We start from the raw sequence: 114,514 nt of genomic DNA on the forward strand, positions 1-114,514 counted from the left end.
CAGTTTGGCCGGGATTTTCACACGGGCGTGTTGGCGCTGGGCTTCGGATTCATGCACTACGTTGGCGTTGACGGCGGTATTCATAGGGGCGATTTCCTTGTTAATTCAATAGGGGCGGGTCAGACCATCATCAGCAGCACGGCGACGAAAATGCTGCCGGCGGAGAAGGTCATGGTCCGAGACGACCAGGTGTTGAACCAACGTTGAAAGCTGGCGAGATCACGGGTCAGGGATGTGGGTTGGCGCGTCCAGGATTGTTGGTCGAGGCGGAAGAACACGTAGATCTTCACCAGCGCGCCGACGATCTGGTTGTAATAAAGAATCGCCGGGTAAGCCGGGCCGATGCGGTGACCGGAACACGACAACAGCAGGGTCAGAATCAGGCGGGTGATGCCGATCCACAGCAGGTAAACGAGGATGAACGCGGTGCCGTATTTGAAGCTGGCGATGATCGCCACGGTCAGGCCGAGCAAGGACGTCCACATCGACACGCGTTGGTCGAACAGCACCACCGAGGTGAAGGCGCCGAGGCGTTTCACACCCAGGCCCAGTGCTCGCGAGTTCTGCCGCAGGTTGTTGCCGTACCAGCGGAACATCAGTTTGCGGCTGGCCTTGATGAAGCTTTTTTCCGGCGGGTGTTCAACGGTGTTGATCGCCGCGTCAGGCACGTAGAAGGTGTCATAACCGAGGCGCATCAGGCTGAACCAGCTCGACTTGTCGTCGCCGGTCAAGAACTTGAAGCGGCCCAGACGCCAGTGTTGCAGCGAGTCGCTTTCCACATCGGCGATGAATTCCGGGTTGGTCACCACGGTGGCGCGGAACACCGACATCCGACCGGTCATGGTCAGCACGCGTTTGGACAGGGCCATCGAGCACATGTTGATGTGGCGCTGGGCGAAACGCAGCTTGTGCCATTCGCTCATGATGTAGCCGCCGCGCACTTCGCAGAACTCGTTGGTGGTCAGGCCGCCGACGTTGCCGAACAGCTGGAACCACGGCACGGTCTTGCGCACGGTGCCTTCGCCGAGCACGGTGTCGCCGTCGATCACGGCTACCACGGCGCGGTCGTCCGGCAGGTGACGGGAGATCGCGCGGAAACCGTAGGCCAGGCCATCACGTTTGCCGGTGCCGGGAATGCGCACGAAGTCGAGCTTCACGCGTTCTGGCGGATTCATCCGCGCCCACAGTGCCTTGACCAGCAGCTCATCGGACATTTCCACGATCGAGCAGACCACGGTGGTCGGCAGTTCGCAGTCGATGGCTTCTCGGATCACCGAGCTGTAGACCTGCGCGGTGGTGAGCGCGTCGATACGGAAACTGGTGACCATCAGGAACACATGCGACGGGTCCGCCGCTTTACCCAGCTTGCGCACTTTGCGGCGCAGGTGCGGGTAGACGATGTAGAGAAAAATCATGCCGCGCACAAAGTGCGTTGCACCCATCGAGTAGCGCCAGATACCCACGGCGCCAATCAGGAAAATGAAGTCCTTCGACTCGGAGTCGAATGTGGACGTGGGCAGCATCAAGGCCAGGCCCATCAGCAGACTGAGATAAAAAAGCCAGCCGGCTGATTGCAGAAAAAAATGTTTGAGCTTGCTCATCAGCGTCATCCGAAGGTAAGGGAGGCTTCAAGCTGCAAGCTTCGAGCTGCAAGTAATGCAGCTCGGAGCTTGTCGCTTAGGTCTGCATTACCAGCAGATACCCTCGGTACGGGTGCCAGCGTCGGTGGCTTTGGCCATGAAGCCGACCAGGTCGATGACCTGCTTGCCGTGCGGCGCTTGCTGGGCCAACGGGCGGAATTTCTCGTCGCGGTTGCCGAGGATGATCACGTCGGAGTTGTCGATCACCGAATCGAAGTCCGCGTTGAGCAGGGACGAAACGTGGGGGATCTTCGACTCGATGTAGTCCTTGTTCGCGCCGTGAACACGGGCGTACTCGACGTTGCTGTCGTAGATGCTCAGGTCGTAACCCTTGCCGATCAGCATCTCGGCCAGCTCTACCAGCGGGCTTTCGCGCAGGTCGTCGGTACCGGCCTTGAAGCTCAGACCGAGCAGGGCGACTTTGCGTTTGTCGTGGCTTTCAACGATGTCGAAGGCGTTCTGCACTTGCGATTCGTTGCTGCGCATCAGCGAGTTGAGCAGCGGTGCTTCGACGTCCAGCGAACCGGCGCGGTAGGTCAGGGCGCGCACGTCTTTCGGCAGGCACGAACCGCCGAAGGCGAAACCTGGGCGCATGTAGTACTGGGACAGGTTGAGGGTCTTGTCCTGGCAGACCACTTCCATCACTTCACGGCCATCGACGCCGACCGCTTTGGCGATGTTGCCGATCTCGTTGGCGAAGGTCACTTTGGTCGCGTGCCAGACGTTGCAGGTGTACTTGATCATCTCGGCAACGGCGATGTCCTTGCGGATGATCGGCGCGTCGAGTTCTTCGTACAGCGATTGCAGAACGTCGCCCGAGGCCTTGTCGAACTCGCCGATAACGGTCATCGGTGGCAGGTCGTAGTCGGCAATGGCGGTGGATTCACGCAGGAACTCAGGGTTGACCGCAACGCCGAAGTCGACGCCGGCTTTCTTGCCCGAGCAGTCTTCGAGAATCGGGATCACCACGTTGGCAACAGTGCCCGGCAGTACGGTACTGCGTACAACGATGGTGTGGCGGGTGGTTTTTTCACGCAGGACAAAACCGATCTCGCGGCACACCGCTTCGATGTAGTTCAGTTCGAGATCGCCGTTCTTCTTGCTCGGCGTACCGACGCAGATCATCGACAGGTCAGTGTCACGAATCGCCTCGGCGAAGTTGGTCGTGCCACGCAGACGACCGGTCTGGATACCCTGTTGCAGAAGTTCACCCAGGCCCGGTTCAACAATCGGCGACTTGCCGGCGTTGATCATGTCGATCTTGTCTTTGGCAACATCGACGCCAACCACGTCATGGCCCCGTGCAGACAGGCAACCGGCACATACTGCGCCAACGTAACCCAAACCAAATATGCTGATGCGCATCGCAATTACCTCTGTATATATCAGGCCTTAGAAGGCCGGAGTTAATGGTGTTCAGCGTTCATTAGTGCACTCGAAAGTGCGGCTTACAGGCGCCACAATGCCGTGTGCAGGCATACTAAGTTTCGAGTGTCTAAATAAGTGCACTCAAGATGTGCGCAACCAGGCCTTGTTTTTATGACTTGCCCTGTTATGCAGCCGATCTTCCTTGTGGAAGACTCTTGTGCAATCGTCTTGCGCGCTCGATGTCAGGATGAAAGTCCCGTGAATCAAGCGGTTGGGTGCTCAGGCGAGCACGTTTATAAGGGCGCGGCCATGGCCTTTGTAGGGGATATAAATGGTGCGTATCTCCTGTCCATCGTCTGTTTTGAGACTAGTTAGTCATCTAGGCAAGTTGCTGTGACAACTTGGTTACATGGCCATCTGCTCTGCGTAAGTTATCTCGTACAAACTCGGCGAGAATCGTTACCGGTGGTATGAGCTATGCATTCGGACGAAGTTCCTGTCCGCTCATCGCGAAATCTGAAATTTCTTGAAATATTGTCAGAGATGGCACTAATCTCAATTTGATAGCACTTCCGTTTCCGACCTTTATTAACAGGCGAATAATCACGTTAGATAGTTTTGTGCCACTACCGTGAAAAAATTTAGGTGCCACTACTGAAAAAAATGATCAGTGTCGAGTGAAACTAATCTTAGAAAAGACAGGGAGGATTTTCTGGCGCCATAAAAATGGCGAAAAGCAGCGGGGGTTTTTTGACATCGTGCGAGCTGCACGACTCTATATAGAAAGAGTCGTGCATTGGGCATGCTTTATTCGGGGGCGTGGTCGCGTAAAAACACCAGTTTGTCCGGTTTCGACTGTTCGACGCTGTAGCGATATCCCTGCACATCGAACTGCTTGAGCAGGGTCGGATCGTTGATTTTTTCCTGGATCACGAAACGGCTCATCAGGCCACGGGCCTTCTTCGCGTAGAAGCTGATGATCTTGTATTGGCCGTTCTTCTGATCCTTGAACTCGGTGTTGATGATCCGTGCCTTCAATGCCGTGCGTTTGACCGCCGAGAAGTATTCGTTGGAGGCCAGGTTGAGCAGAGCGTCGTCGCCTTGATCGGCCAACGCTTCGTTCAGCCATTCGCTGATGCGCGTGCCCCAGAAGGCATACAAGTCCTTGCCCCGGGCGTTGGCCAGTTTGGTGCCCATTTCCAGACGATACGGTTGCATCAGGTCGAGTGGGCGCAGCAAGCCATACAGGCCTGACAACATGCGCAGGTGTTTTTGCGCGTAGTCGAAATCGGCTTCGCTGAAGGATTGCGCGTCGAGACCGGTATAAACGTCACCCTTGAACGCGAGCAGCGCCTGCTTGGCGTTTTCCGGGGTGAACGCGGGTGTCCAGCTGCCGAAACGCGCGGCGTTGAGCCCGCCGATTTTGTCTGACACGTGCATCAGTTCGCTGATCTGCGCCGGGGTCAGCTCGCGCAGTTGCTGGATCAGTTCCTGGGAGTGGTCGAGGTATTGCGGCTGAGTGAAGCGCTGGGTCGCCGGCGGTGTTTCGTAATCGAGGGTCTTGGCGGGGGAAATCACCATCAGCATGAAGTCGTCTCCTTTAATCGTGGGGGCGATTCTAGGGGGTTGGCGCGGTTGACTCCAGCTATGGGGGTTATAGGTCGGGGTTAGCAGGGCCATTTGCGACGGTTGGTGGATTTTTCCCTCACGCTAACCCTCTCCCAGAGGGAGAGGGGACCGACCGTGTTGTTCTCGAGTAATACATCGACCTGAGATATCCAGTCGAACTCAGGTTTGAAAACATGAAGATCGGCTCCCTCTCCCTCCGGGAGAGGGCTGGGGTGAGGGCGGCGTCCTTCAGCCTTGCACATCAGCTATAGTGCCGCGCGGGTTTTGTTATGGAGACATCCCTTTTGCGCATTGTTCTTTTATTCACCGCGTGGCTGTTGAGCGTCGGTGCCGTCGCGGCGCCGGGCGATGTGGCGACGCTGGATCGCGGCACCTGGCCAGAGCAGCTGAGCAATCCGACGCTGTTTGACGTGGCGTCACGGGCGGAAATCCTCATGTTCGCCCGAGGTCTGCTCGGCACCGAATCAATGGACGAGGCCGCGTTGGCTCAGCGTCTGGGCCTGCGCACGATCAACATCGACGCGGTCAACAGCCTGCGGCAACGTCTTTGGCAGCGCCTGTTGGCGAACTACAACTACGCCCAGCAAAGCTGCGATCAGGACGCCTCGTTCTGTTTCCTCGTCGAAGACCTGCCGACCCTGCGTGAGCAATCCGCCAAGTTCGTGGTCAGTGACGACAGCTATTACACCAAGTGGGCCGAACCGAGCCGGATCTTCCATTTGCAGTATCTGGATGAGTTGATGCGCAAGGCTGCGTTGTCACCGCAGACCAGCAACGAATTCGATCGTTTCGGCGACTACGAGCGTAATGGCGACGAGATGCACGACCGGTTGTTTCTGCTGACCTTCGACAGCGCCGCCAACGTGCAACCGGATAACACCGGTTGGCTCGCCGAATACCTGCGCAAAGCAAACCTGAGCGGCACGTTCTTTGTGTTGGGCAAGGATATTCAGGCGCGGCTGGCTGATCGCTCGGTGAGCAGCCTGCAGGCGGGCTTCTCGAAACAGTGCGTCGGCGTTCAAGGTTGGGAGTTCCGCTCCCACAGCCACTGGCAGGACTGGCAGGATTCAGTGCGGCGCAGTGCTGATCTGGTGAAGAACAAATTGCCGGAAAACTATGTTCCGCTGTTCCGCCCGCCGGAAGGTCAGCGCCGCGGCGATGCGCAAGGTTTCTTCAATACCCAGGGCCTGCAAGTGGCACTGTGGGACATCGATGCCCAGGACGGCGCCGGCAAACTCAAGGGCGCGCCGAGCGCGCAGCGGGTACTGACCCTGATGCTGTTGTGGCGTCACGGAGTGATCAATTTCAACATGAAACAGGACGCGGTGAAGACCTCGTTGCCGTGGCTGATCACGCAAACCGCGCAGAGCGGCATCGGTTGGGAAGACTGTCAGGACGCGTTTCGCTGAGAAACGGGGAAAGCCCGGAAACATTGGGCTTGGGGCGATTTTTTTGCAGGATTCGGTGCAGGCGGACTTCCGACTTTAGCGGGGTCTGGGCAGTCCGCCAAGGGCTTTTCGTCACTCTGCAAAATAAACTTAAAAAAACCGTCAAAGTACTTTTTTATGTCATCGGTTTTGGAGTATTACGAAGACAGACCGCCGAAACCTGCAACACAGGTGGCGTCTTCCAAGACCCGTTTGTTTGCAGTCACTTGAATCTCCGCAGGTGAGATTTCGGCAGTCACTTCGAGGCGCAGCACCGCTCAGGTATTGCGTCTACTGGCTCTGACAAAGGTGACCGAGTATGGATGATCACGGACGTAGCCCTTCCTCCAACCAGCCAATCCTTTATGTACTCGATACCAACGTATTGATTCACGATCCAAACGCCCTGCTGAATTTCGAAGAACACCACGTCGCGATCCCGATGACCGTGCTTGAAGAGCTGGACAAGCTCAAGAGCGGGCATCACAGCGTGGCCGCTGAATGCCGTCAGGCCATCCGGCTGATCGACAAGACCCTGGGCGATGCGTCCCCGGAAGATGTCGAGCTGGGTGTGCCGATCCAGCGCGGCAAGGGCGGGCCGAAGGGCTTGCTGTCAATTCTGATGAGCAAGCAGGCCGAATCGAACCTGATTCTGCCCGAGCATCTGAACGACAACAAAATCATCAACCAACTGATCGACCTGCACACCCGCGAGCCGAAAAAACCGGTGGTGCTGGTCACCAAAGACATCAACATGCGCCTCAAGGCGCGCGCCTGTGGCATCGATGCCGAGGACTACAGCACCGACCAACTGGTCGATGACGTGTCCCTGCTGCCCAACGGCTACCACAACATGACCGGCTCTTTCTGGGACCGCGTGAGCAAGGTCGACACCCGTCAGGATCACGGCCGCACCTGGCATCAAGTGCAACTGATCGATAACCTGCCGGCCGTGCACATCAACGAGTTCATCATTGATGAACAGGGCTTTGTCGGCTGGATCAAGGAGATTGACGAGGCCAAACTGCTGATCCTCGACCTGCATCAGGAACCGCTGCTGCACCAAGAGGCCTGGGGCCTCAAGCCGCGCGACATCTATCAAAGCCTGGCGTTGTACGCGCTGCTCGATCCGGACATTCATCTGGTCAACCTGTCGGGTGCCGCCGGTTCCGGTAAAACCATTCTGGCACTGGCCGCGGCGATCGAGCAGACCATGGTCAGCAAGCGTTATCGGCGCATCATCGCGACCCGCAGCGTGCAGGGCCTGGACCAGGAAATCGGCTTCCTGCCCGGCACCGAAGCGGAAAAAATGGAGCCGTGGCTGGGCGCCATCACCGACAACCTCGAAGCCTTGCACATGGATGACGAAAACACCCATGGCAGCGTCGATTACATCCTCAGCAAAGTGCCGTTGCAGTTCAAATCGCTCAACTACATTCGCGGGCGCAGCTTCCAGCAGAGCCTGATTCTGATCGACGAATGCCAGAACCTCACACCGCACCAGATGAAAACCATCATCACCCGTGCCGGCGCCGGTTCGAAAGTGGTGTGCCTGGGCAACCTCGCACAGATCGACACCCCTTACCTGTCCGCGACCAGCTCCGGGCTGACCTACCTGACCGAACGCTTCAAGGACTTCCCCAACGGGGTACACATCACCCTGCAAGGGGTGCCTCGCTCGATTCTGGCTGAATACGCCGAAACCCATCTGTAACTGCATCACAACCAAAACCGGGCGGCCACAGAGCCGCCCGGTTTTTTATGCCCTACGCAAATCAAAATGTAGGAGTGAGCCTGCTCGCGATAGCGTTCGATCAGTCGACATCGATGTTGAATATCAGACCGCTATCGCGAGCAGGCTCACTCCTACAGGGGATAGTGGTGATTTCATAATCAGTGATGCGGAAATTTGACCCGCAGGTTTACAATCCACGCTCCTGATCAGGAGTAATCCCGTGCTGACTCATCTCGATTCCCAAGGTCGCGCCAACATGGTCGACGTCACCGAAAAATCCGTGACGTTCCGTGAAGCGACGGCCCAAGCGCTGGTGCGCATGCTCCCCGCAACGCTGCAGATGATCGTCAGCGGCGGCCATCCCAAGGGCGACGTGTTCGCCGTGGCGCGCATTGCCGGCATTCAAGCGGCGAAGAAAACCAGCGATCTGATTCCCCTGTGCCATCCGCTGATGCTCACCGGCGTCAAAGTCGAACTCAGCGCGGATGGCGAAGACACCGTGCGCATCGTCGCCCGTTGCAAACTGTCCGGGCAGACCGGTGTGGAAATGGAAGCACTGACTGCCGCCAGCGTCGCCGCGCTGACCATTTACGACATGTGCAAAGCCGTCGATCGCGGCATGACCATCGAAAGCGTGCGCCTGCTGGAGAAGGTCGGCGGCAAGAGCGGGCACTTTCAGGCGGAGCAGCTATGAACCTGACCGTGAAGTTTTTTGCCCGCTACCGTGAAGCGCTGGGCGTGGATTCGGTAAAGGTTGAAGGTGATTTCGCTACTGTTGACGACGTGCGAGCGTTGCTGGTGCAGCGTGATGGCGCTGATGTGCTGAGCGAGCAGAATCTGATGTGCGCACGCAACGAAGACCTCTGCCAGCTCGACGAGCCAGTGGTCGATGGCGACGAAGTGGCGTTTTTCCCCACCGTGACCGGAGGCTGATCCATGGCGATTCGCGTGCAGGTCACGCCGTTCGATCCGGGTGCTGAAGTCAATGCGATGCACGCGGCCAATGTCGGCGTCGGCGCGGTGGTGAGTTTTGTCGGCTACGTGCGCGACTTCAATGATGGCCTGGATGTGGCGGGGATGTTCCTCGAACACTATCCGGGCATGACCGAAAAAGCCCTCGGCAAGATCGCCATCGAAGCCGAACAGCGCTGGCCGCTGCTGAAGCTGGAAGTGCTGCATCGCATCGGCGCGCTGGAACCGGGCGAACCGATCGTCTTCGTCGGCGCCGCCAGCGCCCATCGTCAGGCCGCATTCGATGCCTGCGCCTTCGTCATGGACTACCTGAAAACCCGCGCGCCGTTCTGGAAGAAAGAAAATACCAGCGATGGCCCGCGTTGGGTTGAAGGGCGCGACAGTGATCATGCTGCCGCCGATCGCTGGAAGAAATAAACCCTGAGTCGCCCTCTAGTCAGCCATCGCGAGCAGGCTCACTCCTACAATTGGAATGCGTTCCCCCTGTAGGAGTGAGCCTGCTCGCGATGACGTCATCTGCAACACCAAAAACCTCTGTCTTTGCCTGATTGACTGCCTATACATATAAGTCCAATATGGATTTATAAGTACAAAAAAGTGTCTCCCTCCGTTTCAGCTCTTTCTTGCCAAACCAACAACAACCCGCGAGAGAACGAACATGAAGAAACTCCCCCTCATCACCGGCCTGGCCCTCAGCCTGTTGGCCTCAGCCAGCGTGTTCGCCGCCGAGCAAACATTGCGCATCGGTATCGAAGCCGCTTACCCGCCGTTCGCCTCGAAAACCGACAAAGGCGAAATCGTCGGTTTCGACTACGACATCGGCAATGCCCTGTGTGCGCAGATGAAGGTCAAGTGCGTGTGGGTCGAAGGTGAGTTCGACGGTCTGATTCCTTCGTTGAAAGTGAAGAAGATCGACATGGCCCTGTCGTCGATGACCATCAACGAAGACCGCAAGAAGTCGGTGGATTTCAGCCACAAGTACTACTTCACTTCATCGCGCCTCGTAATGAAGGAGGGCGCCACGGTCGACGATCAATACGCCAGCCTCAAAGGCAAGAACGTCGGCGTGCAGCGCGCAACGACTACTGATCGTTATGCCACTGAGGTGTTCGAGCCGAAGGGCATCAACGTCAAGCGCTACAGCAACAACGAAGAGATCTACATGGACCTGGCGGCGGGGCGGCTGGATGCGATTTTTGCCGACACCATTCCGCTGAATGACTTTCTGTCGATGCCGCGTGGCAAGGGTTATGCGTTTGTCGGGCCTGAGTTGAAGGATCCGAAGTACGTCGGCGAGGGCGCGGGGATTGCGGTGCGCAAGGGCAATGCCGAACTGGTCAGCCAGTTGAATGGCGCCATTGATGGCATTCGCGCGAGTGGCGAGTATCAGAAGATTTCCGAGAAGTATTTCAAGTCCGACATCTACGGCGACTGATAGTCCGCTATCGCGAGCAGGCTCACTCCTACAGGGGGAACGCATTCCAAATGTAGGAGTGAGCCTGCTCGCGATGGCGTCAGAGAAATCACCGCAAATCTCTAGCCCTTCAATTCCTTCAAATGCTTGTACACCGTCGCCCGCCCCATATTCAGCACATTGGCCACATAGTTCGAGGCGCTCTTGCCCTTGAACGCGCCTTCCGCGTGCAGCGCCAGCACCAGTTCACGTTTGTGATCGCGGGTCAGCACATTCAGGCTTAGTTGCCGCTCACGCAGCCAGGCGTGCAGGAAGGTGTTGATGCGCTCCTGCCAGTCATCGCGAAACAGTGAGTCCGGTTGCGGGATCAGTTTGCTCGGCGACAGAAACAGGTCCAGCGCAGCCTTGGCGTTCTCGAACAGCGAAATATTCAGATTGATGCACAGCACCGCCAGCGGCATGCCTTCACTGTCGCGCAGGACGCTGCTCAGGCTGCGAATCTTCTGACCGTCCCAATTGAGCTTTTCGTACGGACCGATATTGCGGTCGCTGACATCCTCGCTGAGCATGTCTTCCAGTGACGAGTCGTCGCCGATCTCACGTTTGGACAGGTTATTGGCGATGTAGTCGACCTTCTGCGTGCGCAGGTCGTGCAGCACCACTTCGGCGTGCGGAAAGAACAGCGTGGCGATGGCATCGGCGATGGCACGGAAGTTATCCAGCGCCGGGTCGAATTCAGGGGCGGTCATGACAGTGGAACTCCAGGCAGCGTCAACGCCCCCTTGATCAGGAGGCGTTGCGAGTGTGCCGCAATCCGTTGGGCGCGTCATCCGGGTGGACGATCAGGCGAGGCGGGCAGGCGAGAGCATGGCGCTGCTCAGGCCGAAGTTGTGCAAGTGCTCCGGCAGTGGCTCGCCGCGCACCAACGCCGCGCTGGCCTGGCCCATCGCTGGCGAAGTCTGAATGCCGTAGCCACCTTGCGCGGCGACCCAGAACAATCCCGGCACTTGCGAATCGAAACCGCTGAGCAGATCACCGTCGGCGACGAAACTGCGCAGCCCGGCCCAGGTGCGAGTCGGGCGGCGGATGGTCAGCGTGGTGGCTTCTTCGATCTGGTAAATGCCCATGGCGATATCCAGTTCTTCCGGCTGCACGTCGTGGGGTTCGACCGGGTCGGCGTTGGCCGGCGAGCCGAGAAACATGCCGGCGTCTGGCTTCATATAGAAGGATTCGTCGAGGCTGACCAGCATCGGCCAATGATGAATATCGACACCTTCGGGGCCGGCGAAGATGAACGCGGCGCGGCGTTTTGGTTGCAGGCCCAGCGGCTTGGCACCCGCCAGTGAACCGATCTTGTCGGCCCAGGCGCCGGCGGCGTTGATGATCACCGGCGCGCTGAAGGTCTCACCGTTGGTCTGCACATGCCAAAGGCCAGCGGTGTCACGGCTGAGGCCAAGCACTTCGCAATCAGTGCGCACTTCGCCATTGTTGCGACGAATGCCGCGCAGGTAGCCCTGATGCAAGGCGTCGGTGTCGATGTCGCTGGCGCTTGGATCGTAGATCGCGCCATGGACTTTTTCCCGACGCAGGATCGGCAGGCGTGCGCAGGCTTCGTCGGCGCTGAGCAATTGCATCTCAGGCACGGTGGCTTTGGCGCTGAGGTATTGGTTGTTCAGTTCGGCGGGGTCGCCGGTGAAATCGACGGTCATTTCGCCGCGCGGGGTCAGCAGCGGGTGTTCGCAGAAGCCGGCCGGCGGATGATCGAAAAACTCGCGGCTGGCCTGGGTCAGTGCACGTACCTGCGGTGTGCCATAGGCTGCAGTGAACAGCGCGGCGGAGCGCCCGGTGGAGTGATAGGCCGGGTGGGATTCGCGTTCGAGCACGATCACTTTGCCGTGCGGCGACAGCCAGAAACCGCTGGAAGCGCCGGCAATCCCGCCGCCGATGATGATGAAATCTGCCTGGCTCATGAGGTTCTCCAGTGGGTACGCAATATCCAATAGTTCGCTATCCCCTGTAGGAGTGAGCCTGCTCGCGATAGCGGTGTATCAGGCAACAATAATGCTCAATGTAAGACCGCTATCGCGAGCAGGCTCACTCCTACAGGGATATGTGGTGTTAGTGGGTTAGGTGGTAAATCGCATTGGCGAGGGCTATGTCTTCCAGGCCAAGGCCGATTGAGCGGAAAAACACGTGACGGTCGTAATCCGGGCGCTGGACTTTCTCGCTGAGCAAGTCGGCGAGGTCACCAACAATCGAATCCTGGCTCCAGCCATGCTGTTCACTGGCAATCAACATCTCACCCGCCGACCCCGGCGTGGTCAGACGATAGTCGCAGAACACCTGCATGTCGCTGAGGCTCTGCGGCGGCACTTCGTGGGCGCGTGGGGCGTTGGTGCTGATCGAGGTGATCAGGGCCGGTTTGCTCAAGGTGTCGGGATCGATCACCGGCCCTGCTGACGAAGTGCAGAGCATGATTACGTCGGCCCCGGCGAGGGCGGCTTCACGGCTGTCAGCGATCGTCAGCGCAGGCGTGATGGCTTTCAACAGTGCCTGGGTTTGCGCGTCGGCGGACAGACTTGGCGAATACAGGCTGATGCTCTGCCAATCACGCAGCGATTTCACGTAGTGCAAATGCGCCTGGGCAACCTTGCCGCTGCCGATGATCGCCAGTTGCGTGGCATTCAGCGGCGCGAGGGCGTCGACCGCCACGGCGGTGGTCGCAGCGGTGCGCGCGGTGGTCAGTTCACCGGCATCGCAGAGCAGCAGCGGCTGACCGGTTTTCATCGACATCAACAAAGTCCATGCCGTGACCAACGGGCCTTGCTCGCGAACGATGTACGGCGAGGTCTTCACACCGTACACGCCGTCCTCTGCCAGCACGCCCAGATAATTGATGAAGTCGCCGGCACCCTGCGGGAATTCCACCAGTTGCTGCGCCGGCTGCACGGCGTGTCCGGCAGCCAGGTCTCGGAACAGCTTGCGCAGGATCTGCGGCACATCGATGCGCGCCAGCAACTCGCGGGCCTGATGCTGGTCGATCACGTAGGGCGTACTGGACATATCAGGCTCCGAAAACGAAATACAAACTTATTTGTCCATTATGGACTTTTAGTTTTCTCTCGCAAGCACCTGATCAAACACCAGTCGAAAAAAAAGCGCAGTCCGTTGCCGGCTGCGCTTTTCTTTTAAACGTCGTTTACTGCGGACGCTTGCGCTCAACCGCACGCAACAGATGCGTCGGCGGCGTTTCACAGCTGATCTTGCGACCGAGCTTCTCTTCGATGGACGGCAACTGGTAAGAGTCGTCCTCACCGGCGAAGCTGATCGACACGCCATCGGCGCCAGCACGACCGGTACGGCCGATGCGGTGCACGTAGTCGTCCGGGACTTCCGGCAGAGTGAAGTTGATCACGTGGCTGATGCCGTCGATGTGAATGCCGCGACCGGCGACATCGGTGGCGACGAGCACGCGAATCTTGCCTTCGCGGAAACCTTCGAGGGTCTTGATGCGTTTGTGCTGTGGCACGTCGCCGGACAACTGCGCAGCATTCACACCGTCGCGCACCAGACGCTCTTCGATACGGCGCACTTCGTCCTTGCGGTTGGCGAAGACCATCACCCGCTCCCAGCCATTATCGTTGACCAGGTTGTAGAGCAGTTTGTACTTGTCGGCACCGGCCACCGCATAGATGTGTTGCTCGACGTTTTCGCTGGCGACGTTGGTGACTTCGATTTCGACGATGGACGGATCGGTCGTCCATTGCTTGGCCAGGTTCATTACGTCTTCGGTGAAGGTCGCGGAGAACAGCAGGGTCTGGCGCTCGGACTTCGGCGGGGTCTGGCGAATGATCTGGCGCACTTGCGGGATGAAACCCATGTCGAGCATGCGGTCAGCTTCGTCCAGCACCATCACTTCGACCATGTCCAGGTGCACGTCGCCACGCTGGTTGAAGTCGAGCAGACGGCCCGGAGTTGCCACAAGAATGTCGCAGTGGCGCGCTTCGAGGTGCTTGAGCTGCTTGTCGAAGTCCATGCCACCCACAAACGTCATGACGTTGAGGCCGGTGTATTTGGTCAGGTCGGCGGCGTCCTTGGCGATCTGCACCACCAGCTCACGGGTCGGCGCGATGATCAGCGCACGGGGTTCGCCCATGTAGCGTTCTTTCGGCGGCGGCGTTTGCAGCAGTTGGGTGATGATCGAGATCAGGAACGCGGCAGTCTTGCCAGTACCGGTCTGCGCGCGGCCAATGGCGTCTTTGCCGGCGAGGGTGAAGCCCAGCACCTGCGCCTGGATCGGCGTGCAATACGGAAAGCCCAGATCCTGAATGGCGTGCATCAGTTCTGGCGACAGCTTGAAATCGTGGAAGCGGGTTTTGCCTTCCTGTGGCTCGACGACGAAATCTTCGAGTTTCCATGGAATCACCGGTGCCTTGGGCTTCGGTTCGCGACGCGGTCTGGCCGGTTTCGGCTCTTCATTGCGCGCAGGCTCGGCGGCGATTGGCGCGGCCGGAGCGGGTTGCGGGTCTTGCTTCGGTGCTGCTACGGCAGCGGGGCGGTCGGCCTGGGGCGCATCGTTGCGATGACCGGGGGCGTGCGACGGCGCACTGGGAACTGGCGCGAGCTGCTCAGCCTCGCTTTTACCGAACATCTTCTTGAGTGCTTTGAGCACGGTCATCTCATCAATTGGTTAAGGAATGTACGCCGGCCAGTGTAATGCAAGAAACGGGCGCGGCGTAGTGTGATGATCAAAGGGCAGGCATTGCTGGCGTGATCAGCGCAGACGTTCGCTCAACCAAACGCCGATGTCGCGAATTTCCTCGGGTAACACTTCGTGCTCCATTGGGTATTCCTGCCATGTCACGGTGACACCATGCTTCACCAAATGCTCATAGGCACTGCGCCCCATCGAGTTCTGCACCACGCCATCGAACTGGCCGTGCAGGCATATCGCGGGAATCCGCTGCTGACTGGCTGAAAGCTCCATCTCATCGCTGAAGGTCGGCGCATACGTCGACAACGCCAGCACACCGCCCAACGGCCCCTGCCATTTCACAAAAGCGGTGTGCAACACCACAGCGCCACCCTGGGAAAAACCGGCGAGGAAAATCCGCGAGGCGTCTATTCCGCTGGCGCGCTCGTTTTCGATCAATTGAATGATGCGATCCGCCGACGCTTCCAACTGCTCACGGTCAATCGCCCGCGCCGGGCTCATGGCTTTGATGTCGTACCAGCTCGGCATGGCATATCCGCCATTTATCGTCACTGCAAGTGTGGGCGCCTGCGGCAGGACGAAGCGCGTGCTCAGCAGGCTTTCCTGCAACGCCTCGGCGACCGGCAGGAAGTCGTAGCGGTCGGCGCCGAGGCCGTGCAGCCAGATCACGCAGGCGTCTGCGGGCTTAACAGGCTGAAGAATCAAGGGCTCGGTCATGTCTGCTCCAAATATGTGCGGGCGCTCTCATTAAGTGCGTGATTCGAGTGCGCGTCCGGTTGATCCGTTAAGAAGATGTCGCAAGGTTACAAGTTTTGCTATTGACCTGTCGCCGAATCGATTCCGCGACAGGTGTGGTACGGGCTTTGCTATGGAAGGTTTTGTACGAAACATCCTACGCGTGGCGGTAACACTATCAGTGTACGACCCGCGACGGGATGGCAAAGAATCCGGTGATGGATGTTCGCCAATGGCCGCTACGGGCGCAGCGAACGTGAAAGGGCTACAGCCCGTTCGGCCGATTGGTGAGAAGTGAGTTGTCCATGATGTGGATTTTCTCCTACTAGACTCATAGCGAAGGTCTTACGTCGGTTGACCCCAAAAAAAGCCAACACGGGTCAACAACGCCTCAAAAGGGTGCGACTGGACTCAAGCTCCGACACAACAAGAGCAAAACTGGAGGTTTGAATGAAGATGTTGAAATCCACCCTGGCCATCGTGACTGCAGCAACAGTACTCGGTGTCAGCGGGTTCGCTCAGGCGGGTGCAACCCTGGATGCAGTGCAGAAGAAAGGTTTTGTGCAGTGTGGCGTGAGCGACGGTCTGCCGGGCTTCTCGGTACCGGACGCGACCGGCAAGATCCTCGGGATCGACGCTGACGTCTGCCGCGCTGTGGCCGCTGCCGTCTTCGGCGACGCGACCAAGGTCAAGTTCAGTCAGTTGAACGCCAAGGAGCGCTTCACCGCGCTGCAATCGGGCGAGATCGACATTCTGTCGCGCAACACCACCATGACCAGTTCGCGTGACGCGGGCATGGGCCTGAAATTCCCGGGCTTCATTACCTACTACGACGGCATCGGCTTCCTGGTGAACAACAAGCTGGGCGTGAAGAGTGCCAAAGAGCTGGACGGTGCAACCATCTGCATCCAGGCCGGTACCACCACCGAGCTGAACGTTTCCGACTACTTCCGCGGCAACGGTCTGAAATACACCCCGATCACTTTCGACACCTCCGATGAAAGCGCCAAGTCGCTGGAATCCGGTCGTTGCGATGTGCTGACCTCCGACAAGTCCCAGCTGTTCGCCCAGCGCTCCAAGCTGGCCTCGCCGAAGGACTACGTGGTTCTGCCGGAAACCATTTCCAAAGAACCGCTGGGCCCGGTCGTACGTAACGGCGACGACGAGTGGCTGGCCATCGTCCGTTGGGTTGGCTACGCGCTGCTCAACACCGAAGAAGCCGGCATCACGTCGAAGAACGTCGAAGCTGAAGCCAAGTCGACGAAGAACCCGGACGTTGCCCGTATGCTCGGCGCTGACGGCGAGTACGGCAAAGACCTGAAACTGCCGAAAGACTGGGTTGTGCAGATCGTCAAACAAGTCGGCAACTACGGCGAAATCTTCGAGAAAAACCTCGGCAAGGGTACTCCGCTGGAAATCGACCGCGGCTTGAACGCCCTGTGGAACAACGGCGGCATTCAGTACGCACCACCAGTGCGCTAATGGTTCTATCGCCCGGCGGGCCAACCGCCGGGTGATGTTCTTGTTCCATTTTTTCCGGGGCACTTCATGCAAAATTCAATCGGCGCACCAAAGCAGAGGCTCAGCCTCAGCGATCCACGAGTGCGTGCGTGGCTATTCCAGATCATCACCGTTGTGGCGGTGGTCTCGCTGGGCTGGTACCTGTTCGACAACACGCAAACCAACCTTCAGCACCGGGGCATTACCTCCGGTTTCGGCTTTCTGGAGCGCAGTGCCGGATTCGGCATCGCTCAACACCTGATCGACTACACCGAAGCGGACAGCTATGGCCGCGTCTTCGTCATCGGTCTGCTCAACACCCTGCTGGTGACTGTGATCGGCGTGGTTCTGGCGACGATCCTCGGCTTCATCATCGGTGTAGCGCGGCTGTCGCAGAACTGGATCATCAGCAAACTGGCGACGGTGTATGTGGAAGTGTTCCGCAATATTCCGCCGCTGCTGCAAATCCTGTTCTGGTACTTCGCGGTATTCCTGACCATGCCGGGGCCGCGCAACAGCCATAATTTCGGCGACACCTTCTTCGTCAGCAGCCGTGGCCTGAACATGCCAGCCGCGCTGGCGGCTGATGGTTTCTGGGCGTTCGTGCTCAGCATCGTGGTGGCCATTGTCGGCATCGTGCTGATGACGCGCTGGGCCGACAAGCGCTTTGAAGAAACCGGCGTACCGTTTCACAAGTTCTGGGTGGGGCTGGCGATTCTGCTGGTGATCCCGGCGTTGTGCGCATTGATCTTCGGCGCACCGCTGCATTGGGAAATGCCCGAGCTCAAAGGCTTCAACTTTGTTGGCGGCTGGGTGCTGATCCCGGAACTGCTTGCCTTGACCCTGGCCCTGACCGTGTACACCGCGGCGTTCATCGCCGAGATCGTGCGTTCGGGGATCAAGTCGGTCAGCCATGGCCAGACTGAGGCGGCGCGTTCCCTCGGCCTGCGCAACGGTCCGACCCTGCGCAAGGTGATCATTCCGCAAGCCCTGCGCGTGATCATTCCGCCGCTGACCAGCCAATACCTCAACCTGGCGAAAAACTCTTCGCTGGCGGCCGGTATCGGTTATCCGGAAATGGTGTCGCTGTTCGCCGGCACGGTGCTTAACCAGACCGGTCAGGCGATCGAGGTGATTGCCATCACCATGAGCGTGTACCTGGCGATCAGTATCAGCATTTCCCTGCTGATGAACTGGTACAACAAGCGCATTGCGCTGATCGAGCGGTAAGGAAAAGCGCATGAGTACTCATACTTTCAAACCCGACATGCCCCCACCGAACAGCAGCATCGGCGTGGTGGCGTGGATGCGCGCGAACATGTTCTCCAGCTGGCTCAACACCCTGCTGACGCTGTTTGCGTTCTACCTGATCTACCTCGTGGTGCCGCCGATCCTCAGCTGGGCGATTGTCGATGCCAACTGGGTCGGCACCACCCGCGCCGACTGCACCAAGGAAGGCGCCTGCTGGGTGTTCATTCAGCAGCGTTTCGGCCAGTTCATGTACGGCTACTACCCGACGGAACTGCGCTGGCGTGTCGACCTGACCGTGTGGCTGGCGGTGATCGGCGCGGCGCCATTGTTCATCTCGCGTGTGCCGCGTAAAGCGATCTACGGGCTGAGCTTCCTGGTGCTGTACCCGATCATTGCCTTCACCCTGTTGCACGGCGGTTTCGGTCTGACCCCGGTGGCAACCAGCCAGTGGGGCGGCCTGATGCTGACCCTGGTGATCGCCACTGTCGGTATCGCGGGAGCTTTGCCACTGGGGATCGTGCTGGCGCTGGGTCGTCGTTCGAACATGCCGGCGATTCGTGTGGTCTGCGTGACCTTCATCGAGTTCTGGCGCGGCGTGCCGTTGATCACGGTGCTGTTCATGTCCTCGGTGATGCTGCCGCTGTTCCTGCCGGAAGGCATGAACTTCGACAAACTGCTGCGGGCACTGATCGGCGTGATCCTGTTCCAGTCGGCCTATGTCGCCGAAGTGGTGCGCGGTGGTCTGCAAGCGATCCCCAAAGGTCAGTACGAAGCAGCTGCAGCGATGGGCCTCGGTTACTGGCGCTCGATGGGCCTGGTGATTTTGCCGCAAGCCCTGAAGCTGGTGATCCCCGGCATCGTCAACACCTTTATTGCGCTGTTCAAGGACACCAGCCTTGTGATCATCATTGGCCTGTTTGACCTGCTCAACAGCGTAAAACAAGCCGCTGCCGACCCGAAATGGCTGGGCATGGCCACCGAAGGCTACGTGTTCGCCGCCTTGGTGTTCTGGATTTTCTGTTTTGGTATGTCGCGCTATTCCATGCATCTGGAACGCAAGCTCGACACTGGCCACAAGCGTTAGGAGTTGTGTAAATGAGTGAAGCAATCAAAAAGCCTGTAGGTTCTGAAGGCATTATTCAGATGCAGGGCGTCAACAAGTGGTACGGCCAGTTCCACGTGCTCAAAGACATCAATCTCAACGTCAAACAGGGCGAGCGTATCGTCCTGTGCGGCCCGTCGGGGTCGGGTAAGTCGACGACGATTCGCTGCCTCAATCGTCTGGAAGAACACCAGCAGGGCCGCATCGTCGTCGACGGCGTGGAACTGACCAACGACCTCAAGCAGATCGAAGCGATCCGCCGTGAAGTCGGCATGGTGTTCCAGCACTTCAACCTGTTCCCGCACCTGACCATTTTGCAGAACTGCACCCTGGCACCAATGTGGGTACGCAAGATGCCCAAGCGCAAGGCCGAGGAAATCGCCATGCATTATCTGGAACGCGTACGCATTCCGGAGCAGGCGCACAAATTCCCGGGACAACTGTCCGGTGGTCAGCAGCAGCGTGTGGCGATTGCTCGCGCCCTGTGCATGAAACCGAAAATCATGCTGTTCGATGAACCGACTTCAGCGCTCGATCCGGAGATGGTGAAGGAAGTACTCGACACCATGATCGGTCTGGCTGAAGACGGCATGACCATGCTCTGCGTGACCCACGAGATGGGCTTTGCCCGTACCGTGGCCAACCGTGTGATCTTCATGGACAAGGGTGAGATCGTTGAACAGGCGGCGCCGAATGACTTCTTCGATAATCCGCAGAATGAGCGGACGAAGTTGTTCTTGAGTCAGATTTTGCATTGATGGTTTGTGAGTAAAACAAACCCGGCCTTGTGCCGGGTTTGTTTTTTATGGGTCAGGAAACGGTGAGGGTTTCGTGTTCCTTGTGCACCGTGTACTTGAACGCACCTCTCAAGTCAGCCCCTTCGGCCAAGACTTTCGCATCGGCAAGCAAGTGCGGGTAACGATCCAGCAGCCGCATCAAAAGCATCAACGCCTTTGGCGGCAGCAATTCCCCTCGTTCGTACCTAGAAAATGCGTTGTGGCCTCCACCTGACAGCAGTTGCACCGTCTCTTTTTGCGTCAGGTGCAATTTGCGCCGGATGCGCTTCATCTCGGAACCGATCATTTGTCGGGCAGCGATAACCAACTCATCGCCTGCTTGCGTGTAACGATCAGCGCTATCGGTGCCGTCATCCCACTCGACTTCCCCGCACTGCCGGCATTCCCAGCCAGCAAGATCATCTACGCGGCGCTCCATGCCTTTGACACTCAGGGTTTCACCGCGACCCTCGAAATGCCTCATTCCCTCACGGGCACCACAGCTGAAACATTGCCGGGTTTTCATGGGTTTTTCTCCTTGAAGGAGATTATCGGTGCGCCGCCGGCAGGGCGGTATGTCACCTTGATGTAAATCTCCAGGCCTTTTGAGTTGATGTGATACACGTCCTGCCAGACTCGATGATCGTCGTAGGTTGTCATCGATTTGTACAACATCCTGTTCTGCAACTCGAAAACGATCTCCTGCATTTCTGCGAAGCTAAAACCGAGATCGAGACCGGTTTTTTCCGCGGTCTTGGTGAAAGCTTGTCTGCCAAGTCGTCTGACTTCCGCCTTAATCACCGCCAAGTCGTAATGGGGTGTGTTCTTCTCCATAAGAAACCAAAACCCTGTCCCTGAAATTACCCTTAAAGGGTAATTTTGACCAATCGAAAATGCCGCTCCATGTGTCTCCGATTGACCCTAGGTGGTTGCCGTCCTACACGGGTCTGACTAACATGTCAGAAAATTCATCCTATGATTGGATGAAAGGGCGAATCCTATGTCAGACATTTCTCCACTCGTTAAGCGATCCCTGGTCGATCAGGCCTTGGATCAACTCCGTCAGCGCATCAACAGCGGTGCCTGGCAGGTTGGCGAGCGTTTGCCGACCGAACCCGAGCTGTGCGCCGAGCTGGGCATCAGCCGCAACACCGTGCGCGAAGCCATGCGCGTGCTGGCGTTTTCAGGGCTGATCGAGATTCGTCAGGGCGATGGCAGTTATCTGCGCGCAGTGGTCGATCCGATGGATACCCTGAAAGCGCTGTCGCAATGCTCGCTGGAACAGGCACGGGAAACCCGCCACATCCTCGAAGTCGAGGCCATCGGCCTGGCGGCGTTACGTCGTACCGAAGAAGACCTCGTCGCATTGCGTGAGGCGCTCGGCACCAGCGGCAGCCACTACCACGGCGATCTCGACACCTACATCGCCTGCGATCTGGTGTTCCACCGCCGTCTGGTCGATGCCGCGCACAACCCGACCCTCAGCGAGCTTTATCGCTATTTCTCCAGCATCGTCGGCGCGCAATTGCGCCAGACCCTGAACATCGTCCCGCGCCGTCAGGAAGTGTTCGACCTGCACATCGCGTTGCTCGATGCGGTCGAACAACGCGACCCGGAACGGGCCAAAGCCTTGTCGAGGCAGTTGATCAATGAACCTTGAAACCGAGAAATCCATGTCCCGCAGTGAGATATCCACAACCCCCAAACGTACGGCAGAACTTGAAGAACTGCTGATCGACGCCGAGGCTGACGACGAGCAAGTGCAACAAAGCCATCCGCTGGTGCGCCGGCCGTGGCTGTTGCTGCTCGGCTTGATTCTGGTCGCGCTGAATTTGCGTCCGGCGCTGTCGAGCATGGCGCCGCTGCTCAGTGATGTGTCGAAAAGCCTCGGATTATCGGCAGCTCAGGCCGGTTTGCTGACCACGTTGCCGGTGCTTTGCCTCGGTTTGTTTGCACCCTTGGCGCCGATTCTGGCGCGACGTTTTGGCGCTGAGCGGGTGGTGCTGGGGATTTTGTTGGCGTTGGCCGGCGGTATCATTTTGCGCAGCAACTTCGGTGAGATCGGCCTGTTCGCCGGCAGCGTATTGGGTGGCGCCAGCATCGGCATCATCGGTGTTCTGTTGCCGGGGATCGTCAAGCGCGACTTCGCCAAACACGCCGGCACCATGACCGGCGTCTACACCATGGCGTTGTGTCTGGGCGCGGCGATGGCGGCCGGTTCCAGCGTGCCGTTGAGTGAGCATTTTGGTGGCAGCTGGGCGATGGGCCTGGGTTTCTGGGTGATTCCAGCTTTGGTGGCGGCGGTGTTCTGGCTGCCGCAAGTCGGGCAAAAGCATGGCGCGCACAACGTCGCCTATCGCGTGCGCGGTCTGCTGCGTGATCCGCTGGCCTGGCAGGTGACCTTGTACATGGGTCTGCAATCATCGCTGGCCTACATCGTCTTCGGCTGGTTGCCGTCGATCCTGATCGGTCGTGGACTGACACCAACCCAGGCCGGTCTGGTGTTGTCCGGTTCGGTGATCATTCAACTTGCCAGCTCGTTGGCCGCGCCGTGGCTGGCGACGCGTGGCAAGGATCAGCGTCTGGCGATTGTGGTGGTGATGGCGCTGACCCTTGGCGGTCTGTTCGGCTGCCTGTACGCGCCGATCGAAGGCCTGTGGGGCTGGGCGATTCTACTGGGGCTGGGGCAGGGTGGTACGTTCAGTCTGGCGCTGACGTTGATCGTGCTGCGTTCGCGCGATTCCCATGTTGCGGCGAACCTGTCGAGCATGTCCCAGGGTTTCGGTTACACGCTGGCGTCGATGGGGCCGTTTGCGGTCGGCGTGGTGCATGACTGGACCGGCGGCTGGAATGCGGTGGGCTGGATCTTCGGCATCATTGGTACAGGCGCGATCATCGCCGGGCTTGGCGCCGGGCGGGCGCTGTACGTGCAAGTGCAAAGCGAAAGAATCTGACGCGGTTCAAACTGTAGGCCTTCGCCTGCTCGCGATAGCTTTATACCAGTCAACGTTGCGCTGACTGACACACCGCTATCGCGAGCAGGCGAAGGCCTACATGGGTTTTGTGTACAGCGGGTATTCGGTGTGCGAATGCCGATAGTGTTTCTGCGCATTGCAGATTATCGTGCTGGCAATCTGTACCTATTTTGGAGATTGCCCATGAGCGAAGCCCACGCCGCGTTGATCACCCGCTTTTACCAGGCCTTCCAGCGCCTCGATGCCGAAGCCATGGCCGCGTGCTACACCGACGATGTAGTGTTCAGCGATCCGGCTTTCGGTGAACTGCGCGGGCGCGATGCTGGCGACATGTGGCGCATGCTCACCACTCGGGCCAAGGATTTCTCGCTGACCTTCGACAACGTCCGCGCCGATGAGCGCAGCGGCGGCGCACATTGGGTCGCGACCTACCTGTTCAGCCAGACCGGCAACATCGTCATCAACGATATCCAGGCCCGTTTCGTCTTCCGAGACGGCAAGATCTGCGAACACCACGATCACTTCGATCTGTGGCGCTGGTCGCGTCAGGCCCTGGGTTTCAAAGGCCTGCTACTGGGCTGGACACCGCTGGTGCGCAACGCCGTACGCGCTCAGGCGCTGAAGGGACTGAAGGCATTCCAGGCCGGGCGCTGATAAGATCGCCGCCTGTTTCCTACTCGTCTTGATCCCGAAGTGACCAGCCTTAGCGAAAAATCTGTCGAAGTTGCCGAACCAGTGAGCAAGTCCTGGTTCGTCTACCTCGTGCGCGCCGCCAATGGCTCGTTGTATTGCGGGGTCAGCGATGATCCAGTGCGCCGCTTCGCCAAGCATCAAAGCGGCAAAGGCGCGCGGTTCTTTCTCTCCAGCCCGGCGATGGCGCTGGTCTACACCGAGCTGTGCCGCGACAAGAGCGATGCGCTGCGTCAGGAACGCTTGATCAAAAAACTCAGGAAGAGCGCCAAGGAATGTCTGGTTGCGTCTTATCAATCTGACTGATCAGTTCCCATCAGGCAGATCTGTAGGCTGCTAAGCAAATGCACGCTAAGCTGCCGGCTCACTATCTGAGCGGCGGAGCCGAGCATGTCCGAGTTGATTCTCCACCATTACCTGACCTCTCCATTTGCCGAGAAGGCCCGCCTGTTGCTGGGCTTCAAAGGCTTGTCGTGGCGCTCGGTGCATATCTCGCCGGTGATGCCGAAACCGGATCTGACCGCGCTGACTGGCGGCTACCGCAAGACCCCGGTGCTGCAGATTGGCGCTGATATCTATTGCGACACATCGCTGATCGCCCGTCGCCTGGAGCAGGAAAAGGCCTTGCCGGCGTTCTTTCCCGAGGGCCAGGAATTCACCGCCGCCAGTTTTGCCACATGGGCTGATTCGGTGGTGTTCCAGCATGCGGTGAGCCTGGTGTTTCAGCCGGAATCGGTGGCGGTGCGCTTCGCCAAGTTGCCGCCGGAAGCGATCAAGGCTTTTATCGCCGACCGCGCCGGTCTGTTCAGTGGTGGCAGCGCCACGCGTTTGTCCGCTGAGCAGGCCAAACATCAGTGGCCGACGATCATGGCGCGTCTGGAGCAGCAGTTACAGCGCGAGCAGGGCGACTTCCTGTTCGGCGAGCCGTCGATTGCCGACTTCGCGCTGGCGCATCCGCTGTGGTTCCTCAAGGCTACGCATGTCACGGCTCCGCTGGTGGATGAATATCCGGCTGTTGCGGCCTGGTTGAGTCGAGTACTGGGCTTTGGCCATGGCGCAGCCAGTGCGATGACGTCGGAAGAGGCGCTGGAGGTTGCACGCAGCGCGACACCGGCGGTGTTGCCGGATGAGCAGTTCGTAGATCCGAATGGGTTCAAGGCTGGGCAGCAGGTGGCGATCTCGGCGACCGATTACGGGGTTGATCCGGTGGTGGGTGAGTTGCTGTTTGCCGGTAGCGAAGAGTTGATCATTCGTCGTGAAGATGAGCGTGGCGGTGTGGTGCATGTGCACTTCCCGCGATTCGGCTTCCGTATCGAAGCACGCTGATCTCTCAAGTCTGATGCAAAACTTTGTAGGAGTGAGCCTGCTCGCGATAGCGGTGTGTCAATCGGCGGATTTATCGACTGACACACCGCTATCGCGAGCAGGCTCACTCCTACAGGTTATTTCAGGGCGGCGAGGATTTCGTCCGGGTCAAACCCGCGAATCAATGTGCCGTTAACGTCGATCAGCGGTATCCCGCGCCCACCCAATGCCTCATACGCCTTGCGCGCTTCGGCATCCTTCTCGATATCGAACTCCTTGAACGGTATCCCCTTGCTGTCGAGAAAACGTTTGGTCTGCTTGCAGTAGCCGCACCAGTCGGTGGCGTAGAGCACGACGTTGGCCTGCGCGCGCGTCTGCTCGGCAACCATCTGCGACGGGTTGAACACCCGCTCGATCTTGCCCCAGTTCTGATAGACCACGACCACCAGCAGAACCAGCGCAACTTTCTTCAGCACATTGCCGAGCATCAGTTACGCCGCTTCAGCTGATCGGTGAGCGACGTCGGCAAGCCTTTGATCACCAGCGTGCCAGCCTCTTCGTCGTATTCGATCTTCGAGCCCAGCAGGTGCGCTTCAAAGCTGATCGACAGGCCTTCGGCGCGCCCGGTGAAGCGGCGGAATTGATTCAGGGTACGTTTGTCTGCCGGAATCTCTGGCGATAGGCCGTAATCCTTGTTGCGGATGTGATCGTAGAAGGCTTTCGGACGCTCTTCGTCGATCAGCTCGGAGAGCTCTTCCAGGCCCATCGGTTCGCCGAGTTTGGCCTGGCTGCTGGCGTAATCGACCAGGGTCTTGGTCTTCTCGCGGGCGGATTCTTCCGGCAAGTCTTCGCTCTCGACGAAGTCGCTGAAAGCCTTGAGCAACGTACGGGTTTCGCCCGGGCCGTCGACGCCTTCCTGGCAGCCGATGAAGTCGCGGAAGTATTCCGAGACCTTTTTGCCGTTCTTGCCTTTGATGAACGAGATGTACTGCTTGGACTGTTTGTTGTTCTGCCACTCGGATACGTTGATCCGCGCCGCCAGATGCAATTGGCCGAGGTCGAGGTGGCGCGACGGGGTCACGTCCAGCTCATCGGTCACCGCCACGCCTTCGCTGTGGTGCAGCAGGGCGATCGCCAGGTAATCGGTCATGCCTTGTTGATAGTGGGCGAACAGTACGTGGCCGCCGACCGACAGGTTCGACTCTTCCATCAATTTTTGCAGGTGCTCGACCGCGACTTTGCTGAACGCGGTGAAGTCCTTGCCGCCTTCCATGTATTCCTTCAGCCAGCCGCTGAACGGGAACGCACCGGATTCCGGATGAAACAGGCCCCAGGCTTTGCCCTGTTTGGCGTTATAGCTTTCGTTGAGGTCGGCGAGCATGTTTTCGATGGCTGCAGACTCGGCCAGTTCCGTGTCACGGGCGTGCAGAACTGCGGGCGTGCCGTCGGGTTTTTTGTCGATCAGGTGGACGATGCAATGACGGATCGGCATGGGCTTCTCGGCTGTTGGAAGGGAGGAGGGCAGGCTCCCCCGAAAAAGCGCCCAGTGTACCGCAACCATTGGTTTTGGCGCGGGTTGTAGGGCAAAACCGGGGCGCGCACTGACGCATATGCAGTTTTTTACCGATTTAGAGCAATAAAGCTGACCAAATGGGTAGCTAGAGGCGGATATTTCCCCGTCTCTGTGCTAGTTTTGCCCGGTCTTACGCGAAGTCACTGCGTTAAGCGTGCAATCAGCATTTGTCAGGTCGAACCAAACCCTGATTTCGGTATCTATAACCCGACTCGTCGTGGTTATCGCCGAGGGTGCCAGATCCAGAAGATCGGGCTCGATGGCTGACACTGCACTCTGCAATCCATATGAATTTGATAGGGAAGGAACACTACATGGCTCTTACTAAAGACCAACTGATCGCCGACATCGCTGAAGCTATCGACGCGCCGAAAACCACCGCGCGTAACGCTCTGGACCAACTGGGCCAAATCGTTGCCGATCAGCTGGAAAACGGCGGCGAAATCACCTTGCCAGGTATCGGCAAGCTGAAAGTGACCGAGCGTCCTGCCCGCACTGGCCGTAACCCTTCGACTGGCGCTGCCATCGAAATCCCTGCTAAGAAAGTGATCAAGCTGGTTGTGGCCAAAGGCCTGACCGACGCTGTGAACAAGTAAGACGCAGTAATAAAAAACCGTGCACCGGAGCGATCCGGGCACGGTTTTTTTGTGCCTGCGATTTGGCGAGGCACTTGAACCAATGTGGGAGCGAGCCTGCTCGCGAAAGTGGTGGGTCAGTCGATATTGAAGCTAACTGACACACCGCCTTCGCGAGCAGGCTCGCTCCCACAGGGGCATCTGCGCAGCTATCAGCGTACCCAGCGCTCGCGGCGCCAGATCTGCTGCTCGGACTTGGTCTGGAAAGTCCAGGCCACAAAGCGGCTCTGCTTCTGGCCCTGAGACATCTCGACGACCTGGCTTTCCAGCACGCCGGCCTTTTTCAGCGCGGTTTCGATGGCCGGCAGGTTCGAGGCTTTCGACACCAGCGTGCTGAACCACAGCACCTTGTGCTGGAAGTTCGCGCTCTCGGCGATCAGTTGCGTCACGAAACGCGCTTCACCGCCTTCACACCACAGCTCTGCCGACTGGCCACCGAAGTTCAGCACCGGCAGTTTGCGTTTCGGGTCGGCCTTGCCCAGTGCGCGCCATTTGCGCTCGCTGCCCTTGGTCGCTTCATCCATCGAAGCGTGGAACGGCGGGTTGCACATGGTCAGGTCAAAGCGCTCACCCGGTTCCAGCAGACCGATCAGGATGTGCTTGCGGTTTTCCTGCTGACGCAGCTGGATCACCTTGTTCAGGTCGTTGGACTGAACGATGGCGCGGGCGGCAGCCACGGCGGTCGGGTCGATCTCCGAACCGAGGAAGTGCCAGCGGTATTCACTGTTACCGATCAGCGGATACACACAGTTGGCACCCATGCCGATGTCCAGCACGTTGACGATCGCGCCGCGCGGCACCTTGCCGTCGTTCATGCTCGCCAACAAATCGGCGAGGAAGTGCACGTAATCGGCACGGCCCGGTACCGGTGGGCAGAGGTAGTCTGCCGGGATATCCCAATGCTGGATGCCATAAAACGACTTGAGCAACGCCCGGTTGAACACGCGCACCGCATCGGGGCTGGCGAAGTCGATGCTTTCCTTGCCGTACGGGTTGGTGATCACGAACTTCGCCAGTTCCGGCGTGGTCTTGATCAGCGCCGGGAAGTCGTAACGACCCTGATGGCGATTGCGCGGGTGCAGGCTGGCCTTTTCACGCGGCTCAACGGCTTTGGCCGGGGTCGCGGAGTCAGGCTTCTTGCGCGCAGGTTTGGGTGTGCGGGGGGCGTTCATGGGCGTGATCGATTCGGGTATGGCTGAAAGTGGCGGGTATTGTCCCACATCTCAAGGCAACACCGGTCAAACTGTGGGAGCGAGCCTGCTCGCGAAGGCGGTTTCACATCCGGCAGATTTGTCGACTGACCCACCGCTTTCGCGAGCAGGCTCGCTCCCACAGGGGATTCGTGGTGATCAGGAATAAAAAAGGGAGACCACCTGGGCCTCCCTTTTTCAATGCGATTTGCCGTTACAGGCTGGCAATCCGCGCATGCTGCTCGGCCAGTTTGCCCAGGGCTTGTTCAGCCTCGGCCAGTTTGGCGCGTTCCTTCTCGATGACTTCGGCCGGGGCCTTGTCGACGAAACCGGCGTTGGACAGTTTGCCGCCAACGCGCTGGACTTCGCCCTGCAGACGCAGGATTTCCTTGTCCAGACGCGCCAGTTCAGCGCCCTTGTCGATCAGGCCGGCCATCGGCACCAGCACTTCCATCTCGCCAACCAGAGCGGTGGCGGACAGCGGTGCTTCTTCACCAGCCTGTAGAACGGTGATCGATTCCAGACGCGCCAGCTTCTTCAGCAGCGCTTCGTTCTCGGTCAGGCGGCGCTGGTCTTCAGCGCTGACGTTCTTCAGGTAGATCGGCAGCGGCTTGCCCGGGCCGATGTTCATTTCGCCACGGATGTTACGCGTGCCGAGCATCAGTTCCTTGAGCCATTCGATGTCGTCTTCGGCGGCCGGATCAATGCGCTCTTCGTTGGCCACTGGCCACGCTTGCAGCATGATCGTCTTGCCCTGAATACCGGCCAGCGGCGCAATGCGCTGCCAGATTTCTTCAGTGATGAACGGCATGAACGGATGCGCCAGACGCAATGCCACTTCCAGTACGCGAACCAGCGTACGGCGAGTACCGCGCTGACGTTCAACCGGCGCATTCTCGTCCCACAGCACTGGCTTGGACAGTTCCAGGTACCAGTCGCAGTACTGGTTCCAGATGAACTCGTAGAGCGCTTGCGCGGCGAGGTCGAAACGGAACTGATCGAGTTGACGGGTCACTTCGGCTTCGGTGCGTTGCAGTTGCGAGATGATCCAGCGATCCGCCAGCGACAGCTCGTAGGCTTCGCCGTTCTGGCCGCAGTCTTCGCCCTTGTCCAGAACGTAACGCGCAGCGTTCCAGATCTTGTTGCAGAAGTTGCGATAGCCTTCAACGCGGCCCATGTCGAACTTGATGTCGCGACCGGTCGACGCCAGCGAGCAGAAGGTGAAGCGCAGCGCATCGGTGCCGTAGCTGGCGATGCCGTCGGCGAACTCGTCGCGGGTCTGCTTCTCGATCTTCTTCGCCAGTTTCGGCTGCATCAGGCCGGAGGTGCGCTTCTGCACCAGTTCTTCCAGCTCGATGCCGTCGATGATGTCCAGCGGGTCAAGGACGTTGCCCTTGGACTTGGACATCTTCTGGCCCTGACCATCGCGCACCAGACCGTGCACATAAACGGTCTTGAACGGCACTTGCGGGGTGCCGTCTTCGTTCTTGATCAGGTGCATGGTCAGCATGATCATCCGGGCAACCCAGAAGAAAATGATGTCGAAGCCCGTCACCAGTACGTCGGTGGAGTGGAATTTCTTCAGGAATTCGGTCTGCTCAGGCCAGCCCAGGGTGGAGAACGTCCACAGGCCGGAACTGAACCAGGTGTCGAGTACGTCGTTGTCCTGTTGCAGCGCAACGTCCGGGCCGAGGTTGTGCTTGGCGCGCACTTCGGCTTCGTCGCGACCGACGTAGACCTTGCCCGACTCGTCGTACCAGGCCGGAATCCGGTGGCCCCACCACAGCTGACGGCTGATGCACCAATCCTGGATGTCGCGCATCCACGAGAAGTACATGTTTTCGTACTGCTTCGGCACGAACTGGATACGACCGTCTTCAACCGCGGCAATCGCAGGCTCGGCCAAAGGCTTGGTCGACACGTACCACTGGTCGGTCAGCCACGGCTCGATGATGGTGCCGGAGCGGTCGCCTTTCGGTACTTTCAGGCCGTGGTCGTTGACACTGACCAGCAGGCCGGCGGCATCGAACGCAGCAACGATCTGCTTGCGCGCTTCGAAACGCTCAAGACCGGCGTATTCAGCCGGAATCGCGCCATCGATGCTGTCGTTCAGCGTGCCGTCGAGGTTGAACACTTGGGCTGCCGGCAGCACGTTGGCGTTCTTGTCGAAGATGTTCAGCAGCGGCAGGTTATGACGCTTGCCGACTTCGTAGTCGTTGAAATCGTGGGCCGGGGTGATTTTTACGCAGCCGGTGCCGAATTCAGGATCGCAGTAATCGTCGGCGATGATCGGTATGCGGCGGCCAACCAGCGGCAGCTCGACAAACTTGCCGATCAAGGCCTGGTAGCGCTCATCGTTCGGATTCACCGCGACGGCGGAGTCGCCGAGCATGGTTTCCGGACGGGTGGTCGCGACGATCAGGAAATCGTTGCCATCAGCGGTTTTCGCGCCGTCGGCCAGCGGGTACTTGAGGTTCCACAGGAAACCTTTCTCGTCGTGGTTTTCCACTTCGAGGTCGGAAATCGCCGTGTGCAGTTTGGTGTCCCAGTTGACCAGGCGCTTGCCGCGATAGATCAGGCCGTCTTCGTGCAGGCGTACGAAGGCTTCTTTAACCGCTTCCGAGAGGCCGTCGTCCATGGTGAAGCGCTCGCGGCTCCAGTCAACGGACGAGCCGAGACGGCGGATCTGACGGCTGATGTTGCCGCCGGACTGATCCTTCCACTCCCAGACTTTCTCGAGGAATTTTTCGCGGCCCAGATCATGGCGATTCTGGCCCTGGGCCTCGAGTTGACGCTCCACCAGCATCTGCGTGGCGATACCAGCGTGGTCGGTGCCCGGTTGCCACAGGGTGTTGCGACCCTGCATGCGGCGGAAACGGATCAGGGCGTCCATGATCGCGTTGTTGAAACCGTGACCCATGTGCAGGCTGCCGGTGACGTTCGGCGGCGGGATCATGATGGTGTAGGAGTCGCCCGCGCCTTGCGGGGCGAAGTAGTTCTCGGACTCCCAGGTGTTGTACCAGGAAGTTTCAATGGCGTGCGGCTGGTAGGTCTTATCCATGCGCGGCGGGACCCTATTGGCATTAATTCAGGAAAAGCCGACGAGTATAGCGGGGCATGGGGCCGAGGGCGAGCGGGGCGGGCCCGGAGGGGATCTAAATGTAGGAGTGAGCCTGCTCGCGATGCTGGCGCTGCGGTTTTTCAGGAAAACCGAGGTGCTGCTATCGCCAGCAGGCTGGCTCCCACAGGGGGTTGGGGGTTATTCGTACTGGCTGAGCAGTCGTTCCATCCGTGCATCGAGCCGGCGTTTGATTTCGGTTTCGATGTGCGGGGCGAAGTCGTCGATCACGTCTTGCATGATCAATTGCGCGGCGGCGCGCAGTTCGCTGTCGAGGTGGAGCAGGGCGTCCGGGCCTTTATTCACAGGTGCCGTCGGTGGCGCGGCGGGTGTCGGAGCTGGCGCGGGTGGTGGTTCGACAGCGGCCGGCTCGTTGCCGACCGAATCGAACAACATCGGAATCTGTTCCTGTTCGCCATCATCGACCGTGTCGGTCAACAGAGGTGGTTGCAGGTTGTCGTCGCCGAGCAACTGGCGGATCGATTCGAGATCGTCCAGCAGGTGTGCGGACTTTTGCTGCGGTTTCGGAGTGTCCATTGGAATGCTCAGAGTCGCTGTAAACGGTGATCTTGCAGAGGATAGCCCTGTTCGCGGTAGAAACGGAAACTCTCCCGCGCGGCCGCCCGAATCGTCGGATCTTCGACCACCACTTCCGCCACCCGGGCGAATTTGTTGGCGAAGGCCGGGACTTTCAGATCGAGATTGACCAGTAAATCCTGATGCAGACCGCAGTCGTCACCCAGACCCAAAACGATCAAACCGTCCGGTTCGCTGTCTGCCGGGCCATGCGGCACGAACGTTTCGCCCTTGAATGCCCAAAGGCGCGCATCGAGATCATCACGCTGGGCGGCATCGCTGCAATGCAGGTAGATGCGGTGGCCCATGCGCCAGGCTTTCTCGGTGAGCTTGCAGGCAAAGTCCAGGCGAGCCGAAGGGTCGGCGCTGGGCAGGATATAGAAGTCGACTTTGGTCATTGCGGTTCCAGAGCAGCAAGCGGCGTCACCCGAAGGTAACGCCGCCCGTCAGCGGGTTCAGGCTTTGGCGCGATCCAGCAGGTACTGGGTCAGCAGAGGCACCGGACGGCCGGTTGCGCCTTTGTCCTTGCCGCCGCTGGTCCATGCGGTGCCCGCGATGTCCAGGTGCGCCCAGTTGAGGTTCTTGGTGAAGCGCGACAGGAAACATGCAGCCGTGATGGTCCCGGCTTTCGGCCCGCCAATGTTGGCGATGTCGGCGAACGGGCTGTCCAGTTGCTCCTGGTATTCGTCGAACAGCGGCAATTGCCAGGCGCGGTCATCAGCGGCTTTACCGGCGCTCAGCAGTTGGTCGATCAGTTCGTCGTTGTTGCCCAGCAGGCCCGAGGTGTGCGCACCCAGTGCCACGACGCAGGCGCCGGTCAGGGTGGCGATGTCGATCACCGCTTGCGGCTTGAAACGCTCGGAGTAGGTCAGCGCATCGCACAGCACCAGACGGCCTTCGGCGTCGGTATTGAGGATTTCCACGGTCTGGCCGCTCATGGTGGTGACGATATCGCCCGGACGGGTCGCGTTGCCGCTCGGCATGTTCTCTGCGCAGGCGAGAATGCACACTAGGTTGATCGGCAGTTTCAGTTCAAGTACGGCACGCAGGGTACCGAACACGGAGGCCGCGCCGCCCATGTCGTACTTCATTTCGTCCATGCCGGCGCCTGGTTTCAGGCTGATGCCGCCGGTGTCGAAGGTGATGCCTTTACCGACCAGTGCGTACGGCTTCTCGGATTTCTTGCCGCCGTTGTATTGCATGACGATCAGGCGCGGCGGTTGCTCGCTGCCCTGGCCGACGGCGTAGAACGAGCCCATACCGAGGGATTTGATCTTCTTCTCGTCGAGGACTTCGACTTTCAGATCCTTGAACTCTTTGCCCAGATTCTTGGCTTGTTCGCCGAGGAAGGTCGGGTGGCAGATGTTCGGCGGCAGGTTACCCAGATCGCGGGTGAACGCCATGCCGTTGGCGATCGCGGTGGCGTGGTTCACGGCGCGTTGCACTTCGGCTTGCGCGGCCTTGATGGTCAGCAGGGTGATTTTCTTCAGGGCGCGCGGTTCGGCTTTCTGGCTCTTGAACTGGTCGAAGGTGTATTCACCATCGACCAGGGTTTCTGCCAGCAGACGGGTTTTGCCGTAGCTGTCACGGTTTTTGACAATAACTTCATCCAGCGCCAGCACGGCGTCGCTGCCGCCCAGACCCTTCAAAGTGTTGAGGATGCCGGCCACGATTTTACGGAACGGACGATCGCCCAGTTCCTCATCCTTGCCTACGCCGACCAGCAGCACGCGCTCGGCTTTGAGGTTCGGCAGGCTGTGCAGCAGCAGGCTTTGACCGACTTTACCAGCCAGATCGCCACGCTTGAGCACGGCGCTGATTGCACCACCGCTCAGTTCGTCGACTTGTTTGGCGGCGACGCCGAGTTTGCGGCCTTCGCCGACGGCAACCACCAGGGTGGCGGTTTTCAACGTTTCTGGGCTAACGCTTTTTACAACCAGTTCCATGTCCGGATCCCTGAATGAATGGTCAACACGCAGGCGTTCGACGGAGGCCGCAGTCGCCTGCTTATAGATAGAAGAGGCGCAGGCCAAAGCCTGCGACAAGGGCCGCAGTTTGAACCTCGCTCCCCGCGCCTGACAACCCTAGGGGTGTTCTCAATTAGTTTTCACACCGCGTTGTCGCCTTAAAGCCAGCCAGGCAAGGCGCAGGCCGCTGGGAATGGTTGTTCCCTTTCCAAGGCCTGCAACGCAGACTGGCCGGCTTTAAGGCACAAGCCGAAGGGCCGGGCCTGCTGTTGTGCAGGGCTGCGTTGCTCGAAGCTTATTTGGAATGACCAAACCACGCTTCTCGCGCCTTGCCCTGCACAACAGCAGACCCGGCGCGGTGTGAAAACTAATTGAGAACGCCCCCTAGGTTGTACGATCTGCAAAGGATTACAGACATGGATGAGTGTGCGCAGTGACAGGCGCCCTCAATCACAGGATAATGCCGCATCTTTTTTCGACGGCTCTGCGTTGCGGGCCGGTCGATGTGTTTGCTTGTTTGGCCGCCTTAGCCTGACAACCCTGGAGTGTCTGGTTTGATCGTCTTCCGTTATCTGTCCCGCGAAGTCCTGTTGACCCTCAGCGCCGTGAGTGCTGTGCTGCTGGTCATCATCATGAGCGGTCGCTTCATCAAATATCTGGCTCAGGCCGCTGCCGGCCAGCTCGATCCGGGCTCGTTGTTCCTGATCATGGGCTATCGCCTGCCGGGTTTCCTGCAGCTGATTCTGCCGCTGGGCCTGTTCCTCGGGATCCTGCTGGCCTACGGTCGCCTGTATCTGGAAAGCGAGATGACCGTGCTCTCGGCCACCGGCATGAGTCAGCAGAAGCTGTTTCGCATGACCCTGTTCCCGGCGACGCTGGTTGCACTGGTGGTGGCGTGGCTGAGCCTGGGCCTGGCCCCGCAAGGCGCCAACCAGTTCCAGTTGCTGCTGAACAAGCAAGACGCGCTGACCGAGTTCGATACCCTCGAACCGGGTCGCTTCCAGGCCTTGCGTGACGGCACTCGAGTGACTTACACCGAAACGTTGAGCGACGATCGCGTCAATTTGGGCAGCGTATTCATCTCGCAGAAAAACCTCGGCGCCAATCAGAAGGACCGCGGGATTTCCGTGCTGGTGGCCGAAAGCGGTCGCCAGGAAGTGCGCCCCGACGGCAACCGCTATCTGATCCTCGATAACGGCTATCGCTACGACGGCAGCCCGGGTCAGGCCGATTACCGCGCTATTCACTACGAAACCTACGGTGTGCTGTTGCCCAAGCCAGACGTCAGCGAAGAAGTCACCGATCGTGACGCCATGCCGACCTCGTCTCTGCTGGGCAGCGATGACATCCGCTCCAAAACCGAACTGCAATGGCGTTTGTCCCTGCCGCTGCTGGTGTTTATCGTGACCCTGATGGCGGTGCCGCTGTCGCGAGTCAATCCGCGCCAAGGGCGTTTCCTCAAGCTGCTGCCGGCGATTCTTCTTTATATGGCTTACCTGACCATCCTGATTGCCGCCCGCGGCGCCCTTGAGAAGGGCAAGATCCCGCCGGCCCTCGGCCTGTGGTGGGTGCACGCGATCTTCCTGTTCATCGGTCTCGGCCTGCTCTATTGGGAGCCGCTGCGTCTGAAGATGGCCAGCCGTCGCGCTGCAGCGCTGGAGGTGGCTCGTGGTTAAACTCGACCGCTACATCGGCAGCAGCGTGTTCATGGCGATCATCGCCGTGCTGGCAATCATTCTCGGTCTGGCAACCTTGTTTGCCTTTATCGATGAGATGGGCGACGTCAGCGATACCTACACGCTGGTCGATGTTCTGAGCTTTGTATTGCTGACCGCGCCGCGCCGTCTCTACGAAATGTTGCCAATGGCCGCATTGATCGGCTGCCTGATCGGCCTCGGCAGTCTGGCCAGCAGCAGTGAACTGACGGTCATGCGCGCTGCGGGCGTGTCCATCGGGCGTATCGTCTGGGCTGTCATGAAGCCAATGCTGGTGCTGATGCTGGCGGGCGTGCTGATCGGCGAATACGTCGCTCCGGCGACCGAAAGCATGGCGCAGGCCAACCGTTCGCTGGCGCAAGGCAGCGGCGACGCGCAAAGCGCCAAGCACGGTATGTGGCACCGTCAGGGTGAGGAATTTATCCACATCAACGCCGTGCAACCCAACGGCTTGCTGTACGGCGTGACTCGTTATCACTTCGACAAGGAGCGCCATCTGCTCAGTTCGAGCTTCGCCAAAAAGGCTGAGTTCGATGGCACCAAGTGGCAGCTCACCGACGTTGCCACCACGCTGTTCCATGAGCGCAGCACCGAAGTCGTCAATACCCCAAGCGAGCAATGGGACGTGGCGTTGAGTCCGCAATTGCTCAGCACCGTGGTCATGGCCCCGGAATCGCTGTCGATCAGCGGCCTGTGGGGTTACATCCACTACCTGTCCGAGCAAGGCCTGAGCAACGGCCGTTACTGGCTGGCATTTTGGGTCAAGGTGTTGCAGCCGCTGGTGACCGCTGCACTGGTACTGATGGCGATCTCCTTCATCTTCGGCCCGCTACGCTCGGTGACCCTTGGCCAGCGCGTGTTCACCGGCGTGCTGGTGGGCTTCACCTTCCGTATCGTCCAGGATTTGCTCGGCCCGTCGAGCCTGGTGTTCGGTTTCTCGCCGCTGTTTGCGGTGCTGGTGCCGGCCGGTGTCTGTGCGCTGGCGGGTGTCTGGCTGCTGCGAAGAGCCGGTTGATGACAGGCGATTGATCTGTGCTTTAAACCTCGAAAACGCCTCGATCGACAGATCGGGGCGTTTTTGCATGCAATCCGGGTGACAGGCGAACGTGACGCTTGCGCCGTGTATCAGGTACAATTCCCGGCTATTTTTCGGCGGGCTATGCCTGCAGCCTTTTTGAGTGTTGATCCGTGAGTGATTTGAGTCATATCCGCAATTTCTCCATCATCGCCCACATTGACCATGGCAAGTCGACGCTGGCCGATCGCTTCATCCAGATGTGCGGCGGCCTGGCCGAGCGTGAAATGGAAGCCCAGGTACTGGACTCCATGGATCTGGAGCGTGAACGCGGGATCACCATCAAGGCCCACAGCGTTACCCTCTACTACACCGCCAAAGACGGCATCAAGTATCAGCTGAACTTCATTGACACCCCGGGCCACGTCGACTTCACCTATGAAGTCAGCCGTTCCCTGGCTGCCTGTGAAGGTGCGCTGCTGGTGGTCGACGCCGGTCAAGGCGTTGAAGCCCAGTCCGTGGCCAACTGCTACACCGCCATCGAGCAGGGCCTTGAGGTCATGCCGGTGCTGAACAAGATCGACCTGCCGCAGGCTGATCCTGATCGCGTCAAAGACGAAATCGAGAAGATCATCGGCATCGACGCCACCGACGCCGTCACCTGCAGCGCCAAGACCGGCCTGGGTGTCGACGAAGTGCTCGAACGTCTGGTGCACACCATTCCTGCGCCGACCGGCAACATCGAAGATCCGCTGCAAGCGTTGATCATCGACTCCTGGTTCGACAACTACCTGGGCGTTGTCTCCCTGGTGCGCGTGCGTCATGGTCGCGTGAAGAAGGGCGACAAGATCCTCGTCAAGTCCACCGGCAAGATCCATCTGGTCGACAGCGTTGGCGTGTTCAACCCGAAGCACACCGCTACTACAGATCTGAAGGCCGGCGAAGTGGGCTTCATCATCGCCAGCATCAAGGACATTCACGGTGCACCGGTCGGTGACACCCTGACCCTGAGTTCCACCCCGGACGTTGAAGTGCTGCCAGGCTTCAAACGCATCCAGCCACAGGTTTACGCCGGTCTGTTCCCGGTCAGCTCCGACGACTTCGAAGATTTCCGCGAAGCGCTGCAGAAGCTGACCCTCAACGACTCGTCGCTGCAGTACACCCCGGAAAGCTCCGACGCACTGGGCTTCGGCTTCCGTTGCGGCTTCCTTGGCATGCTGCACATGGAGATCATTCAGGAGCGTCTCGAGCGCGAATACGACCTGGACCTGATCACCACCGCGCCAACGGTTATTTTCGAACTGGTGCTGAAAACCGGTGAAACGATTTACGTTGACAACCCGTCCAAGCTTCCGGATGTGTCGTCGATCGAAGACATGCGCGAGCCAATCGTGCGCGCCAATATCCTCGTGCCGCAAGAGCACTTGGGTAACGTCATCACCCTGTGCATCGAGAAGCGTGGCGTTCAAGTCGACATGCTGTTCCTCGGCAATCAGGTGCAAGTCACTTACGACCTGCCGATGAACGAAGTGGTGCTGGACTTCTTCGACCGTCTCAAATCCACCAGTCGCGGCTATGCTTCGCTGGATTACCATTTCGACCGTTACCAATCGGCTAATCTGGTGAAACTGGACGTGCTGATCAACGGCGACAAGGTCGATGCCCTCGCATTGATCGTGCACCGTGACAACTCGCACTACAAAGGTCGCCAGTTGACCGAGAAGATGAAAGAACTGATTCCTCGTCAGATGTTCGACGTAGCCATTCAGGCCGCCATCGGTGGTCAGATCGTTGCCCGGACAACCGTCAAGGCGCTCAGAAAGAACGTATTGGCCAAATGCTACGGTGGTGACGTCAGCCGTAAGAAGAAACTGCTCGAGAAGCAAAAGGCCGGTAAGAAACGCATGAAGCAGGTCGGCAACGTGGAAATTCCACAAGAAGCCTTCCTTGCCGTGCTCAGGTTGGATAGTTAGGTCCTATGTCACTAAATTTCCCGCTGTTGCTGGTCATCGCCGTGTTCGTCTGCGGCCTGTTGGCGTTGCTTGATCTGTTGATCCTGGCACCGCGTCGGCGTGCTGCCATTGCCTCTTATCAAGGCAGCGTCAGCCAGCCTGACGGGGTAGTCGTTGAAAAACTGAACAAAGAACCGCTGCTGGTTGAATACGGCAAGTCGTTCTTCCCGGTGTTGTTCATCGTGCTGGTGCTGCGTTCGTTCCTCGTGGAGCCGTTCCAGATCCCTTCGGGTTCGATGAAGCCAACCCTGGACGTCGGCGACTTCATTCTGGTGAACAAGTTTTCTTACGGGATCCGCCTGCCGGTGATCGACAAGAAAATCATCGAAGTCGGTGATCCGCAGCGCGGCGATGTGATGGTGTTCCGCTACCCGAGCGATCCGAACGTCAACTACATCAAACGTGTGGTCGGCCTGCCGGGTGACACGGTGCGTTACACCGCCGACAAGCGTCTGTTCGTCAATGGCGAGTCGATTGCCGAGCAGATGGTCGGCGCCGAGCCGGGCACACTGGGCAGCGCCGAACTGTACAAAGAGAAACTGGGCGCGGCCGAGCATCTGATCCGCAAGGAAATGAGCCGCTACCGCGCCACGCCGGATCGCTCGTGGACAGTGCCTGCCGGGCACTACTTCATGATGGGCGACAACCGCGACAATTCGAATGACAGTCGCTACTGGGATGATCCAAACATTCCCAAGGATCTGCTGGGCATGGTTCCCGACCAGAATATCGTCGGCAAGGCCTTCGCGGTCTGGATGAGCTGGCCGGAACCGAAACTCAGTCACCTGCCGAATTTCTCGCGGGTTGGCCTGATCAAGTAATCACACACGGCGCTGTTGACCACAGCGCCGAATGCATTTCTGGAGCCGGCACAATCGGCTTCGCAATCGCCAGGATTTAATTTTTGAACACAGCGTTAATTGTCCCAGGCCTGCGCCGCATCCCGGCGATGGCAGTGGAATCCAGCCACGAACTCAGCGTGGGTAAACCGTGAGCGTTTCTCTAAGCCGTCTCGAGCGCCAGCTCGGCTACACCTTCAAGGATCAGGAGCTGATGCTGTTGGCCCTGACGCACCGCAGTTTTGCCGGGCGCAACAACGAACGCCTGGAATTCCTTGGTGATGCCATCCTCAACTTCGTCGCTGGCGAGGCGCTGTTCGATCGCTTCCCGCTGGCCCGCGAAGGCCAGTTGTCGCGTTTACGTGCACGCCTGGTAAAAGGTGAGACGCTGGCCGTACTGGCGCGCGGTTTCGACCTTGGCGATTACCTGCGACTGGGCTCCGGCGAGTTGAAAAGCGGCGGTTTCCGTCGCGAATCGATTCTGGCCGACGCCCTCGAAGCGTTGATCGGTGCGATCTACCTCGATGCCGGCATGGACATGGCGCGTGAGCGCGTGCTGGCCTGGCTGGCTGGTGAGTTCGAAGGTCTGACACTGGTCGACACCAACAAGGATCCGAAAACCCGCCTGCAGGAACACCTGCAATCGCGCGGTTGCGATCTGCCACGCTATGAAGTGGTGGATATCCAGGGCGAGCCGCACTGCCGAACCTTCTTCGTCGAGTGCGAAGTTGTCTTACTGAATGAAAAAAGCCGAGGTCAGGGTGTGAGCCGTCGTATTGCCGAACAGGTAGCGGCCGCTGCAGCACTGATTGCCCTGGGCGTGGAGAATGGCAATGACTGATACAAATGCAACTCGCTGTGGCTATGTTGCCATCGTCGGCCGTCCCAACGTCGGTAAGTCGACGCTGCTCAACCACATCCTCGGCCAGAAGCTCGCGATCACCTCGCGCAAGCCGCAGACCACCCGCCACAACATGCTCGGGATCAAAACCGAAGGTGACGTGCAGGCGATCTACGTCGACACCCCCGGTATGCACAAGGGTGGCGAAAAGGCCCTGAACCGTTACATGAACAAAACCGCTTCGGCGGCGTTGAAAGACGTCGACGTGGTGATCTTCGTGGTCGATCGCACCAAGTGGACCGACGAAGACCAGATGGTTCTCGAGCGCGTGCAGTACGTGACCGGCCCGCTGATCGTCGCGCTGAACAAGACCGACCGCATCGAAGACAAAGCCGAGCTGATGCCGCACCTCAGCTGGTTGCAGGAACAGCTGCCGAACGCGCAGATCATTCCGATTTCCGCGCAGCACGGGCACAACCTCGAAGCGCTGGAAAAGGTTATCGCTGATCATCTGCCGGAGAACGATCACTTCTTCCCGGAAGACCAGATCACTGACCGCAGCAGCCGTTTCCTCGCCGCTGAACTGGTGCGCGAGAAAATCATGCGCCAGATGGGCGCCGAGCTGCCGTACCAGATCACCGTCGAAATCGAAGAGTTCAAGCAGCAGGGCAAGACCCTGCACATCCACGCTTTGATCCTCGTTGAACGTGACGGCCAGAAGAAGATCATCATTGGCGACAAGGGCGAGCGCATCAAACGCATCGGCACCGAAGCGCGCAAGGATATGGAGCTGCTGTTCGACTCCAAGATCATGCTCAACCTGTGGGTGAAGGTGAAGGGCGGCTGGTCCGACGACGAGCGCGCGCTGCGTTCGCTGGGTTACGGCGACCTGTAATCAGCGTTCCAGAGAACACCGATACCCACTGTGGGAGCGAGCCTGCTCGCGAAGGGATGTAACATTCAGCATTGATGTTGACTGTCACTCCGCTTTCGCGAGCAGGCTCGCTCCCACAGTGGTTTTGGGTTGTGTGTAAATCTGCGTTTCTTCATCGAGAACTCAATGTCGCAAAACCCGCCTCCCGCCCAACCCGCCTACGTCCTGCACTCCCGCGCCTACCGCGAAACCAGCGCGTTGGTGGATTTCCTCACGCCGCAAGGGCGGCTGCGGGCGGTGTTGCGCAGTGCGCGGGGCAAGGCCGGGACATTGGCGCGGCCGTTCGTGTCGCTGGAAGTCGAATTCCGTGGCAAGGGTGAGTTGAAGAATGTCGGGCGCATGGAGAGTTCTGGCACTTCGGCGTGGCTCAATGGCGAGGCGCTGTTCAGTGGGCTCTATCTCAATGAGCTGCTGATCCGTCTGCTGCCCGCTGAAGATCCGCACCCGGGTGTATTCGATCACTACGCCGCGACCTTGCTGGCACTGGCTGAAGGTCGTCCGCTGGAGCCGTTGCTACGTTCGTTCGAATGGCGACTGCTGGACGATCTCGGTTACGGTTTTTCCCTGAACACCGATATCCACGGCGAGCCCGTCGCGGCAGATGGTCTCTATCGCCTGCAAGTGGATGCGGGGCTGGAGCGAGTCTTCCTGCTGCAACCAGGCCTGTTCAACGGCGTTGAATTATTGGCCATGGCCGAAGCCGACTGGACCGCTCCCGGCGCTCTCTCTGCTGCCAAGCGCTTGATGCGTCAGGCACTGGCCGTTCACCTGGGCGGTCGTCCCCTCGTCAGTCGCGAACTGTTTCGCAAGCCCTGATCACCCCGTATGCTGTGCGCCGAATCTCTCAATTCAGGAGCGCATCCGTGACCACCAGCAATCGCATTCTTCTTGGCGTGAACATCGACCACGTCGCCACCCTGCGTCAGGCCCGTGGCACGCGCTACCCGGACCCGGTCAAGGCTGCACTGGACGCGGAAGAGGCGGGTGCCGATGGCATCACCGTGCACCTGCGTGAAGACCGTCGGCACATTCAGGAACGCGACGTACTGCTGCTCAAGGATGTGCTGCAAACCCGCATGAACTTCGAAATGGGCGTCACCGAAGAAATGATGGCGTTCGCCGAGCGCATCCGACCGGCACACATTTGCCTGGTCCCGGAAACCCGTCAGGAGCTGACCACTGAAGGCGGTCTGGATGTAGCGGGGCAGGAGGAACGCATCAAGGCAGCGGTCGAGCGTCTGTCGAAGATCGGCAGCGAAGTGTCGCTGTTCATCGATGCGGACGAGCGGCAGATTGCTGCGTCGAAGCGCGTCGGTGCGCCTGCGATTGAACTGCACACCGGGCGCTACGCCGATGCCGAAACCCCGACCGAAGTGGCTGAAGAACTGAAGCGTGTGGCGGACGGTGTGGCGTTTGGTCTGGCCCAAGGCCTGATCGTTAACGCGGGTCACGGTTTGCATTACCACAACGTTGAAGCCGTCGCGGCGATCAAGGGCATCAACGAACTGAACATCGGCCACGCGCTGGTGGCGCATGCGTTGTTCGTTGGCTTCAAGTCTGCGGTATCGGAAATGAAGGCGCTGATCCTGGCGGCTGCCAAGCACTAAAGGTCACCGCATAACAACTGTGGGAGCGAGCCTGCTCGCGAAAGCGTGGTATCAGTCAAAGATGATGTCGACTGACACGACGCCTTCGCGAGCAGGCTCGCTCCCACATTTATTTTTGCGGTGTTTTTTAGAGCGGGGCAGGTTCTTGAGTGGGCTTTGACTTGTCGATGCCGGGCACATGCAGATTGCCTTCTGCCACCTGATCGCCCTCAAGCTGCGGCTGCGTCACCCAGGTCAAAATGTCGTAGTAGCGACGAATGTTCGCCACAAAATGCACCGGCTCACCGCCCCGAGCGTAGCCATAACGCGTCTTGCTGTACCACTGCTTCTGCGACAGGCGCGGCAGAATCTTTTTCACGTCCAGCCATTTGTCCGGGTTCAACCCTTCCTTGGCCGTCAGTTTGCGCGCGTCATCCAGATGACCGCTGCCGACGTTGTACGCCGCCAGGGCAAACCAGGTGCGATCCGGTTCCTTGATCGAATCGTCGAGCTGATCCTTCATATAAGCCAGATATTTCGCCCCGCCCATGATGCTTTGCTTCGGGTCGAGGCGGTTGGACACGCCCATCGCCTGCGCGGTGTTCTGGGTCAGCATCATCAACCCGCGCACGCCGGTTTTCGAGGTGACGGTCGGCTGCCACAACGATTCCTGATAACCGATGGCCGCGAGCAGGCGCCAGTCGACTTTCTCTTTCTTCGCGTAGTTCTTGAAGTGCTGTTCGTATTTCGGCAGGCGCTGCTGCAGGTGCTGGGCGAAGGTCGTGGCGCCCATGTAGCCAAGCACGTCGACGTGGCCGTAATAACGATCCTTCAAGCGTTGCAGGGTGCCGTTCTTCTGCACCTTGTCCAGATACGCGTTGATCTCGTTGAGCAGGCTGTTGTCTTCGCCCGGGCCAACCGCCCAGCTCTGGCTGCGCGCATCGCCGAGGTCGAAGGCCACACGAATATTGGTGAAGTACACCTGATTCATCGCCACTTCGTTGGAATCGACCAGAGTCAGGTCAATCTGACCTTCATCGACCATGCGCAGCAGGTCGACCACTTCAACTGCGTCGGACTCTTCGTATTCGATAGCGGGGAATTTCTTTTTCAGCTCCGCCAGTTGTTCGGCGTGAGTGCTGCCTTTAAGCACCATGATCTTTTTGCCGACCAGATCACCGGGATCGGTCGGCCGCGACTGGCCATTGCGATAGATGATCTGCGGGGTGACTTCAAGGTAGGAGTGCGAGAAGCGCACTTGCTGCTTGCGCTGTTCGCTGCTGACCAGACCCGCGGCGGCCAGCACCGGGCCGTTCGGCTTGCCGATCTGATCGAACAGGTCATCGAGGTTGTCGGCGGTCTCGATCTTCAGCTCGACACCCAAATCGTCGGCGAAGCGTTTCACCAGCTCGTATTCGAAGCCGGTTTCACCGCTGCGATCCTGAAAGTAGGTGGCGGGGCTGTTACGGGTAATCACCCGCAGCACACCATCCTCCTTTACGCGCTCGAGTGTGTTGGGTTTATCAACACAGCCACCGAGCATCAGGAAGAGTCCGGTTGCGATCAGCCATTTGGCGTACCGCGGACGCAAAGCCGTTGGGAAAAACATCTGCGCAGTATACGCAAACGGCCGCGGGCGCCATATCTCGACAGTGCAGGGCGAGTCTGCTAGCGATCACAAAACCGAGCTAAACCCCGCAGAAACGGGCCTTTACGGCTTTTTGTTACAGTAAAAATAAGCGGCATCTGAATAGCTGATTTACCTGACTCTGAAGTCGGAAACACAGATTGATACTCGAGTGCAACCGTGCGTAGCGTTTCGGGTGATGTTGAGGGCGGTTTAGGCTAGAATGCACGGCCTCAAAGCACACCCCTTCCCGAGGCTGTCCCGAAGATGTTGATCCTGCGCGGCGCTCCTGCCCTTTCTGCCTTTCGCCACAGCAAACTCCTTGAGCAACTGAGCCAGAAGGTTCCAGCTGTCAGTGGCCTGTATGCTGAATTCGCTCACTTCGCCGAAGTCACCGGCGTCCTGACCGGCGACGAACAGCAGGTGCTAGCGCGCCTTCTGAAGTACGGTCCAAGTGTTCCGGTTCAAGAGCCGACCGGCCGTCTGTTTCTGGTGTTGCCGCGTTTCGGCACCATCTCGCCATGGTCGAGCAAGGCCAGCGACATCGCCCGCAACTGCGGCCTGAGCAAGATCCAGCGTCTGGAGCGCGGTATCGCCTTCTACGTGGCCGGTCAGTTCAGCGAAGCCGAAGCCCAGCAGATTGCCGACGTGCTGCATGACCGCATGACCCAGATCGTGCTGGCCAACCTCGAGCAGGCCGCCGGTCTGTTCAGCCACGCCGAGCCGAAGCCGCTGACTGCAATCGACATCCTCGGTGGTGGTCGCGCCGCGCTGGAAAAAGCCAACACCGAGCTGGGCCTGGCCCTCGCCGAAGACGAAATCGACTATCTGGTCGACGCCTTCAACGGTCTCAAGCGCAACCCGCACGACATCGAACTGATGATGTTCGCCCAGGCCAACTCCGAGCACTGCCGCCACAAGATCTTCAACGCCAGTTGGGATATTGATGGTGAGAACCAGGAAAAAAGCCTGTTCGGCATGATCAAGAACACCTACGTGATGCACAGCGAAGGCGTTCTGTCGGCTTATAAGGACAACGCCTCGGTGATCGTCGGCAACGTCGCCGGCCGTTTCTTCCCGAATCCTGAAACCCGCCAGTACGGCGCGGTGCAGGAGCCGGTGCACATCCTGATGAAGGTTGAAACCCACAACCACCCGACCGCGATCGCCCCGTTCCCGGGCGCATCGACTGGTTCGGGCGGCGAAATCCGTGACGAAGGTGCCACCGGCCGTGGCGCCAAGCCAAAGGCTGGCCTGACCGGTTTCACTGTATCCAACCTGCAGATCCCGGGCTTCGAACAGCCGTGGGAAGTGCCGTACGGCAAGCCTGAGCGCATCGTCACCGCGCTGGACATCATGATCGAAGGCCCGCTCGGCGGCGCCGCGTTCAACAACGAATTCGGTCGTCCGGCGCTGACTGGCTACTTCCGTACCTTCGAACAATCGATCACCACCCCGCACGGTGACGAAGTTCGCGGTTACCACAAGCCGATCATGCTCGCTGGCGGCATGGGCAACATCCGCGAAGAACACGTCAAGAAAGGCGAGATCGTCGTTGGCTCCAAGCTGATCGTTCTCGGCGGCCCGGCGATGTTGATTGGTCTGGGTGGCGGCGCCGCTTCCTCGATGGCCACCGGCACCAGCTCGGCGGATCTCGACTTCGCTTCCGTGCAGCGTGAAAACCCTGAAATGGAGCGTCGCTGCCAGGAAGTCATCGACCGTTGCTGGCAACTGGGTGACAAGAACCCGATCAGCTTCATCCACGACGTCGGCGCGGGCGGTCTGTCCAACGCCTTCCCGGAACTGGTCAACGACGGCGACCGCGGTGGCCGTTTCGAACTGCGCAACATTCCCAACGACGAGCCGGGCATGGCCCCGCACGAAATCTGGTCCAACGAATCCCAGGAACGTTACGTTCTGGCGGTCGGCCCGGAAGACTTCGCGCGCTTCCAGGCGATCTGCGAACGTGAGCGTTGCCCGTTTGCCGTTGTTGGTGAAGCCACTGCCGAGCCGCAACTGACCGTCACCGACAGCCACTTCGGCAACAACCCGGTGGACATGCCACTGGAAGTGTTGCTGGGCAAAGCCCCGCGCATGCACCGTTCGGTGGTTCGTGAAGCCGAGCTGGGCGATGACTTCGATCCGTCGAACCTCGACATCAGCGAGTCCATCGAACGTGTTCTGCATCACCCGGCCGTGGCGAGCAAAAGCTTCCTGATCACCATCGGCGACCGCACCATCACCGGCCTCGTGGCCCGTGACCAAATGGTCGGCCCGTGGCAGGTTCCGGTGGCCGACGTTGCCGTCACCGCCACCAGTTTTGATGTCTACACCGGTGAAGCGATGGCGATGGGCGAGCGTACTCCGCTGGCATTGCTGGACGCTCCGGCGTCGGGCCGCATGGCCATCGGCGAAACCCTGACCAACATCGCAGCTTCGCGCATCAACAAGATCTCCGACATCAAACTGTCGGCGAACTGGATGTCTGCTGCCGGCCACCCGGGCGAAGACGCGCGTCTGTACGACACCGTGAAAGCGGTCGGTATGGAACTGTGCCCTGAGCTGGGCATCACCATTCCGGTGGGCAAGGACTCGATGTCCATGGCCACCCGTTGGAACGACAACGGCGAAGAAAAAACCGTGACCTCGCCGATGTCGCTGATCGTGACCGGTTTCGCGCCAGTGGCTGACATCCGTCAGACCCTGACCCCGGAACTGCGCATGGACAAGGGCACCACCGACCTGATCCTGATCGACCTCGGTCGCGGGCAGAACCGTATGGGTGCTTCGATTCTTGCTCAGACACACGGCAAACTTGGCAAACACGCGCCGGACGTCGATGACGCCGAAGACCTGAAAGCCTTCTTCGCGGTGATCCAGGGCCTCAACGCCGACGGTCACCTGCTGGCTTACCACGACCGCTCCGACGGTGGTCTGCTGACCTCCGTGGTGGAAATGGCCTTCGCCGGCCACTGCGGTCTGAGCCTGAACCTCGACAGCGTTGCCGAGTCCTCGGCAGAAATCGCTGCGATCCTGTTCAACGAAGAACTGGGTGCAGTGATCCAGGTTCGTCAGGACGCCACGCCAGACATTCTCGCGCAGTTCAGCGCGGCCGGTCTGGGCGACTGCGTGTCGGTGATCGGTCAGCCGATCAACAATGGCCAGATCAACATCACCTTCAACGGTGACACCGTGTTCGAAGGCCAGCGTCGTCTGCTGCAACGTACCTGGGCTGAAACCAGCTACCAGATCCAGCGTCTGCGCGACAACGCTGACTGCGCCGAACAAGAGTTCGACGTGCTGCTGGAAGAAGACAACCCGGGCCTGAGCGTCAAGCTCAGTTACGACGTCAACCAGGACATCGCCGCGCCTTACATCAAGAAAGGCATCCGCCCACAGGTTGCCGTGCTGCGTGAGCAGGGCGTCAACGGTCAGGTGGAAATGGCCGCTGCGTTCGACCGCGCCGGTTTCAACGCAATCGACGTGCACATGAGCGACATTCTCGCTGGCCGTGTCGACCTGAACGAGTTCAAAGGTCTGGTGGCCTGCGGTGGTTTCTCCTACGGCGACGTTCTCGGCGCCGGTGAAGGCTGGGCCAAGTCGGCGCTGTTCAACAGCCGCGCCCGTGATGCCTTCCAGGGCTTCTTCGAGCGTAACGACAGCTTCACCCTCGGCGTGTGCAACGGTTGCCAGATGATGTCCAACCTGCACGAGCTGATCCCGGGCAGCGAGTTCTGGCCGCACTTCGTGCGTAACCGCTCCGAGCAGTTCGAAGCGCGCGTGGCAATGGTGCAGATCCAGGAATCGAACTCGATCTTCCTGCAAGGCATGGCCGGTTCGCGTATGCCGATCGCCATCGCTCACGGTGAAGGTCACGCCGAGTTCTCCAGCGAAGAAGCTCTGCTGGAAGCCGATCTGTCCGGTTGCGTGGCGATGCGTTTCGTCGACAACCATGGCAAGGTCACCGAGCGTTATCCGGCCAACCCGAACGGTTCGCCGCGCGGGATTACCGGTCTCACCAGCCGTGATGGCCGTGTGACGATCATGATGCCGCACCCGGAGCGTGTGTTCCGCGCCGTGCAGAACTCGTGGCGTTCGGAAGACTGGAACGAAGATGCACCTTGGATGCGTATGTTCCGTAATGCACGTGTGTGGGTTAACTAAGGCCTGTGTACAAGCTGGCGTTTTTTGTTCCTGACAGTCATGTCGAGGTGGTCAAAGGGGCTGTGTTCGCTGCCGGTGGTGGGCGGATCGGTGACTATGACCACTGTGCTTGGCAGGTGCTTGGGTCTGGTCAGTTTCGGCCTTTGGACGGTAGTCAGCCGTTCATTGGTGAGATGGGGCAGGTTGAGCGGGTTGAGGAGTGGAAGGTTGAGCTTGTGGTGGCGGATGAGTTGATCGTTGCTGTTGTGGCGGCGTTGAAGCTCAGTCATCCGTACGAGACACCGGCTTATGAAGTGTGGCGGCTGGAAGATTTCTGATCTTTCTTGCTGCTGAAACAGGAAACCCGTAGATGAGTGATTGTCTGCGGGTTTTTTGTTGCCTGCGATTTGCTTTTCTGTAGGAGTGAGCCTGCTCGCGATGGCGCCCTGACAGGCGACCATGCTCTGGCTGACTGAGTGAATATCCGTTTCTTCGGGGGCTGCGGCTGGCGGTTCCGCCCTTACGGCGGGTCACCTTTTCCAAACGCCGAAAAGGTAACCGAAAAGGCTTGCCCCAACGTTCGGCCCACTCGCTAAAGCTCGGGGTTCCTTCGCTCCGGGATCTATCCGGGCGCATCGCCTACGGTTTGCTTCGCTGCACCTCCTCTCGATGCATTTGGCTGCGCCAAACGGTCGCTGCGCTCCCACCCCCGGATAAATCCCTCCACTCAGCCTGCCGACGGGGCCGGTGGATCAAGATCAAGAGCTGCAGCCGAGCTAACGCTCATCCTGTTGAGTGGTGAGGAGCGGGCTGGTGGTGGTGCTTTGCTCTGCTCTGTGGGAGCAGGCTTGCCAGCGATGGGGCCTGGAGGTGACGAAACTATTTGGCGGGCTTCGTGTTTTGGCTGGCCAGGTACTCTTCCAGGGTTAGTTCGCTGTTCCGGTCCTTGTTGTATTCATCCCAAACCCAAGTTCTCATGGTTTTTTCAAAGCCTTCGGTACCGCTGGCGAACTCTTCGAAAGTCAGAATTCCGTCTTTATTTTCATCAAGATCTCCGAAGGTTTTTTTCAGATGCTCCAGTTGTTCTGCGTCCGTCATTTTCTTTGCCATGTCGCAGCCATCCTTTTTGAGTTGAGCTTAGGGTTATCAAGGCTACGACATGAAAACTGCCTGATTCAGTCAACGTAATAAGGTTGATCAAGGCGGTCAACTGTCAGACCTGACAGTTGACAGTGCCGGCAATGTGGTGGGGGCAGCCGAGCTGGCGCTCATCTTGTTTGAGTGGTGTGTGATCGACTTGGGTTTTGTGCTGGATTCGCCCCTCATCGGAACGCCGCCCGCCCAGCCCTCTCCCGAGGGAGAGGGCGCCGATTTGTGTGCTATTCAAGCCTGAGTTTGATTCGGAGAGAGGGGGCCGATTTGTGGGGGGCGAAACTGAGTTCGGCTAGGGGAGGGAGAGTGACGAATTTATGGGCTTTTCAAAACCTGAGTTCGGCTCGGTCTTTCACGTCGGTGTATCTCGCCCGAACACCTCGGTCAGTCCCCTCTCTCTCTGGGAGAGGGCTAGGGTGAGGGTTTGCTTTTGGCTGTTTAATGATGTGTCGAATAGCCAGAACCTTCCCACAAGGTTTTCAGGTTGTCCGTCGGACGTCGGGTCTCTAGTCTTTGGTTGTCACCGCAAATCGGTGATCGGGTGTGAGAACCCGGTAAGAGGTTTTAATCAAACGTCAGTAGCACCATAATCGCCGCCAGCTCATTTGCTGCCGGTGATGTTCTATGGCGGCTGTGTGCGGGCGGACTTCGGTTCGGCCGGGTTGATCTCTTACCGGTTTCTCACTCCGCACATAGCTGCCACCTCTTCGTCGCGTGAGAAACGACCAGTGATGGCTCAATCATTGATTAGAGATCATTGCAATGACTAAGCCCGTACCCGATCCACCCGAAACCAAAACCCCACTCGAAGAAGCCCTCCGCGCCGAAGACCAGGCCCGAAACCGCGAAGCCATCAAACGCGCCCTCGACTTCTACCTGTGCCCCGAACCCGCAAAGCCCCGCCGACCGAGCACCATGTTCATGGTCTGCCCAGAGGTCGACACCGAAAGCCTGCTCGCCCACGCCTGCGAATCGTTAGCCTCGGCAAGCGCTGCTACCAGCAACTTTGCCAATGAGCTAACCGGCCTGCAGCGCAGCACCGCGCTAGGCATCCAGCAAATCATCATGCTCGCCGAACTCGCGGTAAACCGGGCGCTGGATCGAGTCGATCCACAAACCTGACGATCGCGTCATCGTTGATCGCCAGCAGGCTCGCTCCCACATCTAAAATACATTCCCTGTGGGAGCGGGCTTGCTCGCGAAAGCGTTTTCGCAGTTGTCCGAATACTTCCTGTACCTCATCAAATAGCGGATTTTTCCTACCGTTTTTTCAGGTTGTCCCTCGGAAGTAGCCTCTTTAACTTGGGTTGTCTCTGGCAAACAGCGAGCTCGGCAATAGACCGCTAACGGGATATTGCTCCTTTCGCTGAAGCCATCGACATGACTCTGAGGTTGAAAATGGAGCTACTTCCCGTCGTCACACCCCGCATCAACACAAGCACCGCGCTGGGGCGGGCGCTGGTATCGATGTTCAAGTCAGTCGAGGCAGAACTGATTCAAGAGAACTCAGCACCTGGGGCGGTCAAGATTATTGTATTTGGAGGGTGTGCAGTTCACCTCTACACCCATCACCGCATATCTTTGGATGTCGATGCGGAAATCTATGAGGCATGCATTCCGGCAGGATTCGACCTGCGTACGCTGCTGGCGACGGTGCCGGAGCCCTTTGTCGATGAGCTTTCTGCTCGAAAGATGGAGCTGAACTACGACCTGCAATACAACACTAGCTTTGGCCCGATTCATGAGGATTATTGGTCGCGAAGTATTCCCATGTCAGAGTTTTCGCTGGAGTCTCCTCTACACATCCATATTGCTGCGCCCGTCGACATAGCCATTACAAAGCTGGGCAGGGCTACAGATCACGATATCGCAGACATCAATGCCCTTCTGAGGTGCGGGTTCATACTGACCAGCGAGCTCCGGCGTCTGGCATTGCAGGCAATTGATGTATATGTTGGCAATAAAGCGCAACCGACCTCGGTTCTGAGCAACATATTGCAAGACTATCTGGAGAAAGCAGATGACGAAGTTGAATGACGCTCACGTCCTCTCATCCGCGTTAGACACTCTCGTCAGAAGCCCTCTGAATCAGGCCGACGACGTTGCACTGGTGAATGCTGCGAAAGAAGTCTGGTACTCGGATTCAAATGTTGAAAGCGAGGTGAAGGCCTTTCTGAAACATCATAGCGATGACATTGAACGCCGCCGCGCCGCCTACCTGTTGGAGCGATTTACTCGTTTCTCGTGTGTCTCGGATACCCGCGTATTGGAAACTCTTCATGCGCTGGAGCTTTTCGCGCACTCGACACCGAAGCAGGATGTCGCGCCTCAAACAAAGGTTTCATTACGCAATCGCAAAGATGAATTGGCCGTCTCTTGGGGGTTAGCAGAAAGTCTTGGATTGAAGGTTCAAACGCTGATGCCATTTCAGACCCGCCATTACCAAGCGGAACAGCATTCATCCTGAGCCGAATTTGTTGGCGATGAAAAACCCGGCCTAAGCCGGGTTTTTTGTGTCGATTAAACCTTCACACTAACCTCGCTGCGGTTGACCAGGCTTTCCAGTGCCCCGCTCAAACTCGCCGCCTTATCGCCCAGCAGCAAATGCCAGACCCCGCCATCCAACTGGCTGACACCGTGACATCCCAGATCCTTCAACTGCGCCTCGGACAACGCCTTGCCATCCGCCAATTGCAGGCGAATCCGCGTCATCGCAATGCAATCCAGTTGCAGCACATTGTCGCCGCCGCCCAACGCGTTCAGCCATTGCTGCGCCTCGGAACCGGCAACGGCCATAACTTTCGGCTCATCAACAACAGCGGTTTCAACCAAAACAGCACGCCCCAACGCCGGCATCGCCAGACGAATCTCATCGGCAATACTATCCGCCATCGGCCCGACCACAACCTGCAAACTCCCGCCTTTACCCGGACGCACAACCGCCATCGCACCCAGCGCTTTCAGATCCGCATCCGACACCTTATTGCGATCAACCATCTCCAGTCGCAGCCGCGTGGTGCACGCGCCAACCGTTAGCAGATTTTCAGCACCACCCAATGCCTTGATGTAAGCACCGGCGCGTTCGTTCTCAGTCAGTACGGCTTTTTCACTGACCGCTACATCCTCGCGCCCCGGCGTCTTCAGATTGAAGCGACGAATACAGAAATCAAACACCGCGTAATACACCACGGCATAGGCCAGCCCGACTGGAATCACCAGCCAGCCATTTGTGGATCGGCCCCAACCCAGCACCATGTCGATGAAACCGCCGGAGAAGGTGAAGCCGAGGTGGATGTTCAACGCATTGGTAATCGCCATCGATAACCCGGTCAGCAGCGCATGCAGCAGATACAACAGAGGCGCCAGAAACATGAAGGCAAATTCGATTGGCTCAGTCACCCCGGTCAAAAACGACGTCAATGCCATCGACAGGAAAATCCCGCCCATCACCTTGCGGCGTTCCGGCAGGGCGTTGCGATACATCGCCAGACACGCCGCCGGCAAACCGAAGATCATCATCGGGAACATGCCGGTCATGAACTGGCCACCCTTCGGATCGCCGGCGAAGTAGCGCGACAGGTCGCCGGTTACCAGCGCACCGGTGGTTGGGTCGGTGAAGTTGCCGAACACAAACCACGCCATGTTGTTGAGGATGTGGTGCAGGCCGGTGACGATCAACAGGCGGTTGAACACACCAAACACGAACGCGCCGAGGCTGCCGCTTTCCATCATCAAGGCGCCGAAGCTGTTGATGCCATGCTGGATTGGCGGCCAGATATAGCCGAACACCACACCGAGGCCGACCGCTGCAAACCCGGTGACAATCGGCACAAAGCGTCGTCCGCCGAAGAACGCCAGATACTCCGGCAGCTTGATGTCCTTGAAGCGGTTGTACAGCGCGCCGGCCATCAGGCCGCTGACGATGCCGGCGAGCATGCCCATGTTGATGCTCGCGTCGAGCACCTTGAGCGTGGAGATCATCACCAGATAACCGATCACCCCGGCGAGGCCGGCGGTGCCGTTGTTGTCCTTGGCGAAACCGACGGCGATACCGATGGCGAAGATCATCGCCAGGTTGGCGAAGATCACTTGGCCGGCGTCGTGGATGATCGCGATGTTCAGCAGGTCGGTGTCACCCAGGCGCAGGAGCAAGCCGGCAATCGGCAGGATTGCGATCGGCAGCATCAGCGCACGGCCAAGGCGTTGCAGGCCTTCAATGAAGAGTTGGTACATGGCGTTTGTCCTTGTTGTCTTTGTTAGCGCAGAGGCCAATGTTGATGACAGGCGTGACGCACGGCGGCGGCGCTGCTCAGTTTGAGCAGGTCGCGGCTGAGGCGCTGGCATTCGGCTTCATGCACCTGGCGCACGCGATCCTTTATTTCGCCGATCTGCACCGGGCTGACCGACAGTTCGGTAACGCCCAGACCGATCAGCACCGGTGTGGCCAGCGGATCAGAGGCGAGGGCGCCGCAGACGCCGACCCAACGTTTATGCACTGCCGCGCCTTCGCAGGTCATGGCGATCAGGCGCAGCAGCGCCGGGTGCAGGGCGTCGACGCGGGCGGCCAGACCTGCGTGGTCGCGATCCATGGCCAAGGTGTATTGCGACAGATCGTTGGTGCCGATCGAGAGGAAGTCAGCGTGTTCGGCGAGTTGTTCGGCCTGCAGCGCGGCGGCGGGGACTTCGATCATCACGCCGATTTCCGGGCGCTGGCTCACGCCAAGTTCGATGCACAAGGTATCGACGCGTTTACGAATGTGCAGCAGCTCATCGACTTCGGTGACCATCGGCAACAGGATCCGGCAACGGTGCAGCGGGCTGACTTGCAGCAGCGCGCGCAGTTGCTGATCGAGGATTTCCGGGCGCGCCTGAGCCAGACGAATGCCGCGCAGGCCGAGTACCGGGTTGGCTTCGATCGGCAGCGGCAGGTAGTCGAGTTGTTTGTCGCCGCCGACGTCGATGGTGCGGATGATCACTGACTTGTTGCCCATCGCATCGATCACGGCTTGATAGGCGCTGCGTTGCTCTTCGACGTCCGGAGCGGTCTGACGATCGACGAACAAAAACTCGGTTCGTAACAGGCCTACACCGTCGGCACCGTTGGCGAAGGCGTCCGCCGTTTCAGCGCTGGAGGCGACATTGGCGACGACTTCGATGTGCACGCCATTACGTGTTTCGGCGGGCAGATGAGCTTTGGCCTGCTGCGTGTCGCGACGTTGCTGGCGATCAATTTGCGCCTGCTTAACTTCAGCCAAGCGCTCAACGTTTGGCTTCAGTTCCAGACGACCACCGTCAGCATCGAGCACCACCGAATGACCTTGCGGCTGATCAAGCAATGCCGAACCCAGCGCCACCATGCACGGCAGCCCTTTGCCGCGCGCCAGAATCGCCACATGCGAAGTCGCGCCACCCGCGGCCATGCACAACCCGGCGACACCTTGCGCGCTGAGTTGCAGCAAATCCGAGGGCGTCAGTTCATGTGCGGCAACAATGGCGCCTGCCGGCACGTCGTAATTCCACGCCTCACCGAGCAACGCACGTAGCACGCGTTGTTTGAGGTCGCGCAGATCGTTGGCGCGTTCGGCCAGCAGCGGGCTGCCGGTGTGTTGCAAGACTTCGCATTGCACATCGATCGACTGGCTCCAGGCGTGAGTCGCCGCAATGCCTTGTTCGATGGATTGCTGTGCAGCGTCGAGCAGCGCCGGGTCTTCGAGCAGTGCCAGATGCGCGGCGAAGATCGCTTCTTCATCGGCATTCTTGTGTTTTTTCGCTTGAACAAGGGTGCCGTCGATTTCATTGCGTACTTGAGTCAGTGCAGCGTCGAGCACCTGCTGTTGCTGCAGCGGATCATGATTGCCAGTGTCCGCCGGCAAACTGATCCCGTTCAAACGAAACAGCGGCCCGCCAACCAGTCCCGGCGCAGCGCAGACACCGTGTAATACGCCAGCTTCGGCCGGGCGTTTAATAGCGGCAACATTGACCGGCGCCGCCGCGTGATGATCATCCGGCAGCGCGGTGGCCAACGCCGTGAGCAATGCTTGCAACGCCGCTTCGGCATCCGGCCCCTGACAGCTGACCTGCACTTCATCCTGCTCGCCAACCGCCAGGCCCATTAGCCCGATCAGGCTGTTGCACGGCGCCGATTTGCCGGCGAAGTGCAGCTGTGACTGGCTCTTGAAACCTTGCGCAGTCTGCCGAATCAGCGCCGCAGGGCGCGCATGCAAACCACCGCGATGAGCCACCAGCACATGACCATGAACCTCCGGCCCGCTCACGTCTGCAACATTCGCCGCCGAGCTGTTACGCGCAACAATGTGCAATAACGGCTCGCCAACCTTCACCGCTTTCAGCGTAATCGGCCGCACTTGAAAATCCTGGCTGTTGGTCAGGATCAACAGGCTGACCAGGCTTTTGCATTGCTGGCCGACCTTGTCGAGGTCATAGCGCAACAACGGCTGACCCTTGCTGACGCGGGTGCCATCCTTGACCAGCATCGAGAAGCCTTCGCCGTTCAACTCAACGGTGTCGAGCCCCAGGTGCAGGAGGATTTCCGCGCCGTTGTCGGCACGCACCGTGAGTGCATGGCCGGTGCGCGCGACGTGAATGATCACCCCGGCGCACGGCGAGTACAGCGTGTCGTTGATCGGGTCGATGGCAATGCCGTCGCCCATCGCGCCGCTGGCGAACACCGCGTCCGGGACTTTGGCGAGCGTGAGCACCGGGCCGCTGAGCGGGGCGCTGAGGGTCAGCTCTTTATTGTTGTTGTGCATGGCTCGGTCTCATCAGGTGTGCAGTCATTCGGACTTAGTGCGTTCGGGTCACTTTGCTCAGGTGGCGCGGCTGATCCGGGTCCATGCCACGGGCCACGGCCAAACCGGCGGCCATCACGTAGAAGCTCTGGATCGCCAGAATCGGATCGAGGGCCGGATGTTCGGCGCGGGTCAGGGTCAGATCGCGTTCGCTGACGTCATCCGGCGCGGCCAACAACACACGGGCGCCGCGCTGACGCATTTCTGCCGCGAGACTCAGAAGGCCAGCCTGCTCTGCGCCGCGTGGGGCGAAGACCAGCAACGGATAGTGTTCGTCGATCAGTGCCATCGGGCCGTGACGGACTTCGGCGCTGCTGAACGCTTCGGCCTGAATCGCCGAGGTTTCCTTGAATTTCAGCGCGGCCTCTTGAGCGATGGCGAAACCGGCACCACGGCCGATGACCATCAAACGCTCGCAATCACGCAACGCTTCGATGGCTAGGCTCCAGTCCTGTTTGGCGGCTTCGCGCAGGCCTTCGGGCAGGGCGTTACCGGCCTCAAGCAATTCGCTGTCCTCTTTCCAGTGCGCGATCAAACGAGCGCTGGCGCTGAGGGTGGCGATAAAACTCTTGGTCGCGGCGACGCTGCTTTCAGTCCCGGCGAGCAGCGGCACGCTGAATTCACACGCCGCTTCCAGTGGCGAATCGGCGGCGTTGACCATCGACACGCTCAGCGCGCCACGCTTGCGCAACAGGCGCAGGCTGTTGACCAGATCCGGGCTCTGCCCCGATTGCGAAAACGCGAACGCGACCTGACCGCTGACCTTCAACGGCGCCTGCTGCATGGTCACCACCGACATCGGCAACGACGCCACCGGCACGCCCAGTTGCTGCATGGTCAGGTAGGCGAAGTAGCTCGCCGCGTGGTCGGAGCTGCCGCGCGCAACGGTCATCGCCACTTGCGGTGGCTGACGGCGCAGACGCCCGGCGATCTCGATCATTTGCGGGTCGAGCTGTTGCAGTTGGGCTTGCACAGCCTCGAACGAGGACAGCGCCTCCTCAAGCATTTTTGAAGTCAATGTCTTCTCCTTCGACCATGACGGCGGTCAGTGTGAGTGAGCGGTCGAGCCGCACGCAGTCGGCCCAGGCACCCGGTTGCAGGCGCCCGCGTTCGTTGATGCCGAGGTAATCGGCGGGGAATTGCGACAGGCGTTGCGAGGCCTCGGCGATCGGCAAACCGATCTTCACCAGGTTGCGCAGGGCTTGATCCATGGTCAGCGTGCTGCCGGCCAAAGTGCCGTCCGGCAGGCGCACGCCGCCCAGGCATTTGGTCACGGTGTGGCTGCCGAGCTTGTATTCACCGTCGGGCATGCCGGCGGCAGCGGTCGAATCGGTCACGCAATACAGGCACGGGATCGAGCGCAGGGCCACGCGGATGGCGCCGGGGTGCACGTGCAGCAAATCCGGAATCAGCTCGGCGAATTTGGCGTGGGCCAGCGCAGCGCCGACGATGCCCGGTTCGCGGTGATGCAGCGGGCTCATGGCGTTGTAAAGGTGAGTGAAACTGGTCGCGCCGGCCTCCATTGCAGCAACGCCTTCCTCGTAGCTGCCGAGGGTGTGGCCGATCTGCATGCGCACGCCACGGCTGCTCAGCTCACGAATCAACGCGTCGTGGCCGGCGATTTCCGGGGCGATGGTGATCACGCGGATCGGCGCCAGTGCCAGGTATTCTTCGACTTCGGCCATCAATGCGGTGTGGGCGAAATTCGGTTGCGCGCCGAGTTTTCCCGGATTGATGTACGGACCTTCGAGGTGTACGCCGAGGACCCGCGCGGCACCTTTCGGACGCTGTTCGCAGAATTCTCCGACTTCTTTCAAGACACTGGAGATCTCGGCACTCGGCGCGGTCATGGTGGTGGCGAGCAGCGAGGTGGTGCCGAAGCGCACGTGGGTTCTGGTGATGGTCTCGAAGGCGCTGGCGCCTTCCATGATGTCTTTGCCACCACCGCCGTGGACGTGCAGATCGATGAAACCGGGCAGCAGATACGGCAGATCATTAGTTGCCGGATCGCAGGGTACGCCTTCGATCGACACGACTTTGCCGTGTTCGTGGATCAGCCGGCCGCGAACCCAGCCGCTGGCGGTGAGGATGTTGTCTTCGGACATTTTGGTTCTCGCTTTGGGCCGTTTTAGCGGCGCAGCTCTGCAACAAAGTCGTAGTAGTCGTTGCGGCAATAGGTGTCGGTGACTTCGATCGGTGTGTTGTCTTCCAGATAACCGACTCGGGTCATCAGCAGCATCGCGGTGCCGGGGGCGATGCCGACCAGCGCGGCGAACTCGTCAGAGGCGTTGATCGCCTGGATGTGCTGCAGGGCGCGGACGATCGGTTTGCCGATGCCGTCGAGGTATTCGTAGAGCGAATCGCCGACCCGTTGCGGCTTGGGCATGATCGAGGCGGGCAGGGTGCTCATCTCGATGGCCATCACCGTGTCATCGGCTTTGCGCAGACGCTTCATGCGCGCGACCTTGTCGTTCGGCGACAGGCTGAGGCGGATCAGTTCTTCGTGAGTCGGCAGGGTGATTTCACGTTCCAGCCAGTGTGAGCTGGGTACGAAGCCCTTGAGGCGGAGCATTTCGCTGAAGCCCGAAAGGCGCGACAGCGGTTGTTCGAGGCGTGGGGTGATGAAGGTGCCGGAGCCTTGCAAGCGGCGGATCAAGCCTTGATCGAGGAGGACTTCCAGCGCCTTGCGCGCAGTCACTCGGGAGATGCCCAGTTGCTCGCTGAGGTTGCGTTCCGAGGGCATCGCCTGCTCGGACTTCCACTGCCCGGCATGAATCGCGGCTTCCAGATTGCGCGCCAGCTGCAGGTACAGCGGCGTCGGCTGGGAGTCGTCCGGGCGTAGGGTATGGAGGTCGTTCATGTAGGGCATTTCCGTCGCGAGTATAGGATTGTTGTGGCTCGCTTGTGGGGCGGAAATTAATACCACTTGAATACCATGTCAACGCGCGAAAATGGGCTTTGGCCCAGTAGGATGGCGGGTTTCAGGGGGTATGGTTTCAAGTGGTATTAGTGGTGGCCTGTAAAAAACAAAAGATCGCAGCCTGCGGCAGCGCCTACAGTTGAGAGTGGTATCACCTCTGTAGGAGCGGCCGCAGGCTGCGATCTTTTGATTTATTTTTTTGCGGGTGACCAGCGGTCGCTGGTTAAGGGCGGATTTCGACCATCGTGCCGTCTGGCACCAGATTCCACACTTCGCGCATGTCGACGTTACGCATGGCGACGCAGCCGTCAGTCCAGTCGAGGGTGTGGAACAGGTCTTCCGGGGTTTCTTCCGAATCCGGCGTGCCGTGGATCATGATCATCCCGCCGGGCTCGACGCCTTCGCGACGGGCGCGGGCCGAATCGCTGATGTTCGGGTAGGAGATGTGCATCGACAGATTGAATTTGTCGCTGGTCTTGCGCCAGTCGATCCAATAGAAACCTTCCGGCGTGCGTTTGTCGCCTTCTATCAGTTTCGGACCTTTTTTCGCGCCTTTGCCTAGAGAGATGCGATAGGTTTTCAGCGGCTTGCCGTCGGCGATCAACTGCAGTTGATGAGCCGACTTAAGCACCAGAACTTTTTCGATAAGAGGCGTATTCGACGGCGTCACGGTGGTCACGAATGACGCTTGGGAGACGGTAACGAAGGACAGGCAGAACAGGGCAAGCAACCAGCGCATTGAAACGATTCCCCAGGAATGACGCAGATACATGATTTATAGGTGTTGTGCAGACGTGCTCGGGTTATCGGCTGGCCGGCGACGAAATCAAGTAATGGCAGGCTGAGCGAGCGGCGGAATCGATTCCGAACGAACCGGGTACACCTCAACACGCCGATCAGCGAAGAAGCATTCTAAGGTACGCCCCACCGTGCGGAAAGCCAGCTCGTCCCAGGGAATGTCGGCTTCGTCGAATAGTTGCACTTCGAGGCTCTCGGGGCCGGCGGCAAAGTCCAGATCGACCAGCTCGGCACGGAAGAACACATGCACCTGACTGATGTGCGGCACATCGATCAGCGTATAGATGCTCAGGTTGCGCACCCGGGCGCAGGCTTCTTCGGCAGTTTCGCGCTCGGCGGCCTGTTCGATGGTTTCGCCGTTCTCCATGAAACCGGCGGGCAACGTCCAGTAACCGAGGCGCGGCTCGATGGCGCGGCGGCAGAGCAATACTTTCGTGCCCCAGGTCGGCACGCAACCGGCAACGATATTGGGGTTCTGATAGTGAATGGTCTGACAGCTGTCACAGACAAATCGCAGCCGCGAATCGCCTTCGGGAATGCGCTGGGTGACCGGGTTACCGCAGTGGCTGCAAAATTTCATGCTGGGCTTCCTGAATGCTGCGCCTATCTTGGCGTGCAGCGGTGTCGGTCGGCAAGTTGTCGTTTCGCGACACGACGGGTTTCGGGGGCTTGGGCGCTCGCAATGATTGGTGCATGATGCAGGGTAAGGCACTGATCGAGAACACTCATGCTGGACGAGCTACTGCATAGGGTAAGCAACCACACACCGCGCACGCTGGAGACCGACACACGTTTCCCCGAGGCCGCCGTTCTGGTGCCGATCACCCGCAGTGACCAACCGGAACTGGTGCTGACCTTGCGTGCCAGCGGGCTCTCGACCCACGGCGGCGAAGTCGCCTTCCCCGGTGGGCGCCGCGATCCGGAAGACCCGGATTTGATCTTTACCGCGCTGCGTGAGGCTGAAGAAGAAATCGGCCTGCCGCCCGGACTCGTCGAAGTCATCGGCCCGCTCAGCCCACTGATCTCCCTGCACGGCATCAAGGTCACGCCTTATGTCGGCGTTATTCCCGATTTTGTCGAATACCGCGCCAACGATGCCGAGATTGCCGCGGTCTTCAGCGTGCCGCTGGAATTCTTCCGCAAAGACCCTCGCGAGCATACCCATCGCATCGACTATCAGGGCCGCAGTTGGTATGTGCCGAGCTATCGCTACGGCGATTTCAAGATCTGGGGCCTGACCGCGATCATGATCGTCGAGTTGATCAATCTGCTCTATGACGCCAAGATCAGTCTGCATCAACCACCGAAAAGCTTTATTGACACCTAAGCCATCGCTCGAATGGCCATCACACCGTGAGCCCTGAGGAAAACAAGATGAAATACCGCCTGGGCGACGCCCGTGTCGAGACCCACCCACAGAGCTGGGTCGCCCCCAATGCCGTGCTGGTGGGCAAGGTCAAACTGGAAGAGGGCGCCAACGTCTGGTTCAACGCCGTGCTGCGCGGCGACAACGAACTGATCCTGATCGGCAAGAACAGCAATGTGCAGGATGGCACGGTGATGCATACCGATATGGGCTTTCCGCTGACCATCGGTACCGGCGTGACCATCGGCCATAACGCCATGCTGCATGGCTGCACCGTCGGCGATTACAGCCTGATCGGCATCAATGCGGTGATTCTCAACGGCGCGAAGATCGGCAAGAACTGCATCATTGGCGCCAATTCGCTGATCGGCGAGGGCAAGGAAATTCCCGATGGTTCGCTGGTGATGGGCTCGCCGGGCAAGGTCGTGCGCGAGCTGACCGAGCCGCAGAAAAAAATGCTTGAGGCCAGCGCCGCGCACTATGTGCATAACTCGCAGCGTTATGCCCGCGATCTGGTTGAGCAGGAAGAATGAACACGCCAGAAAGACCGGTAGCCTCGCCGTGCGTGAATATTTGTGCACTGGATGAGGCTGACATCTGTACTGGTTGCCAGCGTACGGTCGAGGAGATCACCCGCTGGGGCCGCATGACCAACGACGAGCGCCGGGTGGTGTTGGGGTTGTGTCATGAGCGGGCGAAGGCGAGTGGGTTGGTGTGGATGATCCCTTCGAAGTCGTGATCGGCTTGAGGGTGCCCTCACCCTAACCCTCTCCCAGAGGGAGAGGGGACTGACCGAGGTGTCTTTCGCTATACGCCGACCTGACATGTCGAGTCGGACTCAAGATTTGAAAGGCCCCCAACAGGCTCCCTTCCCTTCGTTTTTTGAAGGGGGAGGGAATGACCGGGTTGATTGTTCGGTCCGTACCGGCCTGCGTTCTCCAGTCGAACTCGGGATTCGATTCAACGAAGATCTGCTCCCTTTCCCCCTCGCCCCCCTTGGGGGAGAGGGCTGGGGTGAGGGGGTGGCTCTTGATCTGCGGGTCCAGTAATCTGTGCGCCAATCTGCCAGGTCGCCTCCATGATTTTCCTCATCGCCTACATCAGCAGCGTCGTGCTGATCAACTTTGCTTTCTCCACCGCTCCACACCTGGACATCATCTGGTCGGCCTGGGGCGGTCTGGTCTTCATACTGCGCGACATGGTGCAAACCCGCTTCGGCCACGGTGCACTCGTGGCGATGCTGGCGGCGTTGGTGCTGTCTTATGTCACGTCAGATCCTTCCATTGCCCTTGCCAGCGCCACGGCGTTCGCAGTGTCGGAAATCATCGACTGGCTGGTGTTCAGTATCACCAAGCGCCCATTGCGCGACCGTTTGTGGATCAGTTCGGCGCTGAGCATTCCCATCGATACGTTCATCTTCTTCGGCATGATCGACCTGCTGACGCCGCCGGTGATCATTACTGCTCTGCTGTCGAAATTCGCCGGCGTCACCGCCGTGTGGCTGATCATGGCCTGGCGTGAGCGTAAACAGGCCGTCGCCGGCTGAAGCCAAACCCTCAGGTTCATGTAAAATGCCGCGCTTTCTCCCCATGGAAAGCGCGTCTGGCGTTGCTTTCCTCGATGATCCGCTTCTTTGAGGACCTGAGATGACCCGTATCGGAACTCCATTGTCGCCGACCGCGACCCGCGTATTGCTGTGTGGCTGTGGTGAGTTGGGCAAGGAAGTGGTGATCGAGCTGCAACGCTTGGGCGTTGAAGTGATCGCCGTTGACCGTTACGCCAACGCGCCGGCCATGCAAGTCGCCCATCGCAGCCACGTGATCAACATGCTCGACGGCGCCGCTCTGCGCGCGGTGATCGAAGCCGAGAAACCGCACTTCATCGTGCCGGAAATCGAAGCCATCGCCACCGCCACCCTGGTCGAACTGGAAGCCGAAGGCTTCACCGTGATCCCGACCGCTCGCGCTGCGCAATTGACCATGAACCGCGAAGGCATCCGTCGTCTGGCCGCCGAAGAGCTGGACCTGCCGACCTCGCCGTACCACTTTGCCGACACCTTCGAGGATTACAGCAAAGCCGTTGAAGACCTGGGTTTCCCCTGCGTCGTCAAACCGGTAATGAGCTCGTCGGGCAAAGGCCAGAGCCTGCTGCGCAGCGTCGATGACGTGCAGAAAGCCTGGGATTACGCACAGGAGGGCGGTCGCGCCGGTAAAGGCCGGGTGATCATCGAAGGCTTTATCGATTTCGACTACGAAATCACCCTGCTGACCGTGCGCCACATCGGCGGCACTACGTTCTGCGCGCCGGTCGGTCACCGTCAGGAGAAGGGCGACTATCAGGAATCCTGGCAGCCGCAAGCCATGAGCCCGATTGCCCTGGCTGAGTCCGAGCGTGTTGCCAAAGCGGTGACTGAAGCGCTGGGTGGTCGTGGTCTGTTCGGCGTTGAGCTGTTCATCAAGGGTGATCAGGTGTGGTTCAGCGAGGTCTCCCCACGTCCGCATGACACCGGCCTGGTCACACTGATTTCGCAGGATCTGTCGCAGTTCGCCCTGCACGCTCGCGCAATTCTGGGCCTGCCGGTGCCGCTGATTCGTCAGTTCGGACCATCGGCTTCGGCGGTGATTCTGGTGGAAGGGCAGTCGACTCAGACGGCGTTCGCCAATCTGGGAGCTGCGTTGAGCGAGCCGGACACGGCGTTGCGACTGTTTGGCAAGCCGGAAGTGAATGGTCAGCGCCGCATGGGCGTGGCGTTGGCGCGGGATGAGTCGATCGAGGCTGCTCGTGCCAAGGCGACTCGTGCTGCTCAGGCTGTTGTTGTAGAGCTGTAAACCGAGTCGCGGCATTCGCGAGCAGGCTCGCTCCCACATGGGATTGGGTGAACACAGTATCTGTGACCAACCCCAAAACCTTGTGGGAGCGAGCCTGCTCGCGAAGCTTTTGATCTTCTGTCAGGCAACCCGATTCAGATCGTTATCCCTCGTCTCTTTCAGGCACAGCACCGCAATCAAACTCAGCACCGCCGCCCCCGACACATACCCGCCGACATAACTCAGCCCCCCCATCGCCACCAGTTTCTGCGCAAAGAACGGCGCCGCCGAGGCCCCGACAATGCCGCCCAGGTTATACGCCGCCGAAGCACCGGTGTAACGCACGTGGGTCGGAAACAACTCAGGCAACAGTGCCCCCATCGGCGCAAACGTCACGCCCATCAAGAACAGCTCGATGCACAGAAACAGCGCCACACCCCAGGTCGAGCCCTGAGTCAGCAACGGTTCCATCAGAAACCCGGAAAGAATCGCCAGCACGCCGCCGATGATCAGCACCGGTTTGCGCCCGTAACGGTCGCTGGCCCACGCGGACAATGGCGTAGCGGCGGCCATGAACAGCACAGCGAAGCACAGCAACCCAAGGAACGTCTCACGGCTATAGCCGAGTGTGGAAACCCCGTAGCTCAGGGAAAACACCGTCGAGATATAGAACAGCGCATAGCACACCACCATCGCTGCCGCGCCCAGCAATGTCGGTGCCCAATACTGGCTGAACAGCTCGACCAAGGGGATTTTTACCCGCTCCTGACGGGCGATGGCGTTGGCGAACACCGGCGTTTCGTGCAGCTTCAATCGCACGTACAGACCGACCATCACCAGCGCCGCACTGAGCAGAAACGGAATACGCCAGCCCCAACTGCGGAATTGCTCGTCATCGAGGGTCATGGCCAAAGTCAGAAACAAGCCGTTGGCCGCGAGAAAACCAATCGAAGGGCCGAGCTGTGGAAACATCCCGAACCACGCGCGCTTACCTTTCGGCGCGTTTTCCGTGGCCAGCAGCGCAGCACCGCCCCATTCACCGCCCAATCCCAGGCCCTGACCAAAGCGCAGCACGCACAGTAGAATCGGTGCCCAGGCGCCAATCGTGGCGTAACCCGGCAGCACGCCGATCAGCGTCGTACATACGCCCATCAACAATAGCGAAGCGACCAGCGTCGACTTGCGCCCGATGCGGTCACCGAAGTGGCCGAACAACGCCGAGCCCAGCGGTCGGGCGAGGAAGGCAATACCAAAGGTCAGAAATGCCGACAGCATCTGCGCGGTGCCGGAGGTCTGCGGAAAGAACACCGGCCCGATCACCAGCGCAGCCGCGGTGGCGTAAACATAGAAGTCGTAGAACTCGATCGCGGTGCCGATAAAACTCGCCGTCGCCACGCGGGTGGCGGAGTTGGTCGGTTGGGCAGGGGTGGTGTCGCTGATAGCGGTACTGGTTGTCATGCGGTGATCCCTGACAGTCATGAGCTCCGTTGGAGCGAATTATTATGGTCGAACACCCAGGGATGTGGGATGAGGCGCGGTCGCTGTTTCAGGTAGGAACAGTCGCCGGAGTACAGCGGAAATAGCCGAAACCTGTTGTGTGCGGGGTAAGCACAAGGTTCGGCGGGGCTTGGGTAAGCTGATTCGATTATAGGAAGGGGGCTAACAATCAAACAAGAGCAAAGATCGCAGGGTAGGAGCTGCCGAAGGCTGCGATCTTTTGATCTTCTATCGGGCAGGCACCAAAACAGGCACAGAAGAGGTATGCCAGATCAACACCTTGCTCACCCGGTTCTCCTCAGTCTCAAGAATCTCCAGGCGATAACGCCCGATCTTCAAGCAAACCGCACTTTCCGGAATCGTCTCCAACGCCTCAGTCACCAGACCATTCAGCGTTTTCGGACCATCGCTCGGCAAATGCCAGCCGAGGCATTTGTTCAATTCGCGGATCGACGCTGCACCGTCAATCACCATGCGGCCATCGCCCTGCGGATGAATGTGCGGATTATCGATGCTGTGCTCGCTTTCGAATTCGCCAACGATTTCTTCGAGAATATCTTCCAGCGTAACGATGCCGAGCACTTCACCGTACTCGTCGACCACCATGCCGAGCCGCCGCTGCTGTTTATGGAAGTTCAGCAGTTGCAGTTGCAGCGGCGTGCTTTCCGGCACGAAGTAAGGTTCGTAACTGGCCGCCAGCAGCGCTTCACGGGTCAAATCACCCTTGTTCAGCAGATGACGGATCTGCCGCGTGTTGAGCACCGCTTCCACTTGGTTGATGTCGCTATGGAACACCGGCAGGCGCGTGCGTTTGTTATGCCGCAGTTGTTCGATGATCTCTTCGATCGAATCGTCGAGGTTGATGCCGTCGACGTCACTGCGCGGCACCAGAATGTCGTTGACCGTGATGTTGTCCAGCGCATGAATGCCGGAAACCGGGTGCGCGCGAACCGGATGCTCTGGATCGTCGTAGCGATCGGCGGGCGAGTCATCTTCGCTTTGCTGCACTACCTGAACTTTGCGGGCAAACGGGCTCATCAGCAAACCGCTGATACGACTGAACAGCCAGGCAAACGGATAAACAATCTTCAACGGCACGGCCAGCAAGGTGTTGCCGAACGCCAGCACCGCATCGGGGTAACGATGGGCGACGGTACGCGGGAAGTAATCGGCAAACACCAGCAGGATCGCACCCGCACCGAGGCATGCCGCCCACGGGCCGTTTTCTTCGCAGAGAAAAATCGCCAGCAGCGTCGCAATCACCACAGCGAGCGCACGGCACAAGGTATTGCAGAGAATCAGGCTGTCGAGCGGAAAGCTCAGCTTCGCCAGCGGTTTGTCGCTGGCGCGCGAGGCGGTGCGCTGCGCGAGCAGGTGCTGTTGCGCGATTTCGACGGCGGTAAACAGCCCTGACCACAAAATCAGCAGGACAAATACCGCGAGCATCGGCCCTAAGGGCAAACCGTCCATTTATGCCGCCCGTCAGATGTGCAGGATGTATTCACGAACCAGTTTGCTGCCGAAGTACGCCAACATCAGCAGGCAGAAACCGGCGAGGGTCCAGCGAATCGCCTTGTGACCGCGCCAGCCGAGACGATTGCGGCCCCAGAGCAGTACGCTGAAGACGATCCAGGCCAGACAGGCCAGCAAGGTCTTGTGCACCAGATGCTGGGCGAACAGGTTCTCGACGAACAGCCAGCCGGAGATCAGCGACAGCGACAGCAGCGTCCAGCCGGCCCAGAGGAAGCCGAACAGCAGGCTTTCCATGGTTTGCAGCGGCGGGAAGTTCTTGATCAGCCCGGACGGATGCTTGTGTTTGAGCTGGTGGTCTTGCACCAATAGCAGCAAGGCCTGGAACACCGCGATGGTGAACATGCCGTAGGCGAGGATCGACAACAGAATGTGCGCGAGGATACCCGGCTCTTCATCGATGATCTGCACCGTGCCGGTCGGCGCGAACTGCGCCAGCAGCACCGTGACCGCACCGAGCGGGAACAGCAGCACCAGCAGGTTTTCCACCGGGATCCGTGAGCAGGCGATCAGCGTCAGCGCGATCACTGCCGCTGCAATCAGGCTGGAGGCGCTGAAGAAATCCAGGCCCAGGCCGATCGGCGTCAGCAAATGCGTGAGCAGGCTGGCAGCGTGGGCCACGACGGCGAAAACGCCGAGGGTAACCAGCAGGCGCTTGTTCGCCTTGGCGCCGGTGGCCAGACGAGTGCTCTGATAAAGGGTCGCAGCGGCATATAGAAGGGCGGCGGCGAGAGTGGTCAATAAACTGGGTGACAAGGGGAGCATAAATCCTGTTAGGCAGGCCCGAAAGGGGCTGAGTTTGGCATAGAACCGCCATGGCACGAAAGACTCAGGAAGCTGACAGCGAGGTGTCCGCCAGCCGCAGTCTTCGCTATAATCCGCGACCTGCCCACGCCGCCGGCTCGCCGAGCACATGTTGATTCCGGTCTGGGCCGCCATTATCCCGGTCTACACAGGGCCTGAAAGGATCGCGCAATGTTTGAAAACTTAACCGACCGTCTCTCGCAGACGCTGCGCCATGTCACCGGCAAGGCGAAGCTGACCGAGGACAATATCAAAGACACCCTGCGTGAAGTGCGCATGGCGTTGCTCGAAGCCGACGTCGCCTTGCCGGTGGTCAAGGACTTCGTCAATTCGGTCAAGGAGCGCGCTGTCGGCACCGAGGTGTCGCGCAGCCTGACGCCGGGCCAGGCATTCGTGAAGATCGTCCAGGCTGAGCTCGAAAGCCTGATGGGCGCGGCCAACGAAGATCTGAACCTGAGCGCTGTGCCGCCCGCCGTGATTCTGATGGCCGGTCTGCAGGGCGCCGGTAAAACCACCACCGCCGGCAAACTGGCGCGCTTCCTTAAAGAGCGCAAGAAGAAGTCGGTCATGGTCGTGTCGGCGGACGTTTACCGTCCTGCCGCTATTAAACAGCTGGAAACCCTGGCCAACGACATCGGCGTGACGTTCTTCCCGTCCGACCTGAGCCAGAAGCCGGTCGACATCGCCACCGCAGCTATTAAAGAAGCAAAACTGAAATTCATCGACGTAGTCATCGTCGATACCGCCGGTCGTCTGCACATCGACGAAGAGATGATGGGCGAGATCAAGGCGCTGCACGCCGCGATCAACCCGGTCGAAACCCTGTTCGTGGTCGACGCCATGACTGGCCAGGACGCCGCCAACACGGCCAAGGCCTTCGGTGATGCACTGCCGCTGACCGGTGTGATCCTGACCAAGGTCGACGGCGACGCCCGTGGCGGTGCTGCATTGTCGGTACGTGCCATCACCGGCAAGCCGATCAAGTTCATCGGTATGGGCGAGAAGAGCGAAGCGCTCGATCCGTTCCACCCTGAGCGTATCGCCTCGCGCATTCTTGGCATGGGCGACGTGCTCAGCCTGATCGAACAGGCCGAAGCGACCCTCGACAAAGACAAGGCCGACAAACTGGCCAAGAAGCTGAAGAAGGGCAAGGGCTTCGACCTCGAAGACTTCCGCGATCAGCTGCAACAGATGAAGAACATGGGCGGCCTCGGCGGGCTCATGGACAAACTGCCGAGCATCGGCGGCGTCAACCTGTCGCAAATGGGCAATGCCCAGAATGCTGCAGAGAAACAATTCAAGCAGATGGAAGCCATCATCAACTCCATGACCCCGGCCGAGCGCCGCGACCCTGAGCTGATCAGCGGTTCGCGCAAACGTCGTATCGCCATGGGCTCAGGCACTCAGGTGCAGGACATCGGCCGCTTGATCAAGCAGCACAAGCAGATGCAGAAGATGATGAAGAAATTCACCGCCAAGGGCGGAATGGCGAAAATGATGCGCGGCATGGGCGGAATGTTGCCCGGCGGCGGCATGCCAAAGATGTGAGGTGTCCCGTCTCACCCCTTCTGCTCACTTTTGACGAGTGAAATGGGTGAGACAGGACACTGAGACTTCGCCGGTCGTCGCACCGGCGCAGACCCTGCAAGGACGCAGGATCAACAGCAAACCCGCACTCGGCGGGAGCTGACTGGCCGTTTTCATCGACGGCTCTATATGCAGATCTGCACGGCATGCCATAGGCGCCGGAAAAAGTCATTTGCAAAAGTCCGGATATTCCTTAGAATATGCGGCCTTTCGGGCACCCATGCCCGCTGTGCATTTAGATTTGCAGCACCGACTACAGGAACGATGTTCACATGCTAACAATCCGTCTTGCCCTTGGCGGCTCCAAAAAGCGCCCGTTTTACCACCTGACCGTAACCGACTCGCGTAACCCGCGTGACGGCTCCCACAAAGAACAGGTTGGTTTCTTCAACCCTGTTGCCCGTGGTCAGGAAATCCGTCTGTCCGTGAACCAAGAGCGCGTAGCCTACTGGCTGAGCGTTGGTGCACAGCCTTCTGAGCGTGTTGCTCAGTTGCTGAAGGAATCTGCAAAGGCTGCGGCCTGAGCAATATGAACGCGACGCCTGCTGTTGCCGATGATTTGATCGTTATTGGCAAAATTTATTCTGTTCATGGCGTTCGCGGCGAAGTGAAGGTTTATTCCTTTACTGATCCGACTGAAAACCTGTTGCAGTACAAAACCTGGACGCTCAAACGCGAAGGCAATGTCAAACAGGTCGAGCTGGTCAGTGGACGCGGGAGCGACAAGTTCCTGGTCGCAAAGCTCAAGGGTCTTGATGATCGTGAAGAAGCTCGTCTTCTGGCCGGTTATGAGATCTGCGTGCCGCGCAATCTGTTCGCTGAATTGACCGACGGTGAGTACTACTGGTACCAGCTGGAAGGTCTGAAGGTTATTGATCAACTGGGGCAATTGCTCGGGAAGATCGATCATCTTCTGGAAACCGGCGCCAATGATGTAATGGTCGTCAAGCCTTGCGCTGGCAGCCTGGATGATCGCGAACGCCTGTTGCCCTATACGGAGCAATGCGTGTTGGCCATCGACCTGGCAGCGGGCGAGATGAAGGTGGATTGGGACGCGGACTTCTAAACGTGGCTAATTTGCGCGTAGAAGTGATCAGTTTGTTTCCCGAGATGTTTTCCGCCATCGGCGACTACGGCATCACCAGTCGTGCGGTCAAACAGGGGCTCTTGCAGCTGACCTGTTGGAATCCGCGGAACTACACGACGGATCGGCATCACACTGTGGACGATCGCCCGTTTGGCGGTGGTCCGGGCATGGTGATGAAGATCAAGCCCCTGGAAGATGCTCTGGTTCAGGCCAAGGCAGCAGCCGGGGAGGCGGCGAAGGTGATTTACCTGTCCCCCCAAGGCCGTCAACTGACTCAGTCGGCGGTACGCGAGTTGGCACAATCGGATGCATTGATCCTGATTGCCGGCCGCTATGAAGGCATTGACGAGCGCTTTATTGAGGCTCATGTCGATGAAGAGTGGTCGATTGGCGACTATGTACTGTCTGGCGGCGAGCTGCCGGCGATGGTCCTGATCGATGCGGTTACACGACTGCTGCCTGGAGCTTTAGGGCATGCGGATTCCGCTGAGGAAGATTCCTTTACGGATGGTCTGCTGGATTGCCCGCACTACACCCGACCTGAGGTGTATGCGGATCAGCGTGTTCCCGACGTGTTGCTGAGTGGCAATCACGCGCATATCCGGCGTTGGCGTTTACAGCAGTCCCTTGGTAGGACCTTTGAACGACGCGCCGATCTTCTGGAAAGCCGCTCGCTTTCTGGAGAAGAGAAGAAGCTGCTCGAGGAATACATCCGCGAGCGGGACGATAGTTAACAACGTATCGATGGTAGATCGAACGATTTACCTTAGGAGCACAGCATGACCAACAAAATCATCCTTGCACTCGAAGCAGAGCAGATGACCAAAGAAATCCCTACCTTCGCCCCAGGCGACACTATTGTCGTTCAGGTGAAAGTGAAGGAAGGCGATCGTTCCCGTCTGCAAGCGTTCGAAGGCGTTGTAATCGCCAAGCGTAACCGCGGCGTGAACAGTGCGTTCACCGTTCGTAAAATCTCCAACGGTGTTGGCGTAGAACGTACTTTCCAGACCTACTCCCCGCAGATCGACAGCATGGCTGTCAAACGTCGCGGTGACGTACGTAAAGCCAAGCTGTACTACCTGCGCGACCTGTCGGGTAAAGCAGCTCGCATCAAGGAAAAACTGGCTTAAGTCCAGCTTCCGATGCAGAAAAAAGCAGCCTACGGGCTGCTTTTTTGTTGCCCGAAATTCCTCCCATTCCCCTGTAGGAGCTGCCGAAGGCTGCGATCTTTTGATCTTGCTTTGCTTGGCACCCGTATACACGAGCAGCAATTGCCATGACTCCCCGCGACCAGGAAATCCAACGCCGCACCGAACTCTCGGTGACCCGCGTGACCAAAGCCGTCTTCCCGCCGACCACCAACCACCACAACACCCTGTTCGGCGGCACGGCGCTCGCATGGATGGACGAAGTGTCGTTCATCACCGCCACGCGCTTCTGCCGCTTGCCACTGGTGACCGTGTCCACCGACCGCATCGACTTCAATCACGCGATCCCGGCCGGTTCCATCGTCGAGTTGGTGGGAAGGGTGATCAAGGTCGGCAACACCAGCCTCAAGGTCGAGGTGGAAGTGTTTGTCGAGAGCATGAGCTGTGATGGCCGCGAGAAGGCGATTCATGGGCAGTTCAGCTTTGTCGCCATTGATGATGACAAGCGGCCAGTGCCGGTGCTGCCAGGGTTTGCTGCCTGATCTGATATCGAGTCGCGCCATTCGCGAGCAGGCTCGCTCCCACAGTGATCGGGGTAAACACAACATTTGTGTCCGGCACAGAACCTGTGGGAGCGAGCCTGCTCGCGAAGGCGTCAGCTCAGACGCCGCTGGCCTCCGGCTGAATCAAGGCCAGCAACGTCCACCCCGCACCAGGCTTCACCGCCGTCTCCGGCGTCACCACATGCACCCAGCCACTGTCATCGCGCATGAACAACAACGTCGCGCGATTCCCATGCAGTGCGCGGTAATCCTCCCAGCCAAATCCATCCGTCAGCGTCGTGCTATACAACTCGGCACCCTGTCCCATCTGGCTGGCGAGTTTCGCGTAGGTAAACGCCTCGCTGCCCAACTGATTGCCGCGATGTTCCAGACTCGCACGATGCTTGTCGCTACGCCGGCTCTCATGACCACTGGCCAACCCGAACAAACGCTGATGGCCGAAGTCGTGACGAAAACGCATGGCCGCTAAGGTATTCAGCTCACCCGAAGGCGACAGCGCCAGCAAATGCCCGAGCCCGACCAGGTCCAGATGCGCATCGGCATGTTGCGAGGCCGGGTTGCCGAAATACGTCGGCAAACCTTCCATGCGTGCAGCGCGAATGTTTTCCCAGCTCGAATCGGTCAGCAGCACGCGGCTGCCCAGTTGCTGCAGCGACTTACCCAGCTCCCGCGCGGGGCCGTTGGCGCCGACGATCAGAAAACCGCTCGGCGCCGGTTCTGCAACCTTCAACAGGCGAGCCAGCGGTCGTGCCGTGGCGCTCTGCAGCACGACGGTGCCGATAATCACCGCGAAGGTCAGCGGCACCAGCAGCAACGCACCTTCATGCCCGGCTTCATGCAGGCGAATCGCGAAAATCGCCGAGACCGCCGCCGCGACAATCCCGCGTGGCGCGATCCAGCACAGCAATGCCCGCTCACGCCAGCTCAGGCTGGAGCCCGCGGTACTGAGCAACACGTTCAGCGGCCGGGCGATCAACTGAATCACCAGCAGCAGAATCAGCACCAGCGGCCCCAGCCCGATCAACGCATACAGATCCAGCCGCGCCGCCAGCAAAATGAACAACCCGGAAATCAGCAGCACGCTGAGGTTTTCCTTGAAGTGCAGGATGTGCCGTACATCCACGCCCTTCATGTTGGCCAGCCACATGCCCATCAACGTCACCGCCAACAGTCCCGACTCGTGCATCACGGTGTTCGAAGCAATGAAAATCCCCAGCACCGCCGCCAGCGAGGCGAGGTTATGCAGATATTCCGGCAGCCACTGCCGGCGGATCACCGTGCCGAGCAACCAACCGCCGACAATCCCGAACACCGCGCCACAGACAATCACGCCGCCAAAAGTGAACAGGCTCTGCTTAAGTCCATGACCTTCAGCGCTGGCAATGATGAAGCTGTAAACCACCACGGCGAGGAGGGCGCCGATCGGGTCGATGACAATGCCTTCCCAGCGCAGAATGTTGGCAATCGAGGCTTTCGGCCGCACCACGCGCAGCATCGGCACGATCACCGTCGGCCCGGTCACCAGCGTCAGGCTGCCGAACAGGATGGCCAACATCCAGTCGAAACCGAGCAGGAAGTGCGTAGCCACCGCGATAACGATCCAGGTCGAAATCGCGCCAAGGGTCACCAAACGATGGACGACGCTGCCGATCTCCTTCCATTCCGACAGGTGCAGGGTCAGGCTGCCCTCGAACAGAATCAGCGCCACGGCCAGCGATACTAGCGGCATCAATAGCGGCCCGAACATTTCCTGTGGGTCGAGCCAGCCCAGCACCGGGCCGACCAGAATGCCGGTCAGCAGCAGGAACAGAATCGCCGGCAGCTTCAGGCGCCAGGCCAGCCATTGGCACCCCAGCGCCGCCGCGCCAATCCCGCCAAATGCCAGTAGAATTTGCTGCTCGTTCATTGATGCTCCCTGTTCCTTGAAATAGCGGGCTATGAAAGACTAGCGTCCATTCCTACAGTTCACTCTACATTTGCGCGTCGGCCTCAAGGTCGCGTGTCTTGAGCGCCCATGCCTGCCATCGACCATCCATTGATTGACCAATTCCTCGACGCTTTATGGCTGGAGAAGGGCCTGTCCGACAACACCCGCGGCGCCTATCGCAGCGATCTGGCGCTGTTCAATGGCTGGCTGCAGGAGAAAAACCTTGAGTTGATCAACGCCGGTCGCGAACTGATCCTCGATCATCTGGCCTGGCGTCTTGAGCAGAACTACAAACCGCGCTCCACAGCGAGATTTCTCTCCGGTGTGCGTGGCTTTTATCGCTATCTGCTGCGGGAAAAGCTGATCAGCGTCGACCCGACATTGCGCATCGACATGCCGCAACTCGGTAGGCCACTGCCCAAGTCCTTGTCGGAAGCCGACGTCGAGGCGCTGCTCAAGGCACCGGATTTGAGCGAAGCGATCGGCCAGCGTGACCGCGCCATGCTGGAAGTGTTGTACGCCTGCGGGCTGCGTGTGACCGAACTGGTCAGTCTGACGCTGGAGCAGGTCAACCTGCGTCAAGGTGTGTTGCGGGTGATGGGCAAGGGCAGCAAGGAACGGCTGGTGCCGATGGGCGAGGAGGCGATTGTCTGGATTGAGCGCTACATGCGCGATGGTCGTGGCGAACTGCTCGGTGGGCGGCCCAGTGATGTGCTGTTTCCCAGTCAGCGCGGCGAGCAGATGACTCGCCAGACCTTCTGGCACCGGATCAAGCATCAGGCCAAGGTTGCCGGGATCGGCAAGTCGCTGTCGCCGCATACCTTGCGTCACGCGTTTGCCACGCACCTGCTCAACCATGGCGCGGATTTGCGCGTGGTGCAGATGCTGCTCGGCCACAGCGACCTCTCCACCACGCAGATCTACACCCACGTCGCCCGCGCCCGGCTGCAAGACCTGCACGCCAAACATCACCCAAGAGGCTGAACAAAAATCCTGTGGGAGCGAGCCTGCTCGCGAAGAGGGAGTGTCAGTCTGCGTTCATTTAGCTGACACACCGCTTTCGCGAGCAGGCTCGCTCCCACAAGGATCTGTGCAGTCCTGAAAGTGTGGCGACAGGCGCATTCGGCCACCGTGGCCTTATGTGTTAGGCTTTGCCGGTTTGCACGATGGACGGTTATGACCCGGTGTTCCGGCACGGGCGTTCTGATCGTTCCATTTGTCCGCCTTCAGGAGTTCTCATGCGTCTGACCCAGATTTTCGCCGCCGCAGCCATTGCGTTGGTCAGCACCTTTGCCGTCGCCGATGACGCGGCCGACAAAGCGATTCGTCAAAGCCTGGAAAAACTCGAACTCGAGGTTCCGGTAGAAAGCATCAGTGCCAGCCCGTTGCCGGGCATGTACGAAGTCAAGCTCAAGGGCAGCCGCGTGCTCTACGCCAGCGCCGACGGCCAGTACATCGTTCAGGGTTACCTGTTCCAGCTCAAGGACGGCAAACCGGTCAACCTGACCGAGAAGACCGAGCGCCTGGGCATCTCCAAACTGATCAATGCCATTCCGGTTGCCGAAACCGTGGTGTACCCGGCCGTGGGCGAAACCAAATCGCACATCACCGTGTTCACCGACACCACCTGCCCGTACTGCCACAAACTGCACGCCGAAGTGCCTGAACTGAACAAGCGCGGCATTGAAGTGCGTTATGTTGCGTTCCCGCGCCAGGGTTTGAACTCGCCGGGTGACGAGCAACTGCAAGCCGTGTGGTGCTCGAAAGACAAGAAAGCCGCCATGGACAAAATGGTCGATGGCAAGGAAATCAAGGCCGCCAAGTGCGATAACCCGGTTTCCAAACAGTTCGCCCTCGGTCAGTCGATCGGCGTGAACGGTACACCGGCCATCGTTTTGGCTGACGGACAAGTGATTCCGGGCTACCAGCCTGCGCCACAAGTCGCCAAACTGGCGCTGGGCGCGAAGTAAATTCGCATCGTCACGGTCAACCGTGACGATCATGGTTCGGCAGCCACATCGCCGGGCCATTAATAGAGAGCCGCGAGCACGCGGTTGTTTTCCGGCCGACCCCGCGTCGGCCGTTTTATGGGGAGTTCACAGTGAATCCGGTCAAAGTAGGCATCTGTGGGTTAGGGACCGTCGGTGGCGGTACCTTCAACGTACTTCAGCGCAACGCCGAGGAAATTGCTCGTCGTGCCGGGCGTGGAATCGAAGTGGCACAAATTGCCATGCGCACGCCAAAGCCTCAGTTCCAGACGACCGGTATTGCGATTACCAACGATGTCTTCGAAGTGGCCACGAACCCTGAGATCGACATCGTCATAGAGCTGATGGGCGGCTACACCGTTGCCCGCGAGCTGGTACTCAAGGCCATCGAGAATGGCAAGCATGTGGTCACCGCGAACAAGGCTCTGATTGCCGTTCACGGTAATGAAATTTTCGCCAAGGCTCGCGAGAAAGGCGTGATCGTGGCGTTCGAAGCGGCCGTGGCCGGTGGCATTCCGGTGATCAAGGCGATCCGTGAAGGCCTGTCCGCCAACCGCATCAACTGGGTCGCCGGGATCATCAACGGCACCGGTAACTTCATCCTCACCGAAATGCGCGAGAAGGGCCGTACCTTCGAAGACGTGCTGGCCGAAGCGCAGGCACTGGGTTACGCCGAAGCCGATCCGACCTTCGACGTTGAAGGCATCGACGCCGCGCACAAACTGACGATTCTGGCCTCCATCGCCTTCGGCATTCCGCTGCAATTCGACAAGGCTTACACCGAAGGCATCACCAAGCTGACCACCGCTGACGTCAACTACGCCGAAGCGCTGGGCTACCGCATCAAGCACCTCGGTGTGGCGCGCAGCACTGCCGCCGGCATCGAGTTGCGCGTACACCCGACGCTGATCCCGGCCGATCGCCTGATCGCCAACGTCAACGGCGTGATGAACGCAGTCATGGTCAACGGTGACGCTGCCGGTTCGACGCTGTTCTACGGCGCTGGCGCTGGCATGGAGCCAACCGCTTCGTCGGTGATCGCCGATCTGGTCGACGTGGTTCGCGCCATGACTTCCGACCCGGAAAACCGCGTGCCGCATCTGGCCTTCCAGCCGGACTCGCTGTCGGCCCATCCGATCCTGCCGATCGAAGCCTGCGAAAGCGCTTACTACCTGCGCATTCAGGCCAAGGACCATCCGGGCGTACTCGCTCAGGTGGCGAGCATCCTCTCGGAGCGCGGCATCAACATCGAGTCGATCATGCAGAAGGAAGTCGAGGAACACGACGGTCTGGTGCCAATGATCCTGCTGACCCACCGTGTGGTCGAGCAGCGCATCAACGATGCCATCGCCGCCCTCGAAGCGCTGGCCGGCGTGAATGGTCCGGTTGTCCGGATCCGCGTCGAGCACCTGAACTAAACAGAAGCAGCTGCAAGCTTCGAGCTGCAAGCTGCAAGAGAAAAGCGGTCTGGCTTTTACTTGCAGCTTGTAGCTCGTAGCTTGAAGCTCAAACCGAAGGTTTGAAATCATGCGTTATATCAGTACCCGCGGCCAGGCACCGGCCCTGAATTTCGAAGACGTCCTGCTGGCTGGTCTGGCGACCGACGGCGGTCTGTACGTTCCGGAAAATCTGCCACGTTTCACCCAGGAAGAAATCGCTTCCTGGGCCGGTCTGCCGTATCACGAGCTGGCTTTCCGCGTCATGCGCCCGTTCGTCACCGGCAGCATTCCGGACGCCGATTTCAAAAAGATCCTTGAAGAAACCTACGGCGTGTTCGCCCATAGCGCCGTGGCGCCGCTACGTCAGCTGAACGGCAACGAATGGGTCCTCGAGCTGTTCCACGGCCCGACCCTGGCGTTCAAGGACTTCGCCCTGCAACTGCTCGGTCGTCTGCTCGACTACGTGCTGGAAAAGCGCGGCGAGCGCGTCGTAATCGTCGGCGCCACCTCCGGTGACACCGGTTCGGCCGCCATCGAAGGCTGCAAGCACTGCGAAAACGTCGACATCTTCATCTTGCACCCGCACAACCGTGTGTCCGAAGTGCAGCGCCGGCAGATGACCACGATTTTCGGCGAGAACATCCACAACATCGCCATCGAAGGCAACTTCGATGACTGCCAGGAAATGGTCAAGGCGAGCTTCGCCGATCAGAGCTTCCTCAAAGGCACGCGCCTGGTGGCGGTGAACTCGATCAACTGGGCGCGGATCATGGCCCAGATCGTCTACTACTTCCACGCGGCCCTACAGTTGGGCGGCCCGGCGCGTTCGGTGTCGTTCTCGGTGCCGACCGGCAACTTCGGCGATATCTTCGCCGGTTACCTGGCGCGCAACATGGGCCTGCCGATCAACCAGTTGATCGTCGCCACCAACCGCAACGACATCCTGCACCGCTTCATGAGTGGCAATCAGTACGTCAAGGACACTCTGCACGCCACGCTGTCGCCGTCGATGGACATCATGGTCTCGTCGAACTTCGAACGCCTGCTGTTCGACCTGCACGGTCGCAACGGCGCAGCGATCGCCGGCCTGATGGACACGTTCAAGCAAGGTGGTGGTTTCAGCGTCGAGCAAGAGCGCTGGACCGAAGCGCGCAAACTGTTCGATTCGCTGGCCGTGGACGACGCGCAGACTTGCGAAACCATCGCCGAAGTCTACGAGCAGACCGGCGAAGTGCTGGATCCGCACACCGCCATCGGCGTCAAGGCTGCACGCGAATGCCGACGCAGCCTGGACATCCCGATGGTGATCCTCGGCACCGCGCATCCGGTGAAATTCCCGGATGCAGTGGAGAAAGCCGGTGTAGGAAAAGCGCTCGAGCTACCTACACATCTTTCTGATTTGTTTGAGCGAAACGAGCGTTGCACCGTTCTGCCAAATGAGCTGAAAGCCGTGCAAGCCTTTGTCAGCCAGCATGGCAACCGCGGCAAGCCGCTTTAAGCCGGTAAAAGCTGTCACATTTTGAAGCCCGTCTCCTGACGGGCTTTTTTGTTTCTGCTGCCACACTGCTCGGGTTTTCACCCACGAAGGACGGGTGAGTCGATCACGAAGGAAGTGGCAATGCTGTTTTATAGAGGTTTGAAACCGGCACTGGGTGTGTTGTTCATGTTCGGATTATTGGCGTTGATGCGCTGCAGCGTGGCGGCGCAACTGGCGCTGCACGATGATGCCGGGGCGTCCGGAGTCCAGCCCATCGAACTGGCTGCACACGAGCGTCAATGGATTCGCGACAACCCCAAAGTGACGGTGACGTCGGTGCAGTATCCGTTGTATCTGTTTCAGGATGAGCACGGTCAGTGGAGCGGCTTGAACAACGACGTGCTCAAGCGCGTGACGGCGATGACCGGGCTGCAGTTTGTGCATCAGGAGTCTTTTTCCACTGATCACATGCTTGAACGTCTGGAGAGCGGCGCGGCCGATATCAGTACGACCCTGGCCATGAGCGAGGAGCGCAAGGCATTCCTCGATTACAGCCATGCGTTCGGTGGCGCGGGCTGGGTGTTTGTCGGCCGCGCTGACGCACCTCGGCTGGATGCCTTCGAGCAGTTGAGCAAACGCGTGCTGGTGCTACCGGCCCGGCATGCGCTGGAAGACATGATCAGGCGTGACTTTCCCTCGATCGAGATTCGCTCGGTCAAGACCTACGCCGAGGCGCGGGCGCTGGTTGAAAGCGGTGAAGCCTACGCCACCATCGAAAACGAAATTGGCGCGCAGCTTTACCCGCTGGGTTTGCTCAAGGTCGGCGGTCTGGTCGAGGGCAAATGGGAAGCGGATAACCTGGCCGTGCGCAAAGGCATGCCTGTGCTGCTGAGTATTCTCAACAAGGCCCTTGAGGCGTTTCCCGCAGCCGAATTGCGGGCGATCCGCCTGAAATGGCTGGAAGGTATTGCACCGGCGCCCGTGCCGTCAGTCTGGCAGCAGATGCTTGAATGGGGTTGCTGGGCAATGGGCGGGCTTGGCGTGTTCGGCCTGCTGTCGCTGATATGGAATCGGCGTCTGACCGCCGTGATCAAGCTGCGGCGCGCGGCGGAAAAGGATCTGGGCGATCAACTGGCATTTCAGCATGCATTGATCGACTCCATGCCGGACCCTGTGTTCGTCCGTGATCTGCAAGGGCGGCTGATCATGTGCAATCGTAGCTATGAGGAAGTGCTCTCGGTTCGACTGGATCAAGTGCTGGGGCGGCTGCTGATTGAAGTCAACGCGTTGCCTGAAGCCACGGCGCTGATGTTGCACGATGAGTTCATGGTGCAGTTGCGCACGCGCAAGTCGCGCTTCAGCAAACGGCGATTGCAGTTCAAGAGCGGTACCCGTGAGGTCTATCAGTGGACGGTGCCGTTCTACAGTGCCGACGGTAAATTGCGTGGGCTTTTGGGTGGCTGGACGGACATCACCCAGCGCCGCACAGAGAGCGGGTGCCGATGTCTGTATTGAAGATGGGAAATGTCCTATACGACGCGGCTACTTTTCCGATGGGAGGCTTAGGACGGCTGCCCTAGAGTGACAACCACTGCGGTGAGAGTCCGCGATTGTCGCTTCAGAGGCCGCTTATGCGCTCGCTTAAAGTCCTGATACTTGAACCCAATCCGTTCCAGCTGATGGCATTGCATCAAATGCTCAATGCCATTGGCATCTATGACGTGCTGACGGCGCCGTCGCTGGCGTCGGCCCTGTCTTCATTGGGCCATCGCGGCGTGGTCGATATCGCCATTTGCGATCCGCAGCTCAAGGGCGGCGATGGCCTGGCGCTGATCCAGCATCTGGCGGTTCAGCAGGAGGCACGCGCGCTGATCCTGCTGGGAACGGTCGCGCCAAGCCTGCTGAACGATCTCGACCCCTTGCTGAACGAACACAAAGTGCGGCTGTTGGGACGCCTGCAAACCCCGGTGTCGGCGGTACTGATGCGCGGTTTGCTCGATAGCTACCTGATCGCCGCTTCGCCACCCGTGCGGGTTTGACGGGGACGGTTATTTTTCTGTCATCTTCGCCGTGCATGCTCTGACAGACCGGTGACACTCCAGGAATGGGGCAATCGGTATGCAGAACTTTCTTCTCGGGCCGGTGGTCATTTATTGTGAACACGCCCCAGGCACACAGTTTTCGGACTATTGAGTGGAGATCGAGATGGAAAGTATCAGTCTATTGCTCGGTGAGGCTCTGAGCCCGTATCAGGTTTCGTTGTCTCCAAGCGGTTCCCATGGCGAATGCCTGGTGACCTTGAAGAACAGTCACGGCGCCATCGTGGTTGAACGCGAATTCAATCAGGCACAGTTGACCGACAAGCGCCAGTTGACCGATGTCGTTGACGGCTTGCACCGCGACGTTCTGATTGCTGAAGGACGGCTGGAGCCTTGTGTGATCGCGGCCTTGCGCAACGCAGCACTGGACAAACGTGCGGCGCTGTAAAGATGAAATATTTTTTGTGGGAACCTTCCTGCATCCCTGTCAGTCAGACCACGTAACAGCAGGATCAAGCATTGTGCTCCGGTGCTTGTCGCTTGCTGCTACGGGTCTTTATGTAGGCCACGTTTAACCCCGAGTCGTCTCCCCACTTCTCGGGGTTTCTTTTGTCTGCGATTTGCCTACTGCGCAGCCTGGCGTTCGAAGAATGTGCGGGCCTGTTCCAGATAATCCTCACGTCTGTCAGGATCCAGCCAAGCGGCGTAGAGCTGATTCAGGTGTTCATGCGGCAGGGTGCGCAGCAGATGATTGATCTCGCTGATGGCCTGGCGGCCTTGCGTGGTGTCGGAACAGGCGACGTAGCCTGACAGATACTTCCCATTGCCCTGAATCGGATAGAACTCCAGTTCATCTTCATTGATCTGTGCCTGTTTCGCCTGATAGCGAATCTCCGGCCAATAGCCCAACACCACCTGCAACCGACCGAGGCGCTGCATCGACAGCAGATTGGTCAGCGCATCGTTGCCGTAATGCGCCGTCAACGCACCGCTGGGCGCTTGATGCAAAAGGGTGTCGATGAACTCGCCGTAGCTGCGTTCCGCCACCACACCGACTTTGCGCTCCGTAGCGGCCAGCAGCGCCGACAGGTCCACTTCACCGTCGACCAGATACGGTTCGAGCACCGAGCGATCTTGCTGGCGCACCACCAGGCCGTTGCTCACGGCGCGAATCGCCGGGATCGAATACGCGACCCACTGCGCGCGCTCCTTGTTCCACAACAGCGCGGGGTCACAGGCAAACGGGTTTTCATGAAGCATCTGCAGACCACGGGCGCGATTGACCCGCATCAGCGTGTGTTCGTATTGCGGCATGCCGGCGATCAGCAATGGCATCAGTTGGTCGATCACGCCCTGGCCCTTTTTCGGGCCTTCGAAAATGGTCAGTGGCGGCAAGTCGCGCAGCAACCAGATCAGCGTCGGTTTCGCTTGCGCTCCGGTCGACAGGGCGAGCAAAAACAACAGGCCGAACAGCCGCCACGTCCACCAATGGTGGGCGCGGTTGGCATGCGATGTCTGCCGGCGCTTCAGCTTAAATGGCTCCGTCTTCACGCAGCTTGGCGATCTGTCTCTCGTCGTAGCCAAGGTCGTGAAGTACCTGCGCATTGTGTTCACCCAGTTGCGGTCCGACCCATTCTGAACTGCCCGGTGTCTCAGAGAGTTTCGGCACGATGCCCGGCATCTTGAAATCTTTGCCGTCGGGCAGTTTGGCGTGCAGGAACATCTCCCGGGCCAGATACTGCGGATCGTTGAACATGTCCTCGGCGCTGAAGATCCGGCTGGCCGGTACCTCGGCCTGATTGAGCAGGTCGAGCACGCTTTGCAGCGGCAGCGAATTGACCCAGCGATCAATCACGCCATACAGCTCGTCGCGGCGATTATCGCGTCCGTCGTTGCTGGCCAATGTCGGATCGTTGGCCAGATCCTCGCGGCCGATGATCAGCATGAAACGTTTGAAGATCGCGTCACCGTTGGCGCCGATCTGCACATGCTTGCCGTCAGCGCTGGTGTGAATCGAAGAGGGTGTAATGCCTGGCATGATGTTGCCGCTGCGCTCGCGGATAAAACCGAACACGTCGAATTCCGGCACCATGCTTTCCATCATTGCGAAAATCGCTTCATACAGCGCCACGTCAACGACTTGGCCAAGGCCGCCGTTGACTTCGCGATGACGCAGCGCCATCAGCGCGCCGATCACACCCCACAGCGCGGCAATCGAATCGCCGATGGAAATGCCGGTGCGCACCGGCGGCCGGTCTTCGAAACCGGTGATGTAGCGCAGACCGCCCATGGACTCGCCAACCGCGCCGAAGCCTGGCTGATCTTTCATTGGTCCGGTCTGACCGAAACCGGACAGGCGCACCATCACCAGTTTCGGGTTCAGCGCGTGCAGGGTTTCCCAGCTCAGGCCCAGTTTTTCCAGCACGCCGGGGCGGAAGTTCTCGATGAGGATGTCGGCTTCGCTGAGCAATTTTTTCAGGATCGCCAAACCATCAGGATGCTTGAGATTCAGCGTCAGAGATTTTTTGTTGCGCGCCTGGACGAACCACCACAGCGAAGTGCCTTCGTACAGTTTTCGCCATTTACGCAGAGGATCACCGCCGTCTGGCGACTCGATCTTGATCACTTCGGCGCCGAACTCACCGCAAATACGCGAGGCAAACGGCCCGGCAATCAACGTACCCAATTCAATGACTTTCACACCGCTGAGCGGTTTGTTGGCGAACGGCATACTGAATCCTGTAGGACAAGGCTAAGCAGATACAGCGTTTTAACATAGCCGGCTGTCAGACGCCGCAGGTTGATCGCCATCAATTCGATGATTGCCTACCGCATCGGTTAGACTTGCCGACTTTCCTCGTATCAAGAAGCCCGTTCATGGCCCAGCCGTCCACTACCTACAAATTTGAACTGAACCTCACCGACCTCGACCGCAGTGTCTACGAGAGCGTCAAGCAGACCATCGCCCGTCACCCTTCGGAAACCGAAGAGCGCATGACCGTGCGCCTGCTGGCCTACGCCCTCTGGTACAACGAGCAGTTGTCGTTTGGTCGCGGTCTGTCAGACGTGGATGAACCTGCACTGTGGGAAAAGAGCCTGGACGACCGTGTTCTGCACTGGATCGAAGTCGGCCAGCCAGACGCCGACCGTCTGACCTGGTGCTCGCGTCGTACCGAACGCACCAGCCTGCTCGCCTACGGCAGCTTGCGCGTCTGGGAAACCAAAGTGATCCCGGCAATCAAGAATCTGAAGAACGTCAACATCGCCGCCGTCCCGCAAGAAGTGCTGGAAACTCTGGCCAAGGACATGCCCCGCGTTATCAAGTGGGACGTGATGATCAGCGAAGGGACGATCTTCGTTACCGACGACCGTGGTCAGCACGAAGTCCAGTTGCAATGGCTGCAAGGTGAGCGCGGCTGATCCCGCGTCACCACCGGAATAATCCCACGTAATCAAGAGAAGTCTCCGTCACCCCATGCGTATCGAACCTCGTCAACTGCCCGAAACTCTGCCTTTTCTCGGTGATCTGCCGCCGCTGTTGACCCGCTTGTACGCGGCGCGGGGCGTGCAGTCCGAGGCAGAGCTGGACAAGAGCCTGGCGCGGTTGATCCCGTTTCAGCAACTCAAGGGCATCGACGCAGCGGTGGACCTGCTGGTGACGGCGCTGGAACAGCGCCAGCGCATCCTCATCGTTGGTGACTTCGATGCGGACGGCGCGACGGCCAGCACTGTCGGCATGCTCGGTTTGCGCTTGCTCGGTGCGGCGCACGTCGATTATCTGGTACCGAACCGCTTTGAATATGGCTATGGCCTGACTCCGGAAATCGTCGAAGTTGCGATGACCCGCGAGCCGCATTTGCTGGTCACCGTGGACAACGGCATCTCCAGCGTCGAAGGCGTGGCTGCCGCCAAACGCCATGGCCTCAAAGTGCTGATCACCGATCACCACTTGCCGGGCGATGAATTGCCTCTGGCCGATGCGCTGGTCAATCCGAACCAGCCCGGTTGCGAGTTCCCGAGCAAGGCACTGGCCGGCGTCGGGGTGATTTTCTATGTGTTGATGGCGTTGCGCGCGCGTTTGCGCAGCCTCGGCTGGTACGAGAACAAGCCGCAGCCGAACATCGGCGAACTGCTCGATCTGGTGGCGCTGGGCAGCGTTGCCGACGTGGTACCGCTGGACGCCAACAACCGGATTCTGGTGCATCAGGGCCTCGAACGAATTCGTGCTGGGCGTGCGCGGCCGGGGATCAAAGCGATCCTTGAAGTGGCCAAGCGAGACGCTGCACGCATTACCTCTACCGATCTCGGGTTTATCGTCGGCCCGCGCCTTAACGCGGCTGGGCGTCTGGATGACATGAGCCTGGGCATCGAATGTCTGCTCACCGCCGACGCCAATCTGGCCCGGGAAATGGCCGCGCAACTCGACGGCATGAACCAGGATCGCAAATCCATCGAGCAAGGCATGCAGCGTGAAGCGCTGGCGCAGCTCAAGGACTTGCCGGTCGAGTCGATGCCGTTTGGTCTATGCCTGTTCGATCCGGAGTGGCACCAGGGTGTGATCGGCATCCTCGCTTCACGCATGAAAGAACGTTATTTCCGTCCGACCATTGCCTTTGCCGATGCGGGCGATGGTTTGCTCAAGGGCTCGGGCCGCTCGGTGCAAGGGTTCCACATTCGCGATGCCTTGAGCGTGGTCGCAGCGCAACATCCAAACCTGATCGCCAAGTACGGTGGCCACGCAATGGCCGCAGGTCTGACCTTGCCGCAGGAGAATTTTCCGCTGTTCGCCGAGGCCTTTGACGCTGAAGTGCGTAGGCAACTTCGCGAAGACGACCTGACCGGGCGCATGCTGACCGATGGCACGCTGGCGGTCGAAGAGTTCCACCTCGAACTGGCCCGCGCCCTGCGCCACGCCGGGCCTTGGGGGCAGCACTTCCCGGAGCCGCTGTTTCATGGCGTGTTTCAGTTGGTCGAACAGCGAGTGGTCGGCGAACGGCATCTGAAAGTGGTGCTGAAGAGCGAATGTGGCTCGGTGAAGCTGGATGGTATTGCCTTTGGCGTTGATCGCGATATCTGGCCGAATCCAACGATTCAGTGGGTTGAGCTGGCTTATAAGCTCGACGTTAACGAGTTTCGGGGTAATGAGACGGTACAACTGATGATTGCCCACATCGAACCGCGTTGACCCCTTCGCGAGCAGGCTCGCTCCCACAGGTACGGTGTTGTCCTTGTGGGAGCGACGGTGCGACGATTCGACCTGCTCGCGAAAGCGTCCTTTCACACACTGAATCACTCTGAACCCTCCCTCATCTCCGGTTGTCGACTAGGCTCTAAGCACTGCTTGATTGGCCTTGTGACGTCTTGTCGAATTTTTTGCCCGCGGGGGCGGGTGCTGCACCTTTTTCCTGTCACTCGTCGACTATTCAAACAGAACCCTGGAGCCTGCCCACTGATTTGAGAGGTGCCCCATGAGTCTGCTGCTTGAACCCTTCACCCTGCGCCAACTGACACTGCCCAACCGCATCGCCGTGTCACCGATGTGCCAATACTCCAGCGTCGATGGCCTGGCCAACGACTGGCATTTGGTGCATCTCGGCAGCCGCGCGGTGGGCGGCGCCGGTCTGGTCTTCACTGAAGCCACGGCGATCACGGCCGACGGGCGGATCACCGCCGAAGACCTAGGCCTGTGGAACGACGAACAGATCGAACCGCTGCAACGCATTACCCGCTTCATTACGTCTCAGGGCGCGGTTGCCGGCATCCAACTGGCCCATGCCGGGCGCAAGGCCAGCACCCATCGGCCGTGGATCGGCAAGCACGGCAGCGTCAAACCCGATGATGGCGGTTGGACTCCGGTCGGGCCGTCGCCGATTGCCTTCGATCCGCAACACACGCAACCGAAACAGCTGGATGAAGGGCAAATCGCTGACGTTATTCAGGCGTTTGTCGATGCCGCGAAACGCGCCTTGAAGGCGGGTTTCAGTGTGGTTGAGGTGCATGCGGCGCATGGTTATCTGCTGCATCAGTTTCTTTCGCCGCTGAGCAATCAGCGTCGTGATCAGTACGGGGGATCGTTCGAGAACCGCATTCGTCTGGTGCTGCAAGTGACTGAAGCGGTGAGGGCGGTCTGGCCTGAGGAGTTGCCGGTGTTTGTTCGCGTTTCGGCCACAGACTGGGTAGAGGATGGCTGGAACCCGGATGAAACCGTAGAGCTGGCGCGACGCCTGCACACCTTGGGCGCGGATCTGATCGACGTCTCTTCGGGCGGAACTGCAGCCAACGCGGAGATTCCGGTCGGTCCAGGCTATCAAACACGCTTCGCCGAACGTGTGCGCAAGGAGTCAGGCATCGCCACTGGCACCGTGGGAATGATTACCGAGCCGGCGCAAGCCGAGCACATTCTGCGCACCTGTCAGGCTGACATCATCTTCCTCGCACGGGAACTGCTGCGTGATCCGTACTGGCCGCTGCACGCCGACGATGATCTCGGTGGGCGCAAAGCGGTGTGGCCGGCGCAGTATCAGCGTGCGACTCATCGGGATCAGCCGATTCATGAGTCTGATTTGCGCGATTGAGTCAGTCGCAATAAAGCAAAAAGCCCCGGTCAGTGATGGCCGGGGCTTTGTTTTTTGTCTGCTGAATGTTGTTTTGCCCGTGCGGCCTTCGCGAGCAGGCTCGCTCCCACATTGGATCAATGCCGGTGATGACTTTTGTGATCGGCCGAGATCAACTGTGGGAGCGAGCCTGCTCGCGAAGAGGCCCGCCCAAACGCTAGAGAATCATCAAGGGTACTTACGCTTGTCCGGCGCCGGCGGGAAGTACTGATACAACCAGGTCTCGCTCAACGTGCGGTCATTGGTGCGAATAAACAACCTCAGCTCCACCGGCTCCACGCTGTCATTGGTCGGGTACCAGTCGAACAGGATCCGGTAACCCTTGATGTCATCCAGCACCAGCACGCTGAAATCCTGCACCTTGCCGTTCGAGCAGGTCACCACTGGCTCGATCCCGGTGCCCTGCGGCAAGCGATCCAGACCACCGCCGGTGAAGTCCACGGCAAAACGACGCGCCCACACCGGCGGGTAATGCTCGCCCGGTGCCCAGCCCTCAACAAAACCGCCCATGCCGGAACGGGTTGCCTGCACTCGCGCCAACGGCGTACTTACCGGCGGCAATGCACTCCAGTAAAGCTTGTAGCCATAGTTCAGCGAATCGCCGGCAGCCACCGGTTTTTTCGGTGTCCAGAACGCGACGATGTTGTCGAGGGTTTCCCCGGTTGTAGGAATTTCCAACAGATCGATAGAGCCTTCGCCCCACGCCGTGGTCGGTTCGACCCACAGGCTCGGGCGCTTGCTGTACCAGTCGACGGTGTCCTGATAGTTGGCGAATTCATGATCGGTCTGCACCAGCCCGAAACCTTTTGGATCGGTGTCGGCAAACGCATTGAATTGCAGGGTCGCCGGGTTGTTCAGCGGACGGCAGATCCACTCGCCGTTGCCGCGCCACATCGCCAGACGATCCGAGTCGTGGATCTGCGGGTGGATGGTGTCGCACATGCGGCGCTCGTGGGTGCCGCAACTGAACATACTGGTCATCGGCGAGATGCCCAATTGCTCGATCGCCGTGCGCGCATTGATGTGCGCATCGACTTCCATCACCACGCGCTCGGCCTGGCAATCGATGTCGAAGCGATAAGCGCCGGTGGCACTCGGCGAGTCGAGCAGGGCATACACCACAAATCGGGTGGCGTTCTTGTCCGGTGTCTCGAACCAGAACTTGGTGAAGTCAGGGAATTCTTCGCGTTTTTTCGCGTACGTGTCGATCGCCAGGCCGCGCGCCGAGAGGCCATATTGGCCAGTGGCGTCTACCGCACGGAAATAGCTGGCGCCGAGGAACGACAACACATCGTGACGATCCAGCTCCGGCGCTTTGAACAGCTTGAAGCCGGCAAAACCGAGGTCACCCTTGAGCTGCTGGGTGTCGACTGAAGTGTTTTCATAGTTGAACAGTGCCGGGCGGAAATGCACCTCGCGGGCAGTGCGAGTTTTGGCGTCGACGCTGTACATGCGCACCGGCTGACGGAAGCCCATGCCGACGTGGAAGAACTGCACGTCCAGCTGGCCCTTGTTTTCCTTCCACAGCGAATGCTCGCCGTCGTAACGGATCGCGTTGAAGTTCTGCGGGGTCATGGTCGCCAGGGTTGGCGGCAGCACCTGTTTGGTGTCCTGATAGGCGCTGCCAGCCAGTTGCTTGGCTTGGCGCTTCAGCGCTTCGAAGTCAAACGCCTGCGCCTCGCCATCGGCGGCGCCGCCATTGGCCGCCCACGCACGGCTGGCCAGCAGGCCAGTGGCCGAAAGACCGGTGTAAGCCGCAATGGCCATGGACGCTTTGAGCAAATTCCTGCGATGCATAAATACAACCTGTCGTGTGCAATCCCGCGCCGTTCCTGGCACGTGCTGGATCAGAAATAACGGTTCGGACAAGCCTTCGGCCAAACGCAACGGACTATAAACAGATGCCGGCTAGCTTAAACGGTTCGCTCGCAATGCAAAATTCGTTGATTCACCGCGCCAGTGTGTCAATGAAACAAGACATGTCGGTTAAAAATCTGACAGCGCGTTCTGATTTACACGGCATATCTGCTTTTTTCGACTAATTACTCTAAAAACCGCTTTTCAGCGCCGATTTAATTTCTATTCTATGGGCATGACCGGTGCGACCCATCTGACCGGTAGGGCACACGGCGCTGCTGTAAGGGGCAGGGCGATGTGGTGTTTAAGCAATTCTTTGCAGTATTGAAGGACATCGTCCATGGCAAAAATACAAGGTATCACCGACATGTTGGGCATCTTTCCGTGCCTGGGCAGCGGCCGCAAAAGGCGTCGGCTCAGCTCTGACGAAGTGAAGCTGGTGGAGCGTTATCGGGAGCTTTCGGAGAATGACCGGATTGCGATGCGGTATCTGGTGGATGCGATGCGGAGTGTTTCGCGGTTTTGAGTGGAAATAAAAAGGGGCGGACTGAAAGGTCCGCCCCCTTTTTATTTTGATCAGCTACACGTTCCCAGTACTGGATACGGCCGGTGGCCGTGCATCAACTCCGGCACATCCCGCCATTTGACCCACGCCTGCTGTTGCCAGTGCAGCAGCGGTACGGTGACGCCTGCCCAATGCATCGAACTCAGGCTCGGGTGGTTTTCCGCAGGGCTCGATTGGGTTTCGCGCAGCATCGGAATGACTTCATGGCTCAGCCATTGACGCAGGTGACGATTTTCCGGAACGAAGTGATGGACGAGCAGGGCGAACAGGCCGGACTCGCTGACCATCGCGCAATCGAAGATTTCGCCGTCCCGACGCAGAAGGACATGGCGACGCTGGTCGGGATCGAGTTTCAGGGTGAGGCGTTCGTTCAGTGGGTATCCCATCAAGCGCCCGAGATCTTGTACGCAGAACCAGGCTTCGTGGTCTTGCATGAAGGCGTGGAGGAAGCGGTTGTGGCGGGTGAAGGCGGTGGGGGTGAAGAAAGCGGAGCTTTCAGAAGGAATTTGTACGTGGTTAGGCATTTTTCGACTCCAATATTGAGAATAGAGCCGCCACTCAAATGAGTGCGGTCACGCCGTTTTGATATTTACTCCGGCTCCGACACCGGGCCGCTGATTTCGCTGCCGAGAGAAAGCCTATCGGTTAGCAACCTACGACGCCAAGTCGGCTCTATCGACACCTACTGTAGGAAAGCGGGCCTATCTCTGAAGGCTGTATTTGTAGGAAATGCCTGATTTTGCAGTGCCAACAGCAACCAAACGCCCAAGGCGTCGTTTTTCCTTTATCTATTCGGATCCACGGAATGAACTGCAGGTTTCTCCATGTTGATCGAGTTTTCAGTTTCCAATTTCCGCTCGTTCAGGGACCGGCAAACCCTGTCCATGGCGGCGAGCCCTCTTCTGAGTAAATCACTCAACACATTCAAAGCATCCACGAATACGGAAAAGCTTCCGGAACTGCTCAAGGTCGCTGCGATTTATGGACCGAATGCGTCCGGCAAGTCATCGTTGATTCGAGCGATGGGCGTCGTCGGGAGCTTATTGGCGATACCCGCTGACACGCTAGATGCCGCGTTACCCGTTTCAGCGTTTCGTTTCGACGAAACACTGAAAGATGAACCCAGTACTTTTGAGTACGACTTTGTTCAAGGTGGTTTGCGCTATCGATTTGTCCTTGGTTTGACGGCGCAACGGATTGTTCATGAGCAATTGCTCTGCTTTCCAGAAGGAAAGGAGACATTGCTGTACAAGCGTCAGGTTGATGCGCAAGGCGAGCACTATCTTTTCGGCGAAACCCTTGAGGGGGGCAAGGAAGTCCATCGCGCATGGCAGCGTTTGACCAGCCCCAAGATGTTGTTTATCGCACAAGCGGTGATTCACAGCAGTGAAGAACTGATGCAACTGCGCGTACCGTTTTCCTGGTTTCAAAGTGGTCTGCTGGTGATTGAGCAGAACAACATGCCCGGTTTATCCACAGCTTCGATTCGATTTCTTCAGATGGTTAAAAGCCATACGAGCGACTTACGTGATTTTCTCTGCGCGCTGGATATTCCGGTATCAGCGATTCAACTCAGTCCGGATGATTCTGTTTCGGCTGCCGATAACAGAAAACTCACGCTTAAGGAGTTCATTGCCGCCGCGCAACGGGACAAGCTGACGCTCACACACTCGAGTATGTCGGGTGAAGCCGAGTTTGATTTTTCGGAAGAGTCTTGCGGCACGAAGAACCTGATTGGTTTCTGGCTGCCGTGGTTCATGATGAATCAGGCCGGTGGCAGCGGCGTTCTCAGTGTCGATGAGTTGAGCAGCAGTCTGCACCCTGAAATCGTCGCCGATTTGATCGCCAGACATCTGGACAACGGGCTGAATACGCAACTGATTTTCACCACCCACGACACCCATCTGATGAATGAGAAAATTCTACGTCGCGATCAATTCTGGATTACAGAACGCGATGCTCACGCTGCCACGCATCTGTTTTCCGTGCACGACTTTGAAGGTCAGGAACGTGAGGACGTCGAGAAGCGCTACTTCGAAGGGCGTTACCGCGGATTGCCGCTGATAAGGCGGGGCTGACAATGGTGAGTTCGAATAAGTCGTTCGATCGAAAAGCCTCACGCTTTAAGCCCCAGCCTAATGTTTTGGTGCTCTGCGAAGACAGCAAGTCAGGTAAGCGTTATCTGGAAGAGGCGGCACTGCACTTTCGTGCTCGGGCAAAGGTTGAAATCGCCCACTGCGGTGTAACTCATCCGAGCGGCATCGTCGATCGAGCGATGAGGCGACAAGAGCACTTCGACAAAGTCTTCTGCGTCTTGGATCGTGATACTCACCTGTGTTTTGAACGTGCATTGAGTGAAGCGAAGTCTCATCCAAAAATCACAGTCATCGCGTCGTATCCATGCTTTGAATTTTGGCTTCTTTTGCACTTTGGCTTTAGCCGAAAACCCTTCAGGTCTGCCGGGAAAAACTCTCCGGGTGATCTGGTGAGCAAGAGTTTGAAGACTAAGCCCAACATGGCGAATTATGAGAAGGGTAAAGGCGTCAGCTATTTTGCTCAGTTGCTGGGTGAGCCCTTTCACCGGGCTAGAACGCTGGCGCCAAAAGTACTAGAAGACGCAGTGGCCAGTGGCGAGCCTAATCCAAGTACCGAAATCCATTTGTTGATGGATGCATTTGAAGCGTTATCCACACCCCAACGGATCTAGCACTGTTAACCGTGCCCGCATCCTTGCGGGCAGGTATTGATTCTTAGCGACTCACCTTCCAAGCATCCCCAGCCGGGGCCTTGCCATGGTCATACGGCTTGCCAATCCACATATAAACCAAGCCCAAGCCAATCACGATGGCCGTGCTCAACACCATCGCATAGTTCACGTACCACGCGGCATCCGGCGTACGTGGCCAGGCCATGTTGATGATTGCGCCAACGCCATACACCAGCGCGCCGATGTTCACCGGCCAGCCCCAGGCGCCGAGGGTGAATTTGCCGCTGGGTTTCCAGCCTTTGCTGCGGGCGTACAGCGCGGCCAGGACGATCATCTGGAACGCGAGGTAGATGCCGATGGCGGCGAAGCTGACGATGGTGGCCACGGCGTCTTGCAGGAAGAAGCCGAGAGCGATGATCAGGGCCGGCAGGACGCCGGACACGAACAGTGCGGCGACCGGTACTTGTGTTGTAGGAGAAATTCTTTTCAGCAGTCGGCTGCCGATGACCATTTCGTCGCGAGCGTAGGAGTACAGCAGACGGCTCGCCGCGGCTTGCAGGCTGATGACGCAGGAGATGAAGGAAATCATTACCACGCCCATCACCACTTTCGAACCGACCGGGCCGAAGGCGTTGTTGAGGATGGTGGTGACCGGGTCTTTGTCGGTGCCGTTGATCACCGCTTGCATGTCCGGCACGGCAAGGATCAGCGCGAGGCAGGCGAACATCGCCGCGATGCCGCCGATGTAGATGGTCATGCGCATGGCCACCGGGATTTTTGCGCTCGGGTTCGGGGTTTCTTCGGCGACGTCGCCGCAGGCCTCGAAGCCGTAGTAGAGGAACATCCCCGCCAGCGATGCGGTGAGGAACGCCGGCAGGTACGAGCCGTCGACGCTGATGTCGAAGGTGTTGAACAGCACGCTTAGCGGTTGATGGCGTTCGAACACCAGCAAGTAAACGCCAACGATCACCGCGCCGACCAGTTCGCACAGGAACCCGAACATGGCGATGCGTGCCAGCACTTTGGTGCCGCTGAGGTTGACCAGTGTGGCGAACAGGGTCAGCACCAGGGCGATGATGATGTTGGTGTTGTTGCTTGGCTCAAAACCGAGCATGGCGGCCAGGTACGGGCCAGCGCCGACCGCAACGGCGGCGATGGTGACGCAGAGGGCTATGGAGTAGATCCAGCCGACCATCCATGCCCATTTTTTACCGACCAATCGGCGTGCCCAAGGGTAAACACCGCCGGAAATCGGGAACTGCGAAACCACTTCGCCGAAGATCAGGCACACCAGCAACTGGCCGCAACCGACCAGCAAGTACGCCCAGAACATCGGTGGGCCGCCAGCGGCGAGGCACAGGCCGAAGAGGGTATAAACCCCTACGACCGGTGACAGATAAGTGAAGCCTAGAGCGAAGTTTTCCCACAGGCTCATGCTGCGGTTGAAGTTCGAGGTGTAGCCCAGTTTGCGCAGTTGTTCGGCATCGCTGTCGGCAACGGCTGTGGCGAGATCGGGTGAGGAACTCATGTGTGTTTTGCTCCGTGAAATCGGCAGATTTCGGATGGCCGAGGCCGTGGCGGGGCCATGCAGGCGCCGCCCGGTTCGGTGGTTATTGTTTTGGGATCCTGGTGGTGCGTAATCCGGGTTCTTCCTGACACCGGGGTGACGCCTTCGCGAGCAGGCTCGCTCCCACATTTGGAATACTTACCCCTGTGGGAGCGAGCCTGCTCGCGAAGCTTTTAAAGACTTAATGCTTGAACATCACATGCCGAACCGTGGTGTAGTCCTCCAGCCCATACATGGACATGTCTTTCCCGTAGCCGGACAATTTCTGACCGCCATGGGGCATTTCGCTGACGAGCATGAAGTGCGTATTCACCCACGTGCAGCCGTACTGCAAACGCGCCGACATGCGATGCGCGCGTCCTACATCTGCCGTCCACACGGAGGACGCGAGGCCGTAGTCCGAATCGTTGGCCCATTCCAGCGCCTGCGCTTCATCGGTGAACTGGGTCACCGAAACCACCGGCCCAAACACTTCGCGACGAACGATTTCGTCGTCCTGCTGCGCATCGGCCAGAACAGTTGGTTCAAAGAAGAAGCCGTTACCGTCAACGGCCTTGCCGCCAGTGATCAAACGAATGTGCGACTGCGCCACAGCACGCTCGACAAACCCGGCAACGCGGTCGCGATGTTGCGCAGTGATCAACGGCCCCAGCTCAGTCGATGGATCATCCTGCAAGCCGTACTTGATGCTGCTGACCGCCGCGCCGAGCTTCTCGACAAACTTGTCGTAGATGCCCTGTTGCGCATAGATCCGGCACGCGGCAGTGCAATCCTGCCCGGCGTTGTAAAAACCAAAGGTACGAATGCCTTCCACCGCTGCATCGATATCGGCGTCATCGAAGATGATTACCGGCGCTTTACCGCCCAGTTCCATGTGCATGCGTTTGACGCTGTCGGCGGTGCTGGAAATGATGTTGGCACCTGTGGCGATGGACCCGGTCAGCGAAACCATGCGCACTTTCGGATGGGTCACCAACGGACTGCCAACGGTAGGGCCGCGACCAAATACCAGATTGAGTACACCGGCCGGGAAGATTTCCGACGCCAGTTCGGCCAGACGCAACGCGGTCAGCGGGGTTTGTTCCGACGGCTTGAGCACCACGGTATTACCGGCGGCCAGCGCCGGGGCGATTTTCCAGGCGACCATCATCAGCGGGTAGTTCCACGGCGCGATGGAGGCGATCACGCCGACCGGGTCGCGACGGATCATCGAGGTGTGGCCGGGCAGGTATTCGCCAGCGGCCGAACCGCTCATGCAACGGCTGGCGCCGGCGAAGAAGCGGAACACGTCGGCGATCGCCGGGATCTCGTCGTTGAGCGCGGCGCTGTAGGGTTTGCCGCAGTTGGCGGATTCCAGTTTGGCCAGTTCTTCGCCGTGGGCTTCGATGGCGTCGGCGAGTTTGAGCAGCAGTAGCGAGCGGTCTTTCGGCGCGGTTTGCGACCACTCGGCGAAGGCGTTGTCGGCGGCGCGCACGGCGGCGTCGACCTGGGCTTCGCTGGCTTCGTTGATTTCAACCAGGACTTCGCCAAGCGACGGGTTGAGCACCGGTTGCGCCGGGCCTTCGCCGTTGACCAGTTGGCCGTTGATCAAGAGTTTGGTTTGCATGTCTGTTGTCCTCACTAACACTTTTATTGTTCTGCCGAAACCGGATTCAAATGTAGGAGTGAGCCTGCTCGCGATATCGGTCGTTCAGTCGACACCACTGTTGAATGACAGTCAGTCATCGCGAGCAGGCTCACTCCTACAGGGATTCGGTTTCTTCAGTTATTCGGTTATTTGCCGCCGCTACCGGCCACGCTTTCGCCGCCGCGCGTCAGGTAATACGCGCCGAGAATCGGCAGCATCGTCACCATCATCACCAGCATGGCGACGACGTTGGTCACCGGCACATCCCGTGGCCGGCTCAATTGGTTGAGCAACCACAACGGCAACGTGCGTTCATGCCCGGCGGTAAACGTGGTGACGATGATTTCGTCGAACGACAGCGCAAACGCCAACATGCCGCCGGCCAGCAACGCCGAGCCAAGGTTCGGCAGGATGATGTAGCGAAACGTCTGCCAGCCATCGGCGCCGAGATCCATCGAGGCTTCGATCAAACTGTGCGAAGTACGGCGCAGGCGGGCGATAACATTGTTGTAGACGATCACCACGCAGAAGGTCGCGTGGCCGACGATGATGGTGAACATCCCCGGCTCGATTCCCAGCGTTTTGAACGTCGCCAGCAGCGCGATCCCGGTGATGATCCCCGGCAGCGCAATCGGCAAAATCAGCATCAGCGAAATGCCCTGTTTGCCGAAGAAATCCCGGCGGTACAGCGCTGCCGAAGCCAGCGTGCCGAGCACCATCGCGATCAATGTAGCGATGGCTGCTATCTGCAATGAAAGCTTGATCGATTCCAGTACATCCGGCCGGGAAAACGCTACGCTGAACCAGTGCAACGTGAAGCCCTTCGGCGGAAAGCTGAACGCGGCTTCTTCGGTGTTGAAGGCGTAAAGAAAGATGATCAGGATCGGGAAGTGCAGAAACACCAACCCGCCCCAAGCTGCGATCTTTAAGCCTAATGATGCTTTCTCAGAGTGCATCGAAGGCCCCCAGTCGTTTGACGATGGACAGGTAAACCGCGATCAACACAATCGGCACCAACGTGAACGCCGCCGCCATCGGCATGTTGCCGATCGCACCTTGCTGCGCGTAGACCATGCTGCCGACGAAGTAGCCCGGCGGCCCGACCAGTTGCGGCACGATGAAGTCGCCCAAGGTCAGCGAAAACGTGAAGATCGAACCGGCGGCAATGCCCGGAATCGACAGCGGCAAAATCACCTGCATAAAGGTCTGACGCGGCTTGGCACCAAGGTCAGCGGAGGCCTGCAACAGCGACGGTGGCAGACGTTCCAGCGAAGCCTGAATCGGCAGAATCATGAACGGCAGCCAGATGTAGACAAACACCATGAACCGCCCCAGATGCGAGGTCGACAAGGTGCTGCCGCCCACCCCGGGAATCCCCAGAATGAACTGCAACACCGGCTCCAATCCCAAGTGCTGCACAAACCACTGCGCCACGCCGCCCTTGGCCAACAGCAAGGTCCACGCATAGGCCTTGACGATGTAACTCGCCCACATCGGCATCATCACCGCGATGTAGAAAAACGCCTTGGTTTTGCCGGTGGTGTAGCGCGCCATGTAGTAGGCAATCGGGAACGCGACGATAGCGCTGGCGATCGACACGACGATGGCCATGCTCAGCGTGCGCAGGATGATGTCGAAGTTCGACGGCTGAAACAGCGCGGCAAAATTGGCCAGGGTCAGGTCAGGGGTGACCGCCATGGTGAAGTCGTCAAAGGTGTAGAAACCCTGCCACAACAGCACCAGCAGCGAGCCGAGGTAGATCGCGCCAAACCACAGCAGCGGCGGCACCAGGAGCATCGATAAGTACAGGTTCGGCTTGCGGTAGAGCAGGTTGGAAAACCGGCGCAACGGCGGCGATGCAGTCATCGCGAGCGTGCTCATGTCACACCCCGCTCGCCACGGTGTCATGCAGCGGAATCATCGCTTCCCGCGCCCAACGTGCGCTCAGGCGCTGACCGGTCTGATGCTGCGCGCTGCTGTCGATCCACTGATTGTTGGCGTGGCTGATGCTCAGGGTCTGGCCGTTTTCCAGCTTCAATTCATAACGCGTGGCGCTGCCTTGGTACTGGATGTCGTGCAGCAGACCGCTGACTTCGATTTCGTGGCTGGCCAATGGGCCTTCGGCAAACCGCACGTGTTCCGGGCGAATCGAAAACGGCTGCGGATGGCCGCTGATTTCGCGGGCCAGATCACCGCGAATAACGTTCGAGGTGCCGACGAATTCAGCGACAAACGTGGTGGTCGGTTTCATGTACAGATTGCGCGGTGTGTCGACTTGTTCGATGCGGCCCTTGTTGAACACGGCGACGCGATCGGACATCGACAGCGCTTCGGTTTGATCGTGGGTGACGAAGATGAAAGTGATGCCGAGCTGGCGTTGCAGCTTCTTCAGTTCGCTTTGCATTTGCTCGCGAAGCTTCAAGTCGAGCGCGCCCAAAGGCTCATCCAGCAACAGCACGCGCGGACGGTTGACCAAGGCGCGGGCGAGGGCGACACGCTGGCGCTGACCACCGGACAACTGCACCGGTTTGCGGGCGCCGTAACCGCCGAGAGCGACCATGTCCAAGGCTTCTTCGGCGCGCTTGTGTCGTTCGGTTTTGCTGACGCCTTTGACCTTCAAACCGTAGGCGACGTTGTCGAGGACATTCATGTGCGGGAACAGTGCGTAATCCTGAAACACCGTGTTGACGTCACGCTGATACGGCGGCAACCCGGCCGCTTCGACGCCGTGGATGCGGATCGAGCCGGCGCTCGGTTGTTCGAACCCGGCGATCAGGCGCAGGCAGGTGGTTTTGCCCGAGCCGGATGGGCCGAGCATGGAAAAGAACTCGCCGTCCTCGATATCGATGGAAACCCGGTCAACGGCTTTTACGTCGCCGAACTGCCGGGAAACGTTGGTGAACTGGACTGCAAGCGTCATGGTGCGGTGCTCCAAAAAGGCGAAAGCCATCGCAGCGGCCCTGCCTGGACTTCTTCCGAATGATCGTTCCCACGCTCTGCGTGGGAATGCAGCCTGTGACGCTCTGCGTCACCTCGTGCGAATGGACGCGGAGCGTCCGGTGATGCATTCCCACGCAGAGCGTGGGAACGATCGGCATCTAACGGTGAATGCGATCTGCTTTTAGCTCCCTCTCCCTCCGGGAGAGGGCGGGGGGTGAGGGTGGCGGTTTCGGCCATTGCTCTGAGATCAAGAGCAAAGGCAAAAGCTACCCCCTCACCCCAGCCCTCTCCCCCAGGGGGGCGAGGGGGAAAGGGAGCAGACCGCGTCGTTATTGAGCGCTAGCGGCCACCCATGATCGCGATGTAGTCCTGAGTCCAGCGGCTGTACGGCACAAACTTGCCGCCTTCAGCCTGCGGGGTTTTCCAGAAGGCGATCTTGTCGAACTGGTCGAAGCCGTTGGTCTTGCAACCTTCAGTGCCAAGCAATTCGCTCTCCTTGCACGCCGCCGGCACCGCTGGCAATGAACCAAACCACGCCGCCACATCACCCTGGACTTTCGGCTTCAGCGACCAGTCCATCCACTTGTACGCGCAGTTCGGGTGCTTGGCCTCGGCGTGCAACATGGTGGTATCAGCCCAACCCGTTGCGCCTTCTTTCGGAATGGTCGAAGCGATCGGCTGCTTCTCGTTCATCAGACCGTTGACCTGATACGGCCACGCGCTCGACGCCACCACGCCTTCGTTTTTGAAGTCGCTCATCTGCACCGTGGTGTCGTGCCAGTAGCGGTGGATCAGCGGCTGCTGCGCGCGCAACAGATCGAGCACGGCTTTGTACTGATCTTCGGTGAGTTGGTACGGATCCTTGATGCCCAGTTCAGGCTTGGTCGACTTCAGATACAGCGCCGCGTCGGCGATGTAGATCGGGCCGTCATAGGCCTGCACGCGGCCCTTGTTCGGCTTGCCGTCGGGCAGATCCTGCGCGGCGAACACCACGTTCCAACTGCTCGGCGCGGTCTTGAACACGTTGGTGTTGTACATCAGCACGTTCGGGCCCCACTGGTACGGGGTGCCGTAAGTCTGCTGGTTGACCACGTACCACGGCGCGTCTTTGAGGCGCGGGTCGAGGGTGTTCCAGTTCGGGATCAACGCGGTGTTGATCGGTTGCACACGCTTGCCGACGATCAACCGCAGCGAGGCATCGCCGGACGCGGTGACCAGGTCGTAACCGCCCTTGGCCATCAAGCTGACCATTTCGTCCGAGGTCGCAGCGGTCTTCACATTGACCTTGCAACCGGTTTCCTTTTCGAAACCGGTGACCCAGTCGTAAGCCTTGTCGCTCTCGCCACGTTCGATGTAACCCGGCCACGCAACGATATCCAGCTGACCTTCGCCAGCGCCGACAGCCTTAAGCGGCTCGGCAGCTTGCAGGCTGGCGCTGGCCAGCAGGGCCGTGGTGATTGCACTGAGCAATGCGGTCTTGTGCACGAACATGGTTGAACCCTCTTCTTTAAATTATGGTCGGGGCAGTTGTGAACGCGGTGAAGCATGCCGTTGACGGCTTGTTATTAGCGTAGTCAGAGATGCTGGCCGTGGCGGGCCATGATGTGCCGCACCACGCTGTAGTCCTGCAGCGAATCACTGGATAAGTCTTTGCCGTAACCGGAGCGTTTCAGGCCGCCGTGGGGCATTTCGCTGACCAGCATGAAATGGCTGTTGATCCACGTGCAGCCGTACTGCAAGCGCGCGGCGACCTGCATCGCCTTGTCCAGATTCTGTGTCCAGACCGACGAGGCGAGGCCGTATTCGGAGTCGTTGGCCCAGTCGACGGCTTGTGCGAGTTCGTCAAAACGGGTCACGGTGACCACCGGGCCGAACACTTCGCGCTGGACGATTTCGTCGCTCTGTTTGCAACCGGCGAGCAGCGTCGGTTGATAGTAGAAACCGGCGCCGGAGTGCACTGCTGCACCGGTCACGCGTTCGATGTGCGGCTGACCGAGGGCGCGTTCGACGAAACTGGCCACGCGGTCGCGCTGGCGGGTGCTGATCAGCGGGCCTATCTCGTTGTCGGCATCACGTTTGCCGGCGAAGCGCAGGCTGCTGACGGCGGCGCCGAGTTCGGCGACCAATTTGTCGTGAATCCCGGCCTGCGCGTAGATCCGGCAGGCGGCGGTGCAGTCCTGCCCGGCGTTGTAGTAACCGTAAGTGCGCACGCCTTCGACTACGGCTTGAATGTCGGCGTCGTTGCAGACGATCACCGGGGCTTTGCCGCCGAGTTCGAGGTGCGTGCGTTTCAGGGTTTTCGCCGCGGCCTGGAGGATTTTCTGTCCGGTGACGATATCGCCGGTCAGCGAGACCATGCGCACTTTGGCGTGGCCAACCAAATGGCTGCCGACGCCTTCACCGCCACCGCAGATGATGTTGATCACCCCGCGCGGGAGGATTTCGGCCAGTGCTGGCGCCAGGGCGAGGATCGACAGCGGCGTGTGTTCGGACGGTTTGAACACCAGTGTATTGCCGGCGGCGAGGGCCGGGGCGATTTTCCACGCAGCCATCATGATCGGGTAATTCCACGGCGCAATCGAAGCGACCACGCCTATCGGATCGCGACGGACCATGCTGGTGTAGCCCGGCAGGTATTCGCCGCTGAGCTGACCGGTCTGGCAACGCACGGCGCCCGCGAAGAATCGGAACACATCGACGGTCGCGGTCAAATCGTCCTGACGCGCCAGGTGCAAAGGCTTGCCGCAGTTCAGCGATTCGAGGCGGGCGAGGTGGTCGGCGTGTTTTTCAACGGCGTTGGCGATGTCGAGCAACAGGTTCGAACGTTGCTGCGGCGTGGTGCGCGACCACTCGGCGAAGGCGCGGTGGGCGGCGAGGATGGCGGCTTCGACCTGCTCGGTGCTGGCCTCGGCGATGTGCGTGAGGATTTCACCGGTGGCCGGATTGAGGATCGGCTCGACAAAACCTTCCCCAGCGACCAATTCGCCATCGATCAACAACGCGGTACACATCGGGGTCTGCAAGCCAGCCATTTTCCGCGATCTCTTTTTTTGTGTGGCCATTGTTGCTCCCTGATATCGGGAGCCGGCCGTCTTATAGATGCAGCAAGACTAGTGCGCGGCTCCGAGGTCGACAAATTCTAAATACTGAAGGCAGCGTTCGATTAAATAGATGGCTTGCGTCCGCCGTGAGGTTGCTCACGGGCCACGGTCAGGAATGGGTCGACAAGAGCGGGGCGCGCAGTGCCACGGCGCCAGGCCAGACCGACGTCGAGGGTCTGGTTGAGGTCGGCGATGGGCCGCGCTTCGATGATGTCGCCTTCCAGTGACCATGGGCGATAGGTCATGTCTGGCTGAATCGACACGCCCAAACCGGCGGCGACCAAGCTTCGCACGGCCTCGGTGGACGCGGTTCTCAGAGTGATTTTCGGTTGCAGCCCGGAACCGCGCCAGAAACGCTGGGCGTTGCGATCCATTTCATCGACGTTCAATTGAATCAACGGCTCGCGGGCGACATCGGCGAGGTTGATGCTGTCGTGTTCCAGCAATGGGTGCTGCGCTGGCAGCCACAAACGGTGCGGTGAGTGGGTCAGTACTTCAGTCTGCAAGGCGTGGCGATCTTCGAGGTTGGAGAGGATCAATACGCCGACATCGATCTCGCCGCTGACCAGCAAATGCTCGATGTAAGGGCGCTCGTCTTCCATCACGCGGATTTCGACGTTGGGATAGGCGCGTTGAAAACGGGTGAGCAAATCTGCCAGGTAATAACCGGCGACGAGGCTGGTCACGCCGACGATCAACTGCCCGGCGACCTGATCGGTGCTCTGTTGCAGGCTGCGCTTGGCGTTGTCCACGGTCGCGAGAATCAGGTGCGCCTGGCGTAGGAATTGATGACCTTGGTGCGTAAGTGTCATGCCCTTGGCGTGACGGCTGAACAGGCTGACGCCGATTTCCTCTTCCAGTTGCTGGATCGCCAACGTCAGAGTTGATTGGGAAATGAATGCAGTTTGCGCGGCGGCGGAGATCGAGCCGGTTTCGGCCACGGCGATGAAGTGACGAATCTGACGCAGGGTCATCATGAGAGGGGTACCCAGTGGGCGGTTTTTATAGATTGGCCTGAGTGTATATCTATTTTTTCGAAGGGCCTGCGCCTGCTGAGCAACATCTGGAAGCACACTCGCAGGTCGGGCAGGGGCACTTTCGAACTAGGCTGAGGGCCTTATAGATCCGGATAACCCCTGTTTTGGAGGCGGAACATGAACACCCGTGGATTGCTCGATCAACTGCTCAAGTCCGGCCAGGATCTGTTGCAGAACAAGGCTGGCGGAACGCAGAACAAACCGGCTGCCGGTGGCTTGGGCGGTTTGCTCGGCGGCGCGTCTGGCTCCGGTGGCCTCGGCAGTCTGCTGTCGGGTGCAGGTGGTGGCGCGTTGGCCGCAGGTGCCATGGGCCTTCTACTTGGCAGCAAAAAGGCCCGCAAGGTCGGCGGTAAAGTCGCGATCTACGGTGGCCTCGCTGCGCTGGGCGTGCTGGCTTACAAGGCCTATGGCAACTACAACGCGCAAAAAGGCACCGCACCACAACGCGAACCACAAACCCTTGATCGCCTCCCGCCCGCGCAGGCCGAGCAACACAGTCAGGCCATTCTCAAGGCGCTGGTTGCCGCCGCAAAGGCTGACGGCCACATCGATGACCGCGAACGCCAACTGATCGAAGGCGAGTTCACCAAGCTCGACAATGATCAGGAGCTGCAACACTGGCTGCACGCCGAACTCAACAAGCCTCTGGACCCCACCGATGTCGCACGTGCGGCGAGCACGCCGGAGATGGCGGCGGAGATGTACATCGCCAGCGTGATGTTGGTGGATGAGGAGAACTTCATGGAGAAGAGCTATCTGGATGAACTGGCACGGCAGTTGAAGCTGGAGCCGGGGTTGAAGGTGGAGCTGGAGAAGCAGGTGCGGCTGGCCTCTGTGTAGAGACGGCGTGCTTCAACAATCGCAAATCCCCTGTGGGAGCGAGCCTGCTCGCGAAAGCGCCGGGTCAGACGACATCGATGTTGACTGTTCCGGCCTCTTCGCGAGCAGGCTCGCTCCCACTGGTTACTCCGACGGACACGGAGCCTGCTCGCGATGAAGTTTTCAGCCTCACTACACAAACCATGGCCGATCCATCGCCCCTTTTTGCGATTACCCCACTGGCACGCCCACCCGCAATTGTCGGACAGTCCCACTCCAGAGCCCTCCCGCCGACCAACGCGTACAGGCCCGAAGGTTACAAAGCGTCTTATAAATGAAACACCGCCCTCGGCTATACTCCCCGCATTTCGATCAGGCACGAGGAATCACTGTGAAGAACTGGACGTTGCGCCAACGCATTTTGGCGAGCTTTGCGGTGATTATCGCCATCATGTTGCTGATGGTCGTCGTCTCTTATTCGCGACTGTTGAAGATTGAAACCAGTGAAAACAGCGTGCGCGATGACGCGATTCCCGGCGTCTATTACAGCTCGATGATCCGTGGCGCCTGGGTCGACAGCTATCTGCAGACGCAAGAACTGCTCGGGCTCAAGGAAGGCGAGGGGATTTCCAGCGAGGACGCGGCGGACTACAAGGCTTTCGAGGCGCGTTTGCAGGAGCAGATGGCCAACTATCGCAAGACCATGGCGACCGACGAGGATCGTCTCGAGTTCGCCGCGTTCGAGAAGTACCACGACGCCTACATCCAGATTCAGGATGCCGTGCTGGACCTGCACAAACGCAATCTGGAAGCGGACGCGGTCAGGATGTTCCACGACAAGCTGACGCCTGCCTGGTACTCCGGGCGCATGAAGCTCAACGACATCATCGGCGAAAACAAGAGAGTCGCCGATCAGGCCATGAACAATATCGATGATGCCGTGGCGGCTGCCAAAGTCAGCATGTTCATTTCCCTGCTGGTCGCCGTGTTCGCCGCCGGCCTGTGTGGTCTGTTGTTGATGCGCGCAATCATGGCGCCGATGAACCGCATCGTGCAGATTCTCGAAACCATGCGCACTGGCGACCTCAGTTCGCGCCTGAACCTTGAGCGCAAGGACGAGTTCGGCGCAGTGGAAACCGGCTTTAACGACATGATGACCGAGCTGACTGCGTTGGTGTCGCAGGCACAGCGCTCGTCGGTGCAGGTGACCACCTCGGTGACCGAGATCGCCGCGACCTCCAAGCAACAGCAAGCCACCGCCACCGAAACCGCCGCGACTACCACCGAGATTGGCGCGACGTCCCGTGAAATTGCGGCAACTTCGCGCGATCTGGTGCGCACCATGACTGAAGTGTCCACCGCCGCCGATCAGGCCTCGGTGCTGGCCGGCTCCGGTCAGCAAGGTCTGGCACGCATGGAAGACACCATGCATTCGGTAATGGGCGCGGCCGATCTGGTCAACGCCAAACTGGCGATCCTCAATGAGAAGGCCGGCAACATCAACCAAGTGGTGGTGACCATCGTCAAGGTTGCCGACCAGACCAACCTGTTGTCGCTCAACGCGGCGATTGAAGCCGAGAAGGCCGGCGAATACGGTCGCGGTTTTGCCGTGGTCGCCACCGAAGTGCGACGCCTGGCGGATCAGACCGCTGTCGCCACTTACGACATAGAACAGATGGTGCGCGAAATCCAGTCGGCGGTATCTGCCGGGGTGATGGGCATGGACAAGTTCTCCGAAGAAGTGCGTCGCGGTATGTCCGAAGTGCAGCAGGTCGGCGAGCAGCTGTCGCAGATCATCCATCAAGTGCAGGCGCTGGCGCCGCGGGTGTTGATGGTCAACGAAGGTATGCAGGCCCAGGCCACCGGTGCCGAGCAGATCAACCATGCGCTGGTGCAGTTGGGCGACGCCAGCAGCCAGACCGTCGAGTCGCTGCGTCAGGCCAGTTTCGCCATCGACGAACTGAGCCAGGTGGCCGTCGGGCTGCGCAGCGGCGTTTCGCGATTCAAAGTCTGATGAGCGAAATCATCGCCAAACGCAGCGCCGCGCAGGTGGCGAAGCCGGCGTTGTTCCTGCTGTTTCGCATCGGCAGCGAGCGTTACGCCCTGCGCGCCACTGAAGTCGCGGAAGTACTGCCGCGCCTGCCGTTGAAGCCGATCGCCCGGGCGCCGCAGTGGGTTGCAGGCGTTTTCGCCTATCGCGGTGCGGTAGTGCCGGTGATCGACCTCAGTGCGTTGACCTTTGGCCATCCCGCCGAGGCACGCACCAGCACCCGCTTGGTACTGGTCAATTATCGGCCGGATGAAGCGCAGCCGGCGCAATGGCTCGGGCTGATTCTCGAACAAGCCACCGACACCCTGCGTTGCCATCCGCAGGAGTTTCAGCCTTACGGCCTCGACAATCGCGAGGCGCCTTACCTCGGCCCGGTGCGCGAAGATGCCCAGGGATTGGTGCAATGGGTGCGGGTCAATGACTTGCTTGATGACGCCGTGCGCCGTTTGCTGTTCCCCGATCCGCCGCTGAATCCGGCGCAGCTTGAGGCGCAGGCATGAGCAGCGATCAGCGCTTTTTCGACTTTCTCAAGGAACGCATCGGTCTCGATGTCACCTCGGTTGGCCCGGCGATCATCGAGCGCGCCGTGCGTCAGCGCACGACGCTCTCGCAAGCTGCGCATGCCGATGAGTATTGGCTGTTGCTGCAAGGCTCGCGGGAAGAACAGCAAGCGCTGATCGAGGCGGTGATCGTCCCGGAAACCTGGTTTTTCCGCTATCCGGAATCCTTCGCGACGCTGGGCAAACTGGCGCGTAAACGCCTTGGCGAACTGAACAATATGCGTGCGCTGCGCATCCTCAGTTTGCCGTGTTCCACGGGCGAAGAACCCTATTCGATTGCCATGGCCTTGCTCGATGCCGGGCTCAAACCGCATCAGTTCAAAGTCGACGGCATGGACGTCAGCCCACTGTCGGTGGAGAAGGCGCGGCGTGCGCTGTACGGCAAGAATTCGTTTCGCGGTCAGGATCTGGACTATCGCGACCGGCATTTCACTGCTGAGCAGGAAGGCCATCGAGTCAATGACGATGTGCGTGAGCAAGTGCGTTTGCAGGTCGGCAATGTGCTCGATCCGACGCTGCTGGCCAGCGAGCCGGCGTTCGATTTCGTGTTCTGCCGCAACCTGCTGATCTACTTCGATCAGCCGACCCAGAAGCAGGTGTTCGAAGTGCTCAAGCGCCTGACCCATTTCGATGGCGTGCTGTTTATCGGTCCGGCCGAGGGCAGTCTGCTCGGGCGTTTGGGCATGCGTTCGATCGGTATCCCGCAATCCTTCGCGTTCAGTCGCCACAACGATCCGCACCCCGAGCCGTTGCCGACACCTAAACCCGTGGCGGTACCTGTCAGTCAACCGCCACGCAGCACGCCGCCACCGGTGCTGCGTCAGCGACCGTTTGCCGCCGTGACGCCACTGCCAACCGCCAGCAAAAGCGCCAACCCGGACGCAGCGACCCTGCTGGCCAACATCGCCGCGCTGGCCAATGAAGGCAAAAGTGCCGAAGCCCGCGCCGCCTGCGAACAGTATTTGCGCAGCCACGAACCGGTGGCTCAGGTGTTTTACTGGCTCGGTCTGCTCAGCGACGTCGCTGGCCTGACCCTCGAAGCCCAAGGTTTCTATCGCAAAGCGTTGTACCTCGAACCGCAACACCCCGAAGCGTTGATGCACTTGGCCGCGCTGCTGCAGGCTCAGGGCGATACAGCGGGTGCCAGACGATTGCAGGAGCGCGCCGCCCGCAGCGGGCGCACCGCCGACAGTGAGCGTAAACGATGATCCCGTCCGACACCTTGAACGTCACCCACGAAGACGCACGGGCCATCGACGATTGCTGGAACCGCATCGGCATTCACGGCGACAAGTCCTGTCCGCTGCTGGAAGAGCATATTCATTGCCGCAATTGCTCGGTGTATTCCGCCGCTGCCACGCGTCTGCTTGACCGATATGCCTTGCAGCAGGACGAGCGCGATCCGGTGGCGATCGCCGTGGAAAGCGATGTGAAAACTCGTTCGCTGTTGATGTTCCGTCTCGGCGAAGAATGGCTGGGGCTGGCGACGCGCAGTCTCGTTGAGGTCGCACCGCTGCAGGCGATTCACTCATTGCCGCACCAGCGCTCGCGGGCCTTGCTTGGTGTGGCGAATGTGCGCGGCGCGCTGGTGGCGTGCCTGTCGCTGGTCGAGTTGCTTGATCTGGATGGCAGCGTTACGCCGATCACCAGCGGGCGCATCATGCCGCGCATGCTGATCATCGCCGCCCATGGCGGGCCGGTGGTGGTGCCGGTGGATGAGGTTGACGGCATTCATGCCATCGATGAGCGCATTCTCGATGCCGCCTCGCAATCCGGCGCGCAAGCCAGCGCCAAATATACTCGTGGCGTTCTGCAATATCGCGGTCGCAGCCTGCGTTGGCTGGATGAAGAACAGCTGTTGTCCGCCGTGACCCGGAGCCTCACATGACCCCCGAGCAAATGCGCGACGCCTCCTTGCTGGAGCTGTTCAGCCTTGAAGCCGAAGCCCAGACCCAGGTGCTCAGCGCCGGGTTGCTGGCGCTGGAGCGCAACCCGACCCAGGCTGATCAACTGGAATCGTGCATGCGTGCGGCGCACTCGCTCAAAGGTGCGGCGCGAATCGTCGGCATCGACAGCGGCGTCAGCGTCGCCCATGTCATGGAAGATTGTCTGGTCAGCGCGCAGGAAGGGCGCTTGCTGCTGCGGCCCGAGCATATCGATGCGTTGTTGCAGGGCACCGATTTGCTGATGCGCGTTGCTACGCCGACGAATGCGCCGAAGCCGAGTGATATCGACGCTTACGTGGCGTTGATGGCGAGTTTGCTCGATCCGTCGGCGCCGCCGGCAACGCTGATTGCACCGCCGATGGCCGAGTTGCAACTTCAAGCGCCGCCGGTCTTTGAACCCGCGCCAGCTCCGATCATGGACGCGCCGGTTGAGCCTTCCGAGCCGACGCCCCGCAAAAACAAACGCACCACCGAAGGTGGCGAACGCGTCTTGCGCGTTACCGCCGAACGCCTGAACAGTCTGCTCGATCTGTCGAGTAAATCGCTGGTGGAAACCCAGCGCCTCAAGCCGCATCTGGCGACTATGCAACGCCTCAAGCGCATGCAGAACAACGGCCTTCGCGCGTTGGAAAACCTCAACGTCCATCTCAAGGAACACGCGCTGAGTCTTGAAGCGCTCGAAGCCTTGGAGGACGCACGGCGTTTGCTCGCCGAATCCCAGCAACTGCTGAGCGAGAAAAACGCCGAACTCGACGAATTCGCCTGGCAGGCCAGTCAACGTGCGCAGGTGCTCTACGACACCGCGCTGGCCTGCCGCATGCGGCCCTTTGCCGATGTGCTTACCGGTCAGGTGCGCATGGTCCGGGATCTGGGTCGCAGCCTCGGCAAACAGGTACGCCTGGAGATCGAGGGCGAAAAGACCCAGGTCGATCGCGACGTGCTGGAGAAACTCGAAGCACCGCTGACGCATTTGCTGCGCAACGCTGTCGATCACGGCATCGAAACCCCTGAGCAGCGTCTGCTTAAAGGCAAATCAGAAGAGGGCCTGATCCGCCTGCGCGCCTCGCATCAGGCCGGCCTGCTGGTGCTGGAGTTGAGCGATGACGGCAATGGCGTCGACCTGGAGAAGGTCCGCCGCAGCATCGTCGAACGACAGTTATCCCCAGCGGAAACGGCGGCGCAGTTGAGCGAAGAGGAATTGCTGACCTTCCTGTTCCTGCCCGGTTTCAGCTTGCGTGACACGGTCACTGAACTGTCCGGGCGCGGCGTCGGCCTCGATGCCGTTCAGCACATGGTTCGTCAGTTGCGCGGTGCGGTGGTGCTGGAGCAGACGGCGGGCGAGGGCAGTCGCTTTCATCTGGAAGTGCCGCTGACCTTGTCGGTGGTGCGCAGTCTGGTGGTGGAAGTCGGCGAAGAGGCGTATGCCTTCCCACTGGCGCACATCGAGCGCATGTGTGATCTGGCCCCCGCAGACATCGTGCAGGTCGAAGGCCGCCAGCATTTCTGGCACGAAGGCCAGCATGTCGGGCTGGTTGCGGCCAGTCAGTTGCTCAACCGCCCGGGCAGCCAGAACAGCGGCGAAACCCTGAAAGTCGTGGTGATCCGTGAGCGCGATGCGGTGTATGGCGTTGCCGTCGAACGCTTCATTGGCGAGCGCACCCTGGTGGTCTTGCCACTCGATGAGCGTCTGGGCAAAGTGCAGGACATCTCCGCCGGCGCTTTGCTTGACGACGGTTCGGTGGTGCTGATCGTCGACGTTGAAGACATGCTGCGTTCGGTGGACAAACTGCTCAATACCGGTCGCCTTGAGCGCATCGCCCGTCATGGCAATCAGGCCGCCGAGGCCGCGCGCAAGCGGGTGCTGGTGGTCGACGACTCGCTGACCGTGCGCGAGCTGCAACGCAAACTGCTGCTCAATCGCGGCTACGACGTCGCGGTGGCGGTGGACGGCATGGACGGTTGGAACGCGCTGCGTTCGGAGGACTTCGATTTGCTGATCACCGACATCGACATGCCGCGCATGGACGGCATCGAACTGGTCACTCTGCTGCGCCGCGACAATCGCCTGCAATCGCTGCCGGTGATGGTCGTGTCGTACAAGGATCGCGAAGAGGATCGCCGCCGTGGACTCGATGCCGGCGCCGACTATTATTTAGCCAAAGCCAGTTTTCATGACGACGCCCTGCTCGATGCAGTGGTCGAGCTTATCGGAGGAGCGCGGGCATGAAGATCGCAATCGTCAACGACATGCCCATGGCGGTGGAGGCGCTGCGCCGGGCGCTGGCCTTCGAGCCGGCGCATCAGGTGGTCTGGGTCGCCCGCAACGGCGCCGAAGCGGTGCAACTGTGCGCCGAAAATACCCCGGATCTGATCCTCATGGATCTGATCATGCCGGTGATGGACGGCGTCGAAGCCACCCGGCGGATCATGGCCGAAACCCCGTGCGCCATCGTCATCGTCACCGTCGACCGCCAGCAGAACGTGCACCGGGTCTTTGAAGCCATGGGTCACGGCGCATTGGACGTGGTCGATACCCCGGCCCTCGGCGCCGGCGACGCTCGGGAAGCCGCAGCACCGTTACTGCGCAAGATCCTCAATATTGGCTGGCTGATCGGCGACAAAGCGCCGCGCTCACGTCCCGCGCCGACGCCTCCGCGCAGTTCGGGGTCGCGCCAGCGGCTGGTAGCGATCGGTTCCTCCGCAGGCGGGCCGGCGGCGCTGGAGCTGCTGCTCAAAGGCTTGCCCAAGGATTTCTCGGCAGCCATTGTGCTGGTGCAGCACGTCGATCAGGTGTTTGCTGCCGGCATGGCCGAATGGCTGGCCGGCGCCAGCGGCCTCGATGTGCGTCTGGCCCGCGAAGGCGAACCGCCGCAGGCCGGCGCGGTGCTGCTGGCCGGGACCAACCACCATATTCGCTTGTTGAAAAACGGCACGCTGGCCTACACGGCCGAGCCGGTCAACGAAATCTATCGGCCCTCGATCGACGTGTTTTTCGAAAGTGTCGCCAGTTATTGGACTGGCGACGCTGTCGGGGTTTTATTGACCGGGATGGGACGTGACGGCGCGCAAGGGCTTAAGCTCATGCGTCAGCAGGGTTACCTGACCATCGCGCAGGATCAGCAAAGCAGTGCGGTGTACGGCATGCCCAAGGCCGCTGCGGCCATTGATGCCGCCGTAGAAATACGTCCACTGGAAAGAATAGCGCCAAGATTGCAGGAGATTTTCCCCAAATGATCAGGTCAATCCGCAATCCTGGCCCCCGCAGTACTCAGGTGACCGCCCATGAATGACTTACAGATCGACGACATTAAAACCGACGAAAACGCCGCCATGGTGTTGTTGGTGGACGATCAGGCGATGATCGGCGAAGCGGTGCGCCGTGGGCTGTCGAATCAGGAAAACATCGACTTCCACTTCTGCTCCGACCCGCAGCAGGCCATCGCGCAGGCGGTGCGGATCAAACCGACAGTGATCCTGCAGGACCTGGTGATGCCCGGCCTCGATGGCCTGAGCCTGGTGCGCGAATACCGCAATCATCCAGCGACCAAGGACATTCCGATCATCGTCCTGTCGACCAAGGAGGACCCGCTGATCAAGAGCGCGGCGTTCTCCGCCGGGGCCAACGATTATCTGGTGAAACTGCCGGACACCATCGAACTGGTGGCGCGCATCCGCTATCACTCGCGCTCGTACATGACCTTGCTGCAACGCGATGCTGCATACCGTGCGTTGCGGGTCAGCCAGCAGCAATTGCTCGACACCAATCTGGTACTGCAACGCTTGATGAACTCCGATGGCCTGACCGGGCTGTCCAATCGCCGCCATTTCGACGAGTACCTGGAACTGGAGTGGCGCCGCTCGCTGCGGGATCAGAGTCAGTTGTCGCTGTTGATGATCGACGTCGATTACTTCAAGTCCTACAACGACAGTTTTGGTCATGTGGAAGGCGATGAAGCGTTGCGCAAGGTCGCCACGGCGATCCGCGAGGCCAGCGCACGACCGTCGGATCTGCCGGCGCGTTATGGCGGTGAGGAGTTTGTGCTGGTGCTGCCGAACACCTCGCCGGGCGGCGCGCGGCTGGTGGCGGAGAAACTACGGCAGACCGTGGCGTCGCTGAAGATTCCGCACAATACCCCGGCGGAAGGGGCGAGTCTGACGATCAGTATTGGTCTGGCGACCATGGTGCCGCAGGCGGGCAGTGATTGCCGTTTGCTGATCTCGGCGGCGGATCGTGGCCTTTACCTGGCTAAAAACAACGGGCGTAACCAAGTCGGGATCGAGTAACGGCTTTCCCTCACCCCAGCCCTCTCCCGGAGGGAGAGGGGGCCGACCGAGGTGTCTGGCGCTGTACATCGACCTGATCGACCGAGTCGATTATGGACCTTCAAGCTTGGCGATTCCGGATTCGGCATAACCATTTCAAGTCGGCGTACCTCCCGAGCATCCCCCAATCAGTCCCCTCTCCCTCTGGGAGAGGGCTAGGGTGAGGGCAGGCCCATACGCCAATTTCCGCCTGAAAGCCTTGGCGATCATGGATTCGGCAAAGCCCTTTCACGTCGGCGTACCTCCCGAATATCCCCCGATCGGTCCCCTCTCCCTCTGGGAGAGGGCTAGGGTGAGGGCTGGCAATCTTGACTCAGACAGAAACCTCAAGCCATTCCCCCCCGGAGCCGCCAGACGGGCTGCCGTCACAGCCTGATTACGTTATACTCGCCGGCTTTCAAAAGTTCGCCAACGAGTGCTGCCCGTCATGGAAATCAACCCGATCCTGAACACCATCAAGGACCTGTCCGAGCGCTCCGAAACTATTCGGGGGTATCTTTGACTACGATCAAAAGCATGAGCGTCTGACTGAAGTCAATCGCGAGCTTGAAGATCCGAGCGTCTGGAACAAACCTGAATACGCCCAGGAACTGGGCCGCGAGCGCGCCGCGCTGGCACAGATCGTCGATACTCTCGACGAACTGAACGGCGGTCTGGCCGATTGCCGCGATCTGCTGGACATGGCCGTCGAAGAAAACGACGAAGGCGCAGTGGGCGATGTCGTCGCCGAGCTGGCCCGTCTCGAGGAAAATCTGGCCAAGCTGGAATTTCGCCGCATGTTCAGCCATGAAATGGACCCGAACAACGCGTACCTGGACATCCAGGCCGGTTCCGGCGGCACCGAAGCCCAGGACTGGGC

105 protein-coding genes (2 of these 105 running past the window's edge) are annotated in these 114,514 nt (G+C 59.4%); 62 read left to right on the forward strand and 43 right to left on the reverse strand.

Going from position 1 to position 114,514, the window contains the following annotated elements; all coding sequences use genetic code 11:
- The 4 genes from AC5SEM_RS01485 to yaaA form a co-directional block, all read right to left on the reverse strand.
- On the reverse strand, window positions 1-84 hold the beginning of the coding sequence (locus AC5SEM_RS01485; RefSeq protein ID WP_077571216.1) for an alginate biosynthesis protein Alg44. 1,086 nt of this gene lie to the left of the window's left edge; 84 of the gene's 1,170 nt are visible here — the first part of the coding sequence; its start codon is at window positions 82-84; the stop codon falls past the left edge of the window.
- Window positions 85-119: 35 nt separating this feature from the next.
- Window positions 120-1,601, reverse strand: a complete 1,482-nt coding sequence (gene alg8 / locus AC5SEM_RS01490) for a mannuronan synthase (RefSeq protein ID WP_191629810.1) — start codon at window positions 1,599-1,601, stop codon at window positions 120-122.
- Between the two features lie 87 nt (window positions 1,602-1,688).
- Window positions 1,689-3,005, reverse strand: a complete 1,317-nt coding sequence (locus tag AC5SEM_RS01495) for a nucleotide sugar dehydrogenase (RefSeq protein WP_007914305.1) — start codon at window positions 3,003-3,005, stop codon at window positions 1,689-1,691.
- 810 nt (window positions 3,006-3,815) lie between these two features.
- Entirely contained in the window at window positions 3,816-4,595 is a 780-nt protein-coding gene (yaaA, locus tag AC5SEM_RS01500) for a peroxide stress protein YaaA (protein WP_495472028.1), read from the reverse strand.
- Between the two features lie 326 nt (window positions 4,596-4,921).
- Here yaaA and AC5SEM_RS01505 point away from each other — a divergent pair, with 326 nt between their 5' ends.
- The 6 genes from AC5SEM_RS01505 to AC5SEM_RS01530 all read left to right on the forward strand — a co-directional run bounded on the left by AC5SEM_RS01505 (window position 4,922) and on the right by AC5SEM_RS01530 (window position 10,206).
- Complete coding sequence (locus AC5SEM_RS01505) at window positions 4,922-6,046, forward strand: polysaccharide deacetylase family protein (protein ID WP_495472029.1); 1,125 nt, start codon at window positions 4,922-4,924, stop codon at window positions 6,044-6,046.
- A 337-nt stretch (window positions 6,047-6,383) separates the two neighbouring features.
- Window positions 6,384-7,778, forward strand: coding sequence for a PhoH family protein (locus AC5SEM_RS01510; RefSeq protein WP_150729535.1), 1,395 nt, complete (start codon window positions 6,384-6,386; stop codon window positions 7,776-7,778).
- Window positions 7,779-8,019: 241 nt separating this feature from the next.
- Entirely contained in the window at window positions 8,020-8,493 is a 474-nt protein-coding gene (gene moaC, locus AC5SEM_RS01515; RefSeq protein ID WP_495472030.1) for a cyclic pyranopterin monophosphate synthase MoaC, read from the forward strand.
- Window positions 8,490-8,732, forward strand: a complete 243-nt coding sequence (locus AC5SEM_RS01520) for a MoaD/ThiS family protein (RefSeq protein ID WP_127925915.1) — start codon at window positions 8,490-8,492, stop codon at window positions 8,730-8,732. Before moaC ends, AC5SEM_RS01520 begins: the two co-directional genes overlap by 4 nt.
- Window positions 8,733-8,735: 3 nt before the next feature.
- Window positions 8,736-9,188: a molybdopterin synthase catalytic subunit MoaE gene (gene moaE / locus AC5SEM_RS01525; protein ID WP_495472031.1), complete on the forward strand. Its 453-nt coding sequence runs from the start codon at window positions 8,736-8,738 to the stop codon at window positions 9,186-9,188.
- 241 nt (window positions 9,189-9,429) lie between these two features.
- On the forward strand, window positions 9,430-10,206 hold the full coding sequence (locus AC5SEM_RS01530) for an ABC transporter substrate-binding protein (protein ID WP_077571220.1): 777 nt from the start codon (window positions 9,430-9,432) through the stop codon (window positions 10,204-10,206).
- 101 nt (window positions 10,207-10,307) lie between these two features.
- Here AC5SEM_RS01530 and AC5SEM_RS01535 read toward each other — a convergent pair whose 3' ends face one another.
- The 5 genes from AC5SEM_RS01535 to AC5SEM_RS01555 form a co-directional block, all read right to left on the reverse strand.
- Window positions 10,308-10,934, reverse strand: coding sequence for a helix-turn-helix transcriptional regulator (locus AC5SEM_RS01535; RefSeq protein ID WP_077571221.1), 627 nt, complete (start codon window positions 10,932-10,934; stop codon window positions 10,308-10,310).
- Between the two features lie 93 nt (window positions 10,935-11,027).
- Window positions 11,028-12,155 carry an NAD(P)/FAD-dependent oxidoreductase gene (locus AC5SEM_RS01540; RefSeq protein WP_495472032.1) on the reverse strand — a complete coding sequence of 376 codons (1,128 nt, stop codon included), beginning with the start codon at window positions 12,153-12,155 and terminating at the stop codon, window positions 11,028-11,030.
- A 148-nt stretch (window positions 12,156-12,303) separates the two neighbouring features.
- Window positions 12,304-13,248, reverse strand: coding sequence for an ornithine cyclodeaminase family protein (locus AC5SEM_RS01545; protein WP_495472033.1), 945 nt, complete (start codon window positions 13,246-13,248; stop codon window positions 12,304-12,306).
- Window positions 13,249-13,384: 136 nt separating this feature from the next.
- Window positions 13,385-14,863 (reverse strand): ATP-dependent RNA helicase RhlB, encoded by a 1,479-nt coding sequence (gene rhlB, locus AC5SEM_RS01550; RefSeq protein WP_495472034.1) that lies wholly within the window; start codon window positions 14,861-14,863, stop codon window positions 13,385-13,387.
- 96 nt (window positions 14,864-14,959) lie between these two features.
- Entirely contained in the window at window positions 14,960-15,616 is a 657-nt protein-coding gene (locus AC5SEM_RS01555) for an alpha/beta hydrolase (protein ID WP_116029547.1), read from the reverse strand.
- Window positions 15,617-16,084: 468 nt separating this feature from the next.
- Here AC5SEM_RS01555 and AC5SEM_RS01560 point away from each other — a divergent pair, with 468 nt between their 5' ends.
- The 4 genes from AC5SEM_RS01560 to AC5SEM_RS01575 all read left to right on the forward strand — a co-directional run bounded on the left by AC5SEM_RS01560 (window position 16,085) and on the right by AC5SEM_RS01575 (window position 20,245).
- Window positions 16,085-17,116 (forward strand): amino acid ABC transporter substrate-binding protein, encoded by a 1,032-nt coding sequence (locus AC5SEM_RS01560; protein ID WP_077571226.1) that lies wholly within the window; start codon window positions 16,085-16,087, stop codon window positions 17,114-17,116.
- Between the two features lie 66 nt (window positions 17,117-17,182).
- Window positions 17,183-18,364: an amino acid ABC transporter permease gene (locus AC5SEM_RS01565; RefSeq protein WP_495472035.1), complete on the forward strand. Its 1,182-nt coding sequence runs from the start codon at window positions 17,183-17,185 to the stop codon at window positions 18,362-18,364.
- A gap of 10 nt (window positions 18,365-18,374) precedes the next feature.
- Window positions 18,375-19,469: an amino acid ABC transporter permease gene (locus AC5SEM_RS01570; RefSeq protein WP_007949911.1), complete on the forward strand. Its 1,095-nt coding sequence runs from the start codon at window positions 18,375-18,377 to the stop codon at window positions 19,467-19,469.
- 11 nt (window positions 19,470-19,480) lie between these two features.
- Complete coding sequence (locus AC5SEM_RS01575; RefSeq protein ID WP_495472036.1) at window positions 19,481-20,245, forward strand: amino acid ABC transporter ATP-binding protein; 765 nt, start codon at window positions 19,481-19,483, stop codon at window positions 20,243-20,245.
- Between the two features lie 52 nt (window positions 20,246-20,297).
- Here the strand turns inward: AC5SEM_RS01575 and AC5SEM_RS01580 are convergent, their stop codons facing one another.
- Together AC5SEM_RS01580 and AC5SEM_RS01585 are read right to left on the reverse strand one after the other, a co-directional pair.
- On the reverse strand, window positions 20,298-20,789 hold the full coding sequence (locus AC5SEM_RS01580) for a type II TA system antitoxin MqsA family protein (protein ID WP_495472037.1): 492 nt from the start codon (window positions 20,787-20,789) through the stop codon (window positions 20,298-20,300).
- On the reverse strand, window positions 20,786-21,097 hold the full coding sequence (locus AC5SEM_RS01585) for a type II toxin-antitoxin system MqsR family toxin (RefSeq protein WP_495472038.1): 312 nt from the start codon (window positions 21,095-21,097) through the stop codon (window positions 20,786-20,788). Before AC5SEM_RS01585 ends, AC5SEM_RS01580 begins: the two co-directional genes overlap by 4 nt.
- Window positions 21,098-21,263: 166 nt before the next feature.
- Between AC5SEM_RS01585 and AC5SEM_RS01590 the strand changes: the two genes are divergently transcribed.
- The 5 genes from AC5SEM_RS01590 (at window position 21,264) to AC5SEM_RS01610 (ending at window position 25,254) form a co-directional block, all read left to right on the forward strand.
- Window positions 21,264-21,923, forward strand: coding sequence for a FadR/GntR family transcriptional regulator (locus tag AC5SEM_RS01590; RefSeq protein WP_495472039.1), 660 nt, complete (start codon window positions 21,264-21,266; stop codon window positions 21,921-21,923).
- Window positions 21,913-23,217, forward strand: coding sequence for a CynX/NimT family MFS transporter (locus tag AC5SEM_RS01595; RefSeq protein ID WP_495472040.1), 1,305 nt, complete (start codon window positions 21,913-21,915; stop codon window positions 23,215-23,217). The genes AC5SEM_RS01590 and AC5SEM_RS01595 overlap by 11 nt, the downstream gene beginning before the upstream one ends.
- 204 nt (window positions 23,218-23,421) lie before the next feature.
- Window positions 23,422-23,892, forward strand: coding sequence for a nuclear transport factor 2 family protein (locus AC5SEM_RS01600; RefSeq protein WP_077571232.1), 471 nt, complete (start codon window positions 23,422-23,424; stop codon window positions 23,890-23,892).
- A 39-nt stretch (window positions 23,893-23,931) separates the two neighbouring features.
- Complete coding sequence (locus AC5SEM_RS01605) at window positions 23,932-24,234, forward strand: GIY-YIG nuclease family protein (protein ID WP_463572582.1); 303 nt, start codon at window positions 23,932-23,934, stop codon at window positions 24,232-24,234.
- Window positions 24,235-24,318: 84 nt separating this feature from the next.
- Complete coding sequence (locus AC5SEM_RS01610; protein ID WP_495472041.1) at window positions 24,319-25,254, forward strand: glutathione S-transferase family protein; 936 nt, start codon at window positions 24,319-24,321, stop codon at window positions 25,252-25,254.
- 116 nt (window positions 25,255-25,370) lie between these two features.
- On the opposite strand, the gene AC5SEM_RS01615 is transcribed toward AC5SEM_RS01610, so the two are convergent.
- Window positions 25,371-25,721, reverse strand: coding sequence for a glutaredoxin family protein (locus AC5SEM_RS01615; RefSeq protein ID WP_034154584.1), 351 nt, complete (start codon window positions 25,719-25,721; stop codon window positions 25,371-25,373).
- Window positions 25,721-26,725 carry a nucleoid-associated protein YejK gene (gene yejK / locus AC5SEM_RS01620; RefSeq protein WP_007909053.1) on the reverse strand — a complete coding sequence of 335 codons (1,005 nt, stop codon included), beginning with the start codon at window positions 26,723-26,725 and terminating at the stop codon, window positions 25,721-25,723. The genes AC5SEM_RS01615 and yejK overlap by 1 nt, the downstream gene beginning before the upstream one ends.
- Before the next feature lie 395 nt (window positions 26,726-27,120).
- On the opposite strand from yejK, the gene AC5SEM_RS01625 reads away from it, so the two are divergent.
- On the forward strand, window positions 27,121-27,402 hold the full coding sequence (locus AC5SEM_RS01625; protein WP_003221909.1) for an HU family DNA-binding protein: 282 nt from the start codon (window positions 27,121-27,123) through the stop codon (window positions 27,400-27,402).
- A gap of 191 nt (window positions 27,403-27,593) precedes the next feature.
- Here the strand turns inward: AC5SEM_RS01625 and rlmF are convergent, their stop codons facing one another.
- The 5 genes from rlmF to AC5SEM_RS01650 all read right to left on the reverse strand — a co-directional run bounded on the left by rlmF (window position 27,594) and on the right by AC5SEM_RS01650 (window position 34,271).
- Window positions 27,594-28,613, reverse strand: coding sequence for a 23S rRNA (adenine(1618)-N(6))-methyltransferase RlmF (rlmF, locus tag AC5SEM_RS01630; RefSeq protein ID WP_371042400.1), 1,020 nt, complete (start codon window positions 28,611-28,613; stop codon window positions 27,594-27,596).
- Window positions 28,614-28,845: 232 nt separating this feature from the next.
- Window positions 28,846-31,692, reverse strand: a complete 2,847-nt coding sequence (locus AC5SEM_RS01635; RefSeq protein ID WP_150749495.1) for a valine--tRNA ligase — start codon at window positions 31,690-31,692, stop codon at window positions 28,846-28,848.
- 198 nt (window positions 31,693-31,890) lie between these two features.
- Window positions 31,891-32,286, reverse strand: a complete 396-nt coding sequence (locus AC5SEM_RS01640) for a DNA polymerase III subunit chi (RefSeq protein ID WP_116028682.1) — start codon at window positions 32,284-32,286, stop codon at window positions 31,891-31,893.
- 8 nt (window positions 32,287-32,294) lie between these two features.
- The gene (locus AC5SEM_RS01645; protein ID WP_141128899.1) at window positions 32,295-32,723 is read right to left on the reverse strand and encodes a DNA polymerase III subunit chi; all 429 of its coding nucleotides are present in this window, start codon (window positions 32,721-32,723) and stop codon (window positions 32,295-32,297) included.
- Window positions 32,724-32,780: 57 nt separating this feature from the next.
- The gene (locus tag AC5SEM_RS01650; RefSeq protein WP_077571238.1) at window positions 32,781-34,271 is read right to left on the reverse strand and encodes a leucyl aminopeptidase; all 1,491 of its coding nucleotides are present in this window, start codon (window positions 34,269-34,271) and stop codon (window positions 32,781-32,783) included.
- Window positions 34,272-34,846: 575 nt separating this feature from the next.
- Between AC5SEM_RS01650 and lptF the strand changes: the two genes are divergently transcribed.
- The 8 genes from lptF (at window position 34,847) to pdxJ (ending at window position 43,255) form a co-directional block, all read left to right on the forward strand.
- Window positions 34,847-35,968, forward strand: a complete 1,122-nt coding sequence (lptF, locus tag AC5SEM_RS01655; RefSeq protein ID WP_137219209.1) for an LPS export ABC transporter permease LptF — start codon at window positions 34,847-34,849, stop codon at window positions 35,966-35,968.
- A complete protein-coding gene (gene lptG, locus AC5SEM_RS01660; RefSeq protein WP_034154799.1) occupies window positions 35,961-37,022 on the forward strand; it encodes an LPS export ABC transporter permease LptG in 1,062 nt (353 codons plus the stop codon). The genes lptF and lptG overlap by 8 nt, the downstream gene beginning before the upstream one ends.
- Window positions 37,023-37,195: 173 nt before the next feature.
- Window positions 37,196-38,995 carry a translation elongation factor 4 gene (gene lepA, locus AC5SEM_RS01665; RefSeq protein ID WP_034154800.1) on the forward strand — a complete coding sequence of 600 codons (1,800 nt, stop codon included), beginning with the start codon at window positions 37,196-37,198 and terminating at the stop codon, window positions 38,993-38,995.
- A 5-nt stretch (window positions 38,996-39,000) separates the two neighbouring features.
- Window positions 39,001-39,855 (forward strand): signal peptidase I, encoded by an 855-nt coding sequence (gene lepB / locus AC5SEM_RS01670; RefSeq protein ID WP_007909027.1) that lies wholly within the window; start codon window positions 39,001-39,003, stop codon window positions 39,853-39,855.
- A gap of 169 nt (window positions 39,856-40,024) precedes the next feature.
- The gene (gene rnc / locus AC5SEM_RS01675; protein ID WP_016986099.1) at window positions 40,025-40,714 is read left to right on the forward strand and encodes a ribonuclease III; all 690 of its coding nucleotides are present in this window, start codon (window positions 40,025-40,027) and stop codon (window positions 40,712-40,714) included.
- On the forward strand, window positions 40,707-41,609 hold the full coding sequence (era, locus tag AC5SEM_RS01680; protein WP_016771562.1) for a GTPase Era: 903 nt from the start codon (window positions 40,707-40,709) through the stop codon (window positions 41,607-41,609). The genes rnc and era overlap by 8 nt, the downstream gene beginning before the upstream one ends.
- A gap of 165 nt (window positions 41,610-41,774) precedes the next feature.
- A complete protein-coding gene (gene recO, locus AC5SEM_RS01685; RefSeq protein WP_116028683.1) occupies window positions 41,775-42,464 on the forward strand; it encodes a DNA repair protein RecO in 690 nt (229 codons plus the stop codon).
- A gap of 47 nt (window positions 42,465-42,511) precedes the next feature.
- On the forward strand, window positions 42,512-43,255 hold the full coding sequence (gene pdxJ / locus AC5SEM_RS01690) for a pyridoxine 5'-phosphate synthase (protein ID WP_038357694.1): 744 nt from the start codon (window positions 42,512-42,514) through the stop codon (window positions 43,253-43,255).
- A gap of 127 nt (window positions 43,256-43,382) precedes the next feature.
- Here pdxJ and mltF read toward each other — a convergent pair whose 3' ends face one another.
- Window positions 43,383-44,843: a membrane-bound lytic murein transglycosylase MltF gene (gene mltF, locus AC5SEM_RS01695; RefSeq protein WP_212622915.1), complete on the reverse strand. Its 1,461-nt coding sequence runs from the start codon at window positions 44,841-44,843 to the stop codon at window positions 43,383-43,385.
- Between the two features lie 285 nt (window positions 44,844-45,128).
- Between mltF and purL the strand changes: the two genes are divergently transcribed.
- On the forward strand, window positions 45,129-49,025 hold the full coding sequence (gene purL, locus AC5SEM_RS01700) for a phosphoribosylformylglycinamidine synthase (protein WP_495472042.1): 3,897 nt from the start codon (window positions 45,129-45,131) through the stop codon (window positions 49,023-49,025).
- A gap of 5 nt (window positions 49,026-49,030) precedes the next feature.
- Window positions 49,031-49,342: an NGG1p interacting factor NIF3 gene (locus tag AC5SEM_RS01705; RefSeq protein ID WP_495472043.1), complete on the forward strand. Its 312-nt coding sequence runs from the start codon at window positions 49,031-49,033 to the stop codon at window positions 49,340-49,342.
- 541 nt (window positions 49,343-49,883) lie between these two features.
- Here the strand turns inward: AC5SEM_RS01705 and AC5SEM_RS01710 are convergent.
- Window positions 49,884-50,114, reverse strand: a complete 231-nt coding sequence (locus tag AC5SEM_RS01710; protein WP_495472044.1) for a hypothetical protein — start codon at window positions 50,112-50,114, stop codon at window positions 49,884-49,886.
- Between the two features lie 804 nt (window positions 50,115-50,918).
- On the opposite strand from AC5SEM_RS01710, the gene AC5SEM_RS01715 reads away from it, so the two are divergent.
- From AC5SEM_RS01715 to AC5SEM_RS01725, 3 genes are all read left to right on the forward strand, one after another.
- The gene (locus AC5SEM_RS01715; RefSeq protein ID WP_495472045.1) at window positions 50,919-51,278 is read left to right on the forward strand and encodes a DUF6124 family protein; all 360 of its coding nucleotides are present in this window, start codon (window positions 50,919-50,921) and stop codon (window positions 51,276-51,278) included.
- A 258-nt stretch (window positions 51,279-51,536) separates the two neighbouring features.
- Window positions 51,537-52,193, forward strand: coding sequence for a DUF6036 family nucleotidyltransferase (locus AC5SEM_RS01720; RefSeq protein ID WP_495472046.1), 657 nt, complete (start codon window positions 51,537-51,539; stop codon window positions 52,191-52,193).
- On the forward strand, window positions 52,177-52,623 hold the full coding sequence (locus tag AC5SEM_RS01725) for a hypothetical protein (RefSeq protein WP_064393272.1): 447 nt from the start codon (window positions 52,177-52,179) through the stop codon (window positions 52,621-52,623). Before AC5SEM_RS01720 ends, AC5SEM_RS01725 begins: the two co-directional genes overlap by 17 nt.
- A 53-nt stretch (window positions 52,624-52,676) precedes the next feature.
- On the opposite strand, the gene nagE is transcribed toward AC5SEM_RS01725, so the two are convergent.
- From nagE to AC5SEM_RS01760, 7 genes are all read right to left on the reverse strand, one after another.
- On the reverse strand, window positions 52,677-54,389 hold the full coding sequence (nagE, locus tag AC5SEM_RS01730) for an N-acetylglucosamine-specific PTS transporter subunit IIBC (RefSeq protein ID WP_495472047.1): 1,713 nt from the start codon (window positions 54,387-54,389) through the stop codon (window positions 52,677-52,679).
- 23 nt (window positions 54,390-54,412) lie between these two features.
- Window positions 54,413-56,926: a phosphoenolpyruvate--protein phosphotransferase gene (gene ptsP, locus AC5SEM_RS01735; RefSeq protein WP_495472048.1), complete on the reverse strand. Its 2,514-nt coding sequence runs from the start codon at window positions 56,924-56,926 to the stop codon at window positions 54,413-54,415.
- 34 nt (window positions 56,927-56,960) lie between these two features.
- On the reverse strand, window positions 56,961-57,983 hold the full coding sequence (locus AC5SEM_RS01740; protein ID WP_150691932.1) for an SIS domain-containing protein: 1,023 nt from the start codon (window positions 57,981-57,983) through the stop codon (window positions 56,961-56,963).
- Window positions 57,964-59,070 (reverse strand): N-acetylglucosamine-6-phosphate deacetylase, encoded by a 1,107-nt coding sequence (nagA, locus tag AC5SEM_RS01745; RefSeq protein ID WP_495472049.1) that lies wholly within the window; start codon window positions 59,068-59,070, stop codon window positions 57,964-57,966. The genes AC5SEM_RS01740 and nagA overlap by 20 nt, the downstream gene beginning before the upstream one ends.
- A gap of 23 nt (window positions 59,071-59,093) precedes the next feature.
- Window positions 59,094-59,825 carry a GntR family transcriptional regulator gene (locus AC5SEM_RS01750; protein WP_077571250.1) on the reverse strand — a complete coding sequence of 244 codons (732 nt, stop codon included), beginning with the start codon at window positions 59,823-59,825 and terminating at the stop codon, window positions 59,094-59,096.
- A gap of 283 nt (window positions 59,826-60,108) precedes the next feature.
- Window positions 60,109-60,624, reverse strand: a complete 516-nt coding sequence (locus AC5SEM_RS01755; RefSeq protein WP_095050942.1) for a L,D-transpeptidase family protein — start codon at window positions 60,622-60,624, stop codon at window positions 60,109-60,111.
- An 87-nt stretch (window positions 60,625-60,711) separates the two neighbouring features.
- Complete coding sequence (locus tag AC5SEM_RS01760) at window positions 60,712-61,263, reverse strand: NUDIX hydrolase (RefSeq protein WP_077571252.1); 552 nt, start codon at window positions 61,261-61,263, stop codon at window positions 60,712-60,714.
- Between the two features lie 147 nt (window positions 61,264-61,410).
- Between AC5SEM_RS01760 and AC5SEM_RS01765 the strand changes: the two genes are divergently transcribed.
- The 5 genes from AC5SEM_RS01765 (at window position 61,411) to purT (ending at window position 64,877) form a co-directional block, all read left to right on the forward strand.
- Window positions 61,411-62,010 carry a CoA pyrophosphatase gene (locus tag AC5SEM_RS01765; protein ID WP_077571253.1) on the forward strand — a complete coding sequence of 200 codons (600 nt, stop codon included), beginning with the start codon at window positions 61,411-61,413 and terminating at the stop codon, window positions 62,008-62,010.
- Window positions 62,011-62,057: 47 nt separating this feature from the next.
- Window positions 62,058-62,582 (forward strand): gamma carbonic anhydrase family protein, encoded by a 525-nt coding sequence (locus AC5SEM_RS01770; RefSeq protein ID WP_034154816.1) that lies wholly within the window; start codon window positions 62,058-62,060, stop codon window positions 62,580-62,582.
- Window positions 62,579-62,788, forward strand: a complete 210-nt coding sequence (locus AC5SEM_RS01775; protein ID WP_007908996.1) for a DUF1289 domain-containing protein — start codon at window positions 62,579-62,581, stop codon at window positions 62,786-62,788. Before AC5SEM_RS01770 ends, AC5SEM_RS01775 begins: the two co-directional genes overlap by 4 nt.
- 339 nt (window positions 62,789-63,127) lie before the next feature.
- The gene (locus tag AC5SEM_RS01780; protein WP_495472050.1) at window positions 63,128-63,595 is read left to right on the forward strand and encodes a preQ0 transporter; all 468 of its coding nucleotides are present in this window, start codon (window positions 63,128-63,130) and stop codon (window positions 63,593-63,595) included.
- A 100-nt stretch (window positions 63,596-63,695) separates the two neighbouring features.
- Entirely contained in the window at window positions 63,696-64,877 is a 1,182-nt protein-coding gene (gene purT / locus AC5SEM_RS01785) for a formate-dependent phosphoribosylglycinamide formyltransferase (RefSeq protein WP_016986367.1), read from the forward strand.
- Between the two features lie 120 nt (window positions 64,878-64,997).
- Here purT and AC5SEM_RS01790 read toward each other — a convergent pair whose 3' ends face one another.
- From AC5SEM_RS01790 to AC5SEM_RS01800, 3 genes are all read right to left on the reverse strand, one after another.
- Window positions 64,998-66,314, reverse strand: a complete 1,317-nt coding sequence (locus tag AC5SEM_RS01790; protein WP_137219471.1) for an MFS transporter — start codon at window positions 66,312-66,314, stop codon at window positions 64,998-65,000.
- Between the two features lie 267 nt (window positions 66,315-66,581).
- Window positions 66,582-67,823, reverse strand: coding sequence for a transporter associated domain-containing protein (locus tag AC5SEM_RS01795; RefSeq protein ID WP_495472051.1), 1,242 nt, complete (start codon window positions 67,821-67,823; stop codon window positions 66,582-66,584).
- 12 nt (window positions 67,824-67,835) lie between these two features.
- Window positions 67,836-68,648, reverse strand: a complete 813-nt coding sequence (locus AC5SEM_RS01800) for a cytochrome C assembly family protein (protein WP_137219473.1) — start codon at window positions 68,646-68,648, stop codon at window positions 67,836-67,838.
- A gap of 210 nt (window positions 68,649-68,858) precedes the next feature.
- Here AC5SEM_RS01800 and ffh point away from each other — a divergent pair, with 210 nt between their 5' ends.
- The 6 genes from ffh (at window position 68,859) to AC5SEM_RS01830 (ending at window position 73,051) form a co-directional block, all read left to right on the forward strand.
- The gene (gene ffh / locus AC5SEM_RS01805) at window positions 68,859-70,235 is read left to right on the forward strand and encodes a signal recognition particle protein (RefSeq protein ID WP_008081630.1); all 1,377 of its coding nucleotides are present in this window, start codon (window positions 68,859-68,861) and stop codon (window positions 70,233-70,235) included.
- A 311-nt stretch (window positions 70,236-70,546) separates the two neighbouring features.
- A complete protein-coding gene (rpsP, locus tag AC5SEM_RS01810) occupies window positions 70,547-70,798 on the forward strand; it encodes a 30S ribosomal protein S16 (RefSeq protein WP_003185073.1) in 252 nt (83 codons plus the stop codon).
- Window positions 70,799-70,803: 5 nt separating this feature from the next.
- Window positions 70,804-71,340 (forward strand): ribosome maturation factor RimM, encoded by a 537-nt coding sequence (rimM, locus tag AC5SEM_RS01815; RefSeq protein ID WP_141128877.1) that lies wholly within the window; start codon window positions 70,804-70,806, stop codon window positions 71,338-71,340.
- Between the two features lie 2 nt (window positions 71,341-71,342).
- Window positions 71,343-72,095, forward strand: a complete 753-nt coding sequence (gene trmD, locus AC5SEM_RS01820; RefSeq protein ID WP_077571260.1) for a tRNA (guanosine(37)-N1)-methyltransferase TrmD — start codon at window positions 71,343-71,345, stop codon at window positions 72,093-72,095.
- Window positions 72,096-72,140: 45 nt separating this feature from the next.
- Entirely contained in the window at window positions 72,141-72,491 is a 351-nt protein-coding gene (rplS, locus tag AC5SEM_RS01825) for a 50S ribosomal protein L19 (protein ID WP_003175895.1), read from the forward strand.
- A 146-nt stretch (window positions 72,492-72,637) separates the two neighbouring features.
- The gene (locus tag AC5SEM_RS01830) at window positions 72,638-73,051 is read left to right on the forward strand and encodes an acyl-CoA thioesterase (protein ID WP_331694843.1); all 414 of its coding nucleotides are present in this window, start codon (window positions 72,638-72,640) and stop codon (window positions 73,049-73,051) included.
- 118 nt (window positions 73,052-73,169) lie between these two features.
- On the opposite strand, the gene AC5SEM_RS01835 is transcribed toward AC5SEM_RS01830, so the two are convergent.
- On the reverse strand, window positions 73,170-74,978 hold the full coding sequence (locus AC5SEM_RS01835) for a cation:proton antiporter (protein WP_212622904.1): 1,809 nt from the start codon (window positions 74,976-74,978) through the stop codon (window positions 73,170-73,172).
- A 108-nt stretch (window positions 74,979-75,086) separates the two neighbouring features.
- On the opposite strand from AC5SEM_RS01835, the gene xerD reads away from it, so the two are divergent.
- The 7 genes from xerD (at window position 75,087) to AC5SEM_RS01870 (ending at window position 82,390) form a co-directional block, all read left to right on the forward strand.
- A complete protein-coding gene (gene xerD, locus AC5SEM_RS01840; RefSeq protein WP_495472052.1) occupies window positions 75,087-75,983 on the forward strand; it encodes a site-specific tyrosine recombinase XerD in 897 nt (298 codons plus the stop codon).
- A 254-nt stretch (window positions 75,984-76,237) separates the two neighbouring features.
- Window positions 76,238-76,969, forward strand: coding sequence for a bifunctional protein-disulfide isomerase/oxidoreductase DsbC (dsbC, locus tag AC5SEM_RS01845; RefSeq protein WP_007908974.1), 732 nt, complete (start codon window positions 76,238-76,240; stop codon window positions 76,967-76,969).
- A gap of 131 nt (window positions 76,970-77,100) precedes the next feature.
- Window positions 77,101-78,405 (forward strand): homoserine dehydrogenase, encoded by a 1,305-nt coding sequence (locus AC5SEM_RS01850; RefSeq protein WP_007908972.1) that lies wholly within the window; start codon window positions 77,101-77,103, stop codon window positions 78,403-78,405.
- Window positions 78,406-78,514: 109 nt separating this feature from the next.
- Window positions 78,515-79,924: a threonine synthase gene (gene thrC / locus AC5SEM_RS01855; RefSeq protein ID WP_368967529.1), complete on the forward strand. Its 1,410-nt coding sequence runs from the start codon at window positions 78,515-78,517 to the stop codon at window positions 79,922-79,924.
- Between the two features lie 120 nt (window positions 79,925-80,044).
- The gene (locus AC5SEM_RS01860; protein ID WP_495472053.1) at window positions 80,045-81,418 is read left to right on the forward strand and encodes a transporter substrate-binding domain-containing protein; all 1,374 of its coding nucleotides are present in this window, start codon (window positions 80,045-80,047) and stop codon (window positions 81,416-81,418) included.
- A gap of 116 nt (window positions 81,419-81,534) precedes the next feature.
- The gene (locus AC5SEM_RS01865) at window positions 81,535-81,942 is read left to right on the forward strand and encodes a response regulator (protein ID WP_077571265.1); all 408 of its coding nucleotides are present in this window, start codon (window positions 81,535-81,537) and stop codon (window positions 81,940-81,942) included.
- A gap of 166 nt (window positions 81,943-82,108) precedes the next feature.
- Window positions 82,109-82,390 (forward strand): DUF3509 domain-containing protein, encoded by a 282-nt coding sequence (locus tag AC5SEM_RS01870; protein ID WP_122598066.1) that lies wholly within the window; start codon window positions 82,109-82,111, stop codon window positions 82,388-82,390.
- A 176-nt stretch (window positions 82,391-82,566) separates the two neighbouring features.
- On the opposite strand, the gene AC5SEM_RS01875 is transcribed toward AC5SEM_RS01870, so the two are convergent.
- Window positions 82,567-83,493 carry a TIGR02285 family protein gene (locus AC5SEM_RS01875; RefSeq protein WP_495472054.1) on the reverse strand — a complete coding sequence of 309 codons (927 nt, stop codon included), beginning with the start codon at window positions 83,491-83,493 and terminating at the stop codon, window positions 82,567-82,569.
- Window positions 83,474-84,673 carry a CaiB/BaiF CoA transferase family protein gene (locus AC5SEM_RS01880; protein WP_137219479.1) on the reverse strand — a complete coding sequence of 400 codons (1,200 nt, stop codon included), beginning with the start codon at window positions 84,671-84,673 and terminating at the stop codon, window positions 83,474-83,476. Before AC5SEM_RS01880 ends, AC5SEM_RS01875 begins: the two co-directional genes overlap by 20 nt.
- Window positions 84,674-84,819: 146 nt before the next feature.
- Here AC5SEM_RS01880 and AC5SEM_RS01885 point away from each other — a divergent pair, with 146 nt between their 5' ends.
- The 3 genes from AC5SEM_RS01885 to AC5SEM_RS01895 all read left to right on the forward strand — a co-directional run bounded on the left by AC5SEM_RS01885 (window position 84,820) and on the right by AC5SEM_RS01895 (window position 88,517).
- A complete protein-coding gene (locus AC5SEM_RS01885) occupies window positions 84,820-85,362 on the forward strand; it encodes a YaeQ family protein (RefSeq protein WP_007908961.1) in 543 nt (180 codons plus the stop codon).
- Window positions 85,363-85,417: 55 nt separating this feature from the next.
- A complete protein-coding gene (recJ, locus tag AC5SEM_RS01890; protein WP_077571268.1) occupies window positions 85,418-87,127 on the forward strand; it encodes a single-stranded-DNA-specific exonuclease RecJ in 1,710 nt (569 codons plus the stop codon).
- 283 nt (window positions 87,128-87,410) lie between these two features.
- Window positions 87,411-88,517, forward strand: a complete 1,107-nt coding sequence (locus AC5SEM_RS01895) for an NADH:flavin oxidoreductase/NADH oxidase (protein ID WP_137219481.1) — start codon at window positions 87,411-87,413, stop codon at window positions 88,515-88,517.
- A gap of 207 nt (window positions 88,518-88,724) precedes the next feature.
- Here the strand turns inward: AC5SEM_RS01895 and AC5SEM_RS01900 are convergent, their stop codons facing one another.
- Complete coding sequence (locus AC5SEM_RS01900; protein WP_116028700.1) at window positions 88,725-90,353, reverse strand: glucan biosynthesis protein D; 1,629 nt, start codon at window positions 90,351-90,353, stop codon at window positions 88,725-88,727.
- A 400-nt stretch (window positions 90,354-90,753) separates the two neighbouring features.
- Here AC5SEM_RS01900 and AC5SEM_RS01905 point away from each other — a divergent pair, with 400 nt between their 5' ends.
- Window positions 90,754-90,939, forward strand: coding sequence for a hypothetical protein (locus tag AC5SEM_RS01905; protein WP_007908956.1), 186 nt, complete (start codon window positions 90,754-90,756; stop codon window positions 90,937-90,939).
- Window positions 90,940-90,989: 50 nt separating this feature from the next.
- Here AC5SEM_RS01905 and AC5SEM_RS01910 read toward each other — a convergent pair whose 3' ends face one another.
- On the reverse strand, window positions 90,990-91,502 hold the full coding sequence (locus tag AC5SEM_RS01910) for a BRO-N domain-containing protein (protein WP_495472055.1): 513 nt from the start codon (window positions 91,500-91,502) through the stop codon (window positions 90,990-90,992).
- Window positions 91,503-91,802: 300 nt separating this feature from the next.
- Between AC5SEM_RS01910 and AC5SEM_RS01915 the strand changes: the two genes are divergently transcribed.
- Both AC5SEM_RS01915 and AC5SEM_RS01920 read left to right on the forward strand, forming a co-directional pair.
- Window positions 91,803-93,056, forward strand: a complete 1,254-nt coding sequence (locus tag AC5SEM_RS01915; RefSeq protein WP_476335419.1) for an AAA family ATPase — start codon at window positions 91,803-91,805, stop codon at window positions 93,054-93,056.
- Between the two features lie 2 nt (window positions 93,057-93,058).
- Window positions 93,059-93,685, forward strand: a complete 627-nt coding sequence (locus AC5SEM_RS01920) for an RloB family protein (protein WP_331694851.1) — start codon at window positions 93,059-93,061, stop codon at window positions 93,683-93,685.
- A 43-nt stretch (window positions 93,686-93,728) separates the two neighbouring features.
- Here AC5SEM_RS01920 and AC5SEM_RS01925 read toward each other — a convergent pair whose 3' ends face one another.
- The 8 genes from AC5SEM_RS01925 to AC5SEM_RS01960 form a co-directional block, all read right to left on the reverse strand.
- On the reverse strand, window positions 93,729-95,213 hold the full coding sequence (locus tag AC5SEM_RS01925) for an APC family permease (RefSeq protein ID WP_495472056.1): 1,485 nt from the start codon (window positions 95,211-95,213) through the stop codon (window positions 93,729-93,731).
- A 220-nt stretch (window positions 95,214-95,433) separates the two neighbouring features.
- A complete protein-coding gene (locus tag AC5SEM_RS01930) occupies window positions 95,434-96,858 on the reverse strand; it encodes a gamma-aminobutyraldehyde dehydrogenase (protein WP_495472057.1) in 1,425 nt (474 codons plus the stop codon).
- A 167-nt stretch (window positions 96,859-97,025) separates the two neighbouring features.
- A complete protein-coding gene (locus tag AC5SEM_RS01935; RefSeq protein ID WP_038357783.1) occupies window positions 97,026-97,835 on the reverse strand; it encodes an ABC transporter permease in 810 nt (269 codons plus the stop codon).
- Window positions 97,825-98,745, reverse strand: a complete 921-nt coding sequence (locus AC5SEM_RS01940; RefSeq protein ID WP_007908947.1) for an ABC transporter permease — start codon at window positions 98,743-98,745, stop codon at window positions 97,825-97,827. Before AC5SEM_RS01940 ends, AC5SEM_RS01935 begins: the two co-directional genes overlap by 11 nt.
- Window positions 98,746-98,761: 16 nt before the next feature.
- A complete protein-coding gene (locus tag AC5SEM_RS01945) occupies window positions 98,762-99,799 on the reverse strand; it encodes an ABC transporter ATP-binding protein (protein ID WP_495472058.1) in 1,038 nt (345 codons plus the stop codon).
- A 359-nt stretch (window positions 99,800-100,158) separates the two neighbouring features.
- A complete protein-coding gene (ydcS, locus tag AC5SEM_RS01950) occupies window positions 100,159-101,310 on the reverse strand; it encodes a putative ABC transporter substrate-binding protein YdcS (RefSeq protein ID WP_495472059.1) in 1,152 nt (383 codons plus the stop codon).
- A gap of 83 nt (window positions 101,311-101,393) precedes the next feature.
- Window positions 101,394-102,851, reverse strand: coding sequence for a gamma-aminobutyraldehyde dehydrogenase (locus AC5SEM_RS01955; protein ID WP_495472060.1), 1,458 nt, complete (start codon window positions 102,849-102,851; stop codon window positions 101,394-101,396).
- Between the two features lie 131 nt (window positions 102,852-102,982).
- The gene (locus AC5SEM_RS01960) at window positions 102,983-103,897 is read right to left on the reverse strand and encodes a LysR family transcriptional regulator (protein ID WP_007949637.1); all 915 of its coding nucleotides are present in this window, start codon (window positions 103,895-103,897) and stop codon (window positions 102,983-102,985) included.
- A 177-nt stretch (window positions 103,898-104,074) separates the two neighbouring features.
- Between AC5SEM_RS01960 and AC5SEM_RS01965 the strand changes: the two genes are divergently transcribed.
- From AC5SEM_RS01965 to prfB, 9 genes are all read left to right on the forward strand, one after another.
- Window positions 104,075-104,797 carry a tellurite resistance TerB family protein gene (locus AC5SEM_RS01965; protein ID WP_495472061.1) on the forward strand — a complete coding sequence of 241 codons (723 nt, stop codon included), beginning with the start codon at window positions 104,075-104,077 and terminating at the stop codon, window positions 104,795-104,797.
- 370 nt (window positions 104,798-105,167) lie between these two features.
- Window positions 105,168-106,790: a methyl-accepting chemotaxis protein gene (locus AC5SEM_RS01970; RefSeq protein ID WP_116028711.1), complete on the forward strand. Its 1,623-nt coding sequence runs from the start codon at window positions 105,168-105,170 to the stop codon at window positions 106,788-106,790.
- Complete coding sequence (locus tag AC5SEM_RS01975) at window positions 106,790-107,326, forward strand: chemotaxis protein CheW (RefSeq protein WP_495472062.1); 537 nt, start codon at window positions 106,790-106,792, stop codon at window positions 107,324-107,326. Before AC5SEM_RS01970 ends, AC5SEM_RS01975 begins: the two co-directional genes overlap by 1 nt.
- Window positions 107,323-108,594 (forward strand): CheR family methyltransferase, encoded by a 1,272-nt coding sequence (locus AC5SEM_RS01980; protein ID WP_495472063.1) that lies wholly within the window; start codon window positions 107,323-107,325, stop codon window positions 108,592-108,594. Before AC5SEM_RS01975 ends, AC5SEM_RS01980 begins: the two co-directional genes overlap by 4 nt.
- Complete coding sequence (locus AC5SEM_RS01985) at window positions 108,591-109,274, forward strand: chemotaxis protein CheW (protein WP_495472064.1); 684 nt, start codon at window positions 108,591-108,593, stop codon at window positions 109,272-109,274. The genes AC5SEM_RS01980 and AC5SEM_RS01985 overlap by 4 nt, the downstream gene beginning before the upstream one ends.
- Window positions 109,271-111,559, forward strand: a complete 2,289-nt coding sequence (locus AC5SEM_RS01990; protein WP_495472065.1) for a hybrid sensor histidine kinase/response regulator — start codon at window positions 109,271-109,273, stop codon at window positions 111,557-111,559. Before AC5SEM_RS01985 ends, AC5SEM_RS01990 begins: the two co-directional genes overlap by 4 nt.
- The gene (locus AC5SEM_RS01995; RefSeq protein WP_495472066.1) at window positions 111,556-112,566 is read left to right on the forward strand and encodes a chemotaxis response regulator protein-glutamate methylesterase; all 1,011 of its coding nucleotides are present in this window, start codon (window positions 111,556-111,558) and stop codon (window positions 112,564-112,566) included. Before AC5SEM_RS01990 ends, AC5SEM_RS01995 begins: the two co-directional genes overlap by 4 nt.
- A 48-nt stretch (window positions 112,567-112,614) precedes the next feature.
- Window positions 112,615-113,616, forward strand: coding sequence for a response regulator (locus AC5SEM_RS02000; RefSeq protein ID WP_077571285.1), 1,002 nt, complete (start codon window positions 112,615-112,617; stop codon window positions 113,614-113,616).
- Window positions 113,617-114,082: 466 nt separating this feature from the next.
- Window positions 114,083-114,514 (forward strand): peptide chain release factor 2 gene (gene prfB, locus AC5SEM_RS02005; RefSeq protein ID WP_102900567.1). Its coding sequence is split into 2 segments (ribosomal slippage): window positions 114,083-114,154 and window positions 114,156-114,514, totalling 1,095 coding nucleotides; it runs 664 nt beyond the window's last position; the frame shifts between segments, so codons are not numbered across the junction.

The organism is Pseudomonas sp. CH61 (assembly GCF_059429415.1).

Coding starts and splice junctions, on each gene's coding strand:
- alg8 (WP_191629810.1), bottom strand. CDS start 1,601: ATGAGCAAGCTCAAACATTTTTTTCTGCAATCAGCCGGCTGGCTTTTT.
- AC5SEM_RS01495 (WP_007914305.1), bottom strand. CDS start 3,005: ATGCGCATCAGCATATTTGGTTTGGGTTACGTTGGCGCAGTATGTGCC.
- yaaA (WP_495472028.1), bottom strand. CDS start 4,595: ATGCTGATGGTGATTTCCCCCGCCAAGACCCTCGATTACGAAACACCG.
- AC5SEM_RS01510 (WP_150729535.1), top strand. CDS start 6,384: ATGGATGATCACGGACGTAGCCCTTCCTCCAACCAGCCAATCCTTTAT.
- AC5SEM_RS01520 (WP_127925915.1), top strand. CDS start 8,490: ATGAACCTGACCGTGAAGTTTTTTGCCCGCTACCGTGAAGCGCTGGGC.
- moaE (WP_495472031.1), top strand. CDS start 8,736: ATGGCGATTCGCGTGCAGGTCACGCCGTTCGATCCGGGTGCTGAAGTC.
- AC5SEM_RS01530 (WP_077571220.1), top strand. CDS start 9,430: ATGAAGAAACTCCCCCTCATCACCGGCCTGGCCCTCAGCCTGTTGGCC.
- AC5SEM_RS01535 (WP_077571221.1), bottom strand. CDS start 10,934: ATGACCGCCCCTGAATTCGACCCGGCGCTGGATAACTTCCGTGCCATC.
- AC5SEM_RS01540 (WP_495472032.1), bottom strand. CDS start 12,155: ATGAGCCAGGCAGATTTCATCATCATCGGCGGCGGGATTGCCGGCGCT.
- AC5SEM_RS01545 (WP_495472033.1), bottom strand. CDS start 13,248: ATGTCCAGTACGCCCTACGTGATCGACCAGCATCAGGCCCGCGAGTTG.
- rhlB (WP_495472034.1), bottom strand. CDS start 14,863: ATGACCGTGCTCAAAGCACTCAAGAAGATGTTCGGTAAAAGCGAGGCT.
- AC5SEM_RS01555 (WP_116029547.1), bottom strand. CDS start 15,616: ATGACCGAGCCCTTGATTCTTCAGCCTGTTAAGCCCGCAGACGCCTGC.
- AC5SEM_RS01560 (WP_077571226.1), top strand. CDS start 16,085: ATGAAGATGTTGAAATCCACCCTGGCCATCGTGACTGCAGCAACAGTA.
- AC5SEM_RS01565 (WP_495472035.1), top strand. CDS start 17,183: ATGCAAAATTCAATCGGCGCACCAAAGCAGAGGCTCAGCCTCAGCGAT.
- AC5SEM_RS01570 (WP_007949911.1), top strand. CDS start 18,375: ATGAGTACTCATACTTTCAAACCCGACATGCCCCCACCGAACAGCAGC.
- AC5SEM_RS01575 (WP_495472036.1), top strand. CDS start 19,481: ATGAGTGAAGCAATCAAAAAGCCTGTAGGTTCTGAAGGCATTATTCAG.
- AC5SEM_RS01580 (WP_495472037.1), bottom strand. CDS start 20,789: ATGAAAACCCGGCAATGTTTCAGCTGTGGTGCCCGTGAGGGAATGAGG.
- AC5SEM_RS01585 (WP_495472038.1), bottom strand. CDS start 21,097: ATGGAGAAGAACACACCCCATTACGACTTGGCGGTGATTAAGGCGGAA.
- AC5SEM_RS01590 (WP_495472039.1), top strand. CDS start 21,264: ATGTCAGACATTTCTCCACTCGTTAAGCGATCCCTGGTCGATCAGGCC.
- AC5SEM_RS01595 (WP_495472040.1), top strand. CDS start 21,913: ATGAACCTTGAAACCGAGAAATCCATGTCCCGCAGTGAGATATCCACA.
- AC5SEM_RS01600 (WP_077571232.1), top strand. CDS start 23,422: ATGAGCGAAGCCCACGCCGCGTTGATCACCCGCTTTTACCAGGCCTTC.
- AC5SEM_RS01610 (WP_495472041.1), top strand. CDS start 24,319: ATGTCCGAGTTGATTCTCCACCATTACCTGACCTCTCCATTTGCCGAG.
- AC5SEM_RS01615 (WP_034154584.1), bottom strand. CDS start 25,721: ATGCTCGGCAATGTGCTGAAGAAAGTTGCGCTGGTTCTGCTGGTGGTC.
- yejK (WP_007909053.1), bottom strand. CDS start 26,725: ATGCCGATCCGTCATTGCATCGTCCACCTGATCGACAAAAAACCCGAC.
- AC5SEM_RS01625 (WP_003221909.1), top strand. CDS start 27,121: ATGGCTCTTACTAAAGACCAACTGATCGCCGACATCGCTGAAGCTATC.
- rlmF (WP_371042400.1), bottom strand. CDS start 28,613: ATGAACGCCCCCCGCACACCCAAACCTGCGCGCAAGAAGCCTGACTCC.
- AC5SEM_RS01635 (WP_150749495.1), bottom strand. CDS start 31,692: ATGGATAAGACCTACCAGCCGCACGCCATTGAAACTTCCTGGTACAAC.
- AC5SEM_RS01640 (WP_116028682.1), bottom strand. CDS start 32,286: ATGGACACTCCGAAACCGCAGCAAAAGTCCGCACACCTGCTGGACGAT.
- AC5SEM_RS01645 (WP_141128899.1), bottom strand. CDS start 32,723: ATGACCAAAGTCGACTTCTATATCCTGCCCAGCGCCGACCCTTCGGCT.
- AC5SEM_RS01650 (WP_077571238.1), bottom strand. CDS start 34,271: ATGGAACTGGTTGTAAAAAGCGTTAGCCCAGAAACGTTGAAAACCGCC.
- lepB (WP_007909027.1), top strand. CDS start 39,001: ATGTCACTAAATTTCCCGCTGTTGCTGGTCATCGCCGTGTTCGTCTGC.
- era (WP_016771562.1), top strand. CDS start 40,707: ATGACTGATACAAATGCAACTCGCTGTGGCTATGTTGCCATCGTCGGC.
- recO (WP_116028683.1), top strand. CDS start 41,775: ATGTCGCAAAACCCGCCTCCCGCCCAACCCGCCTACGTCCTGCACTCC.
- mltF (WP_212622915.1), bottom strand. CDS start 44,843: ATGTTTTTCCCAACGGCTTTGCGTCCGCGGTACGCCAAATGGCTGATC.
- purL (WP_495472042.1), top strand. CDS start 45,129: ATGTTGATCCTGCGCGGCGCTCCTGCCCTTTCTGCCTTTCGCCACAGC.
- AC5SEM_RS01710 (WP_495472044.1), bottom strand. CDS start 50,114: ATGGCAAAGAAAATGACGGACGCAGAACAACTGGAGCATCTGAAAAAA.
- AC5SEM_RS01715 (WP_495472045.1), top strand. CDS start 50,919: ATGACTAAGCCCGTACCCGATCCACCCGAAACCAAAACCCCACTCGAA.
- AC5SEM_RS01720 (WP_495472046.1), top strand. CDS start 51,537: ATGACTCTGAGGTTGAAAATGGAGCTACTTCCCGTCGTCACACCCCGC.
- AC5SEM_RS01725 (WP_064393272.1), top strand. CDS start 52,177: ATGACGAAGTTGAATGACGCTCACGTCCTCTCATCCGCGTTAGACACT.
- nagE (WP_495472047.1), bottom strand. CDS start 54,389: ATGTACCAACTCTTCATTGAAGGCCTGCAACGCCTTGGCCGTGCGCTG.
- ptsP (WP_495472048.1), bottom strand. CDS start 56,926: ATGCACAACAACAATAAAGAGCTGACCCTCAGCGCCCCGCTCAGCGGC.
- nagA (WP_495472049.1), bottom strand. CDS start 59,070: ATGTCCGAAGACAACATCCTCACCGCCAGCGGCTGGGTTCGCGGCCGG.
- AC5SEM_RS01750 (WP_077571250.1), bottom strand. CDS start 59,825: ATGAACGACCTCCATACCCTACGCCCGGACGACTCCCAGCCGACGCCG.
- AC5SEM_RS01755 (WP_095050942.1), bottom strand. CDS start 60,624: ATGCGCTGGTTGCTTGCCCTGTTCTGCCTGTCCTTCGTTACCGTCTCC.
- AC5SEM_RS01760 (WP_077571252.1), bottom strand. CDS start 61,263: ATGAAATTTTGCAGCCACTGCGGTAACCCGGTCACCCAGCGCATTCCC.
- AC5SEM_RS01765 (WP_077571253.1), top strand. CDS start 61,411: ATGCTGGACGAGCTACTGCATAGGGTAAGCAACCACACACCGCGCACG.
- AC5SEM_RS01770 (WP_034154816.1), top strand. CDS start 62,058: ATGAAATACCGCCTGGGCGACGCCCGTGTCGAGACCCACCCACAGAGC.
- AC5SEM_RS01775 (WP_007908996.1), top strand. CDS start 62,579: ATGAACACGCCAGAAAGACCGGTAGCCTCGCCGTGCGTGAATATTTGT.
- AC5SEM_RS01780 (WP_495472050.1), top strand. CDS start 63,128: ATGATTTTCCTCATCGCCTACATCAGCAGCGTCGTGCTGATCAACTTT.
- purT (WP_016986367.1), top strand. CDS start 63,696: ATGACCCGTATCGGAACTCCATTGTCGCCGACCGCGACCCGCGTATTG.
- AC5SEM_RS01790 (WP_137219471.1), bottom strand. CDS start 66,314: ATGACAACCAGTACCGCTATCAGCGACACCACCCCTGCCCAACCGACC.
- AC5SEM_RS01795 (WP_495472051.1), bottom strand. CDS start 67,823: ATGGACGGTTTGCCCTTAGGGCCGATGCTCGCGGTATTTGTCCTGCTG.
- AC5SEM_RS01800 (WP_137219473.1), bottom strand. CDS start 68,648: ATGCTCCCCTTGTCACCCAGTTTATTGACCACTCTCGCCGCCGCCCTT.
- ffh (WP_008081630.1), top strand. CDS start 68,859: ATGTTTGAAAACTTAACCGACCGTCTCTCGCAGACGCTGCGCCATGTC.
- rpsP (WP_003185073.1), top strand. CDS start 70,547: ATGCTAACAATCCGTCTTGCCCTTGGCGGCTCCAAAAAGCGCCCGTTT.
- rimM (WP_141128877.1), top strand. CDS start 70,804: ATGAACGCGACGCCTGCTGTTGCCGATGATTTGATCGTTATTGGCAAA.
- rplS (WP_003175895.1), top strand. CDS start 72,141: ATGACCAACAAAATCATCCTTGCACTCGAAGCAGAGCAGATGACCAAA.
- AC5SEM_RS01830 (WP_331694843.1), top strand. CDS start 72,638: ATGACTCCCCGCGACCAGGAAATCCAACGCCGCACCGAACTCTCGGTG.
- AC5SEM_RS01835 (WP_212622904.1), bottom strand. CDS start 74,978: ATGAACGAGCAGCAAATTCTACTGGCATTTGGCGGGATTGGCGCGGCG.
- xerD (WP_495472052.1), top strand. CDS start 75,087: ATGCCTGCCATCGACCATCCATTGATTGACCAATTCCTCGACGCTTTA.
- dsbC (WP_007908974.1), top strand. CDS start 76,238: ATGCGTCTGACCCAGATTTTCGCCGCCGCAGCCATTGCGTTGGTCAGC.
- thrC (WP_368967529.1), top strand. CDS start 78,515: ATGCGTTATATCAGTACCCGCGGCCAGGCACCGGCCCTGAATTTCGAA.
- AC5SEM_RS01860 (WP_495472053.1), top strand. CDS start 80,045: ATGCTGTTTTATAGAGGTTTGAAACCGGCACTGGGTGTGTTGTTCATG.
- AC5SEM_RS01865 (WP_077571265.1), top strand. CDS start 81,535: ATGCGCTCGCTTAAAGTCCTGATACTTGAACCCAATCCGTTCCAGCTG.
- AC5SEM_RS01870 (WP_122598066.1), top strand. CDS start 82,109: ATGGAAAGTATCAGTCTATTGCTCGGTGAGGCTCTGAGCCCGTATCAG.
- AC5SEM_RS01880 (WP_137219479.1), bottom strand. CDS start 84,673: ATGCCGTTCGCCAACAAACCGCTCAGCGGTGTGAAAGTCATTGAATTG.
- AC5SEM_RS01885 (WP_007908961.1), top strand. CDS start 84,820: ATGGCCCAGCCGTCCACTACCTACAAATTTGAACTGAACCTCACCGAC.
- recJ (WP_077571268.1), top strand. CDS start 85,418: ATGCGTATCGAACCTCGTCAACTGCCCGAAACTCTGCCTTTTCTCGGT.
- AC5SEM_RS01895 (WP_137219481.1), top strand. CDS start 87,411: ATGAGTCTGCTGCTTGAACCCTTCACCCTGCGCCAACTGACACTGCCC.
- AC5SEM_RS01900 (WP_116028700.1), bottom strand. CDS start 90,353: ATGCATCGCAGGAATTTGCTCAAAGCGTCCATGGCCATTGCGGCTTAC.
- AC5SEM_RS01905 (WP_007908956.1), top strand. CDS start 90,754: ATGGCAAAAATACAAGGTATCACCGACATGTTGGGCATCTTTCCGTGC.
- AC5SEM_RS01910 (WP_495472055.1), bottom strand. CDS start 91,502: ATGCCTAACCACGTACAAATTCCTTCTGAAAGCTCCGCTTTCTTCACC.
- AC5SEM_RS01915 (WP_476335419.1), top strand. CDS start 91,803: ATGTTGATCGAGTTTTCAGTTTCCAATTTCCGCTCGTTCAGGGACCGG.
- AC5SEM_RS01920 (WP_331694851.1), top strand. CDS start 93,059: ATGGTGAGTTCGAATAAGTCGTTCGATCGAAAAGCCTCACGCTTTAAG.
- AC5SEM_RS01925 (WP_495472056.1), bottom strand. CDS start 95,213: ATGAGTTCCTCACCCGATCTCGCCACAGCCGTTGCCGACAGCGATGCC.
- AC5SEM_RS01930 (WP_495472057.1), bottom strand. CDS start 96,858: ATGCAAACCAAACTCTTGATCAACGGCCAACTGGTCAACGGCGAAGGC.
- AC5SEM_RS01935 (WP_038357783.1), bottom strand. CDS start 97,835: ATGCACTCTGAGAAAGCATCATTAGGCTTAAAGATCGCAGCTTGGGGC.
- AC5SEM_RS01940 (WP_007908947.1), bottom strand. CDS start 98,745: ATGACTGCATCGCCGCCGTTGCGCCGGTTTTCCAACCTGCTCTACCGC.
- AC5SEM_RS01945 (WP_495472058.1), bottom strand. CDS start 99,799: ATGACGCTTGCAGTCCAGTTCACCAACGTTTCCCGGCAGTTCGGCGAC.
- ydcS (WP_495472059.1), bottom strand. CDS start 101,310: ATGTTCGTGCACAAGACCGCATTGCTCAGTGCAATCACCACGGCCCTG.
- AC5SEM_RS01955 (WP_495472060.1), bottom strand. CDS start 102,851: ATGGCTGGCTTGCAGACCCCGATGTGTACCGCGTTGTTGATCGATGGC.
- AC5SEM_RS01960 (WP_007949637.1), bottom strand. CDS start 103,897: ATGATGACCCTGCGTCAGATTCGTCACTTCATCGCCGTGGCCGAAACC.
- AC5SEM_RS01965 (WP_495472061.1), top strand. CDS start 104,075: ATGAACACCCGTGGATTGCTCGATCAACTGCTCAAGTCCGGCCAGGAT.
- AC5SEM_RS01975 (WP_495472062.1), top strand. CDS start 106,790: ATGAGCGAAATCATCGCCAAACGCAGCGCCGCGCAGGTGGCGAAGCCG.
- AC5SEM_RS01980 (WP_495472063.1), top strand. CDS start 107,323: ATGAGCAGCGATCAGCGCTTTTTCGACTTTCTCAAGGAACGCATCGGT.
- AC5SEM_RS01985 (WP_495472064.1), top strand. CDS start 108,591: ATGATCCCGTCCGACACCTTGAACGTCACCCACGAAGACGCACGGGCC.
- AC5SEM_RS01990 (WP_495472065.1), top strand. CDS start 109,271: ATGACCCCCGAGCAAATGCGCGACGCCTCCTTGCTGGAGCTGTTCAGC.
- AC5SEM_RS01995 (WP_495472066.1), top strand. CDS start 111,556: ATGAAGATCGCAATCGTCAACGACATGCCCATGGCGGTGGAGGCGCTG.
- AC5SEM_RS02000 (WP_077571285.1), top strand. CDS start 112,615: ATGAATGACTTACAGATCGACGACATTAAAACCGACGAAAACGCCGCC.